Source organism: Campylobacter sp. CNRCH_2013_0898h, from assembly GCF_025772965.1.
In the GTDB taxonomy this organism is placed as follows: domain Bacteria; phylum Campylobacterota; class Campylobacteria; order Campylobacterales; family Campylobacteraceae; genus Campylobacter_D; species Campylobacter_D lari_D.
In genome coordinates, this window is sequence record NZ_JAKMTD010000002.1 from 1 (window position 1) to 115,343 (window position 115,343).

The following is a 115,343-nucleotide window of genomic DNA, read 5'->3' on the forward strand; positions in this document are numbered from 1 at the left end:
GATTGTTTGATAAAATATATCTAAAACTAGCAAAGGCTTTTTAAATGTTAAAAAATGAAACTTATTTCATAGACTCTTGTGATGATGTAGAATTAAATATAAAAAGAGAAAGTAAATTAGAATTTAAATTAACTTATGATGATAGTAAAGAAATAGAGGCCATTGTTTGCGTTATAAACGGTATTGGCAGTGATATAAAAAGCATTTATTATATAAGTGATTATTGTGCTAGAAATTACAATGTAGCAGTTTTGAGTGTAAATTATCATGGTATAGGTAATCGTCCTCAAACTGGAGCACAATGGTATTTAGATGATATTGATAAACTTATTTTTGATGCAAGCTTAAAAGCTATTGACATAGAAATTCCTTATGATATATCAAAACTTAATACTTTTGAAGAATTTCATCCTGCTATGGAATATCTTAATAAAGAAATTCAAAAAAAGAAAGACGCTTGGAGGTTTGATAAAAAGTATTATTTAGACTTAAGTGCGAGTTTACGACCTACTAAAAACGAATATCAAAATTTTGGCATCATGCAAGCAACAGATATACTAAATGCTCTTTTATATATTAGAAAAAATTCTCCTTTTAAAGCTATGGGGGGGGTATAAAGCATATTTTAATCGGATCGTCTCATGGAGGTTATTTAGCAAATTTATGTGCAAAAATAGCTCCTTGGCTTGTTGATGTTGTAATAGATAATTCTTCTCATGTTAGTCTTACTAATTTATGGAGAGTTATAGGTTTTGGAAAAGAAGTTGATTATACTGAGTATTATTCGGTTGCGACTTTTAATTTCTTTCAAAATATAAGATTGTGTTGTTGTGAAAAAACACTATGGACTACAAACAAACAATCCCCTTATTATTTTTCACCTGCTAGAAAACTCATTAGAGAAACACTAAATAAAGATCATCTAAATATACAAGCAAAATATCCAAATCCAAAATATATTGCTTATCATTCTAAATTTGATGAATATGTTCCTTTAGAAGAAAAAGAAGAATATGTTAATATCTTAAAAGAACATGGACTTGATGTTGAATTTATAAAAGTTATAGATGAAAAACAAATAGATGGCAAATTTATTAAAGACTTAACTCATGGTATGGGTATACCTATAAAACTACTTATAAAAAAACACTTACCGCAAATTTTACAAGAGCCTTTAAAAGACAAAACTTGTAAAAAAGAAATCTCATATAAGTGTGATGATTTAATATATACTTTTAAAAAGGAAAATGAGCAGATTGTTTTAAGTGTGGAAAGGGTTTAAACAAATATTTGTTTAAACACCAGCTAAAGCTAAAAGATCGCTTACTTTTTCACATTTTTTAAGATCATCACCGCTAATTTGTTTACCAAGTGAGTTTTTAAATAGTACCATGATAGATACAAAAGCTAAGCTATCCCATTCATCAATATCATCTAAAATCATATCTTCTTTTAGTGTTTCATCCATATGCATAGCTTCGCTAATAGCTTCTAATAATTCTTCTTTAGTCATTTTTTTTCTCCTTTATAAATTGAAATTGTATCGGTTTTAAAGTTTTTATCAAAATTTATATAAGCACTCCCCCAGGCATATCCAGCGCCAAAAGCACTTAAAATGGCACTAAAATCATTTTTTTGTATTTCGCAAAGTAAAGCAGGTAAAGAGCAAGCGCTCAAATTAGCATATTTTGACATCAAAAAATTTGGTGCTTTAGAGCTATCAATACCCAAGTCATTTATAATAGAATCAACTAAAAATTGATTGGATTGATGCAATAAAAAATAATCCACTTCATCTTTATCTTTTTCACAAAAATCAAGCATTTCTTTTATGCTTTGGCTCTCAAGATTAAGCGCTTGATTAAAAATTTCAGCCCCATCCATGTAAAGATTATCTAAGCTTCTATGCTTATTGGTTTGAAATATTTCTTTATTGGAGCTTTTACTCTCATCAAGTTTAGCAAAAGCTCTATTAGGTATGATGAGTTTATCAAAACCTTCTCCATTAGAATAAAGCTTAAAAAAAGATTTTTCATTTGCACAGCTTATGAGTGTTGCGCTTACTCCATCGCCAAAGATTGGAGCTAAATTTGCATTCAAAGGATTTATGGTTTTACTTAAAGTATCACCACAAATTAATAAAATATTTTTTGCATTTTGATTTTCTAAAAAAGAAAAAGCTATAAATAAGCCATATAAATACCCCGAACACGCTTGATTTACATCAAAAGCTATGGTTTGAGGCTTTAAATTTAATCGTTTGTGAAGATAGTTTGCACATGATGGCATAAAAAAATCAGGTGTTTGAGTAACAAAAATCACCATATCAAGCTCATTTTTATCAAAATCGAGCATTTTAAATAAATTTATACTTGCTTCATAGGCTAAATCTGTTGTGCTAATATTTTCATCAGCGATAAATCTTTCTTGTATGCCTGAAATTTTTTTCATTCTTTTTAGCATTTTGACATCATTTTGAAAAACATCTTCTAAGCAATCATCTATATTTATACATTTATTAGGCACGCAAACGCTTATGCCTGCTATTTTGGCTTTATTAAAACTAGCTTTCAATTATAAGTCCTTCGTAATTTATCATTTCTTTTTGGATTAGAGTAAAATTTTCTTTTATATTTGCATTTAAACTATATAAAAATTCTAAAAATGGCATATTTTTTTCACCCTTTTGAAAGTATAAAATACATTCTTTTGTATTAAAATGCACATGTAATAACTCTATAGCCTTATATAGCATATTTTTTTCAAGCTTTCTTCCTAAGGCTCTACAGCTTATACAAAGATCTTTTATGATTAAATTTGTTTCATCTTTATAAGCTAAAAAAATTGCTATAATGCCACTATCACTTAATTTATCACTCATGCTTATAGTCAAAATAGCATGTTTTTGCATAAATTCTTCACATTCTTTTAAGCTTAATCTTGAGTAATTTGATATAAATTGATTAGTTTTATTAAGTAGTTGTGAAATTCTTTCAAGTTCATCTGCGTGGTTGATATGAAATTTCAAACAAATTTGTAATTTTTCAAAATATTCTTTAGGATTAAGCTTGCCAAGCTCTTGTCTTTGTAAATTTGCTTTAATATCAGCACTTCTTAACTCATCTTCTTTGCTAAAGCTTGTTTTTAAAAGTCTAGGATAGAGCTTTAAACTATAAGCACTATTTTCATCAGCTAGTAAGGTGTTAATATGAAGGTGTGATACATTTTCAATTTCGGCTATATTATCATCAATAAATAGCACACTATCAAAAGCTATATTAAAAAAATTTACAATTTCTTTAATATTTTCGTCTTTACTTTTCCAATTAGCCCTGATCATACTAAAATCATCAAGTTGTAATAAAAAGTCTTTTCTTTGTGAAAAAAGTTTTTTTACATCTTCTTCTTCATTTTTTGAAGCGATGGCGAGTAAAAAACCTTGATTTTTTAAATTTAAAAGCTCACTTTGTAAGGCTTTATGATTGCTAGATAAAGTAAGATTTTCAATGCCATCTTCGCCTAAAATTCCTTGGTATAAGGTATTATCAAGATCTATGATGATTGCTTTTAAAGTTGGTTGCAAGAAGCTAGGTAGGATTTTTAGTCCTAGAATTTGGGCTAATTTTACACAAGCTTTATTACTAAGTCTGCTTGCATTTATTTCAAAATTACTATCATCTATGATGAGATTTTCATCTAAAAAGGGCTTTAGTATTTTGCAAATACTATATTCTTTTAAGCTTGTATCGCCAAGTAAAAGTGTGATGATAGGAGCGTTGCTAATGCTTGATAGTTCTTGTATTTTTTCTTTGATAAAATCATCTACATTTTTTTTATAATTGTTTAAATCTATAAATATGATGTTTAAATCTGCTTTTTGAAAATTATCATAACTTAAACTATCATCATAAGAGCTTATGTTAAATTCAGCCTTTAATTTACTAAAGGCTAAAAATGCATTTAGTATGCTTGAAATCACTTCAAAAGAGTGATTTCTAAAAACATTAATAGTAATTTTTTTATAATGATTTTCCTTGCTAAGTTTTATGAGATCATTTCTTTTTAAATTTGGTGAAAAAAGATTCATTTTAGCTCCTTATTTTAAGCAATTCAGGATATAAAAGCTCATCCACTTCTTTTAAATCTTGAGGTATCAAACTTAAAGTTTGATTTGTTTTTGCTCTTGGAAATCTTGGCATTATGACTTGTATGTTTTTAGTTTTTTCAATGTATTTTATAAACACTTCCATTGCAGCTTTTGCCATACTGTATTCTTTCATATCTAAAGGTAAATCATCAACAAAAGAAGAAGAAGAAGTAAAAATTAAAATTGGATTAATATATTTTAAGATTTTATCTAATGCAAAAATATAATATTGCATAAAATTATATAACATTTTTTTATTAAATTGACTATTTTGAGAAGAAATTTTAGGTGTAGCAAAATAATATATATGAGTAGGATTGAATTTTTTAATAGTGTCTATAAAATTTTTGTTAACATTTAAAATATCAAGTGGTATAAAAGTGCAATTTGGAATTGTTTCGCTTGGATGGTTTGAATTATAGGTAGCTATAATAGTAGCGCCTCCAAGAGCTAATAATTTGGCGCATACATTTCCAAAACCACTACTTGCACCTATAATTAAAGCTTTTTGATTTGTGAAAAAATTTGTTTTTTGCAAATTAGAATATTTGACTTTTAATGACGAATAAGTTGTGTTTTTTATTAATTGAGGTCTGATAAATGCTTTAATGCTTCCTTTGCAGGGACTTAAAATGTTTATCATGTAACATTCTATGTTGTGATGTTTTTTGAAATTAAATAATAGTTTGTTATTTGTGTCACATTCTGAAAAGTCTAAATTTAAACTAGAATAAATACTATCTAAACCTGGAATTTTCATTCCAATTAAGCGCGTGCTAGCTATTAAAACAGCTATATTTCTAGAATTTAAATACGCAGAGCACAGCGGAAAAAGTTTCTTGAAAAGTTCTTTGTTGTAATCTAATTCCTCGCCATAATTTTTATTTTGTAGTAACTTGATATTATTTGGTTTATTTTTTTTAAATTTTATATGTTTTAAAAAAATACTTTCTATTTTAGTTTCATTTTCAATCTCAAATTCTATTTTTGAGAAAATTTGATTTTTATCAATGATTTCGTATTTTAACACATTGTTTTTTTGGTATTTTTTGATAATTTTAAATTTTTGATTTTTAAAAAGTGGATTTATAAAATTTGATTTAATTATTTTTATTTTAATTGTATGTTTGTGTTCTTTTTTTAAAAAAAATTCTATAGTTAGGAATAATTGGTATATTCCATATACAATTTGACCATTAAAATACGAATTTTTTGCAAATTCTTCATCAAGATGTATAGGGTTAAAATCTCCACTAGTATATGAAAAAATTTCTAAATATCTTTGGTCGACTTTATGCATTTTTTATTTTTTTTATTTCCTTAATAATCTCTTCTTGCGAATTTAATTTAACAAGAATGTCTTTATCAAATTTAACTTCAAATTCCTCCTCTAAACTCATTATGATGTCAATATGTGATAGCGAGGTCCAATTTTCACAATTTTGCATACTAAATTTTGTTTTATTATTTACTTCAATCTCTAATATATTAGATAGTATCTCATAAATTTTTTGCTCCATATATTTCCCTTTATTTTATTGTAAGTATTACTGTCATGATTATTGCGTTTTTTGTTTTTAGTGCTTTTTCTAAAGAATAATTATTCGCCATAAAATATTCACATTCTTTGATTTTCAATCCTGCTTTATTAAGTAATTCTTTAACTTCATCAGGATGAGAAAATAAATAAATATGATCAATTGCAGGAGCATTGATAGGTATAGTCGCAAAGATTTCTCCATTATCATTTAATAAGGCTTTTACATCTTTCATAAATTGTAAAGGTTGTTCAACATGTTCTAAAACCTCTCCCATTACTACCAAATCAGCTTTGTTGTTAAACTCACATTTGGTAAAATCTTTACATATAAATTCGCATTTAGTATTTATTTTGCCAAACTGATTTTCTACCATATCCTTGCTCATTTGACAACTTATAGGAGATATATCAATACCAAAATATTCTTTAAATTTTTGACTTCTTAGGGCTTTAACAAAAAACTCACCATGCCCTGGTCCTATTTCAAGATAGGTATTTTCTTGATTTTGTTTTTCATCTATATACTTAGCAAAATATCTTCTAACCTCAACATGAGCATTCCATATAAAAGAAGATATGGCAAGACCCACCATGTATTGCTTCATATAGTTTTCATTAAAATACACCATATTTTCTACTTCTGCTAAAGTGCTATATCTATATTTTCCAAATTCTATAAAATATCTAGTTTCTTCTAAAGTATCATTTAATACAACTATATAGCTTTGAGCTTGTTCTTCTAAAGTAATATTTAGTGTATCTTTGTAATAAACAATAAGCTTTTCTAAATCTTCATATTCTTCTTTAGAGAGTTGTAATCCATCTAAACATTTTTTGTGTAGTGGATTTTTTTCTTCTATTAGCTTAAATAATTCTTTTGTATTTTCTAGCATAATTTTTCCTATATAAACTTAGTTTACTAATATATTTTTATCTTTTTTTAGTTCGCTTATAATTATTCTTTCAAAATCATTTGTATTGATATATGAAATAATACCACCTCCAAATTGAATTTTGGAGAATATATTAGCATTATTTAAAATTATATTTATTTTTTCTAAATTTAATTCCGATTGTCTATCAAAATATCTTACATAGTATTGTATTTCTTTTTTGTATTCTTTTTTTTCATCTTTTATTATTCCTTGAAATATTTTAAAGTATCTATAATCTACTTTAAATTTTTCTTCTATATAGTGTATAAAAGTATGAGCCCAATCTAATCCAAAATAAATTATTTTGCCGTTGTTTTTTGTTAAAATGTCATATCCAGAATTTTCTCCAAAACAAGATAAATTTTGAGTATCAAATAATCCTTCTTTAGCTCCTTTTACAGCAAAGGAAAATATAGGATCATTAGTGCGTTTTACTCCTATTTGTTTGCGAAAATATTCATTTAAAGCACCTATTTTTGTAGGAGAATTTAATTTATCATAAACTTCATTTTTGCAAAAACTATAAGTAAATGTAGGCATGATTAAAGTACCTTCTTTACCTATAACTTCAAAAAAACAATCTAATATAGTTTGTAAAAATTCATTTCTAGGAAGCAAGGGTGTGCCAAAATTAAAAAGTTCACTATGCACACACAAAATATCGCCTTTTTTAATACCAAGTTTTTTAAAAGCTTCTATTAAATCTACATTAGAGTATTTTTTATCATTGTATTCTAAAAAATATTTCATTTTATCAATCCGTGAAATTTTAATTTTTCTATTAAATCTTTTAATTCATAAGCTTGCATGTTTAGTTTTGAGGCTATATCTAAAACATCGTTTTTACCATCACAATATGCTAAAAAATTACATGATATTGGTATATCATTGGTTGAAGAAGTATTGATAGTATGGTATAAGGCTCTTTTGCCTAAATTTGGTTCACAAAATATCGTATTTTGATAAATTTCATTAACCTCTAAATTCATAATGATTTCTTGCATAGCTTTTAAGCCACCTTGCAATCCCTCTTTACTGATGAAATTTAAGTCATCCTTGCTAGTATGATATTCTTTATACTCTAGATACTTGCTTCTACAAATTCCAACTACGGGTAAATTTACCAAAGGAGAGCAGTATTGTCTCTCATCGCTTCCTCTATCTAAAAAGCTAAATTCTTTAAAATTATTTTTTTCTTTTAAGGTATGCAAAGCTACTTTATCTGCTAGGGTATTTTCACTTGGAGTGTGAATGAGTGAGTAAGCATTATCATCACCTATGCAAGAGAGTACAAATCCTGCTTTAGTGTGTTTTTGCAAATACTTTAAATGTTTACTAAGATAAACTATACTCCCTATAGTTTCAGGAGCAAAAACAAAACGATAATTATATTTTCTCTCTTTAAGTTCTAAAAGCCATTTAGCTAAAAATGCAGCTACCACAGGACCACTTAACTCGTTATTTGCCATAGATGGATGACAAAGATAAGTGGAAATTAAAATTTCATTTTTTGTTTCTTGCGTGCTAGGTATGAGTAAATCAGCATAGTTTAAAACTCCATTTTCATGGTGCTTTGCATCTATGAAAACTTTATATTTTCCTTCTTTTAATTTAACTCTATCTTTGTGTTTTATACAAAACCCCCAACACCTTTTATAATAGCTTGTCACATAAGGTATGGCATCAGGCATATCCTCTATAGAGTAAAGATGCTCTTGTAAGCTTGCTAGATCAAGCTCTGTGTCTATGCCTGTGCTATAGTTTAACACATGAAGATTATTTTGCTTAAAATCACAAATTTTTTCTCCATCTGGAGTGATGATATAAGCATCGTTTATCTCCCATTCAGCAGGCACTTCCCAATCAAACACTTTGCTCCCGCTTGCTATAGAATGAATTTTTAATATACCCCCCCCCATAGCTTCATCAAGTATTTTTAAGCTTTGTCTAAAGCCTTTCCCGGTAATACTTCTGCATATAGGAAAAAGCTCACAAGCTAGCTCATACATACCTTTACTCACAACAAGCCTTTTTAGTTTCTTCTAAAATCTTAAATAAACTATCTTTAATAAATTGTGCTTCTTTTAAATTCATTTCTTGATGAGCAGGTATGCTAAGTTCAGCTTTATAAAAATTATCCGCATTTTCTAAGAATAAATTTCCATATAAGTTTTTATAATAACTAAACTCATAAGTAGGCTTATAATGCACTTGTACACCTATGCCCAAATTTAATAATTTTTCAAAAATAATCTCTTTTTGGCAATAAAACTCAGGAAAAAGCAAAATAGGATATAAATGTCTTGAGCTTTTTTTATAATCTTTGATTTTTATAGTGCTAAAATAAGGATTTTTTTCAAATTCTTTATCGTAAAAACTTGTGATGATTTCTCTTTTTTCTAGCATATTATCAAGTTTTTTAAGTTGATTTATACCCAAAGCACAAGCTACATCGCTTAAACGATAATTATAGCCTAGTTCAATCATATCACTATCCCAAAGCCTTTTTTTGACTATGCCATGACTTCTTAAAAGCTTAATTTTTGAGATTAATTCCTCATCATTGCTAACAACCGCACCACCCTCAAAGGTTGTGATAGGTTTAACCGGATGAAAAGAAAATATGCTCAAATCCCCCATAGAACCTACTTTTTGATCTTTATAAATAGCACCTAGAGCATGACTTGCATCATCAATTAGTGGGATGCTGTGTTGTTTAGCTAAGGCTAAAATTTCATCCATTTCTACACTATTTCCCGCAAAATCAACCACGCAAATTGCTCCTATATTAGAGCTATCTTGGCTTAATCTTAAAGCAAGTTTTTTCTCATCAATATTTCCATCGCTTTTTACATCTATAAACTCAACCCTAGCACCTGCCATTAAAGCTGCATTTGCAGTCGCAGCAAAGGTAATGGGGGTTGTTAAGACAATTTTATCTTTTACATTTAAAGATAAATATGCAAGGTGTAAAGCAGAAGTAGCTGAATTTAGCACGCAAGCATATTTTACACCTACATATTCACAAAGGGCTTGTTCAAATTCTTCAACCTTTTTTCCACCGGTTAAAAAATCATCTTTTAAAGCCTCACAAACTACTTGTATGTCTTGTTCGTCAATATTTTGATGAGAATAAGTTATCATTTTTCAAGCTCTGTATGATTTATTATATTTAAAAGCTCTTCTTGGCTAATCCATGATGGATTATTATCAGAGCTATAAGAAAAGCCATTAGAAACTTTTTTACCCTTTTGTCCTTTTGCATTTATACTAAAATCAACATTAGTGTTATTAAATTGAATGCTTGGGCTAATGGCATAATAATTTTCAAATTCATAAGTTAAATGACTATCATCACTTGAAATCATAATTTCATGTAGTTTTTCACCTGCTCTTATACCTATGATTTTATGAGCTAAATTAGGAGCCATAGTTTTAGCTAAATCAACGATTTTCATAGAAGGAATTTTTGGTACGAAAATTTCTCCTCCATGCATATAGGCAAAATTATTCAGCACGAAATTAACTCCATCTTCTAAGGATATCCAAAATCTTGTCATTCTCTCATCCGTGATAGGAAGTTCTTTAGCACCTTCATTGATGAGTTTTTTAAAAAATGGTATGACAGATCCTCTTGAACCTACTACATTACCATATCTTGTAACGCTAAATTTAGTATGAGAATTTCCTGCGATGTTGTTTGCTGCTACAAAAAGCTTATCACTTGCAAGCTTTGTAGCTCCATATAAATTAATAGGATTGCATGCTTTATCGGTTGAAAGAGCGATACATTTTTCTACATTATTTTCCAAACACGCATCGATTACATTTTGTGCTCCATGGATATTAGTTTTTATACATTCCATTGGATTATATTCTGCAATTGGCACATGTTTCATAGCAGCTGCATGAATGACAAAATCAACATCCTTCATTGCTATACTCAATCTTTCTTTATCTCTTACATCGCCTATAAAATAACGCATACAATCATCATTAAATTCTCTTGCCATTTCAAATTGTTTTAACTCATCTCTTGAATAAATGATGATTTTTTTAGGTTTGTATTTTTGAAGTAAAGTTTTAGTATAAGTTTTTCCAAAACTTCCTGTGCCACCGGTGATTAAAATGCTTTTTCCATTAAACATATATTTTCCTATTACTTGACTAAGTTTTTATATCGGTTGAAAATAAAATTATTTTAAAATTCTTGGTAAAGTTATACCTGTTTGAGCTTGGTATTTACCCTTTTTATCAGCATATGTTACATCACAAGGCTCATCTCCTTGTAAAAATAAAACTTGAGCTATACCCTCATTAGCATAAATTTTAGCAGGTAGTGGGGTTGTGTTTGAAATTTCTATAGTGATATGTCCTTCAAAACCTGGCTCAAAAGGGGTTACATTTACTATAATGCCACATCTTGCGTAAGTGCTTTTGCCAAGACAAATAGCCAAAACATCATTTGGCATTTTAAAATATTCAACTGTTCTTGCAAGCGCGAAAGAATTTGCAGGTACTATACATACATCGCCTACAAAATCTACTACATTTTCTTCTACAAAATTTTTAGGATCTACAACGGTGGAATTTACATTAGTAAAAATCTTAAATTCTCTTCCAACTCTTATATCATATCCATAGCTTGAAAGCCCATAACTAACTATACCTTTACCTATGTTTGCTTCACAAAATGGCTCTATCATATTGTGCTCTAATGCCATTTTTTTGATCCAATTATCCGCTTTTAAGCCCATTTTTGTCCTTTATAATTAAAGTGAATTTTTAAATTATATCTTAAAATAAAAGTAAAAAATAAATAATTGAAGTTATTTTTAGTATTTTTATATATAATTATAAATTAAGTCTTATAAATTAAGGAGAATATATGACAAAAGAAGAAATCAAAGAACTAATGCAACTTTTTGCAGAAGCAAATATAAGCAAGATTAAAATAAAAGAACAAGATGGATTTGAAATAGAACTTGAAAGAGATATGTGTTGTGAATTACCAGCTCCAGCTCCTGTTGCTCCAGCTCCACAGCCAATTAATGTAAATGTAGTTAATGAAACCAAAGCAAGCTCAAACTCTTCTAACAAACCGACTATCAATAGCCCTATGGTAGGTACTTTTTATCAAGCTCCAAGCCCAGGTGCAGCACCTTTTGCTAAAGCAGGACAAACTATCAAAAAAGGAAGTACTATAGCAATTATTGAAGCGATGAAAATTATGAATGAAATCGAAGCTGAATATGATTGTAGGATAGTAGAAGTATTAGTTGCAGATGGCCAGCCTGTAGAATTTGGTATGCCTTTATTTGTGGTGGAGAAATTATAAAATGGAAATTAAAAAAGTTTTAATAGCAAATCGTGGAGAAATTGCATTAAGAGCTTTAAGAACTGTAAAAGAAATGGGAAAAAAAGCAATTTGTGTGTATTCTACTGCAGATAAGGATGCTTTGTATTTAAAATATGCTGATGCGAGTATTTGCATAGGAAATGCTAGAAGTTCAGAAAGCTATTTAAATATCCCAGCTATTATTAGTGCAGCTGAAATTAGTGAAGCGGATGCGATTTTTCCAGGATATGGATTTTTAAGTGAAAATCAAAATTTTGTTGAAATTTGTGCAAAACATAATATCAAATTCATAGGCCCTTCAGTAGCTGCTATGGCACTAATGAGTGATAAAAGTAAAGCAAAACAAGTAATGCAAAGAGCAGGTGTGCCTGTAATCCCAGGAAGCGATGGGGCTTTAGGTGGGGTTGAAGCAGCAAAAAAACTTGCTAAAGAAATAGGCTATCCTGTGATTTTAAAGGCAGCAGCAGGTGGTGGCGGCCGTGGTATGCGTGTAGTTGAAGATGAAAAAGATTTAGAAAAAGCTTACTGGTCAGCAGAAAGTGAAGCGATGAGTGCTTTTGGTGATGGAACTATGTATATGGAAAAATACATCCAAAACCCACGCCATATAGAAGTGCAAATCATAGGAGATAGCTTTGGAAATGTGATACATTTGGGTGAGAGAGATTGCTCTATGCAAAGACGCCATCAAAAACTTATAGAAGAATCTCCTGCAATTTTACTAGATGAAAAAACAAGAGCAAGACTTCATGAAACAGCAGTTAAAGCTGCTAAGGCTATTGATTATGAGGGTGCGGGAACTTTTGAGTTTTTAGTGGATAAAAATTTAGATTTTTATTTTATCGAGATGAATACGCGTTTGCAGGTTGAGCATTGTGTGAGTGAGATGGTAAGCGGGGTAGATATTATCGAGCTTATGATTAAAGTAGCAGAAGGGTATCCTCTACCAAAACAAGAAGAAATTAAACTTAAAGGTCATTCTATAGAATGTAGAATTACTGCTGAAGATTCTAAAACTTTCTTACCTTGCCCAGGTAAAATCACAAAATATGTAGCTCCTGCAGGACGCAATGTAAGAATGGAAAGCCATTGTTATCAAGATTATAGTGTGCCTCCATATTATGATTCTATGATTGGAAAATTAGTCGTTTGGGGAGAAGATAGAAACACAGCTATAGCTAAAATGAAAATAGCCTTGCAAGAGCTTATTGTAGGTGGGATAAAAACAACCAAGGATTTTCATTTAGCGATGATGGATAATGCAGATTTTATCAATAATAATTATGATACAAATTATCTTTCAAGACATTAATTGAAGATAGGTTTTAACCTATCTTAATTCTTCTATATGAGCATTTGCTCTTATTTTATCAAGATGATTTTTTAAGGCTTGTTCTTTTTGAGTTAGGGTATAGACATTGCTAACTTGATCTTTGATTAAATCAAATTCGATAGGATTTTTACCATATTTTTCTTTTACAAAATACACTATATAAGCATTTTCGCCATTTAACACTGGAGTAAATTCTCCTATTTTTGTATTATTTAACAAAGCAAGTAATCTTGGATCTAAACTAGCTGCGTTTAAACTAATGGCTTTTGATTTAATTTGAGAATTTTTATACATAGGATTTTGTGCAAGCTGTTGTAAAAGTTCAGGATTGGTAGAATTATAAACAACTAAGTCTATATTTGAAAAAGTGCTAAATTTATCAAGATTGCTTTCATAAAAATGTTTTAGTGTTTCATCATCAATATTGATTTTTGCATTTTGCATTATGCTTCTATAAAGTTTTTCTCTTTCAAGATCTTTTCTAACTTTGTTTTTAAAAACTTCAAAACTTAAACCATCTTTTTCTATCTTTGCTTGCAAACCATTAATGTCAGTTTTATTGCCTTTTGCTATTTGGGCTAATTTTTCATTAAGTTCAAAAGTGCTTACATAAATTCCTAGCTTTTTAGCTTCACTTTGTTGAACTTTATCATCTACTAAAAATGCTATAGCTTTTTGTTTGTCATTAGTTTTTAATTCTTTCATAGTTTGTTCTATATCATAAAGAGTAATAGGTTGATTTTCTACTACCATTGCTACACCACCAAGGGTTTGAGCATATAAAATATTTGCAGCAAAACAACAAGATATTAAAAATTTTCTCATATAAAACCTTTATTTAAGTGTAAATATAGCATTATAACAATAAAAATTTAAAAAAGGTAAAAATATGCAAGAAATCACAACGCGTTTCGCTCCTTCTCCAACAGGATATTTGCACATAGGAGGGCTTAGAACAGCTTTATATAATTATCTTTATGCAAGAAAAAATAAGGGTAAATTTTTATTGCGTATTGAAGATACGGATTTAAAAAGAAATTCACAAGAAGCTACGCAAGCTATTATAGAAGCATTTAAATGGTGCGGACTTGATTATGATGGGATGATTGAGTATCAATCCCAAAGATTTGATATTTATAAAAAATACATTCAAAAATTACTAGATGAGGGCAAGGCTTATTATTGTTATATGAGCAAAGAAGAGCTTGATGAGTTAAGAGCTAAGCAAGAAGCAGCTAAAGAGCGTCCAAAATATGATGGTAGATATAGAGATTTTAAAGGAACTCCCCCAAGTGGTATTGAGCCTGTGGTGCGTATAAAAGCACCACAAAGTGGAGAGATTAAATTTATAGATGGCATTAAAGGCGAGGTTAGTTTTAAGGCTGAAGATATCTTAGATGATTTTGTAATTGCAAGAAGCGATGGTAGCCCAATTTATAATTTAACCGTTGTAATTGATGATGCACTAATGGGTGTGAGTGATGTTATAAGAGGAGATGATCATTTATCAAATACTCCAAAACAAATTGTCCTTTATGAAGCACTAGGCTTTAAAATACCTAAATTTTATCATGTAGCTATGATACATGGTGAAGATGGCAAGAAACTTTCTAAGCGTCATGGAGCAACTGATGTGATGGAATATAAAAATATGGGGATTTTACCTCAAGCCTTGCTTAATTTCTTAGTGCGTCTTGGTTGGAGTCATGGCGATGATGAAATTTTTTCTTTAGAAAGTATGCAAGAGCTTTTTGATCCAAATCATATTAACAAAAGTGCTTCTTGCTATAATTTTAAAAAATTAGAATGGCTTAATGCTCATTATATTAAAACTTTACCTTTTGAAGAAATCAATAGACAATTAAAAGATTTAGGATTTGATTTAAGTCAGTATGAAAAAGCAGGCTTTTTGCTAGATATGTTAAGAGAGAGAGCTAAAACCTTACATGATATTATTAGTGGGGCTAAAGTGTTACTAAATGACCCAAAAGAATATAATCAAAAGGCTGTAGATAAATTTCTCAATGTTACAAATTTAACTTATTTGGAAAAATACGCTATGGTTTTAAATGAGCAAAAAAATGCTTGTGAATTTGAAGAATTAACTAATCAATTCTTAGAAGAAAATAATCTTAAGTTAAAAGATCTAGCTCAAGCTATACGCATCGCACTCACAGGAAACTCGGTTAGTCCTAGTATATTTGAAGTATTGGAATTTTTAGGAGTGCAAAAGGCTAAACTTAGGATAAAAAATTTACTAAATTATATGAAGGAAAAATAATGAATTTAAAAGAAGAGGCTTTAGAATATCACTTAGGTGGTAAAGTAGATATTGTTGCTAGAAAGCCTATGGATAGTGCACATGATTTATCTTTGGCGTATTCTCCTGGGGTTGCTGAACCTTGTATTGAGATAGCAAAAGATGAAACTTTAGCTTATAAATACACTAATAAAGCTAATTTAGTTGCTATAGTAAGCGATGGTAGTGCGGTTTTGGGACTTGGTAATATAGGAGCGAGTGCAAGCAAACCTGTTATGGAAGGAAAGGCTTGTTTGTTTAAAAAATTTGCTAATGTTAATGCTTATGATTTAGAAATTAATGCTCATAGTATAGATGAAATTGTTACTTTTTGTAAAGCTATAGCGCCTACTTTTGGAGGGATTAATTTAGAAGATATTTCAGCACCAAAATGTTTTGAAATAGAAGCTGCCTTGCAAGATCTTGGAATTCCTGTAATGCATGATGACCAACATGGAACCGCGATCATTTCTACAGCAGGATTAATGAATGCTATGGAAATTAGTGGTAAAAAATTTGAAGATATTAAAGTAGTGGTAAGTGGTGCAGGTGCAGCAGGTATTGCAAGTGCTAGAATGTATAGAAATTTAGGGGTTAAAAATATTGTTTTAGTAGATAGTAAAGGTGTGATTAATACTCAAAGAGATGATTTAAATAAATACAAACTAGAATTTGTAAGCGATACCAAAGATAGCACTTTAAGAGAAGCTTTAAAAGGTGCTGATGTATTTTTGGGTTTGAGTGCACCTAAGATTTTAGATGATGAGATGATTTTAAGTATGGCAAAAGATCCCGTGATTTTTGCACTAGCTAATCCTGTACCTGAAGTAATGCCAGAAGATGTTAAAAGAGTTAGAAACGATGCTATAGTTGGAACAGGTAGAAGTGATTATCCAAATCAAATTAATAATGTTTTAGGTTTTCCTTTTATCTTTAGAGGAGCTTTAGATGTAAAGGCAACTAAAATTACTGAAAATATGAAAATAGCAGCCGCAAAAGCTTTGGCTGATTTAGCTAAGCTTGAAGTAACTGATGAGGTAAAACAAGCTTATGGAGTAGAAGAGCTTAGTTTTGGTAGAGATTATGTGATACCAAAACCATTTGATAGCAGAGTAAAAGCTGTAGTTAGTGCTGCGGTAGCAAAAGCTGCGGTTGAAGATGGAGTAGCTTTGATAAATAATTTTGATTATCAGAGATATTTTGATATTTTAAAATAATTTTTTATAAATTAAGTTTTATTTAAAATAATTTTTTATTATAAAACTTAATTTTATCTATTTTTTATTGCTTATATGAGTTATAAAAACATATTTTTTAAAAATCATTTAAAAAATATGTTTTAAATGTTACTTTTTTTCTTTTTAAATTATATAAATTTGATATTACTAGTGTTTTTAATAAAATTAATTTATATTTAAGATATTTTTTAATAGGATATTTTTACTTAATCATAGAAAGGTCGAGATGATTTTTGGTAAGATAGATTATCTTAATTTACTCCCTTTACATATCTATCTTAAAAAATCAGCTTTTCCTAGCTATGTTAAGCAAACTACAGAATACAAAAAAGGGGTTCCTAGTAAGCTAAATCGCCATTTGTATTTTAGACGCATTGATGCAGCGATTATCTCAAGTGTTGAAAGTCGTAGAAAAAAATACAAAACCTTAAATGTGGGGATTTGCGCAAGCAAAAAGGTAAAAAGCGTTTTAGTGAAAAAACAATCTGAAAGCAAAGAAGATGTAAGCTCTGCAACTTCTAATGCTCTTGCAAAAGTTTTAAAGCAAAAAGGGGAGGTTATCATCGGTGATAAGGCTTTAAAACTTTATTTGCAAAATCCAAAAGATTATATTGATTTATGCGAATTATGGTATGAAAAGACAAAACTACCTTTTGTTTTTGCTCGATTTTCTTGTATTAAAAATTTTTCTATTTATAAAAAAATGATGAAAAATTTCACAAAAAGTAAAATTTTCATTCCGCAATATATTTTGCTAGATTATTCTAAGTCAAGAAATCTTTCTCAAAAAGAAATTAGTGCATATTTAAAGCTAATTTACTACAAAATAGGAACAAAGGAGCAAAAGGCGCTAAAAAAATTTTTAGCTAATGCAAACAGCAAGATACTATAAAAAGGACAATTTATGAGTATAGCTAAACAATATATCAATGAAACCTTAGAAAAAATTCAAGCAACTTCCCCAAGACAACCTATCTTTTTTCAAGCAGCAACTGAGGTGTTAAATTCTTTAGAACCTTTACTTGAATCTAACAAAACTTATCAAGATCATGCTATATTAGAGCGTATTGTTATGCCTGAAAAAACGACTATTTTTAGAGTAGTATATATTGATGATGCAGGTAAAGCTCAAACGCATTTTGGTTATAGAGTACAGTTTAATTCTAGTTTAGGACCTTATAAAGGTGGGATCAGATTTCATCCTAGTGTAGATTTAGATGTTTTGAAATTTTTAGGTTTTGAACAAATTTTCAAAAACTCTCTAACAGGTTTAATGATAGGGGGAGCTAAAGGAGGAGCAAATTTTGACCCTAAAGGTAAAAGCGAAGCAGAAATTATGCGTTTTTGTCAAGCTTTTATGGCCGAGCTTTCAAAAATCATAGGTGCAAGCACTGATGTGCCAGCAGGCGATATAGGGGTTGGCGCTAGAGAAATTGGATATATGTTTGGAGCTTATAAGAAAATTAGCTCTAATTTTGATGGAACTTTAACGGGAAAGAAAATTCCATGGGGTGGAAGTTTAGTAAGAACAGAAGCAACAGGGTATGGCTGCGTGTATTTTACTCAAGAAATGCTAGCAAAATACAACAATGCATTAGAAGGAAAAGAGTGTGTAGTTTCAGGTAGTGGAAATGTGGCAATTTATACCATAGAAAAATTACATCAACTTGGTGCAAAAGCAATCACAATAAGCGATAGCGATGGATTTGTTTATGATAAAGATGGGGTAGATTTGGATTTATTAAAAGAAATTAAGGAAGTAAAAAGAGCTAGAGTGAGTGATTATGCAATGCTTAAAAAAGGTGCTATTTTTACTCCAAAAAGTGCGTATAAACAAGGTTGTAATGGAGTATGGAGTATACCTTGTGATATAGCTTTTCCAAGTGCTACGCAAAATGAATTAAATTTAGAAGATATTAAAACCTTATATCACAATGGTTGTCGTATGGTAGCAGAGGGAGCTAATATGCCAAGCACACTTGAAGCGATCGATTTTATGTTAAATCAAAAAGACTTTTTATTTGCGCCAGCTAAGGCTGCTAATGCAGGTGGTGTAGCGACTTCTCAACTTGAAATGCAACAAAATGCAAGTATGTGTCAATGGAGCTTTGAGGAAGTTGATGCAAAATTACATAAGATTATGAAAAATATTTTTGAAAATTCATACGAGTGTGCAAAAGCTTATAATCATGAAGGAAATTTAGTAGTAGGTTCAAACATAGCAGGCTTTAAAAAAGTAGCTGATGCGATGATTGATCATGGTTATATTTAAAAAGATGGCTTAAATGCCATCTTTAGTGTATATAAAAAAAGCTTGTTATTTGATTGGCGATTTTTTCTTCTAAAGACTCTTTGGCTCTGTCTATATTGCCAAGATAAGCAGTTCTTGCTAAAAGCGAGGTGCTTTGAGTAGAGTTTTTGGAGCTAATTTGTAAATTAACTTGCAAAAGATAGTAATTTTCTACTTCCATTTCAAAAACATCATCTATTTTATCAAAATCATTATAAAAAAATCTCGCATTAGAAGCGCGTAATCTTTGTGCGTAAGAAAATTTCTTAAAATCTACTATATTGATATAAATTTTATAATCACTTTGAACATTATTTAAAACTAATCCTAAATTTTGTAATTTTTGAGCGAGCTTGGCTTCTAAATTTGTGTTTAATTTTGAAGGATTATTGATGTGTAAAGAAAAACTTTGATTTTTATTAGCATGCAGGAAAATACCTTCATTATTTGTTTGGATAAAAGTTTGCATAGGGCCTGTGCAAGCACTTAAAAATAGTGCAAACACAAGCAAGAAAAAATTATTTTTGAGCATCGATTATAGTTGGCACAGCACGAAGACCAAGTTTAGAGTATTTTGCGAAAGTTTCTCTTACTGCTTTAACCTCAGCTTCACTAGGTTTTTTATAATCTTTTAAATTTTTATCATAATATTTTTTCATGATAGCGATTTTTTGTGCATCATCTTTAGCATTTTTACTTTCTTTGTAAATTAATGCAGATTTTTCAAAAGCACTAGTATCATGGATAGGGGTTAAGATAAATTTCACTTGATGGGTTTTTAGTGTTTCTTCTATTTTATCTAAATGCATTCTACAATATGGACATTCAGGATCGCTAAAAACATAAAGTAAAGGTTTGTTTTTATCGCCTAAAGAAATAAACATTTTTTCTTTTTTAAGTTCAACTAGAGCTTTTTTTGAAAATTCAGCTTGTTGTTTTTCCATGAGTTTTGCTTGATAAACTTGAGAGTAAAATTCACCTTTTTTTACATCAATTACTTCAGTTGTGATGATATTATCTTGAGTGAAAACGATTTCTTGGAAATTTTTACCACTAATTTCAAAATTAACTATCACAGCTTCAAAGTTAGTATCAGGAATTTTTTCTCTACTAGAAACACTAATGTTTGCATTTGATAAATTTGGATTTTTCTTAAAAAAATTAATAATTTCTTCATTGCTTGCAGCAAATAAAGAGCTAGCAAGGGTTAAGAGAGCTAAAGATTTTTTCATCATTTTCCTTTGTTTTAAAATTTTTGCACATTATAAAATGTAATCTTTAACACTTAGATTTTTAATATTCTTTTTTCCTCTATTTTTTTAACTTGAGGATAGTTTTTATCAAGATATTCTAAATAAGCTATGGCATATTTTCTTGAAATTTGAAAATGATTTTTAACAAAAGCTACATCTAAATGATGATTTTGCAAAAGTTTTAAAAACTCTTGCATGAGATTTTCAAGAGTATTTTTTTCTATAAAAAGATTATGTGCTAATCTTTTGACTTTATTTTCTTTGGTGAGTTTTTTTAAGATAAGATCCCCATTTTTCCTATCAAGCTCTAAATATTCATAAAGATTATAAGGTGCAGTAGGTTTTATACCTTCTTTTTTTAAAATTTCATAAAGCTCACAATGAGCCTTTTCTTGTAATTTTTCAAAATCTTGTCCTTTTAAAAACCATATGCCATCTTTAAAATCTAATTTTTCTTGCATTTGCTTGAGTGTATAAGCGCAAAAGCTCTCACTTGCCCAGCTAAGCCTTAAGGCGATAGAATGAGGCGAGATTAAAGCATAAGGATTTTTAGAGAAAATAAAATCAATAAATTCTTTCAAAGTTTGCATAGCATTTAAATCATATACATTTAAAGCTTGCTTATCGACAAAAACATGATTTAAGCTTTTTGCTAGGTTTAGGGCTTGCTCATGAGTGAGTTTAAAGCGTTGATAGCTTGAAAGTAATCCAAAGCCAAGTTTGTGAGTTTGTTTTAAAAACTCAAATACCTTTTTTAAATCTTTTTGTTCTAAAAGTGCTAAATACTTAGCTTTTATATCTTTTTTTAAAGGCTCACTTACCGCATTAAGTACCACACCACCGCTTTTAATACGCCCATTTTCAAGCAAGATGAATTTATCATCAAAACACAAAGGTAAGTTTTTATCAAATTCTAAGTTAATATAAGTTTTATCTTCAAATTCTTTGATTACACTAATTTTTGCATTAAGCTTTTTTGAGCCGCTGCAAAATTCTAAAATACTTCCGTGTTTAATCTCTGCATTAAAAACAACCCCATCGATACTTTTAAAGCTTTTAAAAACACCTTTTTTACTTAATATATAGCCTTTTTTTAACTCATGATAATCACAATTTAAACTCAAAGCAACTCTATTATAAGCTTTTGCTTCTAAAACATTTTCTTCATGAATTTGTATGTTTTTTACAATGATATCTTTTTGATTTTCAAGGCAAAAGATTTTTTCATTTTTGCTGATTTTTCCTTCATTTAAGCTTCCTGTTACTACCGTTCCTATACCTTTTAGAGAAAAAACTCTATCAATGTAGTATCTAAAAATCAAATTTTCATCATTTTCTTTAGGCTTTAAACTAAGTAGATAGTTTTTTAAATTTAATATACTTTGCTCATCATAAATGCTTGTTGGAAAAACTTTTAAGATATTGATTTTAAAGGCTTTTAATTCTTTTAAAAGCTCTGTTTGCTTTTGCGTTAAATCCTTGCATAAATCAACCTTACTCAAAATAAGCACCACATCTTTTACGCCTAAAAATTCCAAAACCCTTAAATGCTCTATACTTTGAGCCTTTAAACCCTCGTTTATATCTATGACAAACATACATACTCTAAAGCCAAAAGCACCACTTATCATAGTTTTAATCAAACTTTCATGCCCAGGCACATCAATAAAAGCAATGTTTAAATTTTCACTTTTTAAATTTGAAAAGCTAAGATTAATCGTAATGCCTTTTTCTTGCTCTTCTTTTAAATCATCACCCTCAAAACCATTTAAAGCTTTAATAAGCGAAGTTTTACCATGGTCAATATGCCCAGCAGTGCCTATGATAATACTATGCATGAAATACCTCTTTAATAATGCTTATTATTTTGTTTAAATCTTTTTCTAAAATACTTCTAAAATCTAGCACAAAATGCCCATTTTCAATACGGCCAATCACACCTTTTTTTCTAAATTTTTCTTGTAAAAGCAAGGCTTTCTCATCAAAACTTAGTACAAAAGTATCTAAGCTTTTATCAGGCATAGAGCCACCGCCTACTAAACTTTTAGAAGTTTTTAACTCACATTTTGTAGGAATTTTTTCTTTGACAAAAAGTGCCTTTTTTTCTACGGTTTTTAAATCATCATTTAAAAGTTTTAGTGTAGGAATTTTTTCATATTCTTTTTCTAAGTATGCTTTGGTAGTTTCATTTAAAAAAGCTAGAGTGATTTTATCAACCCTTAGCATTCTTAGAAGTTGATTTTTCTTTAATTGTTGAATGTATTTTTTCTTTCCAAGTATAATGCCTGCTTGAGTAGAGCCAAAAAGTTTATCTCCACTAAAACTTAAAATATCACAATGTTTTAAAAGATCTTTCACGCTTGGCTCGTTTTTGCTAAGTTGTTTATTAATCTTTTCACACCAGCCAGCACCCAAATCATAATAAGATATGAGTTTTTTCTTTTTTGCCAAAGCATGAATTTCGCTTAAGCTTACTTCTTCAAAAAATCCTTTAAAAGCAAAATTAGAACGATGAGTTTTTAAAATCATCTTAGTATTTTCATTGATAGCTTTTTCATAATCATACAGATGAGTTTTATTAGTCGTGCCTATTTCTTTTAGTTTAACCCCAGCTGCTAGCATAACTTCAGGAATTCTAAAATTTCCCCCAATCTCAACTAACTCACTTCTTGAAGTAATAACTTCTTCATTTTTTGCTAAGGTGTTTAAGATCAAAAATACAGCTGAGGCGTTGTTATTAACAACCAAGCAATCTTCACAATCAAATAATATTTTTAAATTCGCACTAAGTGCGTCATACCTTGAGCCTCTTTTACCGCTTTGCATGTTAAACTCTAAATTTGAATAAGAGCAGATGATTTCTTTAGTTCTTTCAAAAATACTCTCATCAATAATGCTACGACCAAGATTAGTGTGTATGATAACTCCACTAGCATTGATCAAACTTTGACTTTGCATATTTAAAAACTCATCAATGTTTTGAGCAATTTTACTTAGCAAATCTTGCAAGCTAAAATTTAAATTTTCATTTTTACTTAGTTCTTTTTTACAATTTGAAACAACTATTTTTGCAAAATGAGATCTTAAATACAAAGGATAATTAGCCAAGTTTTCATCGTTTATAAGCGTGTTTATGGGTGGAAAATTTCTAAATTTGTTCATCTTAAACCTTAAGAATAAATTAGTAAAATTATAACTTTTTTATAATGAAATTTATATAATTAAGATTAAAAAATTTAAAAGAGAGTGTTATGAGAGATTTTGTATTTTTAGAAAATGAAGATTTAATTCCCCTAAGCGATGATATTAGCATAGTTCAAAAAACCTGTGATGAAGAAGTTTTTATAGGAAATTCAAAGCTTTTAAACCCTGAAGTTTATGCACCTGAGATTAATTTTTACCTTAAAAACTCACAAGATGATGTGCTAAAAAAAGCTAAAACTATTGAGTCTTTATATAAGATTAGATCTAAAGTTTATGATTTAGGACTTGACTTAGAATATACAAAAGAAGTGGGTAAAAATGTAATTATTGTAAGCAATGAGGATCAAAATGAGCTTATTGAAAGTTTAAAAAAACAAGAATACAAGGTTTTAAAACTAAGCAATGAGCAATGTTTGGGTGTTTTAGGTTGCGTGGGCGAGCTTTGTGTGATAGCTTTAAAAGATAATGAGCAAGTAGAAATTGATTGTGATTTTTTCTTATATGATGTAAAAAAAGAAAGTTTTGATCAACAAAGTGGTTGTTATGATTTAACTACCTTAAGTCAAGAAGAACTTATAAAACTTTTAAATTCTAATTCTCCAAAATATAAATTTAGAAATTATATTAGTTATGATGATAGTATTTGTCAATACCATGAAAGAAGAAGTGTGCATTGTGGAAAATGTGCCGAAATTTGTACTAGTGTGGCTATTTTAAAAGATGATGAACAAAGAAAATTAGAATTTTCTCATGTGGATTGTTTAAGCTGTGGTGATTGTGTGGGGATTTGTCCTAGCGGGGCGCTTGATTATGCACCTATGCCACGCAATAGCTTTTATGAAATTTTAAAATTTTATGAAGATAAAATCATTTTAATAATCCCTGAGAAAATGTCTATAGAAAATTTAAATATCGCTTTAAAAGAAGATGTAATGCCTTTTATGATTAAAGGCGAAAACTATCTTGATCAAGCGCATTTTTTAGCTATGCTTCAAACAAGTGGTGCGAGTGTGATTTTTTATAGTGATGGCTTATCGCAAGGTGCTTTAGAAGTGATAGCTTTGATGAATGAAATTTTTCAAAGAAAATTTAAACAAAATGCAATTTTTCTAGCTAAAGATGAAAAAGAACTTTTAGAGGCTATAAATCAAGCTCATTTTATAGAAAATCTCAAATTTATTTCTTATAATCCTGCACTTTTAAAAAGAGAAGATTTTGCTATAAGATTAAGAGAGCTTATAAAAGAAGAAAATTTAGGCAATATCCCAAGCAAAGAATGGATACGCTATGGAAAAATCACTATCAATACAGATACCTGTACCTTATGTCTTTCTTGTGTGGGAGCTTGTAATGTAGGAGCTTTAGTAGCTGATGCTAAGGATAATTCTTTGAAATTTAATGCAAGCTTATGTACTACCTGTGGATATTGTGAGGCAAGTTGTGCTGAAAAAGATACTTTAATGCTTCAAAGAAGTGGGATAGATTTAGAAAAAGAGTATTTTTCTTTTATGGTTTTAGCTCAAGATGAACTTTTTGCTTGTGTAGAGTGTGGGAAAGAATTTGCTACTAAAAAGGCTATTGAGAAAATCGCTAGCATTATGAAACCAAGATTTATGGGCGATGAAGCTAAGATAAAAACACTATATTGCTGTGCTGAATGTAAAGCAAAAGTAATGATACAAAGTATGAATGTGCTTTAAGCTAAAAGGCTTAAGCACTAAGTTTTAATCCCACCACTCCAGTGATGATTAAAATAATAAAAATAATTTTATTAATGGTTATTGCTTCTTTAAAGATTAAAAATCCCACCACGCTAACAAGTGCCAAACCACAACCTGCCCAAGTTGCATAAGCTATGCTTAAATCAATTTTTTTCAAAGCATAAAATAAACCTGCTAAAGAAAATGAAAAAAACACCGCAAAAACGATTAAATAAAGATTATTTTTACTTATGCTTGCATACTTCATCGAGCTTGTTGCAATCACTTCAAAAACTATACTAATTGCTAATATTAACCAATGCATTTTATATCCTTTTAAATTAATTTAAAAATGAAATTACAAAAGGATAAAAGGCGGGGCTATGGCGTAGAAAAAATAACCATATGCAGTTTTTATCTTCCATTTTGTCCATAAGCTAGTATAAAATTTTAAGATAAAAAATCCATAAGTCATTTATAACCTTGTAATAATTTATCTTATTTTAACATTGTTTTTTATATCTTAGTTAAATTTAGCGCAAAAGCTTTTTGGCTCAAAAGCACTTCATCATTTTCTTTAAAATCTTTAGCTTCTAAAGGGCTTAGCGCTACTTGACTGATTTGATTACCTATGGCAAGTATGGCTATAAATATACTATCTTGTTTTTGTAGTTTTAAAATGCGTGCTTTTATAGCAAATTTTTGTGAGCCTTGTGTTTTTAAAAAAACTTCATTAGGCGAGCCTTCTTTGATAATGGCTCCATTTTCTAAAATGATGACTTTATTGGCTAGTTTATAAACTTCACTTACATCATGGCTAATTAAAATAGTAGTGATTTTATAAGTTTTATGTATATTTAAAAGATAATCATGCAAGTGTAGTTTTATCTCATTATCTAGGGCACTAAATGGTTCATCTAAAAGTAAAAGTTTGGGTTTTTGCATAATGGCTCTTGCTAAAGCTACGCGTTGTTTTTGTCCCCCGCTCAGTTCTAAAATATGACTTTTTTTGTGTTTACTTAAATCTAAAAGTTCTAAAAGTTCATTAGCAAATTTTAGATCTTTTTTGGCAAAAAGTAAGTTTTGCTCTACATTCATATTTTCAAATAAAGCATAATCTTGAAAAACAAAGCCAAGTTTTCTTTTTTGTGGGCTTAGAAAGTTTTTATCATCAAAAAATATAGTATCATTAAAAGTGCAAATTCCTCGTGCTTTTTCAAAACCTGCTAAAATTCTTAAAAGCGTAGTTTTACCGCTGCCACTTTTTCCAAAAATAGCACAAAATTCTCCTTCTTTAACTTCAAATTTAACCTTAAGTTTAAATTCTTTTTCTTTATTTTTAAAGATTTTTTCAAAGTCAAGTTTTAGCATAAATACTCTTTGATAAATAAAGCGCTAGGATGTACATAAGCAAATACAAAATCATTTTTTTGATAGTCTTGCTCTAAAAACTCATGAGTGCTAATTTGAGCTTCGAAAGTGCAAATTTCATTTTCTAATCTTATGATAGTGATGATTTGTCCTTGGAAAATATCAATGATTTTTGCATAAAAAGTATTTAAAAATGAGTTTTCTAAATTTTTTTTACTAAGCAGGCATTCGCTACTTTTAAAAGCAAGTAACACTTCTTGATCAATGCTTGCTTTTTCATCAAGTTCTAAAGCAAGCATATATAATTTATGTTTATTTATAAGAAATTCTACCCAGTTTATATTTTCATGATTTTTTATAGTATTTATTTTAGCTTTAATCATGGGATATTATAGCCATAAGCTTTGAAAATTTCCTTAGCCTTTTTACTTAAAATAAAATCATAAAATTTCTTAGCTTTGGCATTATCTTTACCATAAGAAGTGATGATAATACCTTGATTGATTGGCTCATAAAGCTTTGGATTGATTAAAATATAATTTTTTCCTTCTTGGAGTTTATAAGATTTTAGCGTATCTTCATACAAAGCACTTGCTGCTATAAAACCCACATCGGCTGCTTTTAGTGTTTGAGTAAGTGCTTCTCCTATGGATTTTGCTTCGATGATTTTAGCTTTTGTTTGCTCATAAATTTTAGCATTTTGTAAAGTTTCTATACTAGCTTGACCATAAGGAGCAGCTTTGGGATTAGCTATAGTGATGATTTTTACTTTTTCTTCTTTAAGTGTGTCTAATCCTTTGCTTAAATCCATTCTAACACTGAGTAAAGCTAAAGCTCCTTGAGCATAAATAACAGGTTTTGTACTAGCAAAATTATCATCATACAAGCTTTGTGCAAATTTCATATTTGCAGCCATAAATATATCAAATGGCGCTCCATTTTTGATTTGTGAGACTAAATTTCCACTAGCGCCTAAGCTTACATTGATACTAATATCAGGGTTCTCTTTTTGAAATTCTTTTTGCAAGGCTTTAAAAGCATAAGCTACATTTGCAGCTGCAGCGATATTTACATCAGCACCATAGCCAAAAATACACAAAAAAAGCAGGGTGAAAATTTTTTTCATTTTTTGTCCTTTTAGTAGTAAATTTTGAAAAAATTATAGCTTATTTTTAAAAGCAAAAATAAATTTGTATTTTTTGCATATTTTCTAAGACTTATTTTATAGGTAAATAAAAATTTTTAATCTTTTTAAAGAATATTTTAAAAGTATTTTAATGTAAAAATTTATTTTAATTTTTGTATAATTTAAGGTTTCAATTTGTGAAATTTTAAAAGGAAAAACTTGTTAAAATATATACTAAGTTTGTGTTTATTTTTTAATACTTTGATTTTAGCCAATGACTTTGAAGATTTTGAACAAGAATATCAAAAAAAAGAAGTCAAAGATAGCTTTTATACCTATAATAAAGCTATGAGTAAATTTAATTATGATCTTTATACTTATTTTTTAAGACCGGTTGCACTTTCTTACAAAAGTGTTACTCCAAGTTTTATAAGAACAGGAGTAAAAAATGCTTTTGATACCACAAGATCGCCTTTTAGATTTATCAATCACCTTTTAAGTTTAGAATTTAGAAAAGCTGGCGAGGAATTTGGAAGATTTTGTGTGAATGTGATTTTTGGATTTGGTTTGTTAGATAGTGCGAGCAAAACTCCTTTAAAAAGTTACGAGGCTGATTTTGGAACAACTTTGGGCAAATGGGGAGTAGGTAGTGGACCACACCTAGTGCTTCCACTTTTAGGTCCTTATAATGTAAGAGATGCTTTAGCTTTGCCTGTAAATTGGTTTATGGTGCCTGAGGGATATATTGAGAATTTTTGGATTGGAGCAGGCGTAAATGCTGCATTAAAATTAAATGAATTAAGTTTTGAGTATGAAAAAATAGATGATATTTACCAAAATAGTGTAGATTATTATACTTTTATACGCGATGCGTATGAACAAAGACGCCAAGAACTCATCAAATAAGGAGATAAAATGAAAAAAATCATAGTTTTGCTTTTTAGTGTAGTATTTGCATTCGCTTTAAATTTGCAAGATATTTCTAAAACTATGCAAGAAAAAATTGATGAGAGCTTAAAAATTTTAGATCAAAATAAAAATGATAAAGCTAAAGCGGCGGAAAAAATCTTTGCTTTATTTGATGGTGTTTTTGATTATGAGCTTATGGCCAAACTTAGTCTTTCTACAAGATATGAAAAATTAAGTGAAAATGAAAAAAATGAATTTAACAAAGCTTTTGAAAAAAACCTTAAAAAAAGTTTCACAGATAAGCTTGCTTTGTATGATTCTCAAAAATTAAAAGTGATTAATTTAGAAGAAAAAAACAAAAGAGCTTTTTTGAAAACTTCTATGATAGTAGATGGCAAAGAAAATTTTGTAATTTTTAAATTTTATGATAAAAATAATGATTGGCAAATTTATGATGTAGATATTTTTGGTATAAGTATCATACAAACATATCGCTCACAATTTAAAGATGTCTTGCAAAATGGCGATTTTAAAACCTTGCTTGAAAAGCTTTCTAGTGTTGATTTTTCTAAATAATGCTAAGTAAAATTTTAAAAATCTTTCTTAATTTCCCAAAGCTAACTTTGGGGATTACTTTAATCTTTTGTGTATTTTTTAGTTTTTTTGCTAAAAATTTAAGTGTTGATGCAAGTGCTGAAAGCTTGCTTTTAGAGCATGATGAGGGTTTGAAACTATATAGAGAAGTTTCAGCACGCTATGGTAATGATAATTTTTTAATGCTTGCTTTTGCTCCTAAAGATAAAGATATTTTTGCTAAAGAAAATTTAGAAACTATTAAAAACTTAACTCTTGATTTAGAAAAAATCAATGGAGTGCAAAAGGTATTTTCTATCACTAATGCGCCTTTACTTGCAAGTTCTAAAGGTAAAGAATTAAAAGAGCTTATCCAAAATATACCTAATATTTTTAGTCAAGATGTGGATATTAATCTAGCTAAAAAAGAAATTTTAAATCAACCCTTTTATAAAAATAATATCATCTCAAAAGATGGAAAAACAACGGGAATTTTGATTTATCTAGCACCTGATCTTGTTTATAATGACTTGATTAATTCAAGGGATAATGCGCAAAATGAAAATGAAAAAGAGCATTTTAGAGCCTTGATTAAAAAGCACCAAGAAAGCTCAAGGGAATTTAGTGCAAAAAGATTAGAAGAAATTACTAAAATAGTATCTAAGTATAGTCAAAATGGAGACTTTTTACACCTTGGTGGTGTTGAAATGATCGCTAATGATATGATTAATTATGTAAAAAGTGATTTAAAAATTTATGGACTTAGTTTAATAGGACTTTTATTTATAGCACTTTGGTGGTTTTTTGGCTCTTTGCGTTTAGTGTTTTTGGCTTTGGGAATTTGTGTGGTTTCACTTTTTACTTCAAGCGGGATTTTCGTGCTTTTGGGCTTTGATATTACTGTGGTGTCTTCAAACTATGTAGCTTTGGTACTCATTATCACTGTTTCTGTTGTGATACACTTAATCGTGCATTTTATAGAAAATTTACACAAACACCCAAAAGCTAGCGTTTATAAGCTTTTGCTCTCAACCTTACTTGATAAAGCAAGTCCTAGTTTTTTTGCTATTTTAACCACGGTTGTTGGGTTTTTAAGTTTTGTTTTTTCAGATATTGAGCCTATTATTAAACTTGGTATTATGATGAGCCTTGGCATCAGTGTGAGTTTGATTTTAGCTTATATTTATTTTGCAAGTATTTTAGTATTAATGCCGCGTTTAAATTTTAAAGAGCTTAATCAAAATTCGTTGAAATTTTTAAGTTTTTGTGCAAATGTAAGTTTAAAACATAGAAAATTTATCTATGGTATAAGTTTATTTTGTGTGGCTTTTGCTTTGTATGGAATTTTGCAAATTAAAGTAGAAAATAGTTTTGTGAGTTATTTTAAAGATAGCTCTAGGATTAAACAAGGTTTGTTGATTATAGATAAAGAGCTAGGTGGAACTATGCCTTTAGATGTGATTGTCAAATTTAAGCAAAATCCAAAACAAAATGAAAGCTTAGATGAGTTTGAACAAGAATTTGATGATTTATCCAAAGATGATAGGTATTTTTTTAGTAGTGAAAAAACAAGAATAGCTGCTAAGGTTCATGAGTTTTTAAGTAAGCAAAAATATGTAGGTTCTGTGCTTAGCTTGCAAAGTTTGCTAGAGCTTGGAAAAAGCATTAATGATGGTAAGACTTTAGATGATTTTGCTCTAGCGTTTTTATATGAAAATTTAGATGAGAATTTTAAAAAGCAAGTTTTAACCCCTTTTGTTAGTGTAGAAAATAATGAGTTGCGATTTAGCGTGCGTATGCTAGATAGTGATCCAAATTTAAGACGCGATGCTTTTTTAAAACAGCTTGAAAAAGACTTAAATGAGCTTTTGCAAAATGATAATGTAGAGGTTAAAATCAGTGGTATTATGCCTTTGTATAATAATATGCTTCAAAGTCTTTTTTCATCACAATTTGACACTTTAGCCTTTGTGGTGCTTGTGATTTTTGCTTTGTTTGTGGTGATTTTTAGAAGTTTTGTTTATGCTTTTGTGGCAATTTTGGCCAATCTTATACCTTTAGCTTTAGTGTTTGGCTTAATGGGTGTTTTAAATATACCACTTGATATTATGAGTATTACCATAGCTGCTATTTGTATAGGAATAGGGGTTGATGATATGATTCATTATATTCATCGTTTTAAAGAAGAATTAAAACATAAAAGCTTAGAAGAGGCCATAAAAGCTTCGCATATAGGTATAGGAAGTGCGATTTATTATACTAGTGTTACGATTATTCTAGGTTTTTTAGTAATGATTAGCAGTAATTTTATCCCGACGATTTATTTTGGCTTGCTTACGGTTTTGGCTATGAGTTTGCTTTTGTTTGGTTCGCTTTTTTTATTACCAAGTTTTATTTTAACTTATCATTATTTTAAAACAAAATTAAAATAAAGTAAAATCCAAATCACATAAACACCAAAAGCAATAAGCATATATTTTATAAATTGTTTCATTAATACTCCATTTTTTCTAATACCCTTAAGATATAAGTAGCAAACATTAGCGCTTGTGAGCGGTGTGAAATTTTTAATTTTACTTGCTCATCTAATTCACCTAAGGTTTTATCAAAACCTTTTGGGATAAATAAAGGATCATATCCAAAGCCATTATTACCCCTTGGAGTGTCAATAGCAAGGCCATGCATATATCCATGCGTGCTAAAATGTCCATATTTTGAGCTTATGGCTATGGCTGCAGTGTAAAAAGCTTTGCTTTGATGTAGATTTTTTTCATGTAAAGCTTGGATGAGCTTGTTTCTATTGGCCTCATCAGTGCCTTCTTGAGAGTATCTTGCAGAAAAAATCCCTGGCGCATTGTCTAAAGCCTCTACGCTTATACCACTATCATCGCTTAAGGTGATAAATTCATTTTGTTTTTTGCCTAAAGCATTAAAAATAGCTTTAGATTTTATCAAAGCATTTTCTTTAAAACTTATGCCATCTTCGATGATTTCAAAAGGAGTGATGATTTCATTTAAGGCATAAATTTCATAAGTAGTTAAAAATTTTTTGATTTCTTCTACTTTGTGTGCGTTAGAAGTTGCTAGAATGATTTTTAATTTTTTCTTCATAAATTACTCTTTTTGTTTTGACTTTAAAAAAAGTTTATCAAAATCATAGTAAAATTATCCTTTATAAGGAGAAAAGATGTTAAAAACCGTTTTACCTTTGTCTTTTATTGTAGGAACTAGATTTTTCGGATTATTTATAGTTTTGCCGGTTTTAAGTTTATATGCTTTAAATTTAAAAGGAGCCAATGAGTTTTTAGTAGGACTTTTAGTAGGTGTGTATGCTCTAACTCAAATGGCATTGCAAGTTCCTTTTGGAATCATTTCAGATAAAATAGGGCGTAAAAAAACTATGCTAATAGGACTTGTGGTGTTTATCATAGGTTCTTTGGTATGTTCATATGCTGATGATATTTATACGATGATGTTTGGAAGGCTTTTACAAGGAGCAGGAGCCATAGGAGCAGTAGCTACTGCTATGATAAGTGATTTTATCAATGAAGAAAATCGTGGTAAGGCCATGGCTATCATGGGTTCATTTATAGGACTTTCTTTTGCAGCTTCTTTAGTGCTTTCTCCTTTAATGAGTGCTAAATTCGGACTTTCTAGTTTGTTTGATTTAAGTGCCATTTTAAGTCTAATTTGTATCGTGCTTTTATTTAGCGTTGTGCCAAAAGAGCATACAATAGTACATGAAAATACTAAAACCCCATTAAAAAAACTTTTAAAAGAAAAAAACTTAGCTTTGATGAATCTTACTAATTGTATGCAAAAAATGCTTATGAGTATTGCGTTTTTAAGTATTCCTTTGGTTTTAGTACATGAGTTTAATTACCCGAGTGAGAATTTATGGCATGTTTATGTTAGCTCTATGGTGCTTGGGTTTTTAGCTATGGGTTTATCAGGATCTTTGGGAGAAAAAAGAGGCTTAAGTAAAGAGATATTGCTTTTAGGTGTGGCGTTTTTTATCATTGCTTATATTATATTTGCTTTTTCGCATAATGCTTTAGTGTTTATGGTGGGTGTTGTAGTGTTTTTTATAGGATTTAATTTACATGAGCCTATTATGCAAAGCTGTGCAAGTAAATTTGCTAAGGTAAATGAAAAAGGCGCAGCTTTGGGTGTGTTTAATGCTTTTGGCTATTTTGGAAGCTTTTTAGGTGGTGTCGTTGGAGGGTATTTTTTACACCATTTTAGTTTAGTTGCTCTTGCTTTTATTTTGATAGCTTTGTCTGTAATTTGGTTTGTATTGCTTTTGTTTTTACAAAGTCCGGCAGATTTTAAAAATGTCTATTTATCTTTAGAAACAAAACATGATTTAAATATGATTAAAGGCATAAATGGAGTTTTAGATGTGTATAAAAACTCTAAATTTTTAGTGATTAAATACAATAAAAAACTTACAAGCGAAGAAGAAATTTTAGCGATTATTGAAAAATAATCGCTTTTATACAAAATGCTTTTCTTTTAAAATCACATATAATTTTAAAGTAGAAATAAAGAAAGTTAAAATAGCAGGTCCAAGGATAATACCCCAAAAGCCAAAACTTGAAATTCCTGCTATCATCGCAAAGAAAATTAAAAGTTCGTTAATTTGTGTTGGAATTTGAACAAGTTTTTCATTGATCCATTTAATGATATAGGGTTTTACTAAAGTATCTGCGATAAAAGATATCATTACCACGCTATAAATGAAAATCACTAAAGCACCGCTTAGATTGTTATTTGCAAATTCATATAAAGAGACAGGCACATAAACTAAAGCTCCACCTACCACAGGGATTAAAGAGCTAAAGCAAAATAATATTCCCATTAAAATTGCATCATAACCATAAAATTTAGTAATGATAGCAAAAAGCACCCCTTGTAAAATGGCATTTAGCACCATAGAATAAAACACCACAGACATTACATTACTCACTTCACTTAAAATGCCTTGAGTTTCTTCTTTTTTCATAGGCACTATGCTTTTTATATAGCCAATGAGTTGGGCTCCATAAAGATTAGCAAAGAAATAAAATACGCAAATTAATACCATATCAGTTAGAAATTTAGTGCCAAATTTAGTTGCGCTTGAAAGATAGGTTAAAACATTTTTAGAGATAGAATTTAAGTCAATACTTGCTAATGCTTCTTTGATTTTGGGTTCTATAAAGCTTAAAGATTCAGGTAGGTGTAGGGAATAATTTTTAAAATATTCTATGGTATTGTGAAAATAGCTTATATCAAAACCTTTTGCAGCCTTTGCTAGTTCTATAATAGCATATACAAAAGGGATAAAAAATAAAGCTAGCATAAAAGCAGTAGTAGCTGCTGCAGCAACGACTTTTTTACCTTTGAAAATACTTAAAAATTTAACATTAACATTAGAAGTAGAAACAGCCATTAAACTTGCTATGGCTATATTCATCAAAAAAGGTTTAAACAAAAAAAGTACCCAAAATAAAATGATCAAAATAAAACTAATCAAGAAAAAATTACTACTTTTCATCAAATAAACCTTTGTTATATTTTAATTTTAAAACATCAAAGCTTTTTAAGCTTGCAATGCGACCTTTGGCTGTTCTTTCTATATAACCATTTGCTAGTAAATATGGCTCTATCACATCTTCTATGGTATTTTCATCCTCACTTAATGCTGCAGCTATACTAGAAAGTCCTATAGGTTTTCTTTTAGCCTCAGTTAAAAGCTCTAAATACCGCAAATCCATCGCGTCAAAACCAAGCTCATTTACCCCTAAAGAATCAAGCGCTTCTTTAGCTCTTTTTTCGCTAATGATTTCCTCATCATTTACATCAGCAAAGTCTCTTACACGCTTAAGCAATCTTAAAGCAATCCTTGGGGTTGAGCGACTGCGTTTGGCTATTTCTAAAGAAGCTTTTTTTTCACAAGTTTTATTAAGCTTTAGAGCTGCTTTTTCTAAAATGATAGCAAGTTCTTCATTTTTATAAAATTCCAAGCGAAATTGCATGCCAAAGCGATCGCGCAAAGGATTGCTTAGCATACCTGCTCTTGTAGTAGCACCTATTAAAGTAAATTTAGGTAAATCGATTTTGATTGTTTGCGCAGCAGGGCCACTACCGATGATAATATCAAGACGAAAATCCTCCATAGCAGGGTAAAGTACTTCTTCTATGGCGGGACTTAAGCGATGAATTTCATCGATAAATAAAATATCTCCCTCGCTAAGATTAGTTAAAATCGCAGCTAAATCCCCGCTTTTTTCTATCATGGGTGCAGCGGTAGTTTTGATATTTGCATTCATTTCATATGAGATAATGTTTGCTAAAGTTGTCTTACCAAGTCCTGCAGGCCCACTAAAAAGGATATGATCTAGACATTCATTTCTTTTTTTAGCAGCTTTAATAAAAATTTCTAAATTTTTTTTAATGTTTTCTTGTCCTATGTAGCCATCAAAATTTGAAGGTCTAAGGCTTGTTTCATAAGTTTCATCAGGGGAGAATTTTTCAATCTCTACGATTCTATCCATATTTTTTCCATTTTATTTTGTAAGAAATTTTAATTTTATCTAAAATTTGCTAAAATAAACATTTAAACTTAGATTATAGAAGTTTTTATGGGAATTTTAGAGCAATTAGAGTTAGATTACGAGCTTGAAGAAATCGAGCGTTTTTTGTATTTTTTTAGAAGTCTTTGTGATGTTTTAGAGCCTTTGATAGTAAAGCTAAGCAGCGATAGCTCAAAATACAAAGAAGCTTTAAAAGACTTAGAGCAAAATATCCACAATGTAGTTTGGGCTGCTAAAAGATTAAATTTAGATGAGATTGCAAATTTTTGCACATTTTGTGAGGAAATTATGCAAGAAGCAGCTAAATTTGATGGGCCTGCTAGCGATGAATTTGTGGATTGGATGTTTTTAGTGGGTGAGCAGCTTGATAGATATTGCAGTGATTATGAAAAAAATGCTTCTTTTTTAAGCGTATTTAACCCTCAAATTGCAAATGTTCCTGATAAAATTTCTAAATAACGGGGACGACTTGGCTTCGACAGGAGTAGAGTGGCCTTGGTGGCATGTCGCTTTGAGCAAAGCGTATAAAGCTCAAATTAAAATTAAACGCAAACAACGTTAAATTTGCTCCTGCTTACGCTAAAGCTGCGTAAGTTCAGTTGAGCCTGAATTTTAAGCGATACTATCTAGCTTAGGATTTGGTCATTTTCGATAGTGTAGATTGAAATTTGACAAGTTTTGATTGAAGTTAAAGTCTTAGTCTAGCTTGAAATTTTGGAAGGTGAGTTTGGCTAGATGAAATTTTCACCTTTGCTAAGCATGTAGATGCCGTGGTTGTTTTATTTTTGGACAGGGGTTCAATTCCCCTCGTCTCCACCAAATTTAATCTTTCATATATCAATTTATTAGAATTTAGTATTTTAATAATTTAATTTCATCAAAGGTTTCTTATTATTGATAGGACTTCAAGGAAGGCTTCTTTTAAGATAGATGGTAAGGTTTTTATTAATTCTAAATTTAAATTCATTATAAAGCTTGATAGTATTTCTTAGCATTTTAAAAAGTTCTTTTTGTTATCATTTTAAAAAATACTAAGGTTGTTCTATGAATTTTTATGAAGAAATTAAAAAATATCTTGATAATAATCTTTTTACCAACTATGCTCTAGAGGTGGATTTTCCAAATATTTATAATTTTACTAAAAATGAAAACATATATAAAACAACCTTAGATAATATAATCTGTCTATACAACGCCACTCAAAGAAATTTTCAAAATTATAACGAACATCAATTTGAAGATGAATTTATATCAAAAGTGTTAGACATTTTAGGGTGGAAATTTATAAGACAAGATGAAAAGATCATACAGGGTAAATTAGAAAAGCCCGATTTTTTGCTTTTTAGTGATGAAAATATAAAAGTAAATTATGAAAATTTAGACAAAGAAACAAAAAAATCAAGTAATGAATTTACTATCATCATGGAATCAAAAGCCTATAATGTGCAAATAGATAATAAAAAAGTAAAAGAAAATCCCCATTTTCAAATTTTAAGATATCTTAGTAATCTTAAGAAAAATTATGGCTTTTTAACTAATGGTAGATTTTGGCGTTTTTATGATAACTCTACACTTAGTGCAAACAAGGTATTTTATGAGATAAATTTAGAACAAATCATAAAAGATAAAAACTATCAAGCTTTTGCGTATTTTTATAGTATTTTTGCTTCAGCAAGTTATACAGAAGAAAAACACATAGAAAAATCTTTACAAGTCAATAAAGAATCAAAAATAAAAATAGAAGATGATTTAAAATCTATCATCTATGGAACTAATGGCAATGAATCTTTATTTGAATTTATAGGTTCTAAGATTTATAACAAAACTAAAGCTGATTTAAAGCTAATCTATGAAAATTCTTTATATTTTGTGTTTAGGCTTTTATTTATTGCTTATTTTGAAGATAAATTTGAAAATATCTTAGAAAAGCATAAATACTTCAAAAGCAAAATTAGCATAAAAACTTTATTGCAAAATTTAAGCGATGATGAAAGCTCAAGTGCTGGCTTTGGCGATTTAGAAATGATATTTCAAATTTATAATAAAGGCAAAGGCAATTTTGACATGCCTGTTTTCAATGGTGGGTTGTTTGATGAGAGCAAAACCACTCTTTTAAACACACCAAAGATTTTCAGCGATAAAGACTTGAAGAAAATTTTAGAACAATTATTATACTACAAAGATAAAAATTTAACTTTTAAAAGAGATTATAAAACCTTAAGCATAGAGCATTTAGGCACGATTTATGAAGGCTTGCTTTCTTACTTTTTTGAAGTAGCAAATGAAGATATTTACTATGTAAGCTATAAAGAAAAATCAAAAGAAATAGAGTGTTATTTTGATAATTATGATTTTAAAATTTTAGAAAAATCAAAAAAATTAGAAAAATACACCTTTTATGAAAAAGGACAAATTTATCTAAAAAATACCAGCAACTCAAGAAAAGCAAGTGCAAGCTTTTATACACCTCAATCCATAGCTAATTTTTTAATCCAAAGTGCTTTAAAAGACAAACTAAACAATGAAAACATTTTGAAATTTAAAATTCTAGACAATGCTTGCGGTAGTGGGCATTTTTTAGTTGCGGTTTTAAATGCTATCACGCATATTGTTTTATCAGATTTTGAACATTTTACAAATTTAAAGCAACTCCACGAACAAGAAAAAGAAAATATCGCAAATCATATAAAAGATTTCACGCAAGATTATGAGTTAGATGAAAGTGATGTTTTAAAACGACTTTTGCTAAAACGCATTATTTATGGAGTGGATTTAAATCCATTTAGTATAGAGCTTACTAAGCTTAGTCTTTGGATAGATAGTTTTATCTTTGGAACCCCACTTTCTTTTATAGAACATCACATAAAATGTGGCAATGCTTTGCTAGGCTCAAGTATAAGTGATTTTGAAAATTTAATAAAGCAAAATAAAGAAAATATTTTCACAAATTCCATTACTCAAGAATTTGAAATTTTACAAGAAGTATTTGAAAAGCTTGATAATCTACAAGATACCAACGAAGAACAAATCAAACAATCCAAACAAATCTATCAAAATGAAATCACACCAAAACTTGATAAGTTAAATTTATATCTAAACTATATTAACTCACTTCATTTTGCTAACAAAGAAGAATTACAAATTCTAAAAGCCCTAAGTCAAGATGATATACAAAATTTAAGCCAAAATAAACAAGCAAAAGCTATCATTAGCAAATATCAAAAAGAATTTAACTTCTTTAATTATGAGTTAGAATTTCCTGAAATCATAGAAAATCAAGTCTTTAAAGGCTTTGATATCATCATAGGTAATCCACCTTGGGATAAATCAGAATTTAGTGACAATGATTTCTTTCCACAATATAAAAGCGATTATAGAAGCTTAATCGCTAGCAAGAAAAAAGAAATTCAAGACAATTTGCTAGCGAAAGATTATATAAAGCAAAATTATGAAAAACAAAAAGCATATATAGATGTAATTAATGTTTATTATAAAAACACATTTATGTCTAATTCTTTAACAAAAGATATCAATTTATTTCGTCTTTTTGTAGAAAAAAATCTTTCTCTTTTAAAACAAGATGGAAATTTAGCTTATGTGCTTCCTAGTGCTTTGATGTTTGAAGATGGAAGCTTGACTTTAAGAAAAGAAATTTTAGAAAATAAAACTTTAGAGTATTTTTATAGTTTTGAAAATAGACAAGCTATATTTGCTGATGTGGATTCAAGATATAAATTTGCTCTTATGCTTATAAAAAACACGCAAGCAAATCACACTCATAAAATCAAAACAATGTTTTATAAAACAGATATAAACTCACTAAAAAACAAAGATGAAATTTTAACTCTAAGCTTAGAAGATATCAAAAAGCTAAGTCCAACTCACTTAGCCTTAATGGAGCTAAAAGACAAACAAGCCTTAGAAATTCTAAGAAAATGCTACAATACTTTTCAAACCTTGTCTTTTGATTATATAGATTTTAGACAAGAATTAAATATGACTAGTGATAAAGATTTGTTTATAGAAGAGTTTAGGGAAGGACTTTTGCCCTTATATGAAGGTAAAATGATACATCAATTTAATGCAAATTTTAGCCAAGCTACTTATTTTTTAGAAAAGGCTAAATTTGATGAGCGTTTAAAAAGCAAAGAACTTTTAAGAGCTAAAAAGGCCACCGGCAAAGAACTAAAGCCTGATTTGATAAAATATGATAGAGAATTTTTTAGACTTGCTTATAGAGCTGTTGCAAGCGATACAAATGAAAGAACCTTGATAGCTTCTTTATTACCAAACAATTGTGGTTTTGGACATAGTATGTTTGCAAATGCACCAAAACTATATATTTTAAAAGATGATGAAATTTGTATAGATGTAGTGTCTTATGAAAGAATTTTGCTTGTTTTGGCTTTGTTTAATTCTTTAGTGGTTGATTTTATCATAAGAAATATGGTGCAAATCAATGTAAGCAAAACCTATTTAGAAAGAATTCCTCTGCCTCAACCAAGTGATAAAGAAATTCAAAACAATGAAATCTATAAAACCCTAGCTAAAAATGCCTTGCTTTTACAGCTTTATAATGATAAAAATCATCATTTTGATGAGCTAAAACAAGAATTTAACATAAAAGATGATGAAATTCCAAAAACTAAAAAAGCTTATGATGTCTTAAGAGCAAAAAATGATTTATTAGTTAAAGAACTTTATAGTTTAAGTGATGATGAATTTTCTTACATGATAAGCACTTTTAAAGTCTTAAACGAAAAACAAAGCGAATATATAGCATTATTAAGGAATTAAGATGGAAGATAAATCTGTTTTAGAACAAATTATAGTTATTAGTCAAAATTTTAATAAAAATATAAAAAAACATGAGGATGATAGAGGGTTTTTATCTCAAAATATACTTAATGAGTTAAGGAATTTAATAGAGCATATTGCTTTGTATATTTACAATAGAGATACAAATAATAATTTTAGTAGTCACTATGATAATATAAAAGTTGCAATTGTATATATAAGCGATAAAGCTAAATATGTAAATATTAGAAAAATGCATAATTTTTTACAAATAACATCTTCACATTACACTCCAGATGAGGAAACTTCAGAAAGATTGATGTTAAAATATATTTCTATTTTAATTAAAATAAAGCAATTTTGTAAAAATAATTTAAACTTAGATATCTTGCAAAATATATATGAATTTCCTATTAAGCTTGATAATCTAAGTTTGCAATATTATGAAAGAGTTGTAAATAAAATCAATAATACAAGTGTATTTGAAAGAGAAAGAACTGATAAATTTTATATACATAAAGTCAAGCCATTTGTTGTAGATAAAAAAATATATTATGAGATAACATTTGCATTAGCTAAAAACTATACAAGTAAATTTGATAAAATCATAGCTTTTTCAAAAGAATATATTCCTGATAATTATGCTGTTGAATTAAAACTATATGATACTAGTATTTGGTTGAAATCATTTAAGATACCCATTATATTAATAATCAATTGGAATGTAAGCATAAGACCTTGTGAGTTAAAGAATTTTTGTGCTATTTTTGGATTAGCTAATGTTAATTTTACAAGAAATGCAAAGTATGAGAGAATCATGCAATTTTTAAAATACAATGAATTGAGCTTGCTAGATATTGTAAAATTAAATGATATAGAATATCAAAACATCAAGAATGAATTTAGTGAAAATAAATTTAATGATTTTTTTAAATGTCTTGATAAGACAAGGGATATTATTACAAATAATAAAAAAGGAAAAAATATCCTTAGTTATTTATTAAATAGTATGAACAATGTTGTTATAAAATATCAAAAAGGTGATTTTGCTAATGAAAAATTATCAAATTTATATTTAAAAAATTCCTCCATACCTTTTGAAGATATGCCTTTTTGTACTTCTTTGACAGGACATAATCCTAGATTAATTGACTTATATGAGTGTTTAGATGTGAAAGATAGAAAGCATGAATTATTAGCCAGAACTATTAAAAATAACTCAAAAATTCATGGAAACTTATATAAGGATATTGAGGATTTTGGGCAAATTTCTAAAGAAAGTATTTTAGAACTAGTTAGAAAACACAATGATTCTATTGAGTATAAAGACCATAAGCCAAAAAGACATATAGAAATATTATATGAAAAATATTTATATATTAATGAAGATGAAACAGCGATAAAAAATATTATTTTAAAGCTTAAAAATTTTACCCAAAGTGGCATAGAAAATTATCAAAAAGATATAGAAAAATGGCTAAAGAATAACAACTTAGATTGTGAAGAAAAAAAGAATTTTCTAGAAAAAATGTTTTGCGATTCAAAATTAGCATTGATATATGGTGCAGCAGGAACAGGTAAAACCACATTAATAGAATATATTTCTAATTTTTTTAAAGATAAAAATATATTATTTTTGACAAATACTTACACAGCATTAGATAATATAAAAAGAAGAATAAAAAATCCATTATGGAGTTTTAATGTTGTATCTTCTTGCGTAAAAAAAAGAAAAGAGCAAGTATATGATGTTGTGATTGTTGATGAGTGTAGTACGATTGATAATAAACATATGTTTGAATTTTTAGATAAAGTAAAATGTGATGTTTTGGTTTGTGTTGGAGATGTATATCAAATAGAAGCTATTGATTTTGGAAATTGGTTTTTATTTGCTCAAAACTTTTTTAAAGATAAGCAAATAGAGCTAAAACATATTTACAGAACTAATGATGAAAGATTGCAAGATTTATGGAAAGAAGTAAGAGAGCTAGGGGAAAATATACTTGAAAAGCTTTCTAAGAAAAAAATATCTGAAAAAATAGAAAATTTTAATTTTAATACGCAAAAAGAAGATGAGATTATTTTATGCCTTAATTATGGTGGGTTATATGGTGTAAATAATATAAATAGGCTTTTACAAGAAAATAATCCTAAGCAATACATTCAATTTAATAGCTTATATTATAAAATAGACGATCCTATATTGTTTAATAATGAATCTTCTTCAAGATTTGGACAAGTCATTCACAACAACTTAAAAGGATCGATAGTAGATATAAAGAAAGGAAAAGGATGTGCTTTTTTTGTGGTAAATGTTTATAAAAATATAAGCGAAGAGAGTGAAAAAGATTTTAAAATTACTAAAAAATTTAATAATGAATATACAGAAATTACTTTTAGAGTAGATGAAATAAATTCTGATGAAGAGGATGAAAAAGAGCATGCTATTCCTTTTCAAGTAGCTTATGCTATTTCTATACATAAAGCACAAGGTTTAGAATATGATAATGTTTCTATAATTATTTCAGATGAAATAGAAGAACAAATAACACATAATATATTTTATACAGCTATAACAAGAGCTAAGAAAAGATTAAAAATATATTGGTCAGCCGAAACTGAAAATAAAATATTAAATTCATTAAAACTTAAAGATATTAAAAAGGATTATAATCTTTTATCATCTAAGTTAAAATAAGTTTTCTTTGCAAGGCTATTCTTGCAAAGAATTTATACAAATAAAGAATTCACACTTTCATTGTGATAAACTCTGCGTATTACCTCACCAAAAATAGGTGCTACGCTTAGGACTTTGATTTTATCCATTTGTTGTTTTAAAGGTATAGTGTCAGTTACTACTAGCTCATCAAGCGCATCTTTGGCTATTCTTTCATAAGCTATACCACTAAGTACAGGATGGGTACAGCAAGCTATAACTGACTTTGCACCTTTGCTTTTAAATACTTCAGCAGCTTTTACTATGGTTCCTGCTGTATCAATGATATCATCTACTAAAATCACTTCTTTATCTTTTACATCACCGATGACATTCATCACTTCGCTTTCATTAGCTTTTTCGCGTCTTTTATCTACTATAACTATATCAAGTCCTAAAGCTTTTGCTACGCTCCTAGCTCTTGCTATACCGCCTATATCAGGACTTGCAATGATAGGATTTTTATAGTTTTTATTTTTAATATAATCATTAAAAATAATACTTCCATAAAGATTATCCACAGGTATATCAAAAAAGCCTTGAATTTGTCCAGCATGTAAGTCTATGGTAGCTACTCTATCTACCCCTGCTGATTCTATAAGATTTGCTACTAATTTTGCAGTAATAGGCACCCTAGGACTTGCTTTTCTATCTTGTCTAGCGTAACCAAAATAAGGGATGATAGCTGTGATAGAGCTTGCACTTGAGCGACGCAGAGCATCTGTCATGATTAAAAGTTCCATTAGATTATCATTTGTTGGAGCACAAGTACTTTGAATGATAAATACATCTTTACCACGCACGCTTTCATCTATTTGAATGCTAATTTCACCATCACTAAAACGCTTCACACCCGCATTGCTTAGAGGCAGTGAAAGGTATTTTGAGATTTTTTTAGCAAATTCCTCATTTGCTGAACCAGAAAATATTTTATATCCGCGCATATATAAGCCTTAGAAAGTTTTCTGTGATGATATAAAATTTTTTTTGAAAATACAATAAAACATATCAAAAGCCGTGCAATCTTTTTAAATCCGCATCAATAGGAAGTTTATTTCCGTCTTTATCTACACTTACATAAGTTACCACAGCTGAAGTTACATGCATGCAATATACACGGCCATAATCATTGGCTCTTTGGGTAACTACTTCTACTTCTACGGTGATAGAAGTATTACCTGCTTTGATGATTTTTGCATAGCAAGATACCAAATCACCTACGAAAATTGGTTCTTTAAAAATGATCTTATCCACTGCTACAGTTACTACTCTTTGCGGAGAAAGCTCCCTTGCTGCAATGGCTCCAGCTAGATCAATTTGTGACATGATCCAACCACCAAAGATATTACCAGCGGGGTTTGTATTGCTTGGCATAGCTATAACTCTTAGTTTAGGTTCTCCCATATCTTTCATACATTCTCCTTATGTTTTGAAAAAAACATTATAATTAAGTTTTAAAAATAAAGAAAGGTAAAAAATGAATGATTTTAAGCAAATAGCAAAAATTGTGAAAAATAGGAAACAAAATATCAATAGTCTTTATAATATACTTCAAACTAATCAAAGTCATCCTTTGATAGATAGAGCTTTAGAACTAGCTAATCTTGAAAATGAAAAAAGCAATGTTTTAGCAATGTTGCGTCGTTTGGTGGATTTAAAAGAGGAAAATTTAGTCCAAGAACTTGAGAAAAAAGGTTTAAATGAAGAAGAAATTTCTCAAATAAAATATAAAGTTTTTTCTTTAGTAAGAGCCTTTTATGAAGTAGAACATCAAGATTTAATCGATGAGATTAAGAGTAAAAATTTACTTGATGAGTTTTATTTGGCTTTAGTTCAAGGTGTGCATAATATAGGCGTAGTTATGAATTCTTTTGAGCTTGTTTGGAGCAAGCAAATTTTAGATACAAATAATAAAATCTTAAAAGAACAATTTCCAAATTTAAGCGATGCTTTGGAGTTTTTAAAACAAAATGAGCTTTATCAGCTTAATCAAGATGGTGAAATTTGTGAAAGAAGCTATGGAGCTTTAGTTAAAATAGGAACACTTTGGAGATTTTTACCTTATGCAAAAGCTTTTGAAAATGAAGTTTTAAAGCTTGAATATGAGTTTGATAAACTTTTAGAAAAACTAAGAAATTGTGTGCTAGATGATGAAAAAAATGCTTATATTGATTATATAGAAAAATTAAAATTTGCTTTTTGTGAAAAAGATAATAATGAAGTGGTTAAAAAATGGCAAGAAGCAGAGCTTGCGTGGATGGAAGTAAAATGTCCATTGCAAATTGGCCATCCTTTAGAATACTATGAAGACTCTTATACGCATGCAGTAGCTCTTGAGTGGGATATACGCTTAGAAGATGTGAGTGATTTTAATGGGAGTGAGTTTAAAGATAAAATCAAAGAAAGCTTTGCAATGGTGTATGCAAATTTAGATGAAGAAGGTGAAGCTTTGTTTGATGAAGTGAATTTTAATCTTGAAAAAACTCAGCTTTATATTTGTATGCCTATGATTTTTTATGGAGCAGAGCTTAAGGGGCTTTTTTCCGCTCAAGTAGTGCCAAATGATGAGTATGTAAGCAATATAGCAGGTAAAAAGATCTTTGCTTTTTTAAATTATGTTTATGAAAATGCTAAAACCAAGCCTTTTATGAAGCTTTCTTCTATGGTATTTGAAAAAGAATTTTTAGATTATGGTAGAGAAATTTTATTTTACAATGAAAAATTATGGAAAAGAATTTATGAAGTTTCTACCATAGGTCATGAGTTTGGGCATATTTTCTTTGTGGCAAATGATAGTGAAAAGAAAATGAATGAAAGTGGCGTGTTTAAAAATATAGAAGAGTTTAAAGCTACTGCGGGCGGGCTTGTAAATTTCTTTTTACATGAAGAAGATGATTTAAAGCTTCCTGTATTTTATGAGCTTATTAAAAGGGCTATAGGATTGATTGCTTGGCAAAGAGTAGAGGAGGTTAAGCCTTATTATACTGAAGGTTTGATTCATTTGTCATTGCTGTTTAAATCAGGGGTGTTATCTTTTGCAAATGAGAAATTAAACATTAAATTTGATGAGGAAGCTTATGAGAGTTTTAAGGCTGTGTTTATGCAAAATTATTATAAGCTAGCAAGACATTATATGTTAAAAGAAGATGCTAAAAATTATTTAGACGAATTTTGTGTTTTAGAAGATGAGGTATTTTTACCACTTGATGAAGAGTGTAAAGAATTTGTAAAATACTACTATGAATTACACAAACTTTATGGCAATGAAATCGATGAAAGTGGAGAGTTTGAAAAATACTCTAATGCAAAATAAAATTTTATCAAGAAGAACTTAGCTTTCTTCTTGATATTTACTATTTTCTAATGCTTTTTCCATATCTTTTTGCGTTTTTAAAATAGCTTTACTAAAGCCATTTAGTACTGAAAATGGAGCAAATTGTGCCGCTCTTTTTTCTCTTGACATTGGTGGAAATTGTTTTGATTTTTGATATTTTATATCTATTATATCTTTATAATCATCATGCATTATGACCTCCTATTAAAGAAGTAATTTCTTTAGTCTCATCATCCAAGCTTGAAGCTTTTAAAATAGCTTTTTTACCAAATTTTTGCATGATTTGAAGTCTTGCTTTTTGGAGCTTTTCTTCTTTTTCAAGTTGATTTTTTTCTTGTGAAATTGCGTTAAAATCACTAAATAAATTTAATTCTTGGAAATTTTCTTGAGCTTTATCTGTGATATTATTTAAACTTAGGCTGATTTTTCTAATACTTAAGTTTTTATCACTGATTTTATAAAAAAGTTCTAAGGTTTTTTTGTTGATGATTTTTAAAGAATGGGTAAAATTTTCTAAATTCATACTTCCGTGAGCATTTTTAGGTATAGCTCTTCCGTAATTATCTTTAGTAATAGCTCCTTTATAAGAACTCAAAAAACTTGAATTTTCTAAATTGCTTTTATCATATTGTATATCTAGTGTGATATGGTTTGTTTTAAGGTTATTTTGTATAAGTTCAAGTACCAAATGATCTACAAGTTCTTTTAAAACCTTTATTGTTTGATTATTATCATATGCAAAAGGCAAAACCTTAGCCATGATTTTAGAGTGATTTTGTGATTTGTAATTTTTAATATCTTTCATTGTGCAAGTTTCAATACCCCATGCATGATCGATCAAAAGTTCAGCATTAACACCAAAGTGTTTATAAAGCAAGTCTTCATGTTCTAAAGAAAATCTTGCAAGATCTCCCATAGTATGAATGTTTAAATCTGCAAGTTTTAAGGCAATGCCTTTACCTATACGCCAAAAATCTTTTAAAGGTTTATGCTGCCACAATTTATATCTATATAATTTTTCATCTAAAAAGGCTATAAGCAAGCCATTTTCATCTGCTTTTTGTCTTTTAGCGAGTATATCCATAGCAATTTTAGCTAAGTATAAATTTGTGCCTATGCCTGCTGTTGCGGTGATTTTACTTGTGTGTGAAATATCAAGTAAAACCTTAGTAAGTAGCTCATAAGCTGATAGTTTGTATTTTTCAAGATAAGAACTAAGATCGATAAAAACTTCATCAATAGAGTATATATGAATATCTTTAGCATCAAAATACTTCAAATAAATGCTGTATATTTTTGTGCTAAATTCTATATAAGTAGCCATTCTAGGCTTAACAATAATGTAGTCTAATTCTAAACTTAAATCATTTTCAAGTTCTAATATACTAAAACTTTTAGCTTTAAAGTGGTGTTTTTGAGCTTGTTTTAGTCTTTCTTGGTTGATTAAATGGATTTTTTGTTTAAACTCAAAAAGTCTTAATCTACCAGGTATATTGTAAGTTTTTAATGCAGGTGAAACTGCTAGTATGATGGTTTTGTCCGTTCTTGTTTCATCTGCTACAATAAGATTAGTTGTTAAAGGATCTAAATTTCTTAAAACGCACTCAGCTGATGCATAAAAAGATTTCAAGTCAATAGAAGCGTAAATTTGCATAGTATGTGAAGCTTGCCTTTAGATTTATTAAGTTTTGATGGTATTAATTATAACAATAAAAATTACTAAAATAGATGAAATAAAATGAAATTTATAAGGTGGCGGACAGAGAGGGATTTGAACCCTCGAGACCCGTTAAGATCTGCACCCTTAGCAGGGGTGTGGTTTTAGCCACTCACCCATCTGTCCGTATTAAAAGGGAAAGTATATCTTATTGTTTATAAGATATACCTTAAATTTATACACTGAAATAAGCTATGATTAAAGTTATAATAAAACCAGCACCTAAAACTGCTATTTGTTTACCTCTATCTTTGCGTATAGCTATAATAGTGATTAAAAGTCCTGAAATATAAAGTATTATCATAGCAAGTGCAAAAGCTAACCCAAGTACAGAAAAGTACCACATACCTTTATCTTTATGAAGTAAAATCATATTTCCAAGCAAGCTTCTATCTTTTGTTGTAATTTCATAGTTATTCTCATCTAATTTTATAATACTTGCTATATAATTTATAGTCCCAAGTTCTATGCCATCGCCTTTTTTGTTGAGCTTTGGTTCCAAAGATGAAGGAATTTTTAAGTTGTTTTTCTTTAAAAAATCAATTAAAAATTCAGCTTCAGCACCCTCTTGAATAATAGCTTGAACTTTGTAATTTTGAATTTTAGCTCCACTTTCTCCATCAAAACCAGCTATATAAGCAAAACCTGTGATTGCATATAAAAATGCAAGTGGTAAGAAAAATAAACTAATGTAAATGTGAATTTGTCTGAATAATTTGTTTTTATTCATTTTTACTCCTTTTTGAAAAATAATGAAAAGTATATTGATAGAAAATGAAGTGAAAGTAAAATTAATATTTTTTAAATTTACGAGCTAGGGTAAAAAAACTACGAACAATCCCATAAAGCACATATAAACTAGCAATAATCAATGCACTTTCTAAAAAATATAGATAAAGCATAGAAAATAAAATTACTAAAAGGATTAACACCTTCAAAACATTTGCTCTTTTTAAATCGATTTTCTTAAAACTTGGATACCTTATGTTGCTTACCATTAAAAAGGCTAGAAGCATTTGGATACATATTATTATTAAAGAAAAATCATGTAAAAAATCATAATATAAATAAGCACTTACCCATAAAGCACTTACAACCGCTGCTGTTGGTATAGGTAGACCTATAAAAACCGATGGTTCATAAGTTCCTGTTGTGACATTAAATCTTGCCAAGCGTATAGCGCCAAAAACTACAAATAAACCAGCTATTAATGAGCCAAAACGACCATATTCATAACCTATGCTCATATAAAAAAGCATAGCAGGTGCTACACCAAAGGCTATTAAATCAGCTAGTGAGTCAAACTCAACTCCAAATTTAGAAGTAGAGTTGGTAGCTCTTGCAACGCGTCCATCTAAACCATCGCAAATTAATGATAAAATAATATAAATTAATGCTTTATCAAAGTTTTGATTAATAGAAGCAATCACTGAAATAATACCTAAAAATATGGAAGCGGCTGTAAAAAGATTAGGTAAAATATAAATTAGTTTAAAATTCATGGATTTAAATATCCTATTAATGTACCAATGCGTACTTTATCATTTTCATTTACGCAAATTCTAGTGTCTTTTGGAAGTAATAAACTTACACTACCATCAAACATAAAACCTATATTTTGTCCATGGTTTAAATGATGACCAAAATCATCAATATGAGCTTTTCTATTCAATGCTCCAAAAATAACGCGTAATGCCCATTGTTTGCTCTTGGAATTAGCTAAAAATAACATTCTTTCACCCATTAAATTTGTATTTTTCATAAATGGACATAAAAAAAGTCCATGCCTTATTCTAGTTTCTTCTATATTCATATCAAGCGGAGCTATGATATTTCCTTGGGAAAAAATATTATTGATAATTTGCACTTCTATACACTCGCCAAGCTCTTTATATGAGCTTGTTTTGATACATTTGATTTTTCCTTCTATGGGAGCTATAATGGTGTTTGGATCTGCTATATAATCAATTTTTTTAGTTCTAAAAAGATAAATAAAAAATATAAAAATACACCATAAAAGCCAAGAAAATCCCCATATAAATTGAAATATTGCAAAAACTATAGCTAGAACTATAAGCAAACTCCAACCAGTTTTTGCAATAAAATGTGTTTTCATTAGTCTTCCTTAGTAGCTTCTTGCTCTTTTTCTTCTAGGCGTGTTGGAAGATTATTTTCTTCTTCATAGTTTTTAATAATCTCTCTTACTTTGGCACCATCAATAGTTTCTTCTTCATAGAGTGCTTGCACCATCACCTCTATAGCACCGCTATAGGTTTTTAAAATTTCTTTTACACCTGCATAGCGTTCATCCAATGTTTTCTTTACATACTCATCTAAATCTTGAGCCATTTTATCAGAATAATCTTTTACAGTTTGCCCACCACTTAAGAAAGTATTTCTTTGCTTTTCAAGTACCATTAAGCCAGCAATTTCACTCATACCATACATAGAAATCATAGCTTTGATAATATCAGTTGCACGCTCAAGGTCATTGCTTGCACCTGTTGAAATTTCTTTAATGAAAATTTCTTCAGCTGCACGTCCACCTAAAAGTACATCAACTTCAGCTAAAAGTTCATGTTTTTGCATTAAAAATTTATTTTCTTCAGGGGTGTTGAGTGTATATCCTAAAGCTGCTAAACCACGAGGAATAACAGAAACTTTACTTACTTTTTTAGCACCTTTTGTAGTTTCAGCTATTAAAGCATGGCCGCACTCATGATAAGTTACGATTTTTTTCTCTTTATCATTAATTCTGCGTGATTTTTTCTCAAGTCCTGCTATGGCTCTTTCTACTGCCTCTACTAAGTCTTTTTGCTCCACATGTTTTTTAGAATCCCTACCTGCAAGCAAAGCCGCTTCATTAATGATATTTGCCAAATCAGCACCCGCAAGACCTGCTGTTAATCTTGCAATATCTTCTACTTTTACTTCAGGTGAAATTTTAACATCTTTCATATGGACTTTTAAAATATCACATCTACCTTTAAAATCAGGCTTATCTACTAAAACTTGCCTATCAAAACGCCCCGGTCTAAGTAGTGCTGCATCAAGTACTTCAGGACGATTTGTCGCTGCTAGAACAATTACTGGTGAGCTTTCGGTACCAAAACCATCCATTTCAGCTAGAAGTTGATTTAAAGTTTGCTCTCTTTCATCATTTCCGCCCATCATACCGCTTGCTGCACGTGATTTACCTATAGCATCGATTTCATCTATAAATACAATAGCTGGAGCTTCTTTTTTAGCATTTTCAAACAAATCTCTAACCCTGCTAGCACCAACACCAACAAACATTTCTATAAAAGATGAACCTGATACGCTAAAAAATGGCACATCAGCTTCGCCTGCCACTGCTTTTGCAAGCAAAGTTTTACCTGTACCTGGAGGACCAACAAGCAAAAGTCCTTTTGGAATTTTTGCTCCAAGATTGATGTATCTTTCAGGGTATTTTAGAAAATCAACAATTTCTTTAACTTCTTCTTTTGCTTCTTCAACACCTGCAACATCATTAAATTTAACCTTCGGTTTTTCTGAATTTACAAGTTTTTTAGAACTTCCTATACCAAGTATAGATCCACCCATATTTTTTTGCATACGAGAAGCTAAAAACATCCATATACCAAAGAAAATAAATACTGGCAAAACCCAAGAAAGTAAGATATCTATAAACCAATTGCTTTCATTAAAAGCACCATAGGAAACGCCTTTTGAGTCAAGTAAAGGAACAAAAGTAGCATCATTTGGAACTTTTTTGGTAATATATACCATATTTCCTGCTTTAGATACAGCTTTTATAGTAGTTTGACCTATATTAACTTGGGCAATTTGATTATTTTCAATTAAAGTTTTTAATTCAGAATAAGTAACTTTTTTAGTGTTTTCTCCGCCCATAATACCTATGCTACCATCATCTGAAAATCCTTTAAATAAAAGAATCATCACAATGGCAAAAATGGCAAAAATAAAAATGGGATTTTTGTTAAAAAAGTTATTATTGTTTTGATTATCTTTTAAATCATTTGGTTTTTTATTCATTATTGCAATTCCTTTTTATAAACTAAACTCAACCATTCTCCTTTGTGTTTGCATTCTAACAAAGTGAAATCTTTGAATTTATTTTTAATCCTTTCTTCATATTTATTTAATATACCAGATAAGATCAAAATTCCACCTTCTTTGGTTTTTTCTTTAAGATCTTTTTCTAGTATGATCAATATATCGGCAATGATATTTGCCACAACTATATCATATTTATGTAAGCTTTTATTAATAGAACCTACCCAAATATCATCAAAGCTAACTTGATTTAATTTTGCGTTTTCTTTACTTGCAACTATAGCTAATTCATCTGTATCGCAAGCTTGTACTTTGGCTCCAAGTTTTGCCATGATAATGCTTAAAATTCCACTTCCACAACCCACATCTAAACAAAATTTGGAATTATCTGTATATTTTTGTAGAAATTCTATACAAGTATAAGTACTCTCATGATGTCCTGAGCCAAAAGCTAGAGCAGGATCTATAATGATATTAATTTTATCTTGTTTAGCTTCTTGCCAAGTGGTGTGAATATGGATATTATCGATCGTCAAAGCTTGTATACCTTTTTTATACTCTTCTATCCAATTTTTATTTTCTTTTTTTTCTAAGGTAGAGTGGAAATTAATATGAGTATTTAGTTTTTGACATAATTTTTGATGAAAATCATGCAAGGCTATTTTAATGAGTTCTATATCTTCTTCTGATCTTATATAAATACCATTGTTTTTTTCTTCTATAGCGTCTATCTCTAGAGAAAAGATAAGATCAAGGAATAAATCTAAATATTCCTTGTCTGTTTGAAAAAAAAGTTCGTAATAATGTGTTTGCATAAAAACTTATAATTAACCTTCGTTTGTTCCTAAAACATCTTCAAGTTTTTCTTTTAACACTTGAGGAGTAAAAGGTTTTACAATATAGTTATTTACGCCTGCTTTTAAGGCGGTAATAACTTCTGCTTTACCACCTTCTGTAGTTACCATAATAATTGGCATATCAGCATATTTTTCTTCCGCTCTTACTTTTTTTACTAATTCCAAGCCATTCATTTCAGGCATATTCCAGTCAGTAATTAAAATTTTAATATCATCATTTTGTGAAAGTAAATCCCAAGCTTCAACTCCGTGTTCAGCTTCTAAAACATCCTTGTGGCCTAATCTTACAAGGGTATTTTTGATTATTCTTCTCATGGTAGAACTATCATCAACTACTAATAACTTCACTTTTTTTCCTTTATCTTGATGTAATTACATAAAACTGTAATTGTATCGTTTTTATTTTTATTAATCAATTAAAAGTTTATATTATATCATTTTAAAATAAAATTAGAATTTAATCACTCTCCGTTTTTATTGTGATTAAATTCAGGCACAATCTCCTTTAAAACTTTTGCAGGATCTGTGCTGTGGAGTAATTTTTCTATTTCTTGATTTAAAATTTTTAAATCTTTAAGATCACTAGTGGTAACAAATATACTTTCATATTGAGTTTTTAAATCATTTTCATGGATTAAAAGCTCTTCGTAAAGTTTTTCGCCTTTTCTAAGCCCAGTGATTTTGATTTCTAACTTTTTATTAGAAAGTAAAAGCATTTTTTTAGCTAAATCCATGATTTTAACAGGCTCACCCATATCAAGTACAAATAATTCTCCACCTTTGGCAATAGCCGCAGCTTGTAAAACAAGTTGCACAGCCTCATTTACTAACATAAAATAACGCACTATATCAGGATGAGTAAGAGTAAGTGGCTCATTAGCTGCAATTTGAGCTTTAAATTTAGGTATTACACTTCCACTTGACCCTAAAACATTACCAAAACGCACACAAGCTACTTCAAAATTTTCACAACTTGAGCTTAATGTATAAAGTTCACAAATTCTTTTTGTGCAACCCATGATGTTAGTCGGTCTTACAGCCTTATCAGTGCTTATCATAACAAATTTAGCAACCTTATAAGCTTTTGCAAGATCGATTAAATTTTTAGTACCTATGATGTTATTTAAAATAGCTGAATGTGGATTTTGCTCACATAAAGGCACATGTTTGTAAGCTGCTGCATGTAAAATCAAATCTATGTTTTTTTCTTGTAAAAGTTTTTCTAACGCTTCTTTGTCTAATATACTCATCATAATAGGTTCGATTTTTTCTTTATGTAAGCTTAATTCTTCATTTATTTTATATAAATTATACTCACTATGATCAAGCATGATTAAGTGTTTTGCACCAAATTTAATGCATTGTTTGCAAAGCTCACTTCCTATAGTTCCACCAGCTCCACTAACTAAAACTACTTTATCTTTGATAAAATCAATCACGCAAGCATTATCCAAATCTTTTGGCTTACGCGCTAATAAATCTTCGATACTTATATCTCTTGCTTCATTTTGCGTAAAAGAAAAAAGCTTTATATCGTTAATCCCATAAGCAATGAGTTCGTCAAAAAGCTTTTTTAATTCTTCTTGCTCAAGTTTTAAAGCAATGATAGCAGTATGAATTCCTTCAGCGGTATATTTTCTGATTGCTTCTTTTTCTTCAACTATAAATTTATCACAATAAGTACCTATTAAATTTTTACGCTCATCTACCACAGCTACAGGGAAAAGTCCTAAACTCCCTTCTTTAGCTCCTTTTAATAAATGCAAAGCCTTTGAAGTGGCGCCAACTACTATACAAGGATGTTCTTCGTTGTATTTTGGCTTTCTAAAATCAACTATCATTCTTTTGCTTATACGCAAACTTCCAATTAGCATACAAGATAAAACAAAGTCTATTCCTATAACGCTTCTTGGAAAAGGATTAAAAAAATCATCATAAAAATAATAAATTGCTAAAAATACAAGCTCAGCCAAAGCTAAAGCGATGACTAATTTACGCGCTTCATTAAGGGAGAAAAATCTCCAAGCAACTTGATAAATTTTAAAAAAAGCTAGAAAAATGATTTTAAGTAAAATCAAAATCACAGCACTTTTAAACATACCTTCATAAAATTCACTTGGGATGTCTGCACTAAAGCGTAAAGAAAAAGACAAATAAATACTTATAACAAAAAGTAAAATATCAGCACCTAGAAAAAATCCTAAGCGTTTGCTTTTATAATCCATCTTAGTCCTTTAAGGTGTTTAAGATTAAAGTAGAAACTTCCTCTACATCAGCTTTGCTCATAGTAGTTGCACTTGGAAGGCAAATTCCATTACTAAAGAAAAACTCACTATTACCATTTAAGTAAGTATCACAGCCTTTGTAAAGTTCTTGCAAATGCATTGGCTTCCAAAGTGGACGACTTTCGATTTTATTATCTTTTAAAACTTGTATGATTTTTAAAATTTTATCTTGAATTTGAACATTTTTATTTTCACATATACAATGTTTTTCATAAGTATTAAGTTTATTTAAATCAAAATCAAGTAAAGCAGTGCTTAACCAGCGATTTGACTTGGTATTTTCAAGCTCATCTAAAAAAGTAAAAGTTCCACTTAAAAATTCTTTATACCAGCTATAAATTTCACGCTTTTTACTCACTCTTTCTTCTAAAACTTCCATTTGAGCAGTACCGATTGCACCTAAGATATTGCTCATTCTATAATTATAGCCATATTCTTTATGCTCATAATGAAGGCAATTTTCTCTAGCTTGGGTACTGTAAAATCTTGCTTTTTCAAGATTAGCATGATTTTCACTCACAAGTATGCCACCACCACCTGTTGTGATGATTTTATTACCATTAAAAGAATATACTCCAAAATCCCCAAAAGTACCTAAGGCTTTATTTTTGTAAAAACTTCCCAAAGCTTCAGCAGCATCTTCAATTAAAAAAATCTCATTTTCTTTACAAATTTGGACGATCTCATCCATTTTAGAAGCATTACCATAAAGGTGTGTTAAAATAAGAGCTTTTGGCTTTTTAGGACTTTCTTTGATAGCTTTTTTTAATAAATTTACATCTAAATTATAAGTTTCATCACAATCAATAAATACAGGCGTAGCATTCATGTAAGAAATAGGTGCTACTGAAGCAATAAAGGTAAAACTTGAAGCTAGAACTATATCGCATTCTTTGATGTCCAAAACTCTTAAAGCTAAATGAATAGCTGCAGTGGCTGCATTTAGAGCAAGTGCGTTAGAACTTTTTGTATAATCTTTAATACTTTGTTCTAGGGCATTAACAAATTCACCCAAAGGTGCTATATAATTACTTTCAAAAGCTTTGTGTATGTATTCTAATTCTTTTCCACTCATATGTGGTGCTGATAGAAAAAATCTCATTTTACCTCCTTTATTTTCTTGGCAGGAACTCCAGCATAAATGCCTTTAGAAGTTAAGTTTTTAACTACAACTGCTCCTGCGCCTAAAGTTATATCATCATTTAAACTTATACAAGGAATAACACTTGAATTAACTCCTAAAAAACAACGCTTTCCTATTTTTACATTTCCTGTTAGTTTAGCTCCAACGCTAATATGGCTAAACTCATCTACAAAACACTCATGCTCAATCACACAAGCAGTATTTAAAATCACACCTTTTGCAATACTAGCTTTAGCATTAACTACGACATTTGGCATGATTAGAATACCCTCATCATCTAAAAAAGCACTTGGGCTAATAATAGCACTTTTGTGTATCAAATTAACTAATCTAAATCCATCATCTTTTGCTTTTTTGAAAAGTTTTTCTCTAATAGAGTTTGCGCCAATAGCAATAAACATATCGTGTTTTTCTAAATTGGAGTGATATTTTAAGCCTTTATTATCATCTAAAAAGATGATTTTTTCATATCCTAAATTTCTAGCTACATCAGCACAGACTAAACCATGCCCACTAGAACCATATATATAAATACTTTTAGTTGTGTCCATTGAATTTATCCGTTGTAGCTACTCCTTTTTTATTAACCCCGCTTCTTTTTAAAACTTTAACAATGGTCATAAAAAAGATTTTAAGATCAAATAAAAAAGAGCAATTTTGCACATATTCTACATCATATTTAAATTTTTGCTCCCAAGAAATAGCATTGCGTCCATTAATCTGTGCCCAACCTGTAATGCCTGGTCTTACATCGTGGCGTTTTTTTTGCTCTTGATTGTATAAGGGCAAGTATTCTACAAGTAAAGGTCTTGGGCCTATGAAGCTCATATCGCCTTTTAATACATTAAAAAGCTGCGGTAATTCATCTAAACTCAAGCTTCTAACTAGCTTACCAAAAGGCTTTAAGCGTAATTCATCAGGAAGTAATTCTCCATTTTCATCGGTTTCATCACTCATAGTTTTAAATTTATAAATATAAAAAATTTTTTCATTTAATCCTGGTCTTGCTTGTTTAAAAAGCACACTTCCTTGAACGATTTTTAAAACAATACCTATAAGCACTATAAAGGGTAAAAAAATAATCAATAAAATCAAAGCCAAAAAAAAGTCAAAAACACGCTTTAAACCATTTTTATACATTTGTAAAACCCCTATAAAAGTCAAGATATTTCAAAGCTATGATATTTTCATCATAATTTTGCGCTCTAAGAAAAGCATTTTGTGCTAAAGTATTTTTTAGTTTTTCATCTTCTAGTAAAACTGCTATTTTTTCAGCTAAATCCTTGCTATCTTTGCTTTTACAAATTAAACCGTCTATGGCATTATTCACTGCTTCAATGCAACCCTCAGCATCACTTACCACGCATGCTTTTTTACAAGCTTGTGCTTCTAAAACCGTTCTTGGATAGCCTTCTTTATAACTTGGTAAAACAAAAATATCGCATAAATTTAATAAATGTGCAATATCACTTCTTGTGCCAAGATAAAAAACATCATTTGAGTTTAAAAATTCTAATGGTGCACAAGATTTATTATCATCTCTTCCACCCACTAAAACAAAATTTGCCTTATCTTTTAAAATTTGGCTTGCTTCATAAAATTCTTTAATTCCTTTATGCCAAAGTGCTCTTGAAATCATTAAAACGATAGGTTTATCAGGCATATTGTGTTCTTTTAAAAAAGCTTGTTTTTCTTCTGTGCTAATTTTTAAAGGTAAAAATTGTTTTAAATTTAGCCCTACGGATTTGATGATTTTGATTTTTTCTTCTTTTAAGCCTAAATTTTTCATAAATAAAGCATTGCTTTCATTGACAAAAATAAAACCATTTGCAAGTTTAAAAGAAATTTTATAAAGTAAATTAATGCTTATTCTTACTAATTTGCTTTTAAAATCATCATCTATGTAAAAACTTCCTAAGCCTTCAACCAAACCAAAAGTGTATTTAATGCCCGCCATTTTAGCCGCTATAATACCTGTTGTATTGCTTTTGTGAGCGCTTGTTTGTAAAAGATCTAAATTTAAACTTTTGAGTGTATTTTTTAAACTAAGTAGATTTTTAAAAACAATTAAAGGATTGACACTTGATCTAGCTAAATCATAAAAGCAAACCTTATAGCCTAGCTCTTGTAACTTAATAGCAAAATCATCTTTTGGAGTGATGATTATAACTTCATGATTATTTTTTTCTAAAGCTCTGATGAGTGCAAGACGAAAATAATACACACTCATTGCGCTATGGGTTAAAATTCCTATTTTCATCTTTTTAGCCTATAAATTTTTGCTCTTGCATCATTAGTGACTTGCTCAAATAAATCTTGATCGTATTGATTTAATAAAAACATTTGTATGTAGGCACTATTATAAAGATTTTCATCCAAAATCACAAAGCTTTTATATTCTCTTAAAAAGAGTAAATAAATTTGAGCTTTTGAATCAATTTCATTGTAATAAAATTTGCCATTAGTGATGGATTCTATATCTACAAAAGCTTTTAAAGGTATAGTTGTACCTTCTAGTTTTAAAGCTCTAAAATCATTAATAATTTCTACTCCATTATCAAGCATAACAGAACCTGTTGTTTTATCTTGAGCTATGGCATTAGCTTGAGAGAAAAATAAACTTTTTTCTTGCTCTCCATTGTCAGGATTTGTATTTGCAAATTGTGCTACCACGGGCATGATACGCAACATTCTATAAGGCATGTAAATATATACATCTCTAGTTTTATTGGTATCAAATTTAAAATCTTTATCATTTAAACTTTCTAAAAAATCTTTAGCACTTGTTTGGTTATAATCTTTTACCATAGCTTTTAAAACATCAGGATAATTTTCTTTGAAAGATTTTTCAGTGTATTCTACGCTAAGTCTTGCCATATTAGCTGCTGGAATTTGTTCTTTACTTAAGACAAAAGATGAGAAAAAATTATCTTTTCCTAAGTGTTTTCCACCATCGATTAAGGTTTTTACATCGCTATAATAGCGTATTGGATAACCATAATCCCACCAAGCAACAACATAATCTTCTCTTTGAGCTTTATTTTTTAAATCATTTAAAATACTAGCTTCATAAGAAGTAAAAACAGTAGAGGATTTATAATAATAAATATGCATCAAAGCAGGGCTTATGCTAAAAAATGTAATGAGTATGAGTAGGATATTTTTATTTCTTAGACTAAGTTTGATTTGTTTTTTTTCTAAAAAATTAAAAAAAGCATATAAAAAATATCCAAAACCCAAAGCCATCACAGGAACTGCATAAATGGTAAATCTAAGCCCAGCTCTTAAAGCCATAAAACCTAGTGCAAGCATAGGTAGAGCTAAAAGCATACTTTTGTGATCTTTGCAAAGTAAGATAAAACCTATAAAAGAAAGGATAAATACTAAAACACTAGAGCTAATTCTTTGCATAAATACTTCAGGATCGATAGTATTTACTTCCATAATAGTTTCATTAACATTAAAATACATAAAGGCAGCATCTTTTAAATTTTGCACATCAGAAGCTTTGAAAACATAAAATTTAAGTTGATATAAAACAGGATCTAAACCACCACTTAAATGTAATATCAAAATGCTAATAAAAATCAAAGCCCAAACCATATAAAAATTAATTTTTTCTTCTTTAAAGGCAAAAATAGCAAATAACAATACAATTAAAGTAAGTTTATATTGCCATGCTAGCATACTTAAAGCTATGATCATTAAAGCAATAGCTAGATAAAAAATCTTTTCTTTTCTATGAAATACTAAAGTATAAAGACCAAAAAGTCCTATCATGGCAAAATTTAAAGAATAACTTGACGGATACCACCACAAATAAATCATGATAAAAACCGGACTTAAAAGTAGGGTAAAAATGTCTTTATTAATAGTTAAGCGTATAAAAGTAAGCAAAACAAGCATTGGTAAAACTAACACTAGCATATCAGTATCATAATACCCGCTCATAGTGCGGTTATAATAACTATTTGCAATGCTTCCAAGTAAGGCTGCTATAAAGCCATAAGTAGTGAGTTTATACTCTCTTGCGATTAATATAATAGGCACAACAATCAAAGAAGCAAAAAAAGTACTCATATATAAAATAATACTTTCAAAGCTAAAAGGTAAAATACTATAAAGCCAATAAGTTAAAGTAGAAAGTGAGCTTCCAAAATAAGATAAGTCATTAGGTTGATGAAAACCTGCTATCATATCTCTTGCACCTTCTGCAAAAGCATAGCCATCATTAGTAGTAATCATGAGTTGATCATTAAAGAAAAACTCATAAAACTCACTTGCCCAAGCCACCCAGTATAACCTACACAAAACACTAAAAGCAAAGGCTATAAGGATTAAAATACAGGTATATTTTATAGAATTATTATTAGTGAAATTTTGTTGCAGTTTCATTTTATGCCTTGTTGAAAAATTCAAATAATTGCTTTGCTATGCTAATTTTATCAAATTCTTTTGCACGCAAAAAAGCCTTTTGTCTATATGAAGCTTTTAATGCTTCATCATTGCACATTTTTTCTAAGCCTTCTTGCATGGCTTTTTCATCATCTACTTTTACTAAAAGTCCAAACTCATCATCTAAAAATAGCTCCCTTGCGCCACTTTTATGATCAGTGCAAAGTACGGCAGTATTACAAGCTAGGCATTCGATTAAAACATTAGAAAAACCTTCAAAACTTGAAGCAAAAGCAAAAAAGTCACATTTGCTCATGTATTTATAAGGATTTTTATCAAAACCTAGTAAAAAGACTTTATCTTTTAAATTTAAAGTTTCTATTAAAGCTAAAAGCTCATCTTTTAAAATGCCCTCGCCTAAAATGACTAATTTTAAATCAGTTTTAACTTTTGCATAAGCTCTTATAAGCATAGCATGATTTTTACCATGATCAAGCCTTCCAACACTTAATATAAAAGGATCTTTAAAGTCTATTTTTTCTTTAGATTTTTCTATGATGTTTTCTAAGTCTATGGCATTGTATAAAATATCGCATTTTTTAGCCTCTATATTGAAATTTTGTATTAAATCTTCTTTGTTTCCTATAGAATTTGCTAAGATTAAATCTGCTTTGTTATAAAGTTTTTTAATAAGAAATTTATTGATAAAAGAATTTAGATTATTATGTTTATAAATCACACTTGGAGTAGTGCATTCATTGATAATAAGGGTTGATTTAAGTCCTAGGGATTTTGCCATTAACGCAATATAATTAGGTCTATTTAATAATACAAATTGCAAGTTGATTTTTAAATTTTCACAAAGCTTTTTGTATTTTATAGCTAGCAAGGGTAGTTTTAAAAATTTAGCTAAGTTACTTTCACTTGGACTTGATTTTTCAAGATAGTGGATATTAACTTCAGGAATATCATATGATATTTTGTCATTCATTAAAATTAAATGTATTTCATATTTTAAATTTAACACAGGTAATAGCGTAGATACAACCCTTTCAGCGCCACCACTTCCTAAAGAATAAATAAAAATTGCTAGTTTTTTCATTTTAAACCCTTACTTCTTTGATTAAATCAAGCCATTTTTGTGCTACATTGGCCACTTCATAATCTTTACATCGTTGCTGTGCATTAAGCGCTAGTGTTTTTCTTAAATTTTCATCTTGCATTAAAAGTGCGAGTTTTTCGCTTAAAGCTTTTTCATCATCTAAATCTACTAAAAATCCATCTTTTCCATCATCAATTAAATCTTTATGACCGCTTGTGTATTTAGTGCTAATGCGCGCTACTTGATAATATAAACTTTCAAGTAAAACTGTTGGCAAGCCTTCTATGAAAGAGCAAAGGCAGATTATTTTTGCTTTTTTATAAAGCTCTTGCATATTTTCAATTTTACCTAGAAAATTAACTTTGATATTTAAATTCTTGGCTTCTTGTTCTAAATCTTGTCTTAATTCTCCATCGCCTGCTATGAAAAAGTTGTATTGTTTTTGTAAATTTGTATCTAGCCTTGCTATGGCTTTTAAAAACATAGAAGCATTTTTATTATGATCAAGTCTGCCTACGAAAATGACATTATTTTCTTTTTCTAAATTTTCTTTAATAGGGCTAAAATGACAAGGATTTGGCATATTGATAACTTTTTTAACAAAGTTTTCATAGTAATTTTTATCATCATTACTTAGCACGGTTAAAGCATTTGCATGAGGAAAACTTATACGGCGTAAAAACTTCCAAATTTTAGATTTTAAATAAGTATAAGAGCTATGTTCGCTAATGATTAAAGGTGTATTTAAACCTTTGTTTGCCCAAATGCAAGCAATATTAGTTGTATCTAAAAATGAGATAAAAATATCGCTTTTGTGGTCTTTAAGTGCTTGTTTTAAGGCTTTGAATTTTTTAATACGCGAGGCTATTTTATTATAAAGAGTGGAAAAGTCAAACTGCTCTAGGGTAAAAAGTTTGATTTTTGGCTCAAGCTTGTAAAAAGAGTCTTCTTTGTGAAATTTAATAATATTTATTTCATGATTTTTGCAAAGTTCATTAGCTAAAGTGACTAATACTCTTTCAGCACCGCCTGAATTTAAAGTAGCTATGATGAAAGTGATTTTCATACTTGTTCCTTTAAATGCCCATGTTTTACTTCAAATACTCTATCACAACCTTGTATGGTTGAGAGCCTATGGGCTATGATGATGAGAGTTTTATCTTTTGAAATTTTATAGATTTCTTCCATGATTTTTGCTTCACTTTCTTGATCAAGAGCGCTAGTTGCTTCATCTAAAACTAAAATTTCAGGTTGTTGATAAAGCGCTCTTGCTATGGCTATTCTTTGTCTTTGGCCTCCACTTAAAAACGAACCTGAATCACCTACCTTAGTATGCACTCCATCTTCAAGTGAATTTACAAAGCTTTCAAGATTAGCTTGTTTGATCACTTTGTGTAAAAGCGCTTCATCTACTTCTTCTCCAAAGCTAATATTTTTAGCAATAGAATCATTAAAAAGATAAATTTGTTGAGGTATGTAGCCAATTTTACTTCTAAAACTTTTTATATTGCTCTCATCAAGCTTAATTCCATCTACAAAAATAGCTCCATCACTTGGTTTTAAAAGTCCTATGATAAGATCAACTAAAGTACTTTTACCACTTCCACTTTTACCTATAAAAGCGATTTTTTCATTTTTATCAAGCTCAAAATTTAAATTTTTAAATAAGTTTTTCTTACCCTTATAAGCAAAGAAAAGATTTTTCAAAACGATTTTTTCTTTAAATTCAATACTTTCATCGCCTAGCTTTTCTTCTTTTTCATTGAGCATGTTATAAATAATATCTAAAGAGTTTTTATAATATGTAATTTCATTATAACTTGTGATGATACGATTAGCACTTGGCATAAGCCTATAAAGAGCCACCACAAAAATAGTAATAGTTGCTAAGATAGATGAAATATCACTTTCATATCTTAAAACTAAATACACTACGATAAAACAAAGCATACAAAAACCTATACCTTCAAGGTAAATTCTAGGAATGCTTGACATGCTTTCATTGCTAATGTTTGCTTTGGCAAAAAGCCCACTTTGAATTTCATAAAGTTTTTGTGTGCTTTGTTCTTTGGTTTTGAGTTTGATGATTTTAAGGTTGTTTAAATTTGCATTTAAAATTTCAAAATAATTTTTCATCGCCTCTTCTCTAGCTATGGAAGCTTTTTTTACCAAGGGTGAGAGGATTTTAATCAAAATAAAAGCATTTAAAAGTAAAAAAGCACTTAAAGCTAGGGTGATTTTATAGTTGATAATTAGCAATAAAGTATAAAGTAAAAACACCACAAAGCTTTCACTTAGCATAAGTAAAAAAGCACTAATTAAAGTGCTTAAATGAAATACTTCTTGAGTAATAGTTTTTAAAAGTTCTGATTGATTTTTGTTAGTAAAATTTTCATATTCAAGGTGTAGGTATTTATCAAAAATACGACAAGCAAGGCTGTGGTAACGCCCTTTAGAAAAACGCGCAAGCAAATGAAAATAAAAGGCATTTAAAAAGGCTCTAAAAATATAAAAGGCGATTAATATACAGCCAAAATAAGCAATAATCTTATAACTTGGTAAATTTAAATACTCATATACAGGTTGAAAATAGGAGCTTTTTTCTAAAAGCTCAAAATTACTCGCCACTGATACAAAAGGCATGATCAAAGAAATAGCAAAGCTTTCTATAAATCCTATAAAAATAGAAAAAATTAGCAAAGCAAATAAAAATTTCTTATCATGGGCATTGAGTATGAAAAAAAGTTTTTTTAACACTGTTTTTCCCACTCATAAGCACTTTTACAGATTAATTCTAAACTATCATATTTTGGTTTCCAATTAGTTAGGGTTTTGATTTTATCAGCATTTGAAATAAGCACAGAAGGATCCCCAGCTCTTTTTGGTGCAAGTTCTACTGTGAAATCCACCCCGCTTACTTTTTTCATAGTTTCAATAACTTCTTTTACACTAAAGCCATGTCCATATCCTACATTGAAAATATTACTTTCATTGTTTTCTAAGTATTCTAAAGCAGCTAAATGTGCACTTGAAATATCATCAACATGGATAAAATCTCTAATACAAGTACCATCTTTAGTATTATAATCATCACCAAAAATATAAAGTTTTTCTCTTTTTCCTGTGGCTACTTCAGCAGCAACCTTGATAAGTAAAGTAGCTTTTGGATAGCGTTGACCTATAGGATAACTCATGCAAGCACCTGCTACATTGAAGTATCTTAAAATGCAGTATTTAAATTTAGGATTTGCCATATTAGCATCTTGTAGGACTTTTTCACTCATAAGCTTGCTTTGTCCATAAGGATTAATCGGTGCTAATGGACTTTGCTCATCTACGATAGGAGTTTGTGGCTCTCCATAAGTTGCTGCGGTTGAAGAAAAAATGAATTTTTTCACACCTGTTTCTAGACAAGTTTGGATTAGATTACTTGTGTTTGCAGTGTTGTTCATATAGTATTTTAAAGGATTTTCCATACTTTCGGGAACTTCAATGCTAGCTGCAAAATGCACAATCGCATCAAATTTTTCTTCTTTGAAAAGTTTTTTAATCCCAGCATAATTGCTTAAATCTTGCTCAAAAAACTTAAAAGGTCTGATTTTAGAAAGTTCATCTAAGCTTTTTTTACTGCCTTTTGAAAGATTATCTAATACACAAATTTCATGATTTGTTTCTAAAAATTGTTTTAAAGTATGAGAGCCTATGTATCCTGCGCCACCGGTGATTAAAATTTTCATTTTTATCCTTTTTGTGATATTTAATAATAGTTATTTTAATATACTTTTCTTAATTAATTTAAAACTTGCTCTTTTCTTTTTCTATGGCTTCTAAAAATGGCTTTTGATAGCTTTTATCACTATGTTTTTGCAAAAGTTCTTCTTTGAAATTTTCTAAAATATTAAGATAATCTTCTTGGGTTAAATTAGCTTTGATGAGTTCGTATTTTAAAAATAGTATATAGGTGTTTAACACATCACTCTCGCAATACTCGTGAATTTTTTCTAATTTGTTTTGATAAAAAAGCTCTAATACTTCATTTCCATGCACATCATACTTTCCAGGAAGTCCTGCCATAGCACAAAGTGTGTCAAGTCTTAAGCCTTTTTGGCCAAAACTTCCTAAAGATTCTAATAAATCACAATGTTTATTTTCTACAAATTTACTTTTGTAGTTATTCCATTTATCGCTTGCATCTAAATAAGCACTTGCGTTGATATTGTATTTTAATGCTCTTATAACAAGCAAAGGCATATCATAGCTTTTGCCATTAAAACTTACAAGGCGGGGTTGGTGTTTATCTATGAAGTTAAAAAACTCTTCTAGCATTTGTTTTTCGTTGTCGCCTTTGATTTTATTGACTTTGATGAAATTTCCAAATTTATCTGCAATCACTGCACAAATGCTTACAACTTTATGAAAAGGCAGGGGTAAAAACTCACTTCCGCTTTCTTCTTTTTGTCTTTCTAAAGCTTGCTTGCTAATGCTTAAATCATCGCCATTAAAATCATAAAGATGTTTTATCAATTCTACATCAGGAATGCTCTCACAATCAAAAACGCAAATATATTCTTGCATGATAAACCTTTTTTTAAAAAAATCTTTGTTAAAATCATAACAGAAAATTTAAAAATAAAGTAGCACATGAAAATAGGTTTGGTTAAGTTATCCGCACTTGGAGATATCATCCATGCGGTAATTGTTTTACAATTTATTAAAAAGCATTATCCTAAGGCGAGTATTGATTGGTTTGTAGATGCAAGATTTGCAGCATTATTGCAAGATCATCCAATGATCAATGAAGTTTATGCCCTGCCTTTAAAAGATAGAAAATTCAAAGAAGTTTTTGCTATGCTTTTTGAAGCTAGACAAAATAAATATGATGTTGTGATTGATTTGCAAGGTTTGATTAAATCCGCTTTAGTGAGTAAATTTTTATGTGCTAATACTTTTGGTTTTGATCAAGAAAGTATCAAAGAGGGCTTTGCGAGTAATTTTTATACGCATAAATTTGCGTGTAATTATGAAGAAAATATTATTGTGCGTAATCTTTCTTTGGTGGCTTATGTATTAAATGAGCATTTTGATTATAGCGATATAGAGTTAAAACAAAGTTGTTTTAGCGTAGATGATGAGTTAAAAGAAAGCTTAGAACAAAGGCTTTCTTTAAGTGAAAGTGCGCCAAATATACTCATACATGTAGGCTCATCTATGCCTAATAAAATTTACCCAAAAGAGCGTTTGATACTACTTTGTAGAATGCTTTTAGAGTATTTTACTAGTGCAAAAATCATGCTTGGTTGGGGCAATGTTAATGAGTTTAATTTTGCTAAAGATATAGTTTTAAATTTAAAACATTTGAAAATAGAACTTGCGCCAAAATTAAGCTTAAGTGAGCTTTGTGCTTTAACTAAGGCAAGCGATCTAATCATCGGAAATGATAGCGGGCCTACTCATTTAGCCTTTGCATTAAACAAGCCTTCTATAACGATTTTTGGTGCTACTCCTAGTCAAAGAAATGCTTATGAAACAAATATCAACAAAACAATCAATGCAGGTAAAAAAATACTGCATTCAAAGCATATCGATAAGAGTGATTTTTGCATACAAAATATCGATGAAAAAGATATTTTTAAACTTGCTTGTGAGCTTTTAGAAAAATGATAAATTATGTATATCTAAGCCTTTTTTATATATTAAAAGCCCTTGTGAAGATTTTACCTTCAAAGCTTTTAAACTCTTTTGCAAATTTGGTTGCTTTGATCACTTATAGGCTTAATCACAAACACCGCAAAATCATTGACATAAACTTAAAAATTTGCTTTCCTGAAAAAGATCAAAAATGGCGTGATGAAACTAGCCTTAATATCTATAAAAATTTTGCTAAATTTGGGATTGATTTTATCAAAAATCAAGATGCAAGCAAAGAAGAAATCGTCAATAAAATTTGCTTTGATGATGAGGGGCAAATTTTAAATATAATGCAAAGTAAAAGATCCTTGATTGTAACTACGGCTCATTATGGTAACTGGGAGCTTTTGGCTTTGTCTTTTGGGGCTAAATTTCAAGGAATTTCCATAGTTGGAAGAGCGCTTGATAGTATGGTAATGGATAAAATTTTAAGTAAAAATCGCACGCAATTTAATATAGAGCTTATAGAAAAAAAGGGCGGGCTTAGAAAAATGCTAAAAGCCTTAAAAGAAGGTAGATCGCTTGGAATTTTAACCGATCAAGATGCAGTGGATAGTGAAAGTGTAAAAATACAATATTTTAACCAAGAAGTAAATTTCATAGCAGGTGCAAGTGTACTTGCTAAAAAAACAAATGCTATGATTTTACCTTGTTTTGTGTATCAAAAAGATGAGAAATTTTTTGTAAAAACTTTTAAGGCTTTAGATGCAAGCAAGGCAAGTATAGAAGAGCTTACTAAGTATCAAGCAAAGTGTTGTGAAGAGATGATTAAATTTAAACCTGATGAGTATTTTTTCTTTCATAAGAGATTTAAAAGATACAATCATGAATTATATTTATAGGGTATAAAATGGATTTAAAGCAAATTAGTGTGATAATGATTGTTAAAAATGCTCAAAAAACTTTAAAAGCTTGCTTGGAATCTTTGCAAGAATTTGGCGAGATAGTTTTGATAGAAAATGATAGCAATGATGATACTTTAAAAATTGCTTATGAATTTAGTAAAAGTTATAAAAATATCAAGATTTATCAGCATAAATTTATAGGTTTTGGACCTTTAAAAAATTTAGCCATAAGTTATGCTAGCAATGATTGGATTTTTAATATTGACGCAGATGAGCTTGCTAAGAAAGAATTTTTACAAGAATTAGGGCAAATTGAGCCTAATAAAGAAGATATCATAGCTTTACCAAGAGAAAATTTATACAATGGAGAGTGGATTAAAGCTTGTGGATGGTGGCCTGATTATGTAATGCGTGTGTTTAATAAAATCCATACTAGTTTTAATGAAAATTTAGTGCATGAGAGTTTGATTTTACATGAAGATAGTAAAAAGATTAAGTTGCAAAATGGTTTGAGGCATTTTGCATTTGATGATATCGATGGTTTGCTAGATAAGCTTCAAAAATACTCTAAGCTTTGGGCTTTGCAAAATTTACATAAAGAAAGTAGTGTTTGTAAGGCTTTGCTAAGAGGAATTTGGACTTTTTTTAGAAATTATGTTTTAAAAAAGGGAATTTTTTATGGCTATAAAGGCTTTATCATAAGTACTTGCAATGGTCTTGGAGCTTTTTTTAAATATATGAAATTATATGAGTTAAAAAAACAAAAGCCAAAAACTTGTGCTTTAATCATCACAACCTATAATCAAAAAGAAAGGCTCGCTTTGGTGCTTGATAGCGTTAAAAACTTAGAGCCTTTACCAGATGAGGTTTTAATAGCTGATGATGGAAGCAGGGAAGATACGACTAAACTTATACAAGCTTATCAAAAAGATTTTCCTTGTAAATTAGAGCATATTTGGCAAGAAGATGAGGGATTTAGACTAAGTGAGATTAGAAACAAAGCTATTAAAGCTTCTAAAAGCGAATATATAATCGTTATAGATGGAGATATGGTTTTAGAAAAAAGTTTTGTAGCTGATCATTTGAAATTTGCACAAAAAAAAGTATTTTTGCAAGGTTCTAGGGTGATTTTAAATGAAAAAGAAAGCAAAGAACTTTTAAGCAAAAATGATTTTAGTTTGGCTTTTAATAAAAAGGGTTTTAAAAATCAAAGAAATATTTTTTTAGCTAAATGTATATATAAATTTTCAAAACTAGCTAAGAAATTTTTTAAAAAATCACAACTTATTAAAGGTATAAGAGGCTGCAATATGAGCTTTTATAAAAGTGATTTTGAAGCCATTGAGGGATTTAATGAAAAATTTATAGGCTGGGGTAGGGAAGATAGCGAGTTTGTAGCTAGATTTTTATTTAATGAGGGAGTGTTTAAAAGGCTTAAATTTAATGCTCTGGCTTATCATATCTACCATGAAGAAAATAGCAAAAATATGCTTGAAATCAATCATCAAATTTATCTTGAAACTATAAAAAATAAAAAAGTGACTTGGAAATGAAAATTTTATTACTTATCGGGGATATCACTATAGGAGGTGGTGCCGAAAGGGTTGTTGTAAATTTAGCAAATGCACTTTTTGAGCTTGGGTATGATGTAAAAATTTTTAGTTTTTATAAACAAGGAGTTGATGTAGCTTATGAATTAAATAACAATATTAAAATAGATTACTTGCATAGTAAATCAAGAGCTGACGTAAAAAAAGAAAAATTATTTTATAAGTTATATTATAAGTATTATGAGAGTTTTTTGTTAAAACGAAGATATAAAGATGTTGATGTGATGATTTTTAATAATTGTCCTCATTTTCCTTTCTTTAAAAATAAAAATACAAAATATATTAATTTTATTCATATGAGTCTAAAAAAATATAGAAGAAAAAATAATTATTTTGATGCTTTAGTGGTATTATCAGTCAAACAAATTAATCAGTGGAGAAAATATCATAAGAATGTTTGGGTTATACCAAATTTTTTATACTCTAAAACTTCATTGGAAGGGAAATTACATATTAAAAATATTTTAAGTGTTGGAAGAATGGCTTTAGAGGATCAGAAAGGGTTTTTAAGACTTATTGAAATTTGGAAGCTTGTGCAAAAAAATGTAAAATACAAAGAATGGACTTTAACTATAGTCGGAGAAGGTGAGTTAAAGAATACTATAGAAGATAAAATAAAAAAATATAAACTTGAAAACTCAGTTATATTGAGGCCTTTTACAAAAGATATAGAAAAAGAATATTTACATTCAAGTATTTATGCAATGAGTAGCTTGTATGAAGGTTTTCCTATGGTTTTGGTTGAAGTTAGTTCCTATGGAGTCCCTTTGATTTCTTTTGATATTAATACAGGTCCTAGTGATATTATAGAAAATAGTAAAAGCGGATATTTAATCGAGGATGGTAATTTGCAAGAATTTGCAAATAAGCTTTGTTTGCTTATGGATGATGAAAATTTAAGAAAACAAATGGGGCAAAGTGCAAAAGAAAATATTTCTCATAACTTCTCTAAAGAAAAAGTTATGCAAAAATGGCAAGAGTTATTAAACTCTTGATTTGTTTGCGTATTTTTTAAAATTTTTGAGCATTTTGATAGCTTTTAAAAAAACACTAAAGGTGTTTTTTTGATTTTTTCTTGCATATAAAATGCTTTCTCCAAGCATGCAGCAAAGTCCAAAAATATCATCGTTGATATTTTGTAATTTTTCTAAAAAATACTCATCTTGCTTAGTGTTATGTATTAAAGATGATATTTTTGCAAAATTAAAACTTTTTATAGCTTTTAAAAGCTCAAATCCCAAAGCACTATAAAGCAAATGATCTTTAACGTTTGCTTTTTGTTCGAGCAATTCTTCATTAAAAATAGGTGTTTTTTCTGCTATTTGCCACCAATAATCATTTATATTTTTACCTTGCAAATCTATGTATGATTTTAAAAATTTCCAAGGTTTTTCTCCATAATGTAAAATTTTAGGTGTTTTTGCGCTTTTGGTAAATTCATCTCTTGTGTAGTTAAGTCTATTTGCTTGTTCATCTTTACATATAGCATAAAAAAGAGTAATGATGTTGAAATTATATGAAAAATCAAGTTTTAGTTGATATTGTGGTTTTATGGTGGCGTTAAGTAAATCTTGATCTGCGGCTTTTATGTAGTAGCATTTGCTAGCTAAATCCTCACATTTTTGTTCTATATTGTGTTTTTTCCATTCTTTTAGATTGATAAGTAAAAAACCTGAGTTAAAATAATTTTCATCAAAACGCAAAGTGTGTTTTTGGTTATTTTCTTTAAATTTTATTTTTGTACGTTTGGAGCCAGGATCGCCTACAACACCGGCTATTTTTCCTTCTAAATTAATAGTAAAAATTTCTCTTATATCACACAAACATAGCATATCAGAATCTAAATATAAGCAAGTGTTTATCTCATCATCTAATATAGAATTTAATTTTAATCTATAATAAGGAAGTTTTGAGCTATGAGCAGCTCCGCTGATAGGATAATGTTTAAAATTATCATCGTTTTGAATATGAATTTGTATTTTGCATGGGAAAGTTAAATTAAGCTCTTGTTCTAATTTCTGAAGTTTATTTTTAGTATGATTGCTAATAGAATTACTTAAAATATGAAAATAATATATTTCGTTTTCTTGATAAAATTTATTTTTATCTGTATTTTTAATAATACTTGCAATCAAAACAGCTGTATATTTAATATAATTTTCATCTGCACTAAAAACAATGTGATACATTTACTTCCTTCAGGATATTTTTAGTATTTTTTATTTGGATATTTTTTTTAATTTTAATTTTTTTTCTTTGTATTTTAAGGAAAATTTTTTCAAAAAAATTTTTATTTGTGTATTTATATGTTAAATCTATTTTATGGATGTTTAGATCGTATATAGCGATTTTAAAAATCAGTGAATGAAGTTTATTTGTTTGATTTTGAGTAAGACTTGAAATTTTTTCTGAAACAAAAGATAAGTCATGGATATAAGATTTAATTTTATTAAGATCTTTTTTTTCCCTAGTTGATGAATTTTCATTTGAAATATTATAATTATATAAATATTGTTTTGTGATACCAATTGCATTTATAAATTTTAGGCTATGTAAAACCAATAAAAAATCTTCAGCCATAGTATTTTTTTCATTTGGTTGAAGACTAATTGTATTAAAAGCTTTAAGATATAACTCTTTTTTCAATATTTTATTGAAAATATTCCAACTAAATTTAGGATACCTTGAAAATAAAAAATAGCAAAAATTTTCATTATTATAAAATGCACTTTCAAAAAAATTCCATTCTTTTTTATAATCATCGCATTCGTAATAATTGAAACATATTAAATCAACTTTTTGTTTATCTAAAATTTTAACACATTCTTCACAAGCATTAAGCTCTAAATAATCATCAGGATCTAAAAACATAATATAAGGTGAAGCTGCTACTTTAACACCTTCATATCTTGCTCTTAAAAGTTTCAAATTCTCTTCATTATGTATGATTTTTATTCTATCATCTTTACTAGCATATTCTTTAGCTATATCTACACTTTTATCGCTTCCACAATCATCTACTACAATGATTTCTATATCTTTAAAAGTTTGGTTTATACAACTTTCTAATGCTCTAGCTATATACTTTTCTACATTATATGTTGGTAGTATGATGGAAATTTGACTCATGTTCTATCCTGAAAAATTTTTTTAGGATGACGAATAATCATTTTGAATTTCAGGTATTTTTTATAAATTTCAATATTTTTTTTAAAAAAAATAATTTCTTTTTTGATTTTTAGAGGATCTTTAGCTATTTGCATATTAAAATAATACATACAATAATCTTTGATGCTTTTTTTTAAAAAATCATTTTTAATATCAATATTAAAAATATATAATTGTTTCGCTATTTTAACAAGACAATAAATTCTAAAATATTCTCTAAGCTCTTTATAATCGCTAAAATGCTCTTTTAGTGGCTCTAGATATTTAGGTAATTTTTGCGGTATTAAAGTATTTTGGATATTTGTTATGGAGCCTTTTCTAATTCTATATATTATTAAGGTTGTATTGATATAAAAAACTTTTTTCGCCAAGCAAAACAATATAGTTCCAAAATCATGATCTTCATGATAAATTCCATGTGTGAAACGAAGATTATATTGATTTAAAATTTTAGCTTTAAAAGTTCCTTGCCAAGCAAAATAAAACTGAAAAAAGTTATTTTCTTGCAATAGTTCTATACCGGTATTAAAAAATATTTTTTTACTTTTTTGCATTAGGTCTGTTGGTGGTTTTTTTAAAAAACAAGAATTTTTTTCATGATATTCTTCAAACCCGTGCGCACAAATATCCAAATCTTTTTCAATCATTTCTTTCACGCAAAGCTCTATACAATCATTTAAAAAATAATCATCTGAATCTAAAAAGTGAATTATAGAATTTGGTAGCTCTTGCACTAATAAATCATTTATATTTTCTATATTTGTTTTTATGTATCTTTTTTGAATTTGTATAAAATTTGATTTTATAGTTTCTTTGCTGATTATTTTTGTATTTTTGTCAAAGGTATGAGTTGAGGTAAAAGAGATTATATCTTGTTCTTTATCATCTTCAAAAAAGCTTCTAAGTTTAGTTCCTTTTATAAATTCTAATCCCATATTTCTTGCCGAACTCAATCCTCCATTTTCCTTAGAGATTAAAAATATTCTTTCATCTTTATTGAGATATTCTAAAGCTATATCTAAGCTTCCATCATCACTTCCATCATCTACTAAAACAATATCTAAATGTTTATAGCTTTGATTGACAACGCTATCTAGACATTCTTTTAAATAAGGTACCACATTGTATATTGGTATGATGATGGAAAGTGTTGTTTTCATTGATAAAACTTTTTATTAAAGATAAATTTTAGATATTTTTTTAAGAGTATAATTCTTTTTCTATTTATTTTTAAGGGTAATTTGAAGTATACTAAGTAGGTTAGATAATTTTTTTTATATAGTTGTATTTTTCTTTCGTTTTGTCCAAATTTGATATTCTGTATTAGAATAGTAAGGAAAATACATAAAAGAGTGTCGAGCTTATTGTTTTTTAGATAATTGTTCATTATTTTTATGATTTGTGTTTCTTGTTTTATATAGTTTTGAATTCTTTCTTTATTATTTGTTAGCATGGAACCTGTGCTGTTTTGATAATAATAATATATATTAAGAGAGCTTGTTTGGATGTTTTTACAATGTTGTATGATAAAAAAATACATTAAAGCATCTTCTGCCATGGTTAATTTTGTTTTAATATATTCTAAAAGAGTCATTGCTTTTGTGTAGATTTCTTTTTTTATTATTTTTGAGCAAAGAGTCCAATAGCATAAACCGTCGTGTGATATTACATATCGACAGTATTCATTAATAGAAAAAATATTATCTTGTAAGATTTTATTTTTTACTACAGTGTTATTAGAACGATATAAAAAATCAAACCATATTAAATCTATTTTACCATTTTTGTTTAAAATTTTAACACATTCTTCACAAGCGTTAAGCTCTAAATAATCATCAGGATCTAAAAACATTATAAAATCTGATTTTGCATTTAATACACCTATATTTCTACTAGCAAAAGTTCCTAAATTCTCTTCATTGTGTATGATTTTTATCCTATCATCTTTACTAGCATATTCTTTAGCTATATCTACACTTTTATCGCTTCCACAATCATCTACTACAATGATTTCTATATCTTTAAAAGTTTGGTTTATACAACTTTCTAATGCTCTAGCTATATACTTTTCTACATTATATGTTGGTAGTATGATGGAAATTTGACTCATGTTCTATCCTGAAAAATTTTTTTAGGATGACGAAAGTAAAATTTTAAATTATGGCATATTTTTTTTAGGAATAATTGAACTTTAAAGAAAAAAGAAAAATCTTCTTTTATTTTTTCTTCTTCAGAGTTATAATTAAATAATTTATAATCGTACTGATAAAGCTTGTAGACAATTTTATAAGTTGTCTTGTTGTAATATGATAAATAATGTCGATGGCTACTTGGATTGGATATTGTTAATGTTCTTTTTATATTTAATTTTGATAAAACAAATTGAAAATCATTGTGAATATTTTCTACTTTTCCTATAAAATCGACCAATATATTTTTTTGATTATCGCAAAGAAAACAATATTGAGGGATAAAATGAATCCAATTAAAAATTTTATTTCTAATTTTTATATTTTCTAGATCTAAAACAAACTGCTCAAATGAGCTGTATTTTCGCATATGTTCTTGTGACCATTGCAAATCTTCTATGTTACCACCTCCTTTTTTAAGATAGAAAAAAGCAGAAACAAGTCTATCATGTGGATTTCTTACAAATCCAAATGAAAAAATATTTTTAAATTCTTTGGGATCACTTTGTATGTAATCTTGAGCTTTAATGTGTCCACTAAGCCATTTATCTGTTTGAAAAATAGCTTTTTCTATGCTTGTTCCTGCTGTTTTTGGCATATGTATAAAAATGCATTTTTGTTTTCTTTGAAAGTCTTTTATTAGATTATTATCCAAAAATCTCCTTTTATTTTTTAAAGATTTTTATATTAACTTAAAAAACAAATAAAATTTATTTATGTATTTTATTAATTATGTTTGTAATTTTGCCATAAAATTTCTTTATTTTTGTTTTCATATCAATATTTTTAATTTTCTCAAACCTAAGCTCGTATGTATTAAGCTTTAAATAATCACAGAATCTAAAAAAATGAATAATATCATCAGGTAAATCTTGAATGATAAAATCATTAATGTTTTTTAACTTTGTTTGGACTATATTTTTACTAAGTTTGGTAAAGTTTTTTTATTCTTTTACGAGCTCTTTTATACTATTTTAAAATTATTTGATTTTTCATAACTGATATATTTTCTTCGTTTTCAAAAAAATCTCTTAATTTAGTTCCTTTTATAAATTCTAATCCCATATTTCTTGCAGAACTTAATCCCCAATTTTCTTTGGAGATTAAAAATATTCTTTCATCTTTATTCAAATATTCCAAAGACATATCCAAGCTTCCATCATCTACTAAAATAATATCTAGATCTTTATAAGTTTGATTTATTACGCTATCTAAACATTCTCTTAAATAAGGTGCTACATTATATATTGGGATGATAATTGTAATTAAAGGATTATTCATATATACTTTCTTTTTATTTTATTATGTATAAGGAAACATTAAAAAATATGAAATTTAGAAAAATATTTATAAATTTATTGCTTATATTTATACCAATAAAATCTATAAGAAAAAAGATAAGATATAATTTAAACAATAAAACCATATCTTTACAAAAAACTGATTTTAAGTTACCCAAAAATATTTTAAATAAAATAAAAACATACAATAATAAGTATTTTTATAAAATTAATAAAACCATTAATGGGGGGGGGCATAATGGTTATTTTGACTTTGATCCAAACTCAAAAGATACAAAATCTTCTTTAAATCCTTGGGCTTTTATAAGAGTCAAAAATGAAGCTATTACTTTAAGAGCTTCATTAGAAAGTATATTGCCTGCAATACAAAGAGGCGTTATAGGATATAATGATTGTACTGATGGAAGTGAAGAAATTATTTTGGAATTTTGTAAACAATACCCTTCTTTTATACCAGTAAAATACCCTTATGAAGTACAAATTGAAAATCCTCAAAGTGAAGAAAATAAACTTTATAGTTATTATAATTATGTTGCAAGTTTTATTCCTCAAGGAGAATGGCTTGTAAAAATAGATGTAGATCATATTTATGATGCTAAAAAATTATATAAAAGTTTTTATATACCCAAAAAAGATAACGATGTGGTTAGTATAGCAAGAATGAATTTTGCTATTTGTGAAAATAAAGTTTATATAGTACCTAATTATTATATAGATGTTGCCGATCATTGGCTTGTTAAAAATATACAATTGCAGTGGGAAGAAGTGCTTATTTTAGGAGATAGTTTCGAATGGAAGGAAATTCCACAAAAAGAAAAATGCAAATATCAATCTTTATCATCTTATGAAATATTAAGACTTAAAAAACATATTATATATCATACAGAATTAACCAATTGGCATTTTCCATTTGTAAAGCAGCATAGGAAATTAAAAATTCGAAATGATTGGATATTGTTAAGTGATTTTAAAGATCAATTTTCTTACCTTATAAATTCAAGGATTGATGAGAAATTGTTAAATAAAGATAGAATTATAAATACATATAATAATTTTGCTTTAGAATGATTGTTTTTATTATTTGGTAGAAATCTAATAATTATCACTTGCAAGTTGCACATTTAAAAGCAAAGAATTTTTTATTTATAAATAATTTTTAAAGTTGAAAAATAAAATCTTATAATTTCTCTTATAATTTTAGATGGTATGCTAAGTTTCTTTTTTCTTTGTGTTATAGTAGTTTCTACATGATTTAAGTCAAGCAAAAATGGTTTATATATAATGTTTTGTATTTTATTATAATAATACATATCCATATAATCATCTACAGGCTTAAACCAATATCTCGCTTTTTCAATAAACTTTTTTGCAGCATTTGGGTGTATAAAATATCCTTGCGTGCCACCAATATTTTCGTAACTTATATAAAAATTATTATTTAAATGGTGTATTTTTTTATCAAAAAGGTAATAAAATCTTATGTATTCATAGTTATTATTTAGTAATTTTTCAATGATATTTGAGTTGTTTAAAAACTCATCGCTAAAGATGACATCATCTTCTAAAATGATGATGGGGTTATTAAGTTCTTGGCATTTTTCCCATAAACTATAATGAGATGCAAAGCATGATTTTTCACTATCGCTAAGTTCACGCCCAAGTGCAAATTGACACCACCATGGGAAGTGACTTTTAAACTGCAAATGCTCATTTTTAGAACCATCGATGGCTTTAAAAAATTCAAATTCTAGTTGATTTTTTAAATTTGGATTACACGCGAAGAGTTTTTGAATTTGTTCTTGCATAAAATTTTTTCTATCTTTTGAGCGTTCTAGATTGATGATAAAAACTTTTATTTTTTTCAAACTCTACTCTCTAACCCTAAAATTTCTTTTTCTAAAACTTCTAATATTTTTCCATTAAAATGCTTATATTGAAAAATATTAGCTAATTTTTTAATGCATTTTAAACTTTGCTTTTTATGTTGGTAATTTTGCCATAAAATTTCTTTATTTTTGTTTTCATATCTACCATTTTCATTAAATTCATAGCGGTATGTACATTCTTTCGATACAAAAAAGCTCTCACTTAGCATAAAATTTATATAGTTAAAAAGCACATCTTCTCCATAACAAAGTTTTTCTTTAAAATCAACATGCTCAAAACTTTTTAAAATCAAATTTTTTCTATATACTTTCGCCCAAACACTCCAACAAAAATGCTTTTGTTTAAGTAAAAATTCCAAAAATTCATCTTTTTTAAAAAGTTCATCTTGTTTAAATCTATAAAATTTCTTAAATTTCACCCTATGTACATATGCATCAAACACTACCATATCTACATTTTTGATTTTTTCAAGCCCAACTTCACAAGCATTAAGCTCTAAATAATCATCAGGATCTAAAAACATTATATAGGGTGAGCTTGAATTTAATACACCTATATTTCTACTAGCAAAAGTTCCTAAATTCTCTTCATTATGTATGATTTTTATCCTATCATCTTTACTAGCATATTCTTTAGCTATATCTATACTTTTATCATTGCCAAGGTCATCTACCACAATGATTTCTATATCTTTAAAAGTTTGTTTAATACAACTTTCTAATGCTCTAGCAATATACTTTTCCACATTATAGGTTGGTAGTATGATGGAAATTTGACTCATTTTAGCTCTTTATTTTTTTGATATAATTATAGCTTTTATTTTTAAGGAAAATTATGAATATTTTTATCAATCTTCCCACTTGGCTTGGCGATGCAGTGATGGCTAGTGCGGCAATTTATGCTATAAAAGAAAAATACCCTCAAGCTAAATTTACTTTTTATGGTTCTTTTGTAAGCACAGAGCTTTTTAAACGCTTTGAAAATGCTCAAATTTTAGTAGAAAATAAAAAGCAAAGATATAAGCAAATTTTAAAAGCTAGAAAAAACTTTGGTAAATTTGATCTAGCTTTTTCGTTTCGCTCGGCATTTTCAAGCAAGATCATTTTAAATCTAATCAAAGCAAAAAAAAGATTTTATTTTGATAAAAATATTCTAAAAGAAGAACACCAAGTCTTAAAATACTTAAATTTCATAGAAAAAGCCTTAAATTTTAAAGCCACTTCAAATGCTTTAAAACTCCCTATAAAAGCAAAATCAACTCAAAAAATCTTAGGTATAAACCCGGGTGCGCATTTTGGAAGTGCCAAAAGATGGGAAGCGAGCTATTTTGCAAGGGTGGCAAAAGAATTTAGCTCAACTCATCAAATTTTAATCTTTGGAGTAGAAAGTGAGAGAGAAATTTGTGATGAAATTGAGTATTTTTTTCTAAAAGAAGGTATCAAATCAAAAAATCTTTGTGGCAAAACTAGTATTTATACTTTATGTAAAAATATTTCTATGCTTGATTTGCTCATCACAAACGACAGTGGTCCTATGCACATAGGCGCAGCTTATGGGGTAAAAACAGTGGCTGTTTTTGGCTCGACTAAATTTAGTCAAACCTCGCCTTGGCAAGAAAATGCTAAAATAGCACATTTAAATTTAGCTTGCATGCCTTGTATGCAAAAGGTCTGCTCTTTAAAACACCATAAATGTATGAAAGATTTAAAGCCTGAAGTGGTAATAAATTTAGCAAAAACATTTTTTTAGCATATTTTTCTTTGTGATTTGGGTTTAAACCTCTTGCAAAAGCTTGATAAATGTGTTAAACTTAACAATCATTTTTAATCAAGGAGCTTTTTATGACTAAAGCAGATTTTATTTCTCAAGTTGCTCAAACTGCTGGGCTAACTAAAAAAGATGCAACTGCAGCTACTGATGCAGTAATCGCTACTATTACTGATGTATTAGCTAAAGGTGATAGCATTAGCTTTATCGGTTTTGGTACATTTTCTGTAGCTGAAAGAGCTGCTAGAGAAGCTAGAGTGCCAAGCACTGGTGCTACTATTAAAGTACCTGCTACTAAAGTTGCTAAATTTAAAGTAGGTAAAAACCTTAAAGATGCAGTTGCTGCTGCTAAAACTGCTAAAAAAGCTAAAAAATAATTCTTTGCGCAAAAGTTAAAAAACTTTTGCGTTTTTCTTCATAGTTAAGTATTAATTTTCTTTTGATATTGTTTTTAAAAATATTAAAGGAAGACAATGTCAGTTTATAATAATATCTTAGATTGTATAGGTAATACCCCGATTATTTCTTTAAAAGAATTTGCTCCAAATCTTTATGCTAAATGCGAGTATTTTAATCCAAGTCATTCTATAAAAGATAGAGCGGCTGTGGAGATGATAAAACAAGCTTTAAATGAAGGTAAAATCAATCAAGAAACAACCATTATAGAAGCTACAAGTGGAAATACCGGCATAGCTTTAGCAATGATTTGTGCAAGCTTAAAGCTTAAACTTATCATAGCTATGCCTGAGTCTATGAGTATTGAGCGTAGAAAAATGATGAGTTTTTTTGGTGCAAAGCTAGAGCTTACTCAAGCAAGCAAAGGTATGCAAGGGGCGCTTGATAGAGCTAATGAGCTTTTGAGTGAAATTCCAAATTCGTTTATGATAAGTCAATTTGAAAATATCAACAACAAAAATGCACATAGAAAAAATACTGCTTTAGAAATTTTAAAAGCTTTACCCGATCTTGGTATTTTTTTAGCAGGTTTTGGTACAGGTGGAACTATTAGCGGGGTAGGAGAAATTTTAAAAGAACACAATCCTAATGTCAAAATCATAGCCTTAGAACCCGCATCTTCGCCACTTTTGAGTCAAAATACCGCTGCAAGCCATAAAATTCAAGGTATAGGTGCAAATTTTATCCCTAAAATTTTAAATCAAAAAATCATAGATGAGATAGTTTGTGTAAGCAATGAAGATGCTATAAATACAGCCTTAGAGCTTGGTAAAAATGGCATAATGGCAGGAATTTCAAGTGGTGCAAATGTATATATGGCTAGAAAAATTGCTTTAGAAAACCCTGATAAAAAAGTCTTGACTATGTTAAATGATACAGCCGAGCGATATTTGTCAACTGATTTATTTGCAAATTTATAATTAGGGGTGTGTATGAGTCAAAATAATGAGCATTTTGATTTAGATCTTGAAAGGGCGATTTTAAGTTCTTGTATATATAGTGAAGATTCTTTTTTTAGTGTTTCTTCGGATATTGAAATTAATGATTTTTCGCTCAAAGCTCATCAAGATATTTATAAAGCTATTTTAGCTTGTGTGAATGCAGGCGAGCCTATAAGTGCAAGTTTTATAAGAAAACATAAAAAAGTAGATGAGCAAATTTTAGCTGAAGTTTTAGCTACTACTTCCATAGCAGATGTGAGTAAATACGCTTATGAATTAAGAGAAAAATCCATTAGACGCCAACTTTTAAATTTTGCTTATACTATACCTACAAGGGTAAATGAAGATAAAAGCATTTCTCAAATCTCAGATGAAATAGGCAAAGAAATTTTTAATCTTACAAACCGTGTAAATAGTAATAGTATTAAGGATATGACTATGGTGATGTCTGAGCTTATGGATGAGTTTAAAAAGCAAAAAGAAGCTGAAAATAAAGATATTTTGGGACTTGATACAGGTTTTAGTGAGCTTAATAAAATGACAAAAGGTTTTAAACCTGGCGATCTTGTAATCATCGCAGCACGCCCTGGCATGGGAAAAACTACAATTTGTTTAAATTTTATAGAAAAAACACTAAGACAAAATAAAGGTGTTGTGATGTTTTCACTAGAAATGCCTGCTACGCAAATCATGCAAAGATTAATCAGTGCAAAAACTTCCATTCCTTTGCAAAAAATTCTAATCGCAGATTTAAACGATGATGAGTGGAGTAGGGTAGGTGATGCTTGTAATGAATATGCACAAAAAAATCTTTATATTTATGATAGTGGTTATGCTAGCATAGCAGACATTCGTTCAATTTTACGCAAAATCAAGGCTCAAGATGAGAGTATTGAGCTTTGCGTAGTTGATTACATCGGCCTTATGATGAGTAATTCAGCTTTTAATGATAGGCATTTGCAGGTGAGTGAAATTTCAAGAGGTTTAAAGCTTTTAGCAAGAGAATTAAATATGCCAGTAGTGGCACTTTCGCAATTAAATCGTTCATTAGAAAGTAGAGCAAATAAACGACCTATGCTTAGTGATTTAAGAGAAAGTGGCGCTATAGAACAAGATGCAGATACGATTTTATTTGTATATAGAGATGAGGTTTATAGAGAACAAGAAGAAAAAGAAAGAGAAAATAAAGCCAAAAATGAAGGCAAAACTTATGAGAGAAAATTTATGCCAAATCCTGTGCAAGAAAAAGCTGAGCTTATTATAGGTAAAAATAGAAATGGTCCTGTAGGGCATGTAGATTTGCTTTTCTTAAAAGAAAAATCGTGCTTTATTGAAGCTCCAAAAGAAGATTTTATAGTTACCAATTTTGAAGGTTAATTTAAAGAATAGCGATAATCGTTTTGTATAAAAAGCTCTAAATCTTTAAAATCAATTTTTCCCATCAGCTCTTTTACGAGCTGTTTGTATATTATTTTTTCATCTTTAACTACAAAAGCTGATCTTGCTAATAATCCTGCAAATATACTATCATGTATTAATACTCCATAATTAGTGCCAAAATCTTTAAAGGCAAAATCACTTGCAACTATGATATTATCAATTCCTTCAGTTGCACAAAAACGATCCATAGCAAAAGGTAAGTCCATGCTAACAACAATCACTTCAATGTTTTTTATAGATGCCAATCTTTTGTTAGTTTCTTTAGCTTGTTTGGAGCATACTTGAGTGTCTAAGCTAGGAAAAGTTAGTAAAATTTGAGTTTTTCCAGGTGGTGCTATTTCTACTGAGGCAAGATTTTTAGTTTTTAAAGTCACTTTTGGAGCATTATCGCCAATTTGTAGTTGATTTCCTATGAGTTTTATGTTTTGTTTTTTATATATAATGCTTGACACAATTTTCCTTTTTATAATAAAATCATCTTAGCTAAAAGTAAAAAGCTGAAAAAACCCAAACCATCAGTAATTGCAGTAATCACAACACTTGAACCTACCGCAGGATCAATTTTAAATTTTTTCAAAGTTAATGGCACAAAAGAGCCTACAAAACCGGCTAAGGCTAGATTGATTAGCATTGACAAAGCTATAACAAGTCCTAAAAGGGCTGTTTTAAACCATATAAAAGCTATAATACTCATAACGCTTGCAAATATAAGCCCATTTAATAAAGAAATTCCACTCTCTCTTAATATAACTTTTTTAGCATCTTTGAATTCTACTTCATTGAGTGAGAGTTTTCTAACTGTTACCGCTAAGGCTTGTGAGCCTGTGTTACCTCCCATGGAAGCTACAATAGGCATAAGTACTGCTAGAGCTACAAGTTGTTCTATTTCACCTGAAAAAAGACTGATGATATTAGCTGAAATTAATGAAGTTGTAAGATTAATCATGAGCCAAAAAGCTCTTGCTTTAGCTGCTTTAAAAGCACTTTCTTCTTCAACATCTGCATCAACTCCGGCTAAATTATAAATTTGCTCTGTTGCATTTTCTTGGATTAAATCATGAATATCATCATAAGTAATTCTACCCAAAAGCACTCCATCATCATTTATAACAGCCAAAACACTTAAATCATAATCTTCTACTATATCAATAGCCTTTTGTATATCTTCATGATCTTTAATGCTATAACATTTATATTTTTCATTGTTGTTTTTAATAATATCTGCAAAACTTAGTTTAAAATCCCAAAGCAAGAGATCGCTTAGGTTGATAGCATTGCAAAGTTTTCCTTGTTTATCTATGATATAAACTTGAAAAATTTGATCTACTTGTCCTGAATGCTTTAAAATTCTATATCTTTTAATGGCCTTTTCTATACTTTCATTAATAGAGGCTGTGAAAATTTCTGTTTGCATATAAGCACCAGCGGTATTTTCATCATAATTTTTAAGGCGTAAAATTTCTTCTTTATCTTCTGAACTTAAGCGGTTTAAAATAGCTAAAGTTTTTTGTGGATTTAGCTCTTCAAAACGCTTAATTAAGTCTGTTGCATCATCACTTTCAAGCTCTTCTACTGCTTTTGCAATCTTTATAATGCTTAAGTTTTCTAAAATATCTTCTAAGATATGTTCAGGCGTTATAGTAGCTACATTTGCAAGTGTGTAAGTATCAAAAGATTTAAGAGTTTTTAAATAAAGCTCTTCATCATGCCTTTTAATAGTTTTTAAGGCTTCATTGATTTCATAGGTACTTTGATCTTTGAAAGTATTTTTTAAAAGTTCTTGTGCTTCTAAAAAATCATTCATCATCTCAAAGCTCCATAGAATTTTCTATATTTTGTTCTTTTGGTGGATTTTTATAATTTTCATCAATGCTTTGCAAGCGGTTTTCATACTCTTTTGCCATTTTTAAAAATTCTTCTTTGTTTTTTCCACTTAAGCTTGATTTTGGAATTTTAACTATAGTTTCAGGATTAATTGCTTTATTATTTAGATAAAGTCCAAAATGCAAATGTGGTCCAGTGCTCATACCAGTAGAGCCTACATAAGCAATCACTTGTCCTTGCTTAACTTTTTGTCCGCGTTTGATTTTTGCAAAGCGACTAAGATGAGCATATAAAGTCATATAGCCTGACATGTGTTTTACTTGTACAACCTTACCATAACCACCTTTTGTCCCAACAAAGCTAATCGTTCCATCTCCTGCACTTTTAACTGGAGTACCCGTTGGAGCTGCATAGTCAATACCTAGGTGTGCTCTATAGCGTTTTAATATAGGATGGTATCTTGCTCTAGTAAAACGATCTGAAATCCTTGTATATTTGACAGGTTTAGTTAAAAAGAAATTTTCAAGCTCTTTTCCTTGAGCATTATAATAAGAATCTTTATATAAAAATACAGAATATTCTTTACCTCTAATATTAGCTAAAGCTGCTTGGATATTAATATCGCCAAAAAGTCTTCCTAGTCTTCTTTTTTGCTCATAAATTAATACTACACTATCGCCTTTTCTAACATTTTTAAAATTAACACTATTTTTAAAAGCTCTTACCATAGCTCTTGCTAAGGTTACGCTACCACTTTCATCATAAACATCTTGATAAGCTGAATTGTTAATAGCTACGCGAATAGTTCTTTTTTCTTTGGTATAAGAAATTGGAGTAAAACTTAATACGAATTTATTTTCAGTGTTTTTGTAAATATGAATTTGTAAATCATCACTGATTGGGATTAAAACCTGTTCTAATTCTCCTTGATCATCTTTTAACATTTGGTATTTAATACCACTTGCAATTTCTGCACTTAGTTCTTTATCTTCAGCATCAAGATTATAGTATAAATTTAAAGGTATGGAGTGATCTTGTAAAAAATCAAGTAAAGTTTTGCCATTCTCCCAAGAAAGTTCTTCAACACTTGAAATAGCAAAAAGTTTTATCGATATAAGTAAAGATATGAAAATTTTTTTCATGGTATTTTAAAGCCTTCTAAAATTTAAACATAAATTTGTATTTTACTTAATTTTTCTTACAATTTTGTAAGGAAAATACAATATAATTTAATTTTTACACTTTTTTAAGGAGTATCAGTTGTCAAGAATTATTTTAATGCTTTGTTGTTTTTTAGCATTTTTGCAAGCTAAAAATTTTGATTTAATACAAACAAAACTTGAAAAAGTAGATGATATTTATGGTTATATAAAAGATGATCCTAGAATTTTATTGCACTCAAGTGGTATAGTTGTGCATGAAATTGATACACAAAAATCAATTATTGCAAGAGCTAGTGTGATAGGGCGTGAAAATGGCTTAGTTAAATTACAATTTAAAGTTTTTGATATGCTAGCTCAAGATGCTATGCCTTTACCAAATGTATTGCCACAAGTAGGCGATAAAATAGTTTTAAATTATTTATATGATAGAGCCTTGATTATAGCTCCTGATAAAAATGTGTATGATTTTATAGCTCAAAAATTAAATGGACTTTATTTTTTACACCCTGATTTATTTGGTGCTCATATGATACAAGAATACCGCCAAACTCCAAGAAGATCAGATTTTAGATCTTTTTGTTCAAAAAATGCTGTTGGGCTTTTAGTGGTAGCTTTAGAAAATAAAGCTGAGATAGTTGATTGTCAAGATTTTGGCAAGATAGAAGAATTTAACATACCTCAAGCTCAAAGTTTGCAAATTCCATTTTATTCAAGAATTACAGGTTATAAAAGCGATATTTTTAGCTTAAATGATGAAGCAATTGGAAATTATTATGTATATTATGAAAAATTAATTAGCTTAACTAGAGACAAATAATGCAAGAAATCCATCAAAAATTTTTTCAAGATCTTTTAGGGGTTGAAAATGCTCATTTTGATCCTATCCACAAAAGAGCGTATAGTTATGATGCTACTAAAAAGCATTATTTACCTGATGGAGTGCTTTTTCCAAGAGATGAAAATGATATTAGTCAAATTTTAAAATATTGTAATGAAAATAAAATCATCGTTATTCCTAGGGGCTCAGGTAGTGGATTTACCGGTGGAAGCTTAGCTATTAATGGTGGAGTAGTGTTAAGCTTTGAAAAACATATGAATAAAATTTTAGAAATTGATCTTGAAAATTTAGTTGCAGTAGTGCAGCCTGGTGTGATAAATATGGCTTTACAAGAAAAAGCAAAAGAATATGGTTTATTTTATCCACCTGATCCTGCTAGTATGGAGTATTCTTCTTTAGGGGGGAATGTAAGCGAAAATGCAGGGGGTATGAGAGCTGCTAAGTATGGTATAACTAAAGATTATGTAATGGCTTTAAGAGCTGTTTTACCTAATGGAGAAATCATTAGAGCAGGTAAAAAAACTATAAAAGATGTAGCGGGTTATAATCTAGCTGGAATTTTAATAGCAAGTGAGGGATCTTTGGCTGTGCTTAGTGAGATTACTTTAAAACTAGTAGCTTTGCCAAAGTTTAAAAAGACAGCTATGGGGATTTTTAACAGCATTGATGAAGCAATGAATGCAGTTTATAAAACTTTAGCTAAAGGTGTGACTCCTGTATCTATGGAATTTTTAGATCAATTAAGCATACAAGCATTAGAACAAAAATTCCAAAAAGGCTTACCTATGGATGCGGGTGCGATTTTAATCGCTGATGTAGATGGCAATGTAGAAGAGGCTATTGAAGCAGATTTAAAAATTTTGCAAGAGAGTTTTTATGAATCTGGCGTAAGAGAGTTTAAAATAGCAAAAGATGAGCAAGAAGCAGCCAATATTTGGTTTGCTAGAAGAAACTGCTCTCAAAGTATAGCAATGTATGGAAATTTAAAGCTTAATGAAGATATTACAGTGCCGCGTTCAAAACTGCCTGATCTTTTAAAAGGCATAGCTAAAATTTCTAAAAAATATGGTTTTAAAATCCCTTGTTTTGGTCATACTGGCGATGGTAATGTACATACTAATGTAATGGTAAGTGATAAAAATAATCATGAGTTGGTTAAAAAAGGTTACGAAGCTGTAGAAGAGGTGTTTAAGCTTACAGTTTCTTTAGGTGGGACTTTAAGTGGGGAGCATGGTATAGGCATTTCAAAAGCTCCTTTTATGAAGCTTGCTTTTAGCGAAGCTGAAATGGACTTGATGAGAAATATCAAAAAAGCATTTGATCCAAATAATATACTTAATCCTTTTAAAATGGGACTTTGATGAATTTTAAAAACTTCATAAAAATTCTTTTAAGCATAAGAGATAAAGAAATTTTAAATTATGCTGCAGCTTTGAGTTTTTATACTATTTTATCTTTAATACCGCTTTTATTTTTATGTTTTTGGGTTTTTACTCAAATTCCAAGTTTTGAAATGTATCAAGAAAGAATTAAAAATTTAATTTTTACTTTTTTAATCCCAACTCAACAAGAATTAATAACACAATATATTAACACTTTTTTAAAAAATAGTGTCAATCTTGGTTTAATTGGTCTTTTAGCTATGGCTTTGACTTCTTTGGCATTTTTTTCAGGTTATGATTATGTTATTAATAAGCTTTTAGAAGAAGACTCTAAAAGTCTTTGGCATAGTATAAGTTCTTATTGGACTTTGGCAACATTAACTCCACTTGGACTTGGAGTGAGTTTTTACATTTCAGGTTTTATACAAAAAACCTTAGATGATTTTAATATTGCTTTAAATTTTTTTGAGATTTTACCTTATGTGATTATATGGGCTTTGTTTTTTACATCTTATTCAAGTTCAGTGAGTAAAAAAGGTGATTTAAAAACTTTGCTTATTAGTTCTTTTGGTGCTTCTGTGATTTGGTATATTTCTAAGATGATTTTTGTGTATTATGCTGTATATAATAAAACTTATTTAAATGTATATGGTTCTTTTTCTGTGATATTGTTTTTCTTTTTGTGGATTTATATTTCTTGGATTATTTATCTTTTGGGTTTAAGGGTTTATTTGATTTTAAATCAAGAAAATAAAGGGAATAAAACCAAGAGAAATTACAAAAAGAGCTAAATAACGATGAAAAATAGCCATGAAGGATAAAAATATATAAATAAGATAAATTTCTAATGGTATGTGTAACAATATACTATTTAATTTAAAATCAAATAATGCTAATAATATTTCATCTAATACATCTCCATAAGATAATAAATGCAGTAATAAACTTATAGGGTAAAATAAAGCAAATAATATGCTTAGAGGTATACCTAAAAATTGTTGAAAACTAATAAGTGGAAAAAAATATAATACAGGAATCATCATTGCTAAAAAAGTCCAAAAATTTATAAAAACAATATGAATATAATTTTTTGAAAAATTATCTTTAAAATGATGTAAATATAAATAAATATAAAATACTCCTAAACTTGAAAACAAAAAGCCAACGCTAAATAATAAATGTGGAAATAAGCTTATACATAAAATTACACTTAAGAATAAAAATTTAAAACTCAAAATTTTAATATTTTTGCTAAATAGATAAAAAGCAAAAATACTCATACATAAAGCTCTTATATAAGAAGGGCTAAAGTCTATTAAGAATATATACAAAATTAAAAGCAAGAAAGCAAAAATACTAATATCAAGTTTTAAACTTCTATAAGGAAAATATCGTTTGTGAAAAAAGGCATATAAAGGAGCAAAAATCAAAAAGCAAAAGCTAAATAGCAAGCCCAAATGATATCCACTAATAGCAATTAAATGCGCGATATTGTAAAAATTTACATCATTTCTAAGCTCACTTGATACATTTTTTGCAAAAAATAAAGCCCCGTAAAATTCTTTGATTTTTTCATTTTGATGTTGATTTAAAAAATACTCCACTAAGATATTTTCTTTTTGAGTATTAGTTTTATGAAAATCATAACTTGGTACAAAAAAATTTTTACTAAGATAATCTTTAAAGTTAATATTTTTAGTAATAATCCTAAGATTTATAATATCATTTTTACTTAAATTTAGATCTTTAAAACTAGTAGTGTAAAAAACAAAATCAGAATTTTTAATTTTAAAAACTTGGTATTTTTTACCTTTTTTATTAGTTTTTTGATAGCTAGATATAATGATATTATTTTTAAGCAATAAATGTTTTGTGAGTTTAAAATTTTGGTATTTTTTATATTCATAAATGAGATTTAGGCTAAAAAGTGCTAAAAAACATAATAATAAAATTAAAAATTCTCTATAAGAATCTTTTATAGAGAATTTTAAATTCATTTTTTCTTAGAAAAGCGTGATAAGTATAACCATATAATAAAAATTAAAGTGATTATAAAGGCAGGTGCTATATAAGGATGATTTGAAAAAATTTCAAAAGCCTCCTTTAAGGTGTTTCCAAAAATAAATCCAGCATAACCAAGTATTATAGCCCAAATTAAACTAGCTAGGGTATTGATGATAAAAAATCTTACAAAGCTAAATTTGCAAAGGCCTGCTGCTATAGGAATGATAGTTTTTACCCCGTAAATAAATTTTTGCACTACTAAAAGTAAATCTCCATATTTTTTGATTTTTATCATAGCAAGCGCGATTTTTCTTCTATGATTTTTAAAATAAGGCATTATGTCTTTTTTATAATATTTTCCTAGAATAAATAATAGGGTTGAACCTATAGTATTAGCCAAAAAGGCTAAAAATATACACAAATGCAAATCAAGTTTAGTTGAACTTGCACAAAGTACCCCGGCAGCAAGTATGGCCACCATTCCTCCACCAAAAGAATAAAAAAATAAAATCAAATAACCATAAGTGCTAAGATTATCAATCATTTCTTGCATGAAAAACCTTATCTTGCAAAATCAACAGCTCTAAGCTCTCTGATGACATTAACTTTTATTTCACCAGGGTATTGAACTTTTTCTTGAATTTCTTCAGCTATTTCTTTAGCTAAAAGCACAGATTCATCATCATTGACTAATTTTGCATTAACAATAACTCTAATTTCTCTACCAGCATTAATAGCATAAGCTTTTTTAACCCCTTCTTTACTTTTTGCTATATCTTCAAGTTCGCTAACTCGTTTCAAGAAGGCCTCAAGCACCTCACGCCTTGCTCCAGGGCGTGCAGCGCTTAGTGTATCTGCTGTACAAACTGCAGCTGATTCTATACTTGTAGCCTCTTCATGTCCATGGTGCGCATAAATCGCATTAATCACTATAGGATGTTCTTTGTATCTTTTGCAAAGTTCAGCTCCTAAATCTACATGAGAACCTTCAAATTCATGCGTTAAAGCCTTGCCTATATCGTGTAAAATTCCAGCTCTTCTTGCTAGTTTTTCATCGCCACCACACTCAGCTGCTATGATTCCAGCTAAATGCGCTACTTCTAAAGAGTGTGCTAGAGCATTTTGTCCATAACTTGCTCTATATCTTAATTTTCCTATTAATTTAACAATTTCAGGATGGATATTATTAAGTCCTAAATCCATTACTATAGTTTGACCTTCTTCTAAGATATTATCTTCAAATTCTTTGCAAACTTTTTCATGAATTTCTTCTATTTTTGCAGGTTGTATTCTACCGTCTTCAACTAAAAGTTCAATCACCTTTGTAGCAATGGCGCGTCTATAAAGATTAAAACAACTTACTATAATTGCTCCAGGCGTATCATCTATGATAATATCAACACCCAAAACCATTTCTAAGGTTTTAACATTTCTCCCTTCTTTGCCTATAATGCGTCCTTTTAACTCATCATTTTTGATATTTACTACATTGATCAACCTTTCAGCAGCGAATTCTCCTGCAAATCTTGAAGTAGCTTGTGCTAAGATAAAATTAGCCTTTCTTTTGGCTTCATTTCTAGCTTCTTCTTCGTATTTTCTAACAATATGAGCAATTTCAGCTCTTGAGGTTTCTTCTACTTTTTGCAAGACTATACTTTTTGCCTCTTCTTGTGTGAGACCAGCTGAATGTTCAAGAATTTTTAAAACATCATTTAACTTTGTTTCGTAGCTTTGTTTTAAATTTTCATTTTCTTCATGTAAAGCTTTTATAGTTTGCTGCTCTTTTGCTAATTTGTTTTTGTTTTCTTCATGAAGTTTTTCTTGATAATGAAGGTTTTGTTCTTTTTTATTGAGTTCTTCTAGCTTAATAGAATGCTCTTTTTGCAGTTTTTGAATTTTTTCATCAAATTTTTTCTTTGCTGCAAATTCAGCCTCAGCAACTGAATTTTTAGCATCTTTAAGTGTTAGCTCAGCTTCATATTCAATGGCTTTTGCTTTTGCTTTTGCTTGCTCTAAAAAGATATTGAAATTTGCATCATTAATCTTTTTGGCGACTATATATCCAATCCCTCCGCCTATGAAAACGGCTATTAATGCGACTAATATTTCTATCATTGTTTTTAACTTTCCTAAAATATTTTTTATATGGGTTTATATAAAAATTTCCTTTTATATCATGGTCTTGACTAAAAATTTGATGAGATTTTGCATCCATCATTTGTGTGAAAATAACTAAAGGTTTTTTATAAGAAATATTTTCAAAAAACCTATCGTAAAATCCTTGGCCATGACCAACTCTTCCTAATTTTGCATCTACTCCTATAACAGGGATGATTGCAACATCTATACGAGTTTGCAAAAAAGAATCTTTTGGTTCATATACCCCAAAACTCTTTTTATCAAGAGTTAACCTTAATTTTACTACCTTTAAACTTTTATCTTGCATAAATGGAACAAAAATTCGGTATTTTTTTGTTAAAAAATGTCTGAATTTATAAAGATTAATTTCATATTTTAAAGGAATATATATAAGGATATTTTTATAATTTTTACAAGATTTTAAAATTTTATTTACTTCTTGAAAAACTAAAAAATCTCTTTTGTATTGAAATTTTAGTTTTAATTTCATTTTAAATTTCTGTTTTATTCTAAAGTCATTTTTTATCAAAGCTTTCCTTGGTTTTTTAACTTTTTATGTTATACTTTTAAGCTTAAAAAATCATAAGGATATGACTTGAAATTTAAAATTTTTTTAGCAATTTTTGCTATGATTTTTTTTACTTCATGCTCAAGTGATAAAGAAAATTCTAGTAATGAAAATACTGATAATGCAAGTTTAAGTCAAAGTGAAAATACTGATTTTACTTTGAAATTTTTAGATGGTAGAAAAATGTATGTGAAATACCATGAACAAGAATTTAATTTTGATGATACAGCAAAAGCTAAGTTGTTTGTATTTTTTACAAGTTGGTGTGAGCCATGCAAAGCTGAAATTCCACATTTAAATAATTTAAATAAAAAATATCAAGATAGATTTGAAGTCATAGCGCTTTTTTTAGAAGAAGATAAAAAACAAGAATTATTGGAGTTTATACAAAAAGAAAAGATGAATTTTTCTTCGGTTTTAGGAGAGAATAGTTTTATTTTTGCTAAAGTTTTAAATATCAGCTCTATTCCAACAATGGTTTTATTTAATGCAAAGGGTGAAAAAGTTAAAGAGTATTTAGGTTTAATTCCTGAAGAAATGTTAGATATAGATATACAAAAAGCGATAATGTAATGTTTGGATTTTTAAAAAATGGTTTGAAAAAAACCTTAGAAAGTATTCATTTAGTTAAGGCTTCAAATAAAATCATTACTAAAGATTTGCTTGAAGAAATGCTTTTAGAAGCTGATGTGGCGTATGAGATAGTTGAAGAGATTATTTACTATCTTCCTCCAAGTGATGAGGTTAAAAAGGCTGATTTAGAGCGTGTTATGGGGACTTATTTTATTTATGATAAGCCAGAACTTGCTAATGCTAAGCCTTTTGTGGATTTGATTTTAGGTGTAAATGGGGTAGGTAAGACCACAAGCATTGCTAAAATGGCACATTTGCATAAAGAAAATGGTGAAAAAGTTATACTTGGGGCTTGTGATACTTTTAGAGCAGGAGCCATAGAGCAGTTAAAATTATGGGCACAAAAATTAAATATAGATATCATAGCTACTTCACAAGGACATGATCCTTCGGCAGTTGCTTATGATGCTATTTCTAAAGCTTTGGCAAAAAACTATGATAGGGTTATTTTAGATACAGCAGGACGCTTGCAAAATCAAAAAAATCTTGCTAATGAGCTTGAAAAAATTGTCCGCATAAGTGATAAAGCTATGCAAGGAGCTCCTCATAGAAAAATCCTTGTACTTGATGGCACTCAAGGTGTGGCAGGAATTTTGCAGGCAAAAGCTTTTAATGATTTAGTAAAACTTGATGGAGTGATTATTACAAAACTTGATGGAACTGCCAAAGGTGGAGCTTTATTTAGCATAGCAAGAGAGCTTGAACTTCCTATTTTATATGTAGGAGTAGGGGAGCAATTAGGACAAATTCATGAGTTTAACCCTAGTGAATATGTTAAAACTTTAGTTGAAGAGATTTTTGCTTAATTTATGGCTAAAAAACACATTTTATTTGAATGTCAAGCTTGTGGAAATCAACAAAGTAAATGGCTAGGCAAATGTCCTGAATGTGGTTCTTGGGATAGTTTTGTTGAGCTAAAGCAAGAACAAATTAAGGTTTTAAAAGAGTTAAATTCACTCTCAAACGCCCCAAGTTCTGCAGTATGTATAAATGATGTTATAGCAGAAAATTTCACACGCATTAGCACTGATGATAATGAGCTTGATTTAGTTTTAGGTGGTGGGCTTGTTGTGGGTTCTTTGGTGTTAATTGGGGGTTCACCTGGGGTTGGAAAATCCACACTTTTATTAAAAATTGCTTCGAATTTGGCTAAAAGTGGTAAAAAAGTACTTTATGTAAGTGGCGAGGAGAGTAAATCTCAAATCAAACTGCGTGCAGATCGTTTAAATGCAAATTGTGAGAATTTATTTTTACTTACTGAGCTTTGCTTGGAAGATATTTTAAGTGAGCTTTCTAAAAAAGATTATGAAATTTTAATTATTGATTCTATTCAAACTTTATATTCTAATAAAATTACTTCAGCAGCAGGTAGTATCACTCAAGTTAGAGAAATTACTTTTGAGTTGATGCGCTATTCTAAAGCCAATAATATTAGCACTTTTATCATAGGACATATCACTAAAGATGGGGCTATAGCTGGACCTAGAATTTTAGAGCATATGGTAGATGTAGTGCTTTATTTTGAAGGCGATGCCAATAAAGAAATAAGAATTTTAAGAGGCTTTAAAAATCGTTTTGGAAATATTTCCGAAGTTGGTATTTTTGAAATGACTTCCAAAGGCTTGATTAGTGCTAAAGATATAGCTAATAGATTTTTTACGCGTGGTAAGGCAGTAAGTGGTAGCGCTTTGAGTGTAGTGATGGAAGGAAGCAGAGCTTTAGTGCTAGAAATTCAAGCCTTAGTTTGTGAGAGTGCTTATCCAAAGCGTAGTGCAACAGGCTATGAAAAAAATCGTTTAGATATGCTCATAGCTTTACTAGAGAGAAAGCTTGAAATTCCCTTGGGGCATTATGATGTTTTTATTAATGTAAGTGGTGGGGTAAAAATCAGTGAAACTGCAGCAGATTTAGCGGTGGTTGCAGCAATTATTTCAAGTTTTAAAAACCGCCCTTTAAGCAAAGATAGTGTTTTTGTGGGTGAGCTTAGTTTAAATGGTGAAATCAAAGAAGTATTTTCACTTGATGTGCGTTTAAAAGAAGCTAAAATGCAAAAATTTAAAAATGCCATAGTGCCTGTAAAACCTATGGAGGAACTTGGCTTAAAATGTTTTGTAGCTAAAGAATTGCGTGAGGTTTTAGAATGGATGTAAAATTTGATGTAATCATTATAGGTTCGGGACTTGGAGGCTTAAGTGCAGGCGCTTTTTTAGCTAAAAATGGAAAAAAGGTTTTAGTTTTAGAACAGCATTCTTTAATTGGTGGTTGTGCTACTTGTTTTAAAAGAAAAGGCGCTTTGATTGATGCGGGACTTCATGAGATGGACCTAGGTGAAGCAAAAACTGATATGAAGCATTTGGTTTTTGATAAGCTTGGTATAAAGAATAAAATTCAAATTTTACCTTTACCAAGTGCATGGAGTATTAAAAGTAAAAATTATAATCTAACTTTACCTCATGGTATAGAAAAAGTAAAAGAAGTTTTGAAAAAAGAATTTCCGCAAGAGTGCAAAGGTATAGATAAATATTTTAAAGCTATAAAAACGCAAGCTTATGCTATTCGAAGATTTCCTTGGGATTTAAAATTAAGTGAGTTATTGTTGTTTCCTTTTGACACTGCTTGGATATTTATTAAAAATAGATTGTTTAATAAAAAAGTTTATGATGTTTTAAATGCTTATATTAAAAATGATAAGCTAAAAAAGATTTTAAATGCAAATATGAGTTATTATCATCATGATAGTAAAGAATTTATTTTCAGTTTTCATGGCATTGCTCAAAAGCATTATTATGATGGTGGGGTGTATATTAAAGGTGGCTCGCAAGCTTTAAGTGATGCTTTGGCTGAGGTTATCAAAGAAAATCAAGGGCAGGTTTTAGCTAAGGCTGAAGTTGTTAAAATACTCACAAAAGAACAAAAAGCTTATGGAGTAGAATACATTCAAAATAATCAAAAATATACCATCCATGCGCAAAATATTATCGCAAATTGCGATCCTTTAATCGTATATAAAGACTTGCTTAAAGATTTAAATTTAACCCAAGAAATCAAAGCAATAGAATCTAAAAAGCGTGCTTGTTCTTTAGTGAGCGCTTATTTTATTTATGATAAAGATATTTCTAAAATTTATGAAAATATGGATTATTGTAATTTTATATTCGAAGATGATTTTTTAAATAGCTCATATGAAAACACTAATATTTTAAAACTAGATATTAAACAAAGGCCTATGGCTTTTGTGAATTATTCTAAGGTTGATAGTGGCTTGGCTAGCGATAAATATATAGGTGTTGTAGCTTTTAGTTCAAATTATAGCGAATGGGATTTAAATAAGCAAGATTATAAAACTAAAAAAGAAGAAGTATTAAAAGCCATAGTGCAAAGGCTTGATGAGATTTTTCCAAATTTAAGTTCACACTTAATCCATCAAGAATTAGCCACGCCAAAAACTATACAAAGATATACTAAAGCTTACGAGGGTACAATTTATGGATTTTCTCAAGATCAAGAAGGGGTTAAATACAGATTACATTATAAAAGTAAAAGTATAGAAAATTTATATTTTGCTAATGCTTTTATATTTCCTGGAGGTGGTTTTACAGGTGCGATTTTGGGTGGATATTTTTGCGCTAATAAAATGAATTTTCATTAAAATATAAGCAATTTTTTTTTATAATATTAGCTTTGAAATATTTATTCTGCTAAGGATTTTTAATGAAAGATTTATTTTTATTTAGTTCTTTTATAGATTCTAGCCACACTTTTGCATACTTTTTTCATTTGGGTATAGTGGTTGTGATTTCTTTGATTTTAGCAAAACTTGCTACAAGATCTATGCAAATTGTCCCAAGAGGTAGTCAGAATTTGGCTGAAGCTTATATGGAAGGCATTTTAAGCATGGGTAGGGATACTATGGGTAGCGATGAAGCTGCTAGAAAATATTTACCTTTAGTTGCAACTATAGGTTTTATGGTATTTTTTAGTAATATCATAGGAATCATCCCTGGTTTTGAAGCTCCAACAGCAAGTTTAAATTTTAGTGCTTCTTTGGCTATTATAGTATTTGTGTATTATCATTTTGAAGGTATTAGAACTCAAGGATTTTTTAAGTATTTTGCACATTTCATGGGACCTGTGAAAATTCTAGCACCTTTGATGTTTCCTATAGAAGTGGTTTCTCATTTTTCAAGAGTTATTTCTTTATCTTTCCGTTTATTTGGTAATATCAAGGGAGATGATTTATTCTTAGCAGTTATTTTAGCTCTTGTGCCTTGGGTTGCGCCATTGCCTGCTTATATGCTTTTAACTTTTATGGCATTTTTACAATCTTTTATTTTTATGATTTTAACTTATGTTTATTTAGCAGGTGCAACTGTAGTTGATGAGCATCATTAATTTTTAAAAAGCAAAAAATATTTTTTGCTTTTTTCTTTTTTAATCTTCTTCTTTTATTCTTTTTTAAACTCTTTTTGAAATAAAAAACGCTAGAATAAACAAAAAATTCTAAGGAAAATTTTAATGTTTGAAGTTGTTATAGGACTTGAAGTTCATGCACAATTAAATACAAAAACAAAAATCTTTTGCTCATGTGCGACTTCTTTTGGAGAAAAATCAAATACTAATGTATGCCCAACATGTTTAGCTTTACCAGGTGCTTTACCTGTATTAAATCAAGAAGCGGTAAAAAAAGCCATAGCATTTGGAAAAGCAGTTAATGCAACTATAAATAAAAAAAGTATTTTTAATAGAAAAAATTATTTTTATCCTGATTTACCAAAAGCTTATCAAATTTCGCAATTTGATATTCCTATAGTGGAAAATGGTGAGTTATTTATCAATGTAAATGGAGAAAATAAACGCATAGGTATCACTAGGGCTCATTTAGAAGAAGATGCAGGAAAAAATATACATGAGAGTAATTTTTCAAAAGTAGATTTAAATAGGGCAGGCACGCCTTTGCTTGAAATTGTCAGTGAACCTGAACTTAGAAGTTCCGATGAAGCAGTGGCTTATTTGAAAAAATTACATTCTATTATAAGATTTTTAGATATTTCAGATGCAAATATGCAAGAAGGTAGTTTTAGATGTGATGCTAATGTTAGTATTCGTCCAAAGGGTGATGATAAGCTTTATACTAGAGTGGAGATTAAAAATTTAAATTCATTCCGTTTTATTCAAAAGGCGATTGAGTATGAAGTAAAACGCCAAAGTGAAGCTTGGGAAGATGGAAAATACGATCAAGAAGTTGTGCAAGAAACAAGATTATTTGATACGGTTAATTTAGTTACTAGAAGTATGAGAGGTAAGGAAGATTCTGCTGAATATAGATATTTCCCTGATCCTGATCTTTTACCTGTAATTTTAGATGATGAAATGCTAAATCAAGATATACCTGAACTTCCTGATGAGAAAAAAGCTAGATTTGTGAGTGAATTGGGCATTAAAGAAAGTGATAGTGAAGTGATTGTTTCTTCATTAGAGTTTTGTAGATATTTTGAGTATCTAATTAATCAAAAATTAAATCCAAAACTTTGTGTTACTTGGCTTACGACAGAGTTAATGGGGCTTCTAAAAGGCGAATTGACTATAGAAAACTCACCTATAAAACAAGAAAAATTAGCTGTTTTGATCAAACGTATAGAAGAAGGTGTTATTAGCGCTAAAGCAGGTAAGGATATTTTAGCTTATGTATTTGAAAATACAGAAGTTGAAATTGATGATGCTATTGAAAAACTTGGTTTAAAACAAGTAAGTGATGATGGTGCTATTGAAAAGATTATTGATGAAATTTTAGCAAACAATGAAGATAAAGTAGCTGAATATAAAAGTGGTAAAGATAAACTTTTTGGTTTCTTTGTCGGTCAGGCAATGAAAGCAGGTAAGGGTGCATTTAATCCTGCTAAGGTAAATGAAATTTTAAAAGCAAAACTTGGTTAAATATGAAAATAGCAGTTGTTGGTGCAGGAAAATGGGGAAGTGCTTTATATGATGCATTGAGCGTTAAAAATGAATGCGTAATAACTTCTTTTCATGAAAAAGATCTTTCTTATTTTGTTAGTACCAAAGAAGCTTTAGAATATGAATATTTAGTTTTTGCTTTATATGCTCAAGGAATGCATGAATGGCTTGCAAATAATTTTAAAGATTTAAATCAAAAAATTCTTGTAGCTTCTAAGGGTATTGATTGTAAAAGTTTAAAATTTATGGATGAGGTTTTTAGTGAGTTCATAAGTAGTGATAGACTTTGTTTTTTAAGTGGTCCTTCTTTTGCAAGTGAAGTTTTAGAAAAAAAACCTTGTGCTTTGGTTGTTAGTGGTAAAAATCAAGAGCTTTGTAATCAATTTGCAAGTTTTTTTCCAAATTATATTAAAACCTATACAAGTTCTGATGTTAAAGGCGCTGAAATTTGTGGTGCATATAAGAATGTTTTAGCAATTGCAAGTGGAGTTTGCGATGGTTTAAATTTAGGCAATAATGCAAGAGCTTCTTTAGTTTCAAGAGGTTTAGTGGAAATGCACCGCTTTGGACAATTTTTTAATGCTAAAGAAGAAACATTTTTAGGGCTTAGTGGGGCTGGAGATTTATTTTTAACAGCTTCAAGTAACTTATCAAGAAATTATAGAGTAGGTTTGAGTTTGGCTAGTGACAAAAATATAAAAGATATTTTAATGGAACTTGGCGAGGTAGCTGAAGGAGTGCAAACTGCTTATGCTATACATTCTTTATCGAAACAATTTCAAATTTATACCCCGATTGTTAACGAAGTAGTCTTAATGCTAGAGGGTAAGAATGCTTGGGAATCTTTAAAAGATTTGATGTCATCAAAGGAGGAAATATCATGATCATCAAAAATGCAAAAATTTATGGCGAGCAAAAGCTTGATCTTAAAATAGAAGATGGGAAAATTACTCAAATTGCTAATGATTTAAATGATGATGAGTATATTGTTGATATAGAAGGCAAAACTTTACTTCCCTCGTTTATTGATTTAAATGTTAGTTTGCTTGATAATGAATTTAGTATAGATAAATTATATGATCTTGAAAAAGCATGCTTAAAAGGTGGGGTAGGGACTATTGTTTTAAAAGATAGTTTAGAAGCTAACACTCAAGGCTATGCGCTTTATTTTGATAAATTAAAATCTTTAGATATTAATGTTTTACCTACTATTAATGTATTAGATAAAACAGAAAAATTAAAAAATATTGCTACCTTAATTGATATGGGCGCAAAAGGCTTAGAGCTTTCAAGTACTTTAGGAGCAAATTATTTAAGACAATGTATGCAATATGCCAATATGAAATCAACCCCTGTATTTTTAAAGTGTTTTGATGGGAGTTTTGACGATCATGGAGTAATGAATGATGGACAAATAAGCTTTGAATTAGGACTTATAGGAATTAGTGATATAGCTGAAACTAGTGAAGTGGCAAAAATGAAAGAATTAGTGGAATTTTATAAAAACAAAGCTTGTTTTAGCTCTTTAGCAATTGCAAGATCGTTTGAATTATTGCATGATCAATATAGTGAAATTTCAATCCATCATTTAATCAAAGATGAAAGTACTTGTGAAAATTTTAACACTCAAGCAAAAATTTTACCTCCATTAAGAACAAAAGATGAGGCAACAAATCTTAAAAAGTTGCTTCAAGATAAGAAAATTACTTTCTTAAGTTCTTTGCATACTCCTAACACTAAAAAAGATTTGGCTTTTGATGAAGCAGATTTTGGAGTTAATGCCATAGCTATATATATGAGTTTATGTTTTACATATTTAGTAAAAGAAGGTATCTTAACTTGGAAAGAATTATGTGATTTTACAAGCTATAATCAAGCGCAATTTTTAGGATTAAATAAAGGTAAAATAGAACTTGGTTTTGATGCTGATTTAGTTATATTTGATGAAAAACTTTCTTTTAATGGAGAAGGTTTATATGCAAATGATATCTTGCAAGGTAAGGTAGAAAAAAGTTTTATAGCAGGAAAAGTTTTTAGCCTTTAAGCTAAAAACTTTTATTTATCTTGCATAGCTTGAGCTACTTGAGCTGAACTATTTCTAATTTTTTCCATACATTCTCTAGCTTCTTTGGCTAAATCCACGCTTTGATTTACGCCACTTAAGCCATCTTTAATGCTTTGTACAACTTCAGCTGTTACATTTCTGATAGAATTAATGGTAGTAGTGATTTCATTTACTGAATGTCCAGTTCTTTCAGCTAGATTTCTAACTTCATCAGCAACAACAGCAAAACCTCTACCATGCTCACCTGCACGCGCTGCCTCAATAGCCGCATTTAGAGCTAAAAGATTGGTTTGATCGGCTATATCGCTAATGGTTTGAATAATATTTTTAATTTCTTCTGATTGCTCATTTAATGATGATACGAGATTGCTACTATTGTTCATCATATCAGCAATGCCTTGAATATTTTGAACCGTATTTTCTATAACACTATCGCCCTCTTGAGTGAGATTATCATTTTGTTCAGCTAATTCACTAATGAGCTTTAATTTTTCCTCATCTCTTACAACTTGTTCGGTAATATCTGTTGCAAATTTAATAACTTTGTAAATTTCTCCATCATCATTTTTGATAGGATTATAACTTGCTTCTAAATGGATTAGTTTGTTGTTTTTACCAAAGCGTATGAATTTTCCTGATTGAAATTTACCACTTCTTAGCTCTTCCCAAAAAATTGTATATTCTTTGGAATTTCTAAATTTTTCCTCGCAGAACATACTATGGTGTTTTCCTTTGATTTCACTTAGTGAATAACCCATGGTTTGAGTGAAGTTTTCATTAGCATTTAAAATCTCTCCATAAGGATTAAATTCAATAATAGCCATAGAACGATTAGCAGCATCTATGGTGTTTTTTAGATCAAGCATTTCATAGTTTCTTTGAGTAATGTCATTTGCAAATTTAATAACCTTATACACTTCATTGTTTTGGTTTAAAATAGGAAGATAATTGGCTTCAAGATAAATATCTTTCCCGCCTTTTGCAATGCGTCTAAAAAGTCCATTTCTTGATATACCACTTTTTAAATCTCTCCAAAAATCAACATAGCGTTGTGACTTTACAACCTCTGGTAAACAAAACATACTATGGTGTTTACCTTTGATTTCATTTAAAGAGTAATTCATAGTTTTTAGAAAATTTTCATTAGCATTAATAATAGTTCCATCTGTTTGAAATTCTATCATGGCCATAGTTTTGCTAATAGCATTAAGTATATCTTGAAAAGTTTGATTAGATTGCTCTAATTGAGTAATTTGTTCATTAATTTTTTTCTTGTTGATAAACATAAAACCCCTTTATAAAATAATTCGGAATTATATAGTGCTTTTTAAAATAAATAATTTGTTTATATTAGCTTTTTGTTAAATTATAAAATTTTTCTTGGAGAGAATTTCTTATTTCATCGTTAATTTTCTCATTGTCATTTAGATATTGTTTGTTAAGTTCTTCAAGCTCTTTTAAAAATCCAAAAAGTGTTTCTTCCCACAAAGCATTATTTCTTTTACTTAAATTCATTGTTTGGATATGATTAAGTTTTCTACTCATATTGCTTAAATTCTCTAAAAATTCATCTTTATAATTTTCATCTTGGAGTGTAAAGGTATTTTGCAAAAGATTATTTTTTATATTTCTTATCTCTTCGTTAATTAGATCACAAAATTCAGGATAAATATCATTTTTAATAGGTTCAAGTAAGGCTTGTTCATCTAGTTTTAGAGTATATTTTTTTATGGCAAAAAAAAGAATTAAAAAAGCTATTGCACTGACTAAAATATAGAAAGTCATTTTGTTTTGATAATCCTTAAAAAATAAAAATGGTGCGGTTAGCGAGATTTGAACTCGCACACGCTGAGCGCACCACCCCCTCAAGATGGCGTGTCTACCAATTCCACCATAACCGCATAAGCCCTACAAGAGGGCTTTGAAAATTTTAAGCTGCTACTAATGCTTGGAATGGATTAGCATAAAGAGCGATAAGAGCAATAACAAGTGCATAAATAACTTGAGCTTCAATCATCGCTAAAGCAATAAACATAGTAGTCATTAATTTACCACCAAGACCAGGGTTTCTAGCAGTACCTGCTATAGTTGCTGCTGCAGTATTACCCATACCGATAGCTCCACCTAAAGCTGCAACACCAAGTCCTAAACCTGCTGCTAAGATAGAAAAAGAAGCTAACCATTGATTCATAGAACCTTCAGCCGCAAATGCAAAACCGCTTAAAGCTAGCATTAAAAATACGATTTTTTTCATAGTTTTTCCTTGTAAAAATTTAAATCCTTTCGGCTTGCGTATCCCTACTCGTGATTTATAAAAGCGAAATTATATACAAATATAACTTTAAAATTATTGAAATTTAAATTAATATTATATATTTTAAAATAAATTAAAGTTTTTTTTAGCTACATTAAAAATTTTTATAGTTTTATAAATTTAAGGTTATCTTTATGAATGAAAAATTTTCTAAAATAGGCTTTGTATTAGCGGTAGCAGGTTCAGCTGTTGGACTTGGAAATGCTTGGAAATTTCCAACTTTGGTAGGACAAAATGGAGGCTCAGCCTTTGTACTTTTATATTTGCTTTTGACTTTGGGAGTAGGTTTTGTGATATTTTTGGCTGAACTTAGCATAGGAAAACTTAGTGAAAAAGATCCTGTAAATGCCTATTATACTTTAGCTCCAAAACACAAAAGAGCTTGGTCTATAGTTGGTTTTTCTTTAATAGGTGCTATTTTGATTGTTTCTTTTTATAGCGTGATAATAGGATGGATTGTTAAGTATGCTTATTTTGGGTTTTTTCCTTTACCAAAAAGTATAGAAGAAAGTGGCGCTATTTTTGGAAATTTACTTTCTAATGATGTTTTATCTCAGTTTATATGTTTTACTTTTGTGTTTATAGTAATTTTTTATGTAGTATCAAAAGGTGTTAAAAGTGGTATAGAAAAACTCAATGTTTGGATGATGCCAAGCTTATTTATACTACTTATTTTAATGCTTGGATATTCTTTTAGTATGGATGGTTTTTCTAAAGCAAGTGAGTTTTTGTTTTCTCCAGACTTTTCTAAGCTTAGTGTAGGAGCATTTTTAAGTGCATTAGGGCTTGCTTGTTTTTCTTTATCTATTGGAGTGGGTTCAATTATAACTTATTCTGCAAGTTTATCTGATAAAACAAATTTTATTACAAGCACTATTAACATTATCATTATTAATATTATTATTGGTATTATGATGGGACTTATTGTATTTACTTTCATATTTGAATTTAATGGAGATCCAGCTCAACAAGGTCCAGGTTTGATTTTTGTATCTTTGATGAGTTTGTTTTCAAATATTGACCCAATTGGCTTTTTACCTTTGGGAAATATTTTAGCTGTGGCTTTTTTTATAGCTTTGTTTTTTGCAGGGATTACTTCAGCAGTTTCCATGATAGAACCTTTAACCTTTTATTTAATCAATTCTTATAATTTTACAAGAAAAAAAGCTTTGATTTTTATAGCTTTCATTGTGTATTTTTTGGGAAGTTTGTGTATTTTATCAGGAATTGAGTGGAGTAAAGATTCTTTAGAATTTTTTGGAAAAAGTTTTTTTGATATATTAGATTTTATTGCTTCAAATTTAATGATGCCTTTAGGTGGATTATTTGGTGCAATCTTTGTAGGTTTTGTGCTTAAAAAAGAAGCTTTACAAACTTTATTTTATCCTTATATGAGGGGTAAATACTTTGAGTGTTGGTATTTTTTTGTAAGATATATCTCGCCTTTAGCTGTGATTTTAATCATGGCAAAACAATTATTTTTTTAAGGTTAAAAGATGAATGAAAAATTTTCTAAAATAGGCTTTGTATTAGCGGTAGCAGGTTCAGCTGTTGGACTTGGAAATGCTTGGAAATTTCCAACTTTAGTGGGTAACAATGGTGGTTCAGCTTTTGTGGTGGTATATTTACTTTTAACCTTGGGTGTGGCTTTTGTGATATTTTTGGCTGAACTTAGCATAGGAAAACTTAGTGAAAAAGATCCTGTAAATGCTTATTATACTTTAGCGCCAAAAAATAAAAAGGCATGGTCATTTGCGGGATTTTTTATGCTTGGTGCTATTATTTTAGTGTCTTTTTATAGTGTTGTTATAGGTTGGATAGCAAAATATGCTTATTTTGGGTTTTTTGAATTACCTAAAGATACAAAAGAAGCAGGCGCTATTTTTGGAAATTTACTTTCTAATGATGTTTTATCTCAATTTATATGTTTTACTTTTGTGTTTATAGTAATTTTTTATGTAGTATCAAAAGGTGTTAAAAGTGGTATAGAAAAACTCAATGTTTGGATGATGCCAAGCTTATTTATACTGCTTATTTTAATGCTTGGATATTCTTTTAGTATGGATGGTTTTTCTAAAGCAAGTGAGTTTTTATTTGTACCTGATTTTTCAAAATTAAGTGTTAATTCTATATTAGATGCACTAGGGCTTGCATTTTTTAGTATGTCTTTGGGTGTATGTGTGATTTTAACTTATGCAGCAAGTTTGCCCGATAAAACAAATTTTATAAGCAGTGCTTTAAATATTATCATTATTAATACTATCATTGGTTTGATGATGGGACTTATTGTATTTACTTTTATATTTGAATTCGGAGCCGATCCTACTCAACAAGGTCCAGGACTTATATTTATATCATTAACAACGCTTTTTGCAAAGTTAGGATTTTTGGGAAATGTTTTAGCCATAGCCTTTTTTATAGCTTTATTTTTTGCAGGGATTACTTCGGCTATTTCTATGATAGAACCTTTTACTTTTTATCTTATAAATCGTTATCAAATTTCAAGAAAAAAAGCTTTGGTTTTTGTGGGTATGATTGTTTATTTTCTTGGAAGTTTATCTATACTTTCTTTTTATCATGTAAGTGCATCAAGTTTAAATTTCTTTGGGAAAAGTTTTTTTGATATTTTAGACTTTTTCATACAAAATTTATTAATGCCAATTTCTGCTTTAATTACAGCATTTTTTGTGGGTTTTGTGCTTAAAAAAGAAGCTTTACAAACTTTATTTTACCCATTTATGTGTGGGATATATTTTGAAATTTGGTATATCTTTTTAAGATACATTTCTCCATTAGCGGTTATTTTAATTATGGCTAGACAGCTTTTTTTCTAAGGTATTAAAATGAATGATAAATTTTCTAAAATAGGTTTTGTATTAGCAGTAGCAGGTGGAGCTATAGGGCTTGGAAATGCTTGGAAATTTCCAACCTTAGTAGGCCAAAATGGTGGTTTTGCTTTTGTACTTTTGTATTTACTTTTGACTATTAGTATAGGATTTTGTGTATTTTTGGCTGAAATTGCTATGGGAAGATTAAGTCAGAGTGATCCTGTAAATGCTTATAAAAGCTTAGCAACTAAATATGCTCAAAAATGGAAATTTGCTGGATTTTTTATGCTCGGTGGAATTTTTGTATTATCTTTTTATCTTGTTATTATGGGTTGGGTTTTAAAATATATGATAACTTCGATTTATTATCTACCTAGTGATACTCAAGAAGCAGGAGCTTTATTTGGAAATTTAATACAAAATAGTATTTTAGAAAGTAGTTTGTATTTTTTAATTGCTTTTTTTCTTACCTTGTTTGTTGTTTCAAGAGGGGTTAAAAGCGGTATAGAAAAACTTAATGTTTGGATTATGCCAAGTTTGTTTATTATGCTTGTTTTAATGCTAGTATATTGTTTTTTTCAAGATGGTTTTAAGGAAGCTTTTGTTTATTTGTTTTATCCTGATTTTACCAAGCTTAGTTTAAACTCTGTTTTAACAGCTTTAGGTCTTGCTTTTTTTACTTTATGTTTAGGTATAGGTTGTATTACCACTTATGCAGCCTCTTTAAAAGACGATACAAATTTAATTACAAGTTCGGCCATAATTGTGCTTTTAAATATCAGTATAGGTTTGATGATGGGACTTATTGTATTTACTTTTATATTTAAATTTAATGCTAATCCTGCAGAAGGAGCTGGGCTTGTATTTATATCTTTAACAACTTTATTTTCTAATTTAGGTGCTATCTTTGGACATTTTTTAGCTTTTTATTTTTTCTTAGCTTTATTTTTTGCAGGGATTACTTCAGCAGTTTCTATGATAGAACCTTTTACTTTTTATCTTGTAAATGAATATAAAATTTCAAGAAAAAAAGCTTTGGTTTTTATAGGCTTTGTGGTTTTTCTTTTGGGAATGAGTTGTATTTTATCTTTTAGTGCTAATTATGGGGCTAGCTTTAGTTTTTTTGGTTTAAGTTTTTTTGATATTTTAGATAAATTAACTTCTAATTTTATGCTCCCACTTGGAGCTATTGCAAGTGCTATTTTCGTAGGATTTTTTGTGGAAAAAATAAAAATTTACAATTTATTTTCTAAGTTTATGAGTAGAAGTATTTTTGAAGTATGGTATTTTTTACTTAGATTTGTTGCACCTATTGCGATTATTATCATTATGTTAAATCAAATTTTATAAATTTATTTTTTAAGAAAGTAGAGTTATAATTGCAAAGATGTAAAAATAAGGAAAAATTATGGCTAAAAAGTTAATTGATGTGATGGATGCCACATTTAGGGATGGTTTTCAATCTGTTTATGGTGCTAGAGTTTTAATGAATGATTTTTTTCCTGCCCTAGAAGCAGCTAAAGAAGCAGATATTAAGCATTTTGAATTTGGTGGTGGAGCTAGATTCCAAAGTTTATTTTTTTATTTAAACGAAAATGCTTTTGAAATGATGGACAAATTTAGAGCCATCGTTGGAAAAGATGCAAATTTACAAACTCTTGCAAGAGGGGTTAATACCGTAGCACTTGATACAGGTAGTAAAGAAATTATCAATTTGCATGCAAAAATGTTTGCAAAACACGGCACAACTACAATAAGAAATTTTGATGCATTAAATGATGTAAATAATTTAAAATTTAGTGGAGAATGTATAGTTAAACATGGTTTAAAACATGAAATTACCATTACTTTAATGGATTTACCTCCAAAATGTAAAGGTGCGCATGATGTGCCATTTTATGAAAGAATTTTAAAAGAAATTCTACAAGCTCAAATTCCTTTTGATAGTATTTGTTTTAAAGATGCAAGCGGAACTTCAAATCCAAATAAAATTTATGAAGTTATTAAAATGGCTAGAAAAAACCTGCCTGAAAATATGCATATAAGATTACATACGCATGAAACCGCAGGGGTAAGCATAGCATGCTATTTAGCGGCTTTAGAAGCAGGTGTTGATGGTATAGATTTAGCTGCAGCTCCTGTTAGTGGCGGTACTTCTCAACCTGATATTTTAACAATGCTTCATGCTCTAAAAGGAAGCAATTTTGATCTTGGTTTAGATGAAGAAAAAATTTTAAAATACGAAGAAGTGTTAAAAGATTGTTTAAAAGATTATTTTCTACCACCTGAAGCAACGGCGGTGAATCCTTTAATACCTTTTTCACCTATGCCGGGTGGAGCACTAACTGCTAATACACAAATGATGAGAGATAATAATATTTTAGATAAATTTCCTCAAGTTATAAAAGCTATGCAAGAAGTAGTAGAAAAAGGTGGTTATGGTACTTCTGTTACTCCTGTATCGCAGTTTTATTTCCAGCAAGCTTTTAATAATGTAACGTTTGGTCCTTGGAAAAAAATTGCAGATGGATATGGAAAAATGGTTTTAGGATATTTTGGAAAAACTCCCGTTGCTCCAGATCCGGAAGTAATTAAGCTTGCAAGTGAGCAATTAAAACTAGAACCAACTACAAAATTAGCCACAGATATTGCTGATGCTGATGAGAGCAAAAGTATAGCTTATATTAAAAACTTATTAGAAAAAGAAAATTTAGAAACAAGTGAAGAAAATATTTTTATCGTTGCAGCTTGTAAAGAAAAAGGCATAGCTTTCTTAAAAGGCGAAGCTAAGGTTAATGTTAGAAAAAATAGCAAATTAAAATCAAGTCTTATCGATGAAAATCAATTTACCGTTTCAGTTAATGGTAACAAATACCATGTAGAAGTAAGTGCAGGTTTTGATAGAGATGTTAATGTTAAAAGTGCTGTAAAAGTAAGTGCAGATAATGCAAAAGTTGCAAAAACTCAAGTAAATGATAATGCTATTGTTGCAAGTATGAATGCAAATGTATTTAAAATTTTAGTTAAAGAAAATGATAGTGTAAAGGCAGGTCAAGTTGTAGCTGTACTTGAAGCTATGAAAATGGAAATTGAGATTAGTGCAAGTAAAGATGGAGAAATTGCAGAACTTTTAGTAAATGCTGGTGAGAGCGTAAGTGAAGGTCAAGCTTTAATGACTTATAAATAAGGAGGTAAAGATGAAAGGTTTAGAAAATTTAGGCTTAGAAAATATCGGACAAGTTTTTCACAATCTTAGTTATGATGAGCTTTTAAAGCACGAAAAAAACAATAATGAAGGTGTATGTACTAAAAATGGTACCTTTAGTGTAGATACAGGAATTTTTACTGGAAGAAGTCCTAAAGATAAATATTTTGTAAAACAAGATCCTTCGCAAAAATACATTGCTTGGGGTAAGATTAATCAGCCTATTAGTGAGGAATTATTTGAAAAGCTTTTAGCAAAAGCTAAAAAACAACTTAGTAATAGTGATATTTATATCCAAGATGCATATTGTGGAGCTTCGTTAAAAAGTCGTAAAGCTGTGCGTTTTGTAACTCAAATTGCATGGCAAGCACATTTTGTAAAAAATATGTTTATTCGTCCAAAAGAAGAAGAACTTAGTGAGTTTAAACCTGATTTTGTGGTGTATAATGCTTGCAAATGTATTAATGAAGATTATAAAAAAGATGGTTTAAATTCAGAGGTTTTTGTCATTTTTAACATAGAAAAAAATATAGCAGTAATTGGTGGAACTTGGTATGGTGGAGAGATGAAAAAAGGAATTTTTTCTATGATGAATTATTGGCTTCCACTAGAAAATAAACTTTCTATGCATTGTAGTGCTAATGTTGGAGAAAAAGGTGATGTAGCGCTTTTCTTTGGGCTTAGTGGTACAGGTAAAACTACTCTTTCAACTGATCCAAAAAGAAAATTAATAGGCGATGATGAGCATGGTTGGGATGATGAGGGTGTGTTTAATTTTGAAGGAGGTTGTTATGCAAAATGTATTAACCTTGATCCTCAAAGTGAACCAGAAATTTATGGAGCTATAAAGCAAAATGCACTTTTAGAAAATGTAGTTTTAAAAGATGATTTAAGCGTTGATTTCAATGATGGTTCTAAAACTGAAAATACTAGAGTTTCTTATCCGATAGAGCATATTTTAAATCACGAGCCAAGCCTTAGTGCAGGTCATCCTAGTAATATCATTTTCCTTTCAGCGGATGCTTTTGGTGTTTTACCTCCGGTTAGTAAGCTTAGTAAAGAACAAGCAATGTATTATTTTCTAAGTGGTTATACTGCTAAAGTAGCAGGTACTGAAAGAGGCATTACCGAACCTGTTGCGACTTTTTCAGCTTGTTTTGGAGAAGTGTTTTTGCCATTACACCCAACTGTTTATGCAAAACTTTTGGGCGAAAAAATCAGCAAGCATAATGTAAATGTTTATCTGGTAAATACCGGTTGGAGCGGTGGAGCTTATGGTGTAGGCAAAAGAATGAGTATTAAAGCTACTAGAGCTTGTATTAATGCGATTTTAGATGGTAGCATACAAAATTGTGAGTTTGAAAACTATGATTTATTTAATCTTGCAGTTCCAAAAGAATTAGCGGGTGTAGAAAGTAAGTTATTAAACCCTGTTAATACTTGGGAGGATAAAAAAGCTTATGAAGAAACTAAATTAAAGCTTGCAAAAATGTTTATAGAAAATTTCAAACGCTATGAAGATGTAAAAGAAGGAGCAGAATTTAAACTAGCTGGTCCTGCTATCTAAAAAGAGTTAGCTCTTTTTAGAATAAAGATTGAGGATTGATTTGGGTTTCTTTATTTTTTGGAAGCTCAAATCCACCTAACATATGAAAATGTAAATGAAAAACTTCTTGTCCGCTATTTTTTCCACAATTTGTGATTAATCTATATCCACTTTTATCAAGTCCTAAAAGAGTAGCTAGTTCTTGGATAAATTGTGTCATTTCACTCATTAATTCAGGTCTTAATTCTTGAAAGTTTTCAAAATGCTCTTTTGGAATGATTAAAATATGAATAGGTGCTTTAGGATTAATATCATGAAAAGCTAAAAATTTTTCACTTTCTAAAACTTTATTAGCAGGGATTTTTCCTTCTACGATTAGTTCAAATACGGTTTTTTCTCTCATTTAGTAGTCCTTTTTTTATTATTTTTGCTAATTTTAAATAATTTTACATTAGAATGTTTAAAAAAAATTTAGTTGGAGCTAAAATTGCAAGATATGATAGAAAAAATTGCTTCTGCAAATACTTTAGCAGAACTTGAAAATATAAAAGTAAGTGTTTTGGGAAAAAAAGGTATTTTGACTTTAGAATTTGCAAAGTTAAAAGATTTGCAAAGTGAAGAAAAAAAAGAATTCGCTAATGGTTTAAATAAAACAAGAGATGAATTTAATGAAGCTTATCAAATAAAATTAAAAGAATTAGAAGAAAAAGCTTTAAATGAAAAAATGAAACAAGATGTGCAAGATTTTAGCTTTTTTGATGAAACTTCAAATGCAGGTGCTTTGCACCCAATCATGCAAACTATGGATAAAATCATAGAGTATTTTACAGCTTTAAATTTCAGTATAGAAAAAGGGCCTTTGATCGAGGATGATTTTCATAATTTTGAAGCATTAAATTTACCACAAAATCATCCTGCAAGAGATATGCAAGATACTTTTTATTTTGAAGATAAAACCTTGCTTAGATCTCAAACTTCTCCAGTTCAAATTAGAACTATGCTATCTCAAAAACCACCTATTAGAATGATAGCACCAGGTGCAGTTTTTAGAAGAGATTTTGATATTACTCATACCCCTATGTTTCATCAAGTAGAAGGACTTGTGGTAGAAGAAGGCGATAAGGTAAATTTTGCAAATTTAAAAGATATGCTAGAGCATTTTTTAAAACATATGTTTGGCGATGTAAAAGTGCGTTTTAGACCAAGCTTTTTTCCTTTTACAGAGCCATCTGCTGAAGTAGATATTTCTTGTGTGTTTTGTAAAGGTTGTGGATGTAGGGTTTGTAAGCAAACAGGATGGCTTGAAGTTTTAGGATGTGGCGTTGTTGATCCTAATGTTTATAAATTTGTTGGTTATAAAAATGTAAGTGGTTATGCTTTTGGTTTGGGTGTGGAGCGTTTTGCTATGCTTTTACATAAAATTCCTGATTTGCGTTCTATGTTTGAAGGTGATTTAAGATTATTGGAGCAATTTAGATGATTATTAGTAGAAATTGGTTAAATGAATGGATTGATTTAAGTGAAATATCAACACAAACTATAGTAAATACTTTAAATTCCATAGGATTAGAGGTTGATAGTTTCAAAAGTGTTAAAGCTCCTCAAAAAGTTGTAATAGGTAAGGTTTTAGAAAAAGTTAAACATGAAAATTCAGATAAATTGAATATTTGTAAAGTAGATATTGGGAATGAAATCTTACAAATTGTTTGTGGTGCAAAAAATGTTGATAAAGATCAATTTGTAGCCGTATCTTTAGTAGGTACAGTGCTTCCTAGCGGACTTGAGATAAAACCTGCCAAACTTAGAGGGGTTGAATCTATGGGTATGATTTGCTCTTCTAGTGAGCTTGGTTTTGGAAAAAGTAATGAAGGCATTATGGTTTTAGATGAAAGTATGGGAGAGTTAGTTTTAGGAAAAGCTCTTAATGAATATGATTTGTTTAATGATGAATTAATTGAAATAGAACTTACTCCAAATCGCGGGGATTGCTTGAGTTTATATGGTGTTGCTAGAGATTTAAGTGCAGCACTTGATTTAAATTTAAAAGAATTAAACCCTTTAAAAGAAAGTGAAAATAGCGTAGGTATAGGAAGAATACTAAGTGTTAAAAATCAAAGTGATGTTGAAGGATTTTTTGCTTATAAGGCACTAGAGATTAAAGAAGAATTTAAGTTAAATATCACGATACAAATTCGTCTTGCTTTGATTGAAGCATATAAAAATAACAACATAGAAAATCTTTTAACTTATGCAACTCATGCAAGTGGAGTGATTTTTTGTGCTTATGATTTTCATAAGCTTTGTCAAGATTGTCAAATTGATGAAAAGATTGTTTTAGAGATTAAAACTCAAGAGCATGGAGAGTATGGGGTTTATTATAAAGATGAGTTGATTGCTTTAGCAGGTATAGAGCAAGAAGATAAATTTAAAATTAATGATGAGAGTAAAATCATCATTATAGAAGCAAGCTATACTCATCCTCAAACTATAGCAAATGCAATAGCCTTTTATAAAAAGAAAAATGATACTATATATCGTTCTTTAAGAGGCAGTGAGCCTAAGCTTTCTTTGGGAATGGAGTATTTATTTAATGAGTGCTTAAAAATTAGTGCAATGAGTGTTTTTTCAGGAAGCCAACAAGTTTTTAAAGAAAATGAAGCAAATATTATTGGGATTTTTGGTGCAGAGGTTGATAAAATCATTGGTATGCCTATAGATAAAAATAATTTAGTCAAAATTCTTAGAAAACTAGGCTTTGAAATAAGTGTGGTAAATGATGAACAATTTAATATTAAAATTCCACTTCACCGTAGTGATATAGTAAATATAGCTGATATTAGTGAAGAAATAGTAAGAATTATCGGTATTGATAATATCCCATCAAAAGCTTTAGAATTTAGAGAAAAAAATCGTTTAAATCAAGTATATTTTGATTATCAAGAGCTTAAAAATTTAAGATTAAAAGCAAGTAGTAATGGATATTTTGAAAGTGTGCATTATGTTTTAGATAATGAAGAAGAATTAAGTCAGCTAGGATTTAAATGTATTAAAAACAAACTCATTAATCCTATTACTAACGAACTTAATACTTTAAGAAGTACTTTGATAAATCATCTTTTAAATGCAGTAAGCTTTAATCTAAGAAATTCAAAAAAGAAAATTAAACTTTTTGAGTGTGGTAGTGTTTTTGATGAGTTTTCAAATGAGCATGCTAAATTTGCAATGATCTTTAGTGGTTATAAAGAAGAAGCTAAAATTACAAATAAGGCCAAGCCTGTTTTAGTGGATTTTTATACCTTTTTAGCAGAATTAAAAAGCATTATAGG

General features: G+C 29.1%; 105 protein-coding genes, 2 tRNA genes, 1 other RNA gene and 1 pseudogene (1 of these 109 running past the window's edge). 44 read left to right on the top strand and 65 right to left on the bottom strand.

Annotation, left to right across the window (positions count from 1 at the left end):
* Positions 1-44 precede the first annotated feature (44 nt).
* Positions 45-1,282, top strand: a pseudogene (locus tag L8X50_RS01055) (DUF2920 family protein).
* A gap of 12 nt (positions 1,283-1,294) precedes the next feature.
* On the opposite strand, the gene L8X50_RS01060 reads toward L8X50_RS01055, so the two are convergent.
* From L8X50_RS01060 to dcd, 11 genes are read right to left on the bottom strand one after another with little or no spacing between them, the layout of a single operon-like run.
* Entirely contained in the window at positions 1,295-1,513 is a 219-nt protein-coding gene (locus L8X50_RS01060) for an acyl carrier protein (protein ID WP_214100219.1), read from the bottom strand.
* On the bottom strand, positions 1,510-2,574 hold the full coding sequence (locus L8X50_RS01065) for a beta-ketoacyl-ACP synthase III (protein WP_263660162.1): 1,065 nt from the start codon (positions 2,572-2,574) through the stop codon (positions 1,510-1,512). Before L8X50_RS01065 ends, L8X50_RS01060 begins: the two co-directional genes overlap by 4 nt.
* A complete protein-coding gene (locus tag L8X50_RS01070) occupies positions 2,564-4,087 on the bottom strand; it encodes an HAD-IIIC family phosphatase (protein ID WP_263660163.1) in 1,524 nt (507 codons plus the stop codon). Before L8X50_RS01070 ends, L8X50_RS01065 begins: the two co-directional genes overlap by 11 nt.
* Before the next feature lies 1 nt (position 4,088).
* Positions 4,089-5,447 carry a MaoC/PaaZ C-terminal domain-containing protein gene (locus tag L8X50_RS01075; RefSeq protein ID WP_263660164.1) on the bottom strand — a complete coding sequence of 453 codons (1,359 nt, stop codon included), beginning with the start codon at positions 5,445-5,447 and terminating at the stop codon, positions 4,089-4,091.
* A complete protein-coding gene (locus L8X50_RS01080) occupies positions 5,440-5,667 on the bottom strand; it encodes an acyl carrier protein (RefSeq protein WP_133319780.1) in 228 nt (75 codons plus the stop codon). The genes L8X50_RS01075 and L8X50_RS01080 overlap by 8 nt, the downstream gene beginning before the upstream one ends.
* A 10-nt stretch (positions 5,668-5,677) precedes the next feature.
* Positions 5,678-6,580: a class I SAM-dependent methyltransferase gene (locus tag L8X50_RS01085; protein ID WP_263660166.1), complete on the bottom strand. Its 903-nt coding sequence runs from the start codon at positions 6,578-6,580 to the stop codon at positions 5,678-5,680.
* A gap of 18 nt (positions 6,581-6,598) precedes the next feature.
* Entirely contained in the window at positions 6,599-7,372 is a 774-nt protein-coding gene (locus tag L8X50_RS01090) for an AAC(3) family N-acetyltransferase (protein ID WP_263660167.1), read from the bottom strand.
* Positions 7,369-8,631 (bottom strand): DUF4910 domain-containing protein, encoded by a 1,263-nt coding sequence (locus L8X50_RS01095; protein WP_263660258.1) that lies wholly within the window; start codon positions 8,629-8,631, stop codon positions 7,369-7,371. The genes L8X50_RS01090 and L8X50_RS01095 overlap by 4 nt, the downstream gene beginning before the upstream one ends.
* A gap of 4 nt (positions 8,632-8,635) precedes the next feature.
* Positions 8,636-9,766, bottom strand: a complete 1,131-nt coding sequence (gene pseC, locus L8X50_RS01100; RefSeq protein WP_263660168.1) for a UDP-4-amino-4,6-dideoxy-N-acetyl-beta-L-altrosamine transaminase — start codon at positions 9,764-9,766, stop codon at positions 8,636-8,638.
* Positions 9,763-10,770 (bottom strand): UDP-N-acetylglucosamine 4,6-dehydratase (inverting), encoded by a 1,008-nt coding sequence (gene pseB / locus L8X50_RS01105; protein ID WP_133319776.1) that lies wholly within the window; start codon positions 10,768-10,770, stop codon positions 9,763-9,765. The genes pseC and pseB overlap by 4 nt, the downstream gene beginning before the upstream one ends.
* A 48-nt stretch (positions 10,771-10,818) precedes the next feature.
* On the bottom strand, positions 10,819-11,379 hold the full coding sequence (gene dcd, locus L8X50_RS01110) for a dCTP deaminase (protein ID WP_012661997.1): 561 nt from the start codon (positions 11,377-11,379) through the stop codon (positions 10,819-10,821).
* A 131-nt stretch (positions 11,380-11,510) separates the two neighbouring features.
* Here dcd and accB point away from each other — a divergent pair, with 131 nt between their 5' ends.
* Complete coding sequence (accB, locus tag L8X50_RS01115; protein ID WP_039626958.1) at positions 11,511-11,960, top strand: acetyl-CoA carboxylase biotin carboxyl carrier protein; 450 nt, start codon at positions 11,511-11,513, stop codon at positions 11,958-11,960.
* A 1-nt stretch (position 11,961) separates the two neighbouring features.
* Positions 11,962-13,293 carry an acetyl-CoA carboxylase biotin carboxylase subunit gene (locus tag L8X50_RS01120; protein WP_039619123.1) on the top strand — a complete coding sequence of 444 codons (1,332 nt, stop codon included), beginning with the start codon at positions 11,962-11,964 and terminating at the stop codon, positions 13,291-13,293.
* Positions 13,294-13,311: 18 nt separating this feature from the next.
* On the opposite strand, the gene L8X50_RS01125 is transcribed toward L8X50_RS01120, so the two are convergent.
* Positions 13,312-14,139: a peptidylprolyl isomerase gene (locus L8X50_RS01125; protein ID WP_263660169.1), complete on the bottom strand. Its 828-nt coding sequence runs from the start codon at positions 14,137-14,139 to the stop codon at positions 13,312-13,314.
* 64 nt (positions 14,140-14,203) lie between these two features.
* Between L8X50_RS01125 and gltX the strand changes: the two genes are divergently transcribed.
* The 4 genes from gltX (at position 14,204) to gdhA (ending at position 19,123) form a co-directional block, all read left to right on the top strand.
* Positions 14,204-15,595 carry a glutamate--tRNA ligase gene (gene gltX, locus L8X50_RS01130; RefSeq protein ID WP_263660170.1) on the top strand — a complete coding sequence of 464 codons (1,392 nt, stop codon included), beginning with the start codon at positions 14,204-14,206 and terminating at the stop codon, positions 15,593-15,595.
* Positions 15,595-16,830 (top strand): malic enzyme-like NAD(P)-binding protein, encoded by a 1,236-nt coding sequence (locus L8X50_RS01135; protein WP_263660171.1) that lies wholly within the window; start codon positions 15,595-15,597, stop codon positions 16,828-16,830. The genes gltX and L8X50_RS01135 overlap by 1 nt, the downstream gene beginning before the upstream one ends.
* A 247-nt stretch (positions 16,831-17,077) precedes the next feature.
* Positions 17,078-17,743, top strand: a complete 666-nt coding sequence (locus L8X50_RS01140) for an MqnA/MqnD/SBP family protein (RefSeq protein WP_263660172.1) — start codon at positions 17,078-17,080, stop codon at positions 17,741-17,743.
* A gap of 12 nt (positions 17,744-17,755) precedes the next feature.
* Positions 17,756-19,123: an NADP-specific glutamate dehydrogenase gene (gene gdhA / locus L8X50_RS01145; RefSeq protein WP_220566920.1), complete on the top strand. Its 1,368-nt coding sequence runs from the start codon at positions 17,756-17,758 to the stop codon at positions 19,121-19,123.
* Positions 19,124-19,145: 22 nt separating this feature from the next.
* Here the strand turns inward: gdhA and L8X50_RS01150 are convergent, their stop codons facing one another.
* From L8X50_RS01150 to selA, 4 genes are read right to left on the bottom strand one after another with little or no spacing between them, the layout of a single operon-like run.
* Positions 19,146-19,673: a hypothetical protein gene (locus tag L8X50_RS01150; RefSeq protein WP_133319770.1), complete on the bottom strand. Its 528-nt coding sequence runs from the start codon at positions 19,671-19,673 to the stop codon at positions 19,146-19,148.
* On the bottom strand, positions 19,660-20,373 hold the full coding sequence (locus tag L8X50_RS01155) for a thioredoxin fold domain-containing protein (protein WP_220566922.1): 714 nt from the start codon (positions 20,371-20,373) through the stop codon (positions 19,660-19,662). Before L8X50_RS01155 ends, L8X50_RS01150 begins: the two co-directional genes overlap by 14 nt.
* 53 nt (positions 20,374-20,426) lie before the next feature.
* Entirely contained in the window at positions 20,427-22,232 is a 1,806-nt protein-coding gene (gene selB, locus L8X50_RS01160; RefSeq protein ID WP_263660173.1) for a selenocysteine-specific translation elongation factor, read from the bottom strand.
* Complete coding sequence (gene selA, locus L8X50_RS01165; protein WP_263660174.1) at positions 22,225-23,556, bottom strand: L-seryl-tRNA(Sec) selenium transferase; 1,332 nt, start codon at positions 23,554-23,556, stop codon at positions 22,225-22,227. The genes selB and selA overlap by 8 nt, the downstream gene beginning before the upstream one ends.
* Positions 23,557-23,645: 89 nt before the next feature.
* On the opposite strand from selA, the gene L8X50_RS01170 reads away from it, so the two are divergent.
* Positions 23,646-25,298 (top strand): 4Fe-4S dicluster domain-containing protein, encoded by a 1,653-nt coding sequence (locus L8X50_RS01170; protein ID WP_263660175.1) that lies wholly within the window; start codon positions 23,646-23,648, stop codon positions 25,296-25,298.
* 10 nt (positions 25,299-25,308) lie between these two features.
* Here the strand turns inward: L8X50_RS01170 and L8X50_RS01175 are convergent, their stop codons facing one another.
* The 4 genes from L8X50_RS01175 to modA all read right to left on the bottom strand — a co-directional run bounded on the left by L8X50_RS01175 (position 25,309) and on the right by modA (position 27,795).
* Positions 25,309-25,623 (bottom strand): DMT family transporter, encoded by a 315-nt coding sequence (locus L8X50_RS01175; RefSeq protein WP_263660176.1) that lies wholly within the window; start codon positions 25,621-25,623, stop codon positions 25,309-25,311.
* Between the two features lie 191 nt (positions 25,624-25,814).
* On the bottom strand, positions 25,815-26,669 hold the full coding sequence (locus L8X50_RS01180; protein ID WP_263660177.1) for an ABC transporter ATP-binding protein: 855 nt from the start codon (positions 26,667-26,669) through the stop codon (positions 25,815-25,817).
* Positions 26,663-27,052: a hypothetical protein gene (locus L8X50_RS01185; RefSeq protein WP_263660178.1), complete on the bottom strand. Its 390-nt coding sequence runs from the start codon at positions 27,050-27,052 to the stop codon at positions 26,663-26,665. The genes L8X50_RS01180 and L8X50_RS01185 overlap by 7 nt, the downstream gene beginning before the upstream one ends.
* Positions 27,049-27,795 (bottom strand): molybdate ABC transporter substrate-binding protein, encoded by a 747-nt coding sequence (modA, locus tag L8X50_RS01190; protein ID WP_263660179.1) that lies wholly within the window; start codon positions 27,793-27,795, stop codon positions 27,049-27,051. The genes L8X50_RS01185 and modA overlap by 4 nt, the downstream gene beginning before the upstream one ends.
* Before the next feature lie 219 nt (positions 27,796-28,014).
* Between modA and L8X50_RS01195 the strand changes: the two genes are divergently transcribed.
* From L8X50_RS01195 to L8X50_RS01205, 3 genes are read left to right on the top strand one after another with little or no spacing between them, the layout of a single operon-like run.
* On the top strand, positions 28,015-28,701 hold the full coding sequence (locus tag L8X50_RS01195; protein WP_263660180.1) for a VacJ family lipoprotein: 687 nt from the start codon (positions 28,015-28,017) through the stop codon (positions 28,699-28,701).
* 9 nt (positions 28,702-28,710) lie between these two features.
* Positions 28,711-29,280, top strand: coding sequence for an ABC transporter substrate-binding protein (locus L8X50_RS01200; RefSeq protein WP_047208573.1), 570 nt, complete (start codon positions 28,711-28,713; stop codon positions 29,278-29,280).
* Positions 29,280-31,709: an efflux RND transporter permease subunit gene (locus tag L8X50_RS01205; protein ID WP_263660181.1), complete on the top strand. Its 2,430-nt coding sequence runs from the start codon at positions 29,280-29,282 to the stop codon at positions 31,707-31,709. Before L8X50_RS01200 ends, L8X50_RS01205 begins: the two co-directional genes overlap by 1 nt.
* A gap of 61 nt (positions 31,710-31,770) precedes the next feature.
* Here L8X50_RS01205 and L8X50_RS01210 read toward each other — a convergent pair whose 3' ends face one another.
* On the bottom strand, positions 31,771-32,388 hold the full coding sequence (locus L8X50_RS01210; RefSeq protein ID WP_263660182.1) for a non-canonical purine NTP pyrophosphatase: 618 nt from the start codon (positions 32,386-32,388) through the stop codon (positions 31,771-31,773).
* A gap of 76 nt (positions 32,389-32,464) precedes the next feature.
* Here L8X50_RS01210 and L8X50_RS01215 point away from each other — a divergent pair, with 76 nt between their 5' ends.
* Positions 32,465-33,766, top strand: coding sequence for an MFS transporter (locus L8X50_RS01215; RefSeq protein WP_263659273.1), 1,302 nt, complete (start codon positions 32,465-32,467; stop codon positions 33,764-33,766).
* A gap of 6 nt (positions 33,767-33,772) precedes the next feature.
* Here L8X50_RS01215 and L8X50_RS01220 read toward each other — a convergent pair whose 3' ends face one another.
* The gene (locus tag L8X50_RS01220; RefSeq protein ID WP_133319757.1) at positions 33,773-34,816 is read right to left on the bottom strand and encodes an AI-2E family transporter; all 1,044 of its coding nucleotides are present in this window, start codon (positions 34,814-34,816) and stop codon (positions 33,773-33,775) included.
* Positions 34,806-35,816 (bottom strand): Holliday junction branch migration DNA helicase RuvB, encoded by a 1,011-nt coding sequence (ruvB, locus tag L8X50_RS01225; RefSeq protein WP_039619088.1) that lies wholly within the window; start codon positions 35,814-35,816, stop codon positions 34,806-34,808. Before ruvB ends, L8X50_RS01220 begins: the two co-directional genes overlap by 11 nt.
* Before the next feature lie 87 nt (positions 35,817-35,903).
* On the opposite strand from ruvB, the gene L8X50_RS01230 reads away from it, so the two are divergent.
* The 4 genes from L8X50_RS01230 (at position 35,904) to L8X50_RS01245 (ending at position 43,350) form a co-directional block, all read left to right on the top strand.
* On the top strand, positions 35,904-36,314 hold the full coding sequence (locus L8X50_RS01230; protein WP_039619086.1) for a hypothetical protein: 411 nt from the start codon (positions 35,904-35,906) through the stop codon (positions 36,312-36,314).
* A 1-nt stretch (position 36,315) separates the two neighbouring features.
* Positions 36,316-36,674: a transfer-messenger RNA gene (gene ssrA / locus L8X50_RS01235) on the top strand.
* 225 nt (positions 36,675-36,899) lie between these two features.
* Positions 36,900-40,652, top strand: a complete 3,753-nt coding sequence (locus L8X50_RS01240) for a class I SAM-dependent DNA methyltransferase (RefSeq protein ID WP_263660184.1) — start codon at positions 36,900-36,902, stop codon at positions 40,650-40,652.
* Position 40,653: 1 nt separating this feature from the next.
* Positions 40,654-43,350: an AAA family ATPase gene (locus tag L8X50_RS01245; RefSeq protein WP_263660185.1), complete on the top strand. Its 2,697-nt coding sequence runs from the start codon at positions 40,654-40,656 to the stop codon at positions 43,348-43,350.
* Between the two features lie 32 nt (positions 43,351-43,382).
* Here L8X50_RS01245 and L8X50_RS01250 read toward each other — a convergent pair whose 3' ends face one another.
* Together L8X50_RS01250 and L8X50_RS01255 are read right to left on the bottom strand one after the other, a co-directional pair.
* A complete protein-coding gene (locus L8X50_RS01250; RefSeq protein ID WP_263660186.1) occupies positions 43,383-44,312 on the bottom strand; it encodes a ribose-phosphate pyrophosphokinase in 930 nt (309 codons plus the stop codon).
* Between the two features lie 64 nt (positions 44,313-44,376).
* A complete protein-coding gene (locus L8X50_RS01255; RefSeq protein WP_133319755.1) occupies positions 44,377-44,781 on the bottom strand; it encodes an acyl-CoA thioesterase in 405 nt (134 codons plus the stop codon).
* 64 nt (positions 44,782-44,845) lie between these two features.
* On the opposite strand from L8X50_RS01255, the gene ciaB reads away from it, so the two are divergent.
* Positions 44,846-46,681 (top strand): invasion protein CiaB, encoded by a 1,836-nt coding sequence (gene ciaB, locus L8X50_RS01260; protein WP_263660187.1) that lies wholly within the window; start codon positions 44,846-44,848, stop codon positions 46,679-46,681.
* A gap of 18 nt (positions 46,682-46,699) precedes the next feature.
* Here the strand turns inward: ciaB and L8X50_RS01265 are convergent, their stop codons facing one another.
* The 20 genes from L8X50_RS01265 to L8X50_RS01360 form a co-directional block, all read right to left on the bottom strand.
* Positions 46,700-46,894, bottom strand: coding sequence for a hypothetical protein (locus tag L8X50_RS01265; RefSeq protein ID WP_039668753.1), 195 nt, complete (start codon positions 46,892-46,894; stop codon positions 46,700-46,702).
* Entirely contained in the window at positions 46,887-48,356 is a 1,470-nt protein-coding gene (locus L8X50_RS01270; protein WP_263660188.1) for a DNA methylase, read from the bottom strand. The genes L8X50_RS01265 and L8X50_RS01270 overlap by 8 nt, the downstream gene beginning before the upstream one ends.
* Before the next feature lie 99 nt (positions 48,357-48,455).
* Positions 48,456-48,545, bottom strand: a tRNA-Ser gene (locus L8X50_RS01275).
* 49 nt (positions 48,546-48,594) lie between these two features.
* Positions 48,595-49,149 carry a PepSY-associated TM helix domain-containing protein gene (locus L8X50_RS01280; protein WP_263660189.1) on the bottom strand — a complete coding sequence of 185 codons (555 nt, stop codon included), beginning with the start codon at positions 49,147-49,149 and terminating at the stop codon, positions 48,595-48,597.
* Between the two features lie 61 nt (positions 49,150-49,210).
* Positions 49,211-49,921: a CDP-diacylglycerol--serine O-phosphatidyltransferase gene (pssA, locus tag L8X50_RS01285; RefSeq protein WP_133319743.1), complete on the bottom strand. Its 711-nt coding sequence runs from the start codon at positions 49,919-49,921 to the stop codon at positions 49,211-49,213.
* Positions 49,918-50,535, bottom strand: coding sequence for a phosphatidylserine decarboxylase (locus L8X50_RS01290; RefSeq protein WP_263660190.1), 618 nt, complete (start codon positions 50,533-50,535; stop codon positions 49,918-49,920). The genes pssA and L8X50_RS01290 overlap by 4 nt, the downstream gene beginning before the upstream one ends.
* Positions 50,535-52,457 carry an ATP-dependent zinc metalloprotease FtsH gene (gene ftsH, locus L8X50_RS01295; RefSeq protein WP_263659278.1) on the bottom strand — a complete coding sequence of 641 codons (1,923 nt, stop codon included), beginning with the start codon at positions 52,455-52,457 and terminating at the stop codon, positions 50,535-50,537. Before ftsH ends, L8X50_RS01290 begins: the two co-directional genes overlap by 1 nt.
* Positions 52,457-53,293 (bottom strand): 50S ribosomal protein L11 methyltransferase, encoded by an 837-nt coding sequence (locus L8X50_RS01300; protein ID WP_133319740.1) that lies wholly within the window; start codon positions 53,291-53,293, stop codon positions 52,457-52,459. Before L8X50_RS01300 ends, ftsH begins: the two co-directional genes overlap by 1 nt.
* 12 nt (positions 53,294-53,305) lie before the next feature.
* Positions 53,306-53,683 (bottom strand): chemotaxis response regulator CheY, encoded by a 378-nt coding sequence (locus L8X50_RS01305; protein WP_039619063.1) that lies wholly within the window; start codon positions 53,681-53,683, stop codon positions 53,306-53,308.
* A 113-nt stretch (positions 53,684-53,796) separates the two neighbouring features.
* Complete coding sequence (pglF, locus tag L8X50_RS01310) at positions 53,797-55,560, bottom strand: UDP-N-acetylglucosamine 4,6-dehydratase (configuration-retaining) (RefSeq protein WP_263659279.1); 1,764 nt, start codon at positions 55,558-55,560, stop codon at positions 53,797-53,799.
* 1 nt (position 55,561) lies between these two features.
* Positions 55,562-56,722, bottom strand: a complete 1,161-nt coding sequence (pglE, locus tag L8X50_RS01315; protein WP_263660191.1) for a UDP-N-acetylbacillosamine transaminase — start codon at positions 56,720-56,722, stop codon at positions 55,562-55,564.
* Entirely contained in the window at positions 56,719-57,315 is a 597-nt protein-coding gene (gene pglD, locus L8X50_RS01320; protein WP_133319737.1) for a UDP-N-acetylbacillosamine N-acetyltransferase, read from the bottom strand. Before pglD ends, pglE begins: the two co-directional genes overlap by 4 nt.
* Complete coding sequence (pglC, locus tag L8X50_RS01325) at positions 57,302-57,904, bottom strand: undecaprenyl phosphate N,N'-diacetylbacillosamine 1-phosphate transferase (protein ID WP_220567224.1); 603 nt, start codon at positions 57,902-57,904, stop codon at positions 57,302-57,304. The genes pglD and pglC overlap by 14 nt, the downstream gene beginning before the upstream one ends.
* Positions 57,897-59,024 (bottom strand): N,N'-diacetylbacillosaminyl-diphospho-undecaprenol alpha-1,3-N-acetylgalactosaminyltransferase, encoded by a 1,128-nt coding sequence (gene pglA, locus L8X50_RS01330; RefSeq protein ID WP_220567223.1) that lies wholly within the window; start codon positions 59,022-59,024, stop codon positions 57,897-57,899. Before pglA ends, pglC begins: the two co-directional genes overlap by 8 nt.
* Positions 59,021-61,159, bottom strand: a complete 2,139-nt coding sequence (locus L8X50_RS01335; RefSeq protein ID WP_263660192.1) for an STT3 domain-containing protein — start codon at positions 61,157-61,159, stop codon at positions 59,021-59,023. Before L8X50_RS01335 ends, pglA begins: the two co-directional genes overlap by 4 nt.
* Position 61,160: 1 nt before the next feature.
* A complete protein-coding gene (locus L8X50_RS01340) occupies positions 61,161-62,261 on the bottom strand; it encodes a glycosyltransferase (RefSeq protein ID WP_263660193.1) in 1,101 nt (366 codons plus the stop codon).
* Position 62,262: 1 nt separating this feature from the next.
* Positions 62,263-63,327: a glycosyltransferase gene (locus L8X50_RS01345; RefSeq protein WP_263660194.1), complete on the bottom strand. Its 1,065-nt coding sequence runs from the start codon at positions 63,325-63,327 to the stop codon at positions 62,263-62,265.
* Positions 63,324-65,018: an ABC transporter ATP-binding protein gene (locus L8X50_RS01350; protein WP_263660195.1), complete on the bottom strand. Its 1,695-nt coding sequence runs from the start codon at positions 65,016-65,018 to the stop codon at positions 63,324-63,326. The genes L8X50_RS01345 and L8X50_RS01350 overlap by 4 nt, the downstream gene beginning before the upstream one ends.
* Positions 65,012-65,998 (bottom strand): UDP-glucose 4-epimerase GalE, encoded by a 987-nt coding sequence (gene galE / locus L8X50_RS01355; RefSeq protein WP_263660196.1) that lies wholly within the window; start codon positions 65,996-65,998, stop codon positions 65,012-65,014. The genes L8X50_RS01350 and galE overlap by 7 nt, the downstream gene beginning before the upstream one ends.
* Before the next feature lie 58 nt (positions 65,999-66,056).
* Positions 66,057-66,836 carry a 3'-5' exonuclease gene (locus L8X50_RS01360; RefSeq protein ID WP_263660197.1) on the bottom strand — a complete coding sequence of 260 codons (780 nt, stop codon included), beginning with the start codon at positions 66,834-66,836 and terminating at the stop codon, positions 66,057-66,059.
* Between the two features lie 66 nt (positions 66,837-66,902).
* On the opposite strand from L8X50_RS01360, the gene waaC reads away from it, so the two are divergent.
* Genes waaC through L8X50_RS01380 form a run of 4 tightly spaced genes read left to right on the top strand, consistent with a single transcriptional unit; the run spans position 66,903 to position 71,399 of the window.
* Complete coding sequence (waaC, locus tag L8X50_RS01365) at positions 66,903-67,922, top strand: lipopolysaccharide heptosyltransferase I (RefSeq protein ID WP_263660198.1); 1,020 nt, start codon at positions 66,903-66,905, stop codon at positions 67,920-67,922.
* Positions 67,919-68,791, top strand: coding sequence for a lipid A biosynthesis lauroyl acyltransferase (locus tag L8X50_RS01370; protein ID WP_263660199.1), 873 nt, complete (start codon positions 67,919-67,921; stop codon positions 68,789-68,791). Before waaC ends, L8X50_RS01370 begins: the two co-directional genes overlap by 4 nt.
* A gap of 8 nt (positions 68,792-68,799) precedes the next feature.
* Positions 68,800-70,347 (top strand): glycosyltransferase family 2 protein, encoded by a 1,548-nt coding sequence (locus tag L8X50_RS01375; protein ID WP_263660200.1) that lies wholly within the window; start codon positions 68,800-68,802, stop codon positions 70,345-70,347.
* Complete coding sequence (locus L8X50_RS01380; RefSeq protein WP_263660201.1) at positions 70,344-71,399, top strand: glycosyltransferase family 4 protein; 1,056 nt, start codon at positions 70,344-70,346, stop codon at positions 71,397-71,399. The genes L8X50_RS01375 and L8X50_RS01380 overlap by 4 nt, the downstream gene beginning before the upstream one ends.
* On the opposite strand, the gene L8X50_RS01385 is transcribed toward L8X50_RS01380, so the two are convergent.
* From L8X50_RS01385 to L8X50_RS01410, 6 genes are all read right to left on the bottom strand, one after another.
* The gene (locus tag L8X50_RS01385) at positions 71,388-72,593 is read right to left on the bottom strand and encodes a glycosyltransferase family 8 protein (RefSeq protein ID WP_263660202.1); all 1,206 of its coding nucleotides are present in this window, start codon (positions 72,591-72,593) and stop codon (positions 71,388-71,390) included. The two genes, L8X50_RS01380 and L8X50_RS01385, sit on opposite strands and share 12 nt — an antisense overlap.
* The gene (locus tag L8X50_RS01390; protein WP_263660203.1) at positions 72,574-73,533 is read right to left on the bottom strand and encodes a glycosyltransferase family 2 protein; all 960 of its coding nucleotides are present in this window, start codon (positions 73,531-73,533) and stop codon (positions 72,574-72,576) included. The genes L8X50_RS01385 and L8X50_RS01390 overlap by 20 nt, the downstream gene beginning before the upstream one ends.
* Positions 73,530-74,732: a glycosyltransferase family 2 protein gene (locus L8X50_RS01395; protein ID WP_263660204.1), complete on the bottom strand. Its 1,203-nt coding sequence runs from the start codon at positions 74,730-74,732 to the stop codon at positions 73,530-73,532. The genes L8X50_RS01390 and L8X50_RS01395 overlap by 4 nt, the downstream gene beginning before the upstream one ends.
* On the bottom strand, positions 74,729-75,682 hold the full coding sequence (locus L8X50_RS08260; protein ID WP_318529820.1) for a glycosyltransferase family 2 protein: 954 nt from the start codon (positions 75,680-75,682) through the stop codon (positions 74,729-74,731). Before L8X50_RS08260 ends, L8X50_RS01395 begins: the two co-directional genes overlap by 4 nt.
* Positions 75,679-76,416 (bottom strand): sulfotransferase family protein, encoded by a 738-nt coding sequence (locus tag L8X50_RS01405; protein WP_263660205.1) that lies wholly within the window; start codon positions 76,414-76,416, stop codon positions 75,679-75,681. Before L8X50_RS01405 ends, L8X50_RS08260 begins: the two co-directional genes overlap by 4 nt.
* Before the next feature lie 314 nt (positions 76,417-76,730).
* The gene (locus L8X50_RS01410) at positions 76,731-77,042 is read right to left on the bottom strand and encodes a glycosyltransferase family A protein (RefSeq protein ID WP_263660206.1); all 312 of its coding nucleotides are present in this window, start codon (positions 77,040-77,042) and stop codon (positions 76,731-76,733) included.
* Positions 77,043-77,089: 47 nt separating this feature from the next.
* On the opposite strand from L8X50_RS01410, the gene L8X50_RS01415 reads away from it, so the two are divergent.
* A complete protein-coding gene (locus L8X50_RS01415) occupies positions 77,090-78,130 on the top strand; it encodes a beta-1,4-N-acetylgalactosaminyltransferase (RefSeq protein ID WP_263660207.1) in 1,041 nt (346 codons plus the stop codon).
* 71 nt (positions 78,131-78,201) lie between these two features.
* Here the strand turns inward: L8X50_RS01415 and L8X50_RS01420 are convergent, their stop codons facing one another.
* Positions 78,202-78,918 (bottom strand): glycosyltransferase family 25 protein, encoded by a 717-nt coding sequence (locus tag L8X50_RS01420; protein WP_263660259.1) that lies wholly within the window; start codon positions 78,916-78,918, stop codon positions 78,202-78,204.
* 5 nt (positions 78,919-78,923) lie between these two features.
* Complete coding sequence (locus L8X50_RS01425; RefSeq protein WP_263660208.1) at positions 78,924-79,730, bottom strand: glycosyltransferase family 2 protein; 807 nt, start codon at positions 79,728-79,730, stop codon at positions 78,924-78,926.
* A 53-nt stretch (positions 79,731-79,783) separates the two neighbouring features.
* On the opposite strand from L8X50_RS01425, the gene waaF reads away from it, so the two are divergent.
* From waaF to L8X50_RS01445, 4 genes are all read left to right on the top strand, one after another.
* Entirely contained in the window at positions 79,784-80,698 is a 915-nt protein-coding gene (gene waaF / locus L8X50_RS01430) for a lipopolysaccharide heptosyltransferase II (RefSeq protein ID WP_263660209.1), read from the top strand.
* A 92-nt stretch (positions 80,699-80,790) separates the two neighbouring features.
* The gene (locus L8X50_RS01435) at positions 80,791-81,093 is read left to right on the top strand and encodes an HU family DNA-binding protein (RefSeq protein WP_039619003.1); all 303 of its coding nucleotides are present in this window, start codon (positions 80,791-80,793) and stop codon (positions 81,091-81,093) included.
* Between the two features lie 96 nt (positions 81,094-81,189).
* Positions 81,190-82,092, top strand: a complete 903-nt coding sequence (gene cysK, locus L8X50_RS01440; RefSeq protein WP_263659312.1) for a cysteine synthase A — start codon at positions 81,190-81,192, stop codon at positions 82,090-82,092.
* 12 nt (positions 82,093-82,104) lie between these two features.
* Positions 82,105-83,490, top strand: coding sequence for a replicative DNA helicase (locus L8X50_RS01445; protein WP_257938844.1), 1,386 nt, complete (start codon positions 82,105-82,107; stop codon positions 83,488-83,490).
* On the opposite strand, the gene tpx is transcribed toward L8X50_RS01445, so the two are convergent.
* Genes tpx through L8X50_RS01460 form a run of 3 tightly spaced genes read right to left on the bottom strand, consistent with a single transcriptional unit; the run spans position 83,487 to position 86,519 of the window.
* Positions 83,487-84,005: a thiol peroxidase gene (gene tpx, locus L8X50_RS01450; RefSeq protein WP_263659313.1), complete on the bottom strand. Its 519-nt coding sequence runs from the start codon at positions 84,003-84,005 to the stop codon at positions 83,487-83,489. The genes L8X50_RS01445 and tpx overlap by 4 nt on opposite strands.
* An 11-nt stretch (positions 84,006-84,016) precedes the next feature.
* On the bottom strand, positions 84,017-85,360 hold the full coding sequence (gene mgtE, locus L8X50_RS01455; protein ID WP_133319709.1) for a magnesium transporter: 1,344 nt from the start codon (positions 85,358-85,360) through the stop codon (positions 84,017-84,019).
* A gap of 1 nt (position 85,361) precedes the next feature.
* A complete protein-coding gene (locus L8X50_RS01460; RefSeq protein WP_133319708.1) occupies positions 85,362-86,519 on the bottom strand; it encodes a M23 family metallopeptidase in 1,158 nt (385 codons plus the stop codon).
* Between the two features lie 127 nt (positions 86,520-86,646).
* On the opposite strand from L8X50_RS01460, the gene L8X50_RS01465 reads away from it, so the two are divergent.
* The 3 genes from L8X50_RS01465 to L8X50_RS01475 are packed head-to-tail and all read left to right on the top strand — an operon-like array spanning position 86,647 to position 89,551.
* Complete coding sequence (locus tag L8X50_RS01465; protein WP_412175093.1) at positions 86,647-87,357, top strand: plasminogen-binding N-terminal domain-containing protein; 711 nt, start codon at positions 86,647-86,649, stop codon at positions 87,355-87,357.
* The gene (locus L8X50_RS01470; RefSeq protein ID WP_220566326.1) at positions 87,357-88,739 is read left to right on the top strand and encodes an FAD-linked oxidase C-terminal domain-containing protein; all 1,383 of its coding nucleotides are present in this window, start codon (positions 87,357-87,359) and stop codon (positions 88,737-88,739) included. The genes L8X50_RS01465 and L8X50_RS01470 overlap by 1 nt, the downstream gene beginning before the upstream one ends.
* Positions 88,739-89,551 carry a YihY/virulence factor BrkB family protein gene (locus tag L8X50_RS01475; RefSeq protein WP_133319705.1) on the top strand — a complete coding sequence of 271 codons (813 nt, stop codon included), beginning with the start codon at positions 88,739-88,741 and terminating at the stop codon, positions 89,549-89,551. The genes L8X50_RS01470 and L8X50_RS01475 overlap by 1 nt, the downstream gene beginning before the upstream one ends.
* Here L8X50_RS01475 and L8X50_RS01480 read toward each other — a convergent pair.
* From L8X50_RS01480 to L8X50_RS01495, 4 genes are read right to left on the bottom strand one after another with little or no spacing between them, the layout of a single operon-like run.
* On the bottom strand, positions 89,498-90,757 hold the full coding sequence (locus L8X50_RS01480; protein WP_263660210.1) for a ComEC/Rec2 family competence protein: 1,260 nt from the start codon (positions 90,755-90,757) through the stop codon (positions 89,498-89,500). The two genes, L8X50_RS01475 and L8X50_RS01480, sit on opposite strands and share 54 nt — an antisense overlap.
* On the bottom strand, positions 90,754-91,317 hold the full coding sequence (locus tag L8X50_RS01485; protein ID WP_133319703.1) for a DedA family protein: 564 nt from the start codon (positions 91,315-91,317) through the stop codon (positions 90,754-90,756). The genes L8X50_RS01480 and L8X50_RS01485 overlap by 4 nt, the downstream gene beginning before the upstream one ends.
* 8 nt (positions 91,318-91,325) lie before the next feature.
* Complete coding sequence (gene rny, locus L8X50_RS01490; RefSeq protein WP_263660211.1) at positions 91,326-92,879, bottom strand: ribonuclease Y; 1,554 nt, start codon at positions 92,877-92,879, stop codon at positions 91,326-91,328.
* Positions 92,803-93,432, bottom strand: a complete 630-nt coding sequence (locus L8X50_RS01495; protein ID WP_263660212.1) for a 5-formyltetrahydrofolate cyclo-ligase — start codon at positions 93,430-93,432, stop codon at positions 92,803-92,805. Before L8X50_RS01495 ends, rny begins: the two co-directional genes overlap by 77 nt.
* Before the next feature lie 66 nt (positions 93,433-93,498).
* Here L8X50_RS01495 and L8X50_RS01500 point away from each other — a divergent pair, with 66 nt between their 5' ends.
* The 8 genes from L8X50_RS01500 to L8X50_RS01535 all read left to right on the top strand — a co-directional run bounded on the left by L8X50_RS01500 (position 93,499) and on the right by L8X50_RS01535 (position 102,103).
* Positions 93,499-94,044 (top strand): TlpA family protein disulfide reductase, encoded by a 546-nt coding sequence (locus L8X50_RS01500; RefSeq protein ID WP_263660213.1) that lies wholly within the window; start codon positions 93,499-93,501, stop codon positions 94,042-94,044.
* Complete coding sequence (gene ftsY, locus L8X50_RS01505; protein ID WP_133319699.1) at positions 94,044-94,910, top strand: signal recognition particle-docking protein FtsY; 867 nt, start codon at positions 94,044-94,046, stop codon at positions 94,908-94,910. The genes L8X50_RS01500 and ftsY overlap by 1 nt, the downstream gene beginning before the upstream one ends.
* 3 nt (positions 94,911-94,913) lie before the next feature.
* On the top strand, positions 94,914-96,254 hold the full coding sequence (gene radA, locus L8X50_RS01510; protein WP_263660214.1) for a DNA repair protein RadA: 1,341 nt from the start codon (positions 94,914-94,916) through the stop codon (positions 96,252-96,254).
* Complete coding sequence (locus L8X50_RS01515; RefSeq protein ID WP_263660215.1) at positions 96,245-97,753, top strand: phytoene desaturase family protein; 1,509 nt, start codon at positions 96,245-96,247, stop codon at positions 97,751-97,753. Before radA ends, L8X50_RS01515 begins: the two co-directional genes overlap by 10 nt.
* 62 nt (positions 97,754-97,815) lie before the next feature.
* Positions 97,816-98,496: a F0F1 ATP synthase subunit A gene (locus L8X50_RS01520; protein ID WP_133319696.1), complete on the top strand. Its 681-nt coding sequence runs from the start codon at positions 97,816-97,818 to the stop codon at positions 98,494-98,496.
* Between the two features lie 123 nt (positions 98,497-98,619).
* Complete coding sequence (gatB, locus tag L8X50_RS01525; RefSeq protein WP_263660216.1) at positions 98,620-100,038, top strand: Asp-tRNA(Asn)/Glu-tRNA(Gln) amidotransferase subunit GatB; 1,419 nt, start codon at positions 98,620-98,622, stop codon at positions 100,036-100,038.
* Positions 100,039-100,040: 2 nt separating this feature from the next.
* Positions 100,041-100,943, top strand: a complete 903-nt coding sequence (locus L8X50_RS01530; protein WP_133319694.1) for an NAD(P)H-dependent glycerol-3-phosphate dehydrogenase — start codon at positions 100,041-100,043, stop codon at positions 100,941-100,943.
* A complete protein-coding gene (locus tag L8X50_RS01535) occupies positions 100,940-102,103 on the top strand; it encodes a metal-dependent hydrolase (protein ID WP_263659759.1) in 1,164 nt (387 codons plus the stop codon). Before L8X50_RS01530 ends, L8X50_RS01535 begins: the two co-directional genes overlap by 4 nt.
* 11 nt (positions 102,104-102,114) lie before the next feature.
* Here L8X50_RS01535 and L8X50_RS01540 read toward each other — a convergent pair whose 3' ends face one another.
* The 4 genes from L8X50_RS01540 to L8X50_RS01555 form a co-directional block, all read right to left on the bottom strand.
* The gene (locus tag L8X50_RS01540; RefSeq protein WP_257928992.1) at positions 102,115-103,410 is read right to left on the bottom strand and encodes a methyl-accepting chemotaxis protein; all 1,296 of its coding nucleotides are present in this window, start codon (positions 103,408-103,410) and stop codon (positions 102,115-102,117) included.
* A gap of 64 nt (positions 103,411-103,474) precedes the next feature.
* Positions 103,475-103,909: a hypothetical protein gene (locus tag L8X50_RS01545; RefSeq protein ID WP_263659757.1), complete on the bottom strand. Its 435-nt coding sequence runs from the start codon at positions 103,907-103,909 to the stop codon at positions 103,475-103,477.
* A 30-nt stretch (positions 103,910-103,939) separates the two neighbouring features.
* Positions 103,940-104,025, bottom strand: a tRNA-Leu gene (locus L8X50_RS01550).
* Positions 104,026-104,054: 29 nt separating this feature from the next.
* The gene (locus tag L8X50_RS01555) at positions 104,055-104,378 is read right to left on the bottom strand and encodes a F0F1 ATP synthase subunit C (RefSeq protein WP_012661906.1); all 324 of its coding nucleotides are present in this window, start codon (positions 104,376-104,378) and stop codon (positions 104,055-104,057) included.
* Positions 104,379-104,572: 194 nt separating this feature from the next.
* Between L8X50_RS01555 and L8X50_RS01560 the strand changes: the two genes are divergently transcribed.
* The 5 genes from L8X50_RS01560 to pckA are packed head-to-tail and all read left to right on the top strand — an operon-like array spanning position 104,573 to position 112,038.
* Positions 104,573-105,925: a sodium-dependent transporter gene (locus tag L8X50_RS01560; protein WP_258108779.1), complete on the top strand. Its 1,353-nt coding sequence runs from the start codon at positions 104,573-104,575 to the stop codon at positions 105,923-105,925.
* A 9-nt stretch (positions 105,926-105,934) separates the two neighbouring features.
* On the top strand, positions 105,935-107,272 hold the full coding sequence (locus tag L8X50_RS01565; RefSeq protein WP_263660217.1) for a sodium-dependent transporter: 1,338 nt from the start codon (positions 105,935-105,937) through the stop codon (positions 107,270-107,272).
* 9 nt (positions 107,273-107,281) lie between these two features.
* The gene (locus tag L8X50_RS01570) at positions 107,282-108,616 is read left to right on the top strand and encodes a sodium-dependent transporter (RefSeq protein WP_263660218.1); all 1,335 of its coding nucleotides are present in this window, start codon (positions 107,282-107,284) and stop codon (positions 108,614-108,616) included.
* 58 nt (positions 108,617-108,674) lie between these two features.
* Positions 108,675-110,453: a biotin/lipoyl-containing protein gene (locus L8X50_RS01575; RefSeq protein ID WP_263660219.1), complete on the top strand. Its 1,779-nt coding sequence runs from the start codon at positions 108,675-108,677 to the stop codon at positions 110,451-110,453.
* 10 nt (positions 110,454-110,463) lie between these two features.
* Positions 110,464-112,038, top strand: a complete 1,575-nt coding sequence (gene pckA, locus L8X50_RS01580) for a phosphoenolpyruvate carboxykinase (ATP) (RefSeq protein ID WP_263659753.1) — start codon at positions 110,464-110,466, stop codon at positions 112,036-112,038.
* A gap of 16 nt (positions 112,039-112,054) precedes the next feature.
* On the opposite strand, the gene L8X50_RS01585 is transcribed toward pckA, so the two are convergent.
* Positions 112,055-112,420 carry a histidine triad nucleotide-binding protein gene (locus L8X50_RS01585; RefSeq protein ID WP_220566684.1) on the bottom strand — a complete coding sequence of 122 codons (366 nt, stop codon included), beginning with the start codon at positions 112,418-112,420 and terminating at the stop codon, positions 112,055-112,057.
* Positions 112,421-112,504: 84 nt separating this feature from the next.
* Here L8X50_RS01585 and pheS point away from each other — a divergent pair, with 84 nt between their 5' ends.
* Positions 112,505-113,497 carry a phenylalanine--tRNA ligase subunit alpha gene (pheS, locus tag L8X50_RS01590; protein ID WP_263659752.1) on the top strand — a complete coding sequence of 331 codons (993 nt, stop codon included), beginning with the start codon at positions 112,505-112,507 and terminating at the stop codon, positions 113,495-113,497.
* Positions 113,494-115,343, top strand: the 5' portion of a protein-coding gene (pheT, locus tag L8X50_RS01595) for a phenylalanine--tRNA ligase subunit beta (protein WP_263660220.1). It continues 481 nt past the right edge of the window; 1,850 of the gene's 2,331 nt are visible here — the first part of the coding sequence; the start codon lies at positions 113,494-113,496; its stop codon lies beyond the right edge, outside the window. The genes pheS and pheT overlap by 4 nt, the downstream gene beginning before the upstream one ends.

Coding starts and splice junctions, on each gene's coding strand:
- L8X50_RS01220 (WP_133319757.1), bottom strand. CDS start 34,816: ATGAAAAGTAGTAATTTTTTCTTGATTAGTTTTATTTTGATCATTTTA.
- ruvB (WP_039619088.1), bottom strand. CDS start 35,816: ATGGATAGAATCGTAGAGATTGAAAAATTCTCCCCTGATGAAACTTAT.
- L8X50_RS01140 (WP_263660172.1), top strand. CDS start 17,078: ATGATTTTTGGTAAGATAGATTATCTTAATTTACTCCCTTTACATATC.
- L8X50_RS01555 (WP_012661906.1), bottom strand. CDS start 104,378: ATGAAAAAAATCGTATTTTTAATGCTAGCTTTAAGCGGTTTTGCATTT.
- L8X50_RS01120 (WP_039619123.1), top strand. CDS start 11,962: ATGGAAATTAAAAAAGTTTTAATAGCAAATCGTGGAGAAATTGCATTA.
- L8X50_RS01280 (WP_263660189.1), bottom strand. CDS start 49,149: ATGAATAAAAACAAATTATTCAGACAAATTCACATTTACATTAGTTTA.
- L8X50_RS01575 (WP_263660219.1), top strand. CDS start 108,675: ATGGCTAAAAAGTTAATTGATGTGATGGATGCCACATTTAGGGATGGT.
- L8X50_RS01385 (WP_263660202.1), bottom strand. CDS start 72,593: ATGTATCACATTGTTTTTAGTGCAGATGAAAATTATATTAAATATACA.
- L8X50_RS01215 (WP_263659273.1), top strand. CDS start 32,465: ATGTTAAAAACCGTTTTACCTTTGTCTTTTATTGTAGGAACTAGATTT.
- dcd (WP_012661997.1), bottom strand. CDS start 11,379: ATGGGCTTAAAAGCGGATAATTGGATCAAAAAAATGGCATTAGAGCAC.
- L8X50_RS01530 (WP_133319694.1), top strand. CDS start 100,041: ATGAAAATAGCAGTTGTTGGTGCAGGAAAATGGGGAAGTGCTTTATAT.
- mgtE (WP_133319709.1), bottom strand. CDS start 85,360: ATGATGAATGATTTTTTAGAAGCACAAGAACTTTTAAAAAATACTTTC.
- L8X50_RS01415 (WP_263660207.1), top strand. CDS start 77,090: ATGAAATTTAGAAAAATATTTATAAATTTATTGCTTATATTTATACCA.
- L8X50_RS01445 (WP_257938844.1), top strand. CDS start 82,105: ATGAGTCAAAATAATGAGCATTTTGATTTAGATCTTGAAAGGGCGATT.
- L8X50_RS01570 (WP_263660218.1), top strand. CDS start 107,282: ATGAATGATAAATTTTCTAAAATAGGTTTTGTATTAGCAGTAGCAGGT.
- L8X50_RS01150 (WP_133319770.1), bottom strand. CDS start 19,673: ATGCTCAAAAATAATTTTTTCTTGCTTGTGTTTGCACTATTTTTAAGT.
- L8X50_RS01585 (WP_220566684.1), bottom strand. CDS start 112,420: ATGAGAGAAAAAACCGTATTTGAACTAATCGTAGAAGGAAAAATCCCT.
- pglA (WP_220567223.1), bottom strand. CDS start 59,024: ATGAAAATAGGAATTTTAACCCATAGCGCAATGAGTGTGTATTATTTT.
- L8X50_RS01375 (WP_263660200.1), top strand. CDS start 68,800: ATGGATTTAAAGCAAATTAGTGTGATAATGATTGTTAAAAATGCTCAA.
- L8X50_RS08260 (WP_318529820.1), bottom strand. CDS start 75,682: ATGAGTCAAATTTCCATCATACTACCAACATATAATGTAGAAAAGTAT.
- L8X50_RS01200 (WP_047208573.1), top strand. CDS start 28,711: ATGAAAAAAATCATAGTTTTGCTTTTTAGTGTAGTATTTGCATTCGCT.
- L8X50_RS01155 (WP_220566922.1), bottom strand. CDS start 20,373: ATGAAAAAATCTTTAGCTCTCTTAACCCTTGCTAGCTCTTTATTTGCT.
- L8X50_RS01515 (WP_263660215.1), top strand. CDS start 96,245: ATGGATGTAAAATTTGATGTAATCATTATAGGTTCGGGACTTGGAGGC.
- gdhA (WP_220566920.1), top strand. CDS start 17,756: ATGAGTATAGCTAAACAATATATCAATGAAACCTTAGAAAAAATTCAA.
- pseC (WP_263660168.1), bottom strand. CDS start 9,766: ATGATAACTTATTCTCATCAAAATATTGACGAACAAGACATACAAGTA.
- L8X50_RS01210 (WP_263660182.1), bottom strand. CDS start 32,388: ATGAAGAAAAAATTAAAAATCATTCTAGCAACTTCTAACGCACACAAA.
- L8X50_RS01075 (WP_263660164.1), bottom strand. CDS start 5,447: ATGCATAAAGTCGACCAAAGATATTTAGAAATTTTTTCATATACTAGT.
- L8X50_RS01205 (WP_263660181.1), top strand. CDS start 29,280: ATGCTAAGTAAAATTTTAAAAATCTTTCTTAATTTCCCAAAGCTAACT.
- L8X50_RS01390 (WP_263660203.1), bottom strand. CDS start 73,533: ATGAGTCAAATTTCCATCATACTACCAACATATAATGTAGAAAAGTAT.
- selB (WP_263660173.1), bottom strand. CDS start 22,232: ATGCATAGTATTATCATAGGCACTGCTGGGCATATTGACCATGGTAAA.
- L8X50_RS01085 (WP_263660166.1), bottom strand. CDS start 6,580: ATGCTAGAAAATACAAAAGAATTATTTAAGCTAATAGAAGAAAAAAAT.
- L8X50_RS01125 (WP_263660169.1), bottom strand. CDS start 14,139: ATGAGAAAATTTTTAATATCTTGTTGTTTTGCTGCAAATATTTTATAT.
- L8X50_RS01485 (WP_133319703.1), bottom strand. CDS start 91,317: ATGCAAGAAATGATTGATAATCTTAGCACTTATGGTTATTTGATTTTA.
- L8X50_RS01360 (WP_263660197.1), bottom strand. CDS start 66,836: ATGCAAGAATATATTTGCGTTTTTGATTGTGAGAGCATTCCTGATGTA.
- radA (WP_263660214.1), top strand. CDS start 94,914: ATGGCTAAAAAACACATTTTATTTGAATGTCAAGCTTGTGGAAATCAA.
- cysK (WP_263659312.1), top strand. CDS start 81,190: ATGTCAGTTTATAATAATATCTTAGATTGTATAGGTAATACCCCGATT.
- L8X50_RS01255 (WP_133319755.1), bottom strand. CDS start 44,781: ATGAAAGATATGGGAGAACCTAAACTAAGAGTTATAGCTATGCCAAGC.
- L8X50_RS01245 (WP_263660185.1), top strand. CDS start 40,654: ATGGAAGATAAATCTGTTTTAGAACAAATTATAGTTATTAGTCAAAAT.
- L8X50_RS01060 (WP_214100219.1), bottom strand. CDS start 1,513: ATGACTAAAGAAGAATTATTAGAAGCTATTAGCGAAGCTATGCATATG.
- ftsH (WP_263659278.1), bottom strand. CDS start 52,457: ATGAATAAAAAACCAAATGATTTAAAAGATAATCAAAACAATAATAAC.
- pseB (WP_133319776.1), bottom strand. CDS start 10,770: ATGTTTAATGGAAAAAGCATTTTAATCACCGGTGGCACAGGAAGTTTT.
- waaC (WP_263660198.1), top strand. CDS start 66,903: ATGAAAATAGGTTTGGTTAAGTTATCCGCACTTGGAGATATCATCCAT.
- rny (WP_263660211.1), bottom strand. CDS start 92,879: ATGATAGAAATATTAGTCGCATTAATAGCCGTTTTCATAGGCGGAGGG.
- L8X50_RS01425 (WP_263660208.1), bottom strand. CDS start 79,730: ATGAGTCAAATTTCCATCATACTACCAACCTATAATGTGGAAAAGTAT.
- L8X50_RS01520 (WP_133319696.1), top strand. CDS start 97,816: ATGAAAGATTTATTTTTATTTAGTTCTTTTATAGATTCTAGCCACACT.
- L8X50_RS01135 (WP_263660171.1), top strand. CDS start 15,595: ATGAATTTAAAAGAAGAGGCTTTAGAATATCACTTAGGTGGTAAAGTA.
- modA (WP_263660179.1), bottom strand. CDS start 27,795: ATGAAAAAAATTTTCACCCTGCTTTTTTTGTGTATTTTTGGCTATGGT.
- L8X50_RS01480 (WP_263660210.1), bottom strand. CDS start 90,757: ATGAATTTAAAATTCTCTATAAAAGATTCTTATAGAGAATTTTTAATT.
- L8X50_RS01290 (WP_263660190.1), bottom strand. CDS start 50,535: ATGAAAACACATTTTATTGCAAAAACTGGTTGGAGTTTGCTTATAGTT.
- pglF (WP_263659279.1), bottom strand. CDS start 55,560: ATGGATTATAAAAGCAAACGCTTAGGATTTTTTCTAGGTGCTGATATT.
- accB (WP_039626958.1), top strand. CDS start 11,511: ATGACAAAAGAAGAAATCAAAGAACTAATGCAACTTTTTGCAGAAGCA.
- L8X50_RS01410 (WP_263660206.1), bottom strand. CDS start 77,042: ATGAATAATCCTTTAATTACAATTATCATCCCAATATATAATGTAGCA.
- L8X50_RS01180 (WP_263660177.1), bottom strand. CDS start 26,669: ATGCTAAAACTTGACTTTGAAAAAATCTTTAAAAATAAAGAAAAAGAA.
- L8X50_RS01185 (WP_263660178.1), bottom strand. CDS start 27,052: ATGATTAAAGCTAAAATAAATACTATAAAAAATCATGAAAATATAAAC.
- L8X50_RS01080 (WP_133319780.1), bottom strand. CDS start 5,667: ATGGAGCAAAAAATTTATGAGATACTATCTAATATATTAGAGATTGAA.
- L8X50_RS01095 (WP_263660258.1), bottom strand. CDS start 8,631: ATGTATGAGCTAGCTTGTGAGCTTTTTCCTATATGCAGAAGTATTACC.
- L8X50_RS01435 (WP_039619003.1), top strand. CDS start 80,791: ATGACTAAAGCAGATTTTATTTCTCAAGTTGCTCAAACTGCTGGGCTA.
- L8X50_RS01300 (WP_133319740.1), bottom strand. CDS start 53,293: ATGCAAACACATTATTACGAACTTTTTTTTCAAACAGACAAGGAATAT.
- L8X50_RS01370 (WP_263660199.1), top strand. CDS start 67,919: ATGATAAATTATGTATATCTAAGCCTTTTTTATATATTAAAAGCCCTT.
- L8X50_RS01240 (WP_263660184.1), top strand. CDS start 36,900: ATGAATTTTTATGAAGAAATTAAAAAATATCTTGATAATAATCTTTTT.
- L8X50_RS01340 (WP_263660193.1), bottom strand. CDS start 62,261: ATGAAAAAACTAGCAATTTTTATTTATTCTTTAGGAAGTGGTGGCGCT.
- waaF (WP_263660209.1), top strand. CDS start 79,784: ATGAATATTTTTATCAATCTTCCCACTTGGCTTGGCGATGCAGTGATG.
- pglC (WP_220567224.1), bottom strand. CDS start 57,904: ATGTATAAAAATGGTTTAAAGCGTGTTTTTGACTTTTTTTTGGCTTTG.
- L8X50_RS01070 (WP_263660163.1), bottom strand. CDS start 4,087: ATGAATCTTTTTTCACCAAATTTAAAAAGAAATGATCTCATAAAACTT.
- L8X50_RS01090 (WP_263660167.1), bottom strand. CDS start 7,372: ATGAAATATTTTTTAGAATACAATGATAAAAAATACTCTAATGTAGAT.
- L8X50_RS01560 (WP_258108779.1), top strand. CDS start 104,573: ATGAATGAAAAATTTTCTAAAATAGGCTTTGTATTAGCGGTAGCAGGT.
- pglE (WP_263660191.1), bottom strand. CDS start 56,722: ATGAGATTTTTTCTATCAGCACCACATATGAGTGGAAAAGAATTAGAA.
- L8X50_RS01540 (WP_257928992.1), bottom strand. CDS start 103,410: ATGTTTATCAACAAGAAAAAAATTAATGAACAAATTACTCAATTAGAG.
- pglD (WP_133319737.1), bottom strand. CDS start 57,315: ATGGACACAACTAAAAGTATTTATATATATGGTTCTAGTGGGCATGGT.
- L8X50_RS01535 (WP_263659759.1), top strand. CDS start 100,940: ATGATCATCAAAAATGCAAAAATTTATGGCGAGCAAAAGCTTGATCTT.
- L8X50_RS01545 (WP_263659757.1), bottom strand. CDS start 103,909: ATGACTTTCTATATTTTAGTCAGTGCAATAGCTTTTTTAATTCTTTTT.
- gatB (WP_263660216.1), top strand. CDS start 98,620: ATGTTTGAAGTTGTTATAGGACTTGAAGTTCATGCACAATTAAATACA.
- L8X50_RS01565 (WP_263660217.1), top strand. CDS start 105,935: ATGAATGAAAAATTTTCTAAAATAGGCTTTGTATTAGCGGTAGCAGGT.
- L8X50_RS01380 (WP_263660201.1), top strand. CDS start 70,344: ATGAAAATTTTATTACTTATCGGGGATATCACTATAGGAGGTGGTGCC.
- L8X50_RS01395 (WP_263660204.1), bottom strand. CDS start 74,732: ATGAAAACAACACTTTCCATCATCATACCAATATACAATGTGGTACCT.
- pssA (WP_133319743.1), bottom strand. CDS start 49,921: ATGAATTTTAAACTAATTTATATTTTACCTAATCTTTTTACAGCCGCT.
- L8X50_RS01230 (WP_039619086.1), top strand. CDS start 35,904: ATGGGAATTTTAGAGCAATTAGAGTTAGATTACGAGCTTGAAGAAATC.
- L8X50_RS01170 (WP_263660175.1), top strand. CDS start 23,646: ATGAGAGATTTTGTATTTTTAGAAAATGAAGATTTAATTCCCCTAAGC.
- L8X50_RS01335 (WP_263660192.1), bottom strand. CDS start 61,159: ATGAAACTGCAACAAAATTTCACTAATAATAATTCTATAAAATATACC.
- pckA (WP_263659753.1), top strand. CDS start 110,464: ATGAAAGGTTTAGAAAATTTAGGCTTAGAAAATATCGGACAAGTTTTT.
- L8X50_RS01270 (WP_263660188.1), bottom strand. CDS start 48,356: ATGCAAATTTACGCTTCTATTGACTTGAAATCTTTTTATGCATCAGCT.
- L8X50_RS01345 (WP_263660194.1), bottom strand. CDS start 63,327: ATGAAAATCACTTTCATCATAGCTACTTTAAATTCAGGCGGTGCTGAA.
- L8X50_RS01475 (WP_133319705.1), top strand. CDS start 88,739: ATGAATTTTAAAAACTTCATAAAAATTCTTTTAAGCATAAGAGATAAA.
- galE (WP_263660196.1), bottom strand. CDS start 65,998: ATGAAAATTTTAATCACCGGTGGCGCAGGATACATAGGCTCTCATACT.
- ftsY (WP_133319699.1), top strand. CDS start 94,044: ATGTTTGGATTTTTAAAAAATGGTTTGAAAAAAACCTTAGAAAGTATT.
- L8X50_RS01250 (WP_263660186.1), bottom strand. CDS start 44,312: ATGCGCGGATATAAAATATTTTCTGGTTCAGCAAATGAGGAATTTGCT.
- L8X50_RS01460 (WP_133319708.1), bottom strand. CDS start 86,519: ATGAAAAAAATTTTCATATCTTTACTTATATCGATAAAACTTTTTGCT.
- L8X50_RS01470 (WP_220566326.1), top strand. CDS start 87,357: ATGCAAGAAATCCATCAAAAATTTTTTCAAGATCTTTTAGGGGTTGAA.
- L8X50_RS01175 (WP_263660176.1), bottom strand. CDS start 25,623: ATGCATTGGTTAATATTAGCAATTAGTATAGTTTTTGAAGTGATTGCA.
- gltX (WP_263660170.1), top strand. CDS start 14,204: ATGCAAGAAATCACAACGCGTTTCGCTCCTTCTCCAACAGGATATTTG.
- selA (WP_263660174.1), bottom strand. CDS start 23,556: ATGAACAAATTTAGAAATTTTCCACCCATAAACACGCTTATAAACGAT.
- ciaB (WP_263660187.1), top strand. CDS start 44,846: ATGAATGATTTTAAGCAAATAGCAAAAATTGTGAAAAATAGGAAACAA.
- L8X50_RS01265 (WP_039668753.1), bottom strand. CDS start 46,894: ATGCATGATGATTATAAAGATATAATAGATATAAAATATCAAAAATCA.